The following is a 115,343-nucleotide window of genomic DNA, read 5'->3' on the forward strand; positions in this document are numbered from 1 at the left end:
ATGGATAAATACTCAGAGCTGTTGAAAAAAGCGGTGAGCGAGGTTGTTCATGTATTCAAGAAAAAAGGGAATACCAAATTGACCACAGACCGGGCAGCGGTATTAATACCTATGACAAAGCAGATAAATGAACTGGACGATTTCGAACTCGTAACATGGCTGATAGTGAGGTAAACCATATGAAAAATAAAAAAATTGATGTCCATGGAAAAACGATCACTGTTCTCTCCGGCGAAAAAGAAGACTATATTTCTTTGACCGATATTGCCCGGCATAAAGACGAGCTTCATACAGATGATATAGTTAAAAACTGGTTAAGAAACAGGAATACTATTGAGCTGTTGGGATTCTGGGAACAATTACATAACCCTGACTTTAAACCCGTCGAATTCGACGGGTTTAGAAAACAAGCAGGGCTGATCCATCAGAATTTAGCGCAATCAGACCGGCTGACGCAACTAAACAAGATTGCTATTACTCAGATGAAGTCTTTAGTCCAGAATAGCAATATCAAGAAGTTGAGATAATCCATGACAGACAAAGAAATAAAACTGGCAATACAATCCGCAATAATATCATTGGCTACAGGCAGTTTAACGGGCCAGTCTATTTCATTTTTTAAGACACTTGGCTATAAGACTGAACGGCAAAATCCATTTACACACAAAACTTTTGCTTTCTTTAAAGAATCATTCCTTGATAGTGATTCAAGCTTTAACGAGGATAAGGCTTTAGTAAAAGAATGGAAATCTGTAGACCTGTTATTTCAATTAACCAAAGACGAAGTATCCGACACGGTAAGTCTGTTTGATACAAATAAAGTAGATAATACCATCATTGAGACTTACCTCTTTTTTGCTCTGGAACTGAAAAACCCTGAATACACCCGAACCGCGCTGGCACAGATCACCCGTGAGATAAACAAAGTATTCCCCATGCCGGTAATGCTGTTATTCAAGCATGGTGAACACCTGACTTTATCCGTGATAAACAGACGGCTGCATAAAAAAGACGAACAAAAAGATGTGCTGGAAAAAGTAACGCTTATTAAAGACATTTCTACACTCAGCCCGCATAGAGCGCATATTGAAATACTTTTTGACCTGTCCTTTAACGAGCTCAAGCGGATACATAAGTTTACCAACTTTATTGAACTGCACAATGCCTGGCAGAAGACGCTGGATACCAAAGAACTGAATAAACGGTTTTACCGTGAGTTATCCAACTGGTATTTCTGGGCATTGAATAATGTTTCATTTCCAAATGATATCGATGATGATAAAGACGACACCGTTTTTAATTCTGAAAGTATTATCAGACTTCTTACAAGGCTTATTTTTATCTGGTTTATTAAAGAGAAGAATCTGATACCGGAAAAGATCTTTGAAGAAAAAGAAGTATCAAAGCTTATCAAAGGATTTAATACAAAAGGCTCAACAGTATACTATCGGGCAATACTGCAAAATCTTTTCTTTGCGACATTAAATCAAAAAATTGAAGAACGCGTATTTGCAACAGATGGAGCATTTAAGGAGAACAAGAAGAATTACGGCATAAAAAACCTGTATCGCTATTCTTCTGATTTTGCGATATCAAAAGATGAAGTTATCAAGCTATTTGAAGGTGTGCCATTCCTGAATGGAGGGCTATTTGACTGCCTGGATAGTGAAGATAAAAACGGCAAAGTAATATATCTTGACGGGTTTTCCCGCAATTCGAAAAAACAAGCTCATGTACCAGATGAACTCTTTTTCTCAAAAGAGAAAATTATTGATTTAAGTGATGTTTATGATGACAAAAAGAAGAAAAATGAAACTGTCAAAGGTTTGTTTGAAATTTTTAAACAGTACAAGTTCACGGTAACAGAAAATACTCCTATTGAAGAAGAAATAGCACTCGACCCGGAGCTCTTAGGCAGAGTCTTTGAAAATCTCCTTGCCAGCTACAACCCGGAGACAAAAACCACTGCCCGCAAACAGACCGGCAGTTTTTATACGCCTCGCGAAATCGTCAACTATATGGTTGATGAATCGCTCAAGGCTTACCTAAAGCAGAAGCTTGAAACTGAAGCTGGGATGAAGCAGGACGATGCAGAGGTCGGGCTGGAATTTCTATTAGGCTACAACGAAAAGGAACATCTTTTTAATAAAAAACAGACCGCTGTCCTCATTAACGCCATTGATAGCTGTAAAATCCTTGACCCTGCCTGTGGTTCCGGCGCTTTTCCGATGGGGATACTTCACAAATTGGTGCATATCCTTCACAATATTGACCCGCAGAATAAGCGCTGGAAAGAACGGCAGATCAAGAAAGCCATGGCTATTGATGACACAAAAATCCGCGATAATTCAATTTCCGATATAGAAACCGCTTTTAATAATAACGAACTGGATTATGGGCGCAAGCTATATCTTATTGAAAACTGCATCTACGGCGTGGACATCCAGCCCATCGCCACACAGATCAGCAAGCTACGCTTTTTTATATCACTTATTGTTGACCAAAAAGCGGATAGAGCAAGAGATAATTTCGGCATACGGCCACTGCCTAACCTTGAGACGAAGTTCGTAGTTGCCAATACGCTTATCGGAATTGATAAACCGAAAGTCGGTGATTTTGTTGGAAGCCTTTTTGATAATACAACGGTAAAAGAACTTGAAGAAAAATTGAAAGATGTACGCCACAGATTATTCAGCGCCAAAACTCCGGCAATCAAACGCAAGCTACGTGAAGAAGATGCGAAGCTACGAGGACAGATGGGCGAGATACTTGAAGGTTCAGGGTGGAGCAATGAAAGCTCACGCCAGCTTGCCGGATGGGATCCATATAACCAAAACGCCAGCAGTCCGTTCTTTGATCCGGAGTGGATGTTTGGAATTGCAGATGGTTTTGATGTAGTGATTGGGAATCCGCCGTACATTAAAGAGAGTACGGATAAATCCGTATTTGATGGGTTAAGGAAATCAAATTACTACCAAGGCAAAATGGATTTATGGTATTTTTTTGCATCAGTTTGCATTGACATGCTCAAGAAAAATCTACATGGTTGTCTTTGCTTTATTGCAACAAACAATTGGATAACAAATTCTGGAGCATCTCAGCTCCGAAATAAAATTTTGACTGAAACAGAAATTCTAAAATTTATTGATTTTTCAGATTTCAAAATTTTTGAATCTGCTGGTATTCAAACAATGGTATTTGTTTTGGAAAAGAAGAATAGAGTCGATAAGCATGAGGTTCAGTTTTCAAAACTTAATGATTCTTCAATTAAATTTTCAGAACTAAATATGTTCCTAAAAAGAGAAAAGGATTGTAGGTTTTTATTTAATAAAAGCACTTTGATTTCAAATGAATTTATTAATAAAACAATAAATTTTTCACCTTATCTTGCTTTGGATGTTTTGCAAAAAATTGAGTCAAAAAGAAATTTCAACTTACTTGAATCTGAAATAAATTCAGGAATTGATATTCCACAAGACGTTGTGAATAAATCCAGTTTAAATGTTCTTGGTAATAATTATAGCGTTGGTGATGGGATTTTTGTTCTTTCCGATAAGGAATTAGAAGATTTAAACTTAAATCAAAACGAGCTTTCTCTAATTAAACCATTCTATACAACATCAGAATTATATAGATACAATGTGAACTCGCAAAACAATTTCTGGATTATCTATACTGATTCAACTTTTAAAAATCCAAAATCCATTGTGAAATTCCCTAATATTAAGAAACACCTAGATAAGTTTCAGAGTGTAATAACATCAGAGAACAAGCCCTATGGATTAAATCGTTCAAGGGATGAAAAGTTTTTTAAAGGTGAGAGAATAATTGTTCAAAGGAAGTGCTCCCAAAAGCCAAGCTTTGTGCATGTTTCTTTTGATGCATATTTCAACAGAACATTTATTCCTATTAGAACTGAGAGGATTGACCTAAAGTATCTTTCAGGACTTTTAAATTCAAAATTGACATCATTTTGGTTAAAGTACAAAGGTAAAATGCAAGGTGACAATTATCAAGTTGATAAAGATCCTATCCTCACAATACCAATATTAAATTACTCAGATAAATCGACCGCAAATAATCTTGTATCTATTACCATTACATCAAAAGACAAAGGAATATTTGAAGATGTTATTGATGCGGTTTTCTACGAACTCTACTTCCCCGAAGAAATTAAAGCCGCCGATGCCGAGGTGTTGAAGCATTTGACCAGCCTGCCGGAACTGAAAGACGACTGGAGTGATGAAAAGAAAATGAAGGTCATTGAGAAAGTTTACAAAGAACTCTCTGATCCGAAGCATCCGGTCTCTATCGCCATGGAAAAGCAGAAGACGGTACCGGAGGTTAGGATTATTGAGGGGCTGGATAAATGAACAAGATTAAGGAAGTATTTAAGCAGCTCGTTATTTGTTAAAATTAAATTAATTAAAGGAATAGGAGGCTACAAATTATGAAGAAAATAACCGCAACAGATACCCTTGAATTATCAATTCCAGAGAGAATTCAATTAGTGGAAGATATTTGGGATTCTATTGCCGAGCGGGCAGATTCTTTGGAGCTGACGGAGAACGAAAAAAAGATCATTGAAGAAAGACTTGAGGCTTATCACAGTAATCCTAATTTGGGTACTCCATGGAATGAGGTTTATAAGAGAATAGTCGCTAACCATGGAATATAAAATTATCATCAGGCCTGAGGCTGAAAAAGACTTGACGGAAGGTTTTGTCTGGTATGAAGACAAGAGGCTCGGATTGGGGTTTGATTTTCTTTTACAAGTCGATGCCGGGTTAAGATTTGTAGGAAGAAATCCAGAGATACACGCGTCAGTATATAAAGGGGTGCGCAGTCATATAATCAAGAGATTTCCATACAAAATAATTTATCTTATTGAAAGTCAAAGAATTATTGTGCTGGGTGTAATTCATGGAAGAAGAAGTCCGAGTCTTATGAAAAATAGAATAGATGACATCTAATAACCTTACACCTTGCTACCTGCATTAACCCTTACTGCCCTTCCCCGCAGCACTTCTTGTACTTCTTACCGCTTCCGCACGGGCACGGGTCGTTCCTTCCGATCTTCTGGTCTTTGATAACGGTCTGAGGCTTGCCTTCACCGCTTCCCTCTCCCCTGCCGTACTGAAGCTTTGACGGGCGTATGCTTATCTTCTTCTGGATCGGCTCCTCTTTTACAAGATGAATCTTGAAGAGCCTTCCGATGACCTCTGACGATACCCTGTCGCCCATGGCGGCGAACATGTCAAAGGCCTCCTTCTTATACTCTGTAAGCGGGTCCCTCTGGCCGTAGCCCCTGAGGCCTACGCCTTCTTTCAGATGGTCGAGGCCGAGGAGATGGTCTTTCCACTGTGTGTCAACCATCTGGATCATTATCATCTTCTCAAGATACCTGAAGTTCTCTGCGCCTATCTCATGCTCCTTCTCCTCATAGAGACGTTTGATCTCATCAATAAGCTTCTGGCGCATATCGTCAAAACTACCGGCATCAAGATCAGAGGTTATATTGAACTTTCCGTAAAGCGCGTCTTTGAGCCCCTTGATATCCCACTCTTCAGCATGCTTGTCTTCAGGGCAGTGGTCCGCGAGTATATCATCAAGGATGTTCTCAGCCATCTCAAATATCTTATCTTTCAGCCCCTGCTCGGAAAGTATCTCGCGCCTGTAAGAGTATATCTCTGTCCTCTGTTTATTCATTACATCGTCATAATCTATCAGGTGCTTTCTTATATCAAAGTTATGCCCTTCAACTTTCTTCTGCGAACTCTCTATGCCTTTGGATACCCACGGGTGCTCTATCGGCTGGTCTTCCTCCATGCCGAGCTTTTCCATGAGGCCTGATATCCTGTCAGAGCCGAATATCCTCATGAGGTCGTCTTCAAGCGAGAGATAGAACCGTGATGAGCCCGGGTCTCCCTGACGGCCTGAACGGCCTCTGAGCTGGTTATCTATCCTGCGTGATTCATGCCTTTCAGTGCCCAGGATATGAAGCCCTCCGGCATCTAAGACCTTCTTCTTGTCCTCTTCGCAGAGCTGCTGCGCCTTCTTCAGGGCATTCTGGAAATCCTCATCAGTATATGATTCCTTCTCCCTGAGCATATCCTTGGCAATGACCTCGGGGTTTCCTCCAAGCACTATGTCTGTGCCTCGGCCTGCCATGTTTGTGGCGATGGTGACAGCTCCGCTTCTTCCCGCATGGACGACTATCTCCGCCTCTCTCTCATGGTATTTGGCATTGAGGACCTGATGCGGCACCTTCTTCTTTTTGAGCATTGAGCTGATAAGCTCTGACTTCTCAATCGATATGGTTCCGACAAGCGCAGGCTGTCCCCTCTTATGGCAATCCTCTATCTCATTAACCACGGCATTTAATTTGCCTTTAACATTTTTATATATAACATCAGCATTGTCGATCCTTATCATCTTCTTATTGGTGGGGATGACGAGCACGTCAAGGTTGTATATCTTTGCAAACTCCGCAGCCTCTGTATCCGCAGTGCCGGTCATACCTGAGAGCTTGTTGTACATCCTGAAATAGTTCTGAAAGGTGACAGATGCAAGCGTCTGGTTCTCGCTCGCTATCTTGACGCCCTCCTTTGCCTCTATCGCCTGGTGCTGACCGTCAGACCAGCGCCTGCCCGGCATGAGACGGCCGGTGAACTCATCAACTATTATGACCTCGTCGTCCTTTACGATATAGTCAACATCACGATGGAAGAGCACATGCGCCCTCAGCGCCTGATTCAGGTGATGAAGGATGTCCATATTTGAGATGTCATACAGGTTATCTATCCCGAGAAGCTTCTCAGCCTTTGAATTTCCCTCATCAGTGAGAATGATGTTCCTTGCCTTCTCATCGACTGTGAAATCCACATCGCGTACAAAACCCGGGATGACCTTGTCCACCTTGTAATACTTGTCAGTTGATTCCTCAGAAGCGCCGGATATGATGAGCGGCGTCCTCGCCTCGTCTATCAGGATACTGTCAACCTCGTCAACTATCGCGTAGTTAAGCTCCCTCTGGACATACTCGCTTATGTCATACCTCATGTTGTCCCTGAGATAATCAAACCCGAACTCGTTATTTGTGCCGTAAGTGATATCTGAATGGTAGGCGTCTCTCCTGCTTATGGGCCTCAAGTACCTGAGCCTGCTGTCCTCTGAGTGAAAGGATTTGTCATATACAAAAGAGGTGTCGTGCTGGATAGTGCCTACGGAAAGGCCAAGGAAATGATATATCGGCCCCATCCACTGAGTATCCCTCTTTGCAAGATAATCATTGACTGTAATGACATGCACGCCTCTGCCGTCGATCGCGTTCAGATATACCGGCAAAGTGGCGGCAAGCGTCTTTCCCTCTCCGGTCTTCATCTCAGCTATCTTCCCCTGATGAAGCACAATGCCGCCTATGAGCTGCGAATCAAAGTGACGCATACCGAGTATCCTGCGTGACGCCTCCCTGACAACCGCGAACGCCTCAGGCAGTATGTCATCCAGCGTTTCACCGGCAGTAAGCCTTTTGCGGAATTCATCTGTCTTTCCCCTCAGCTTCTCATCATCAAGCGAAGACACCGCAGCTTCCGCGGCGTTTATACTCACAACTATCTGGTCGAGAAGCTTAAGGTCGCGCTCGTTCTTTGTGCCGAAGATCTTTGTTATTAAACCGAACATGGTTTTTATTATAGCAAAAAAACATTTGCGATAGCGGGTAGGCGAAATAGCCTGTTATATTACTCCCCGCATAATGCGCTTGCAATACTGAACAGGCTCAATATAAAATACTTCATACTTAATTCCATAGCGGGCGTAACTCAGTGGTAGAGTGCTAGCTTCCCAAGCTGGAAGTCGCGAGTTCAAATCTCGTCGCCCGCTCCAATTTTAAAGAGATTAACTTTCAACTTCTTCATGTCAAAAGGCCTGATACATGTCTACACCGGCGAGGGCAAGGGCAAGACAACTGCCGCTGTCGGACTTGCGGTAAGGGCAGCAGGCCACGGCAGAAAGGTCCTCATACACCAGTTCCTCAAGGGCGGATCGCTAAACTCAGGTGAGATAGCTGCCCTGAAGATGATAGGCGTCAATGTCGTTACCTTTGAAGACCAGGTATCCCCGCTGTTCAACCCGAAAGTAAGTATCTCAGAACTAAAAGCCTCTGTCGCAGAATCAATCGAACTCACGATCAAAGAGATGAAGAGCGGCGCTTATGACCTTGTGATACTTGATGAATTCAACAACCTCTTCAGCGGCAGACTGGCGGACATGGAAGATGTCAGGAGGATAATTAAGGCAAAGCCCAAAAGCCTCGAACTCGTCTTTACCGGCAGGAACGCGCCCAAAGAACTTATTGAACTTGCCGATTACGCTACAGATATTCAGATGGTCAAACACCCTTTTGAAAATGGAACAAAGGCGAGAAAGGGGATAGAGTTTTAAAGATAATCACCTCATCTCTTTCCACACATGATGTACCCTCTGTGCAACGGTAATGTGAGTCAAAACAAATAGAACCCATATCATCGGCATCACCCATCCTGTTAAGGCTCCGGCTGCCATGATTATTATCCTTTCAGGCCGTTCAATTATTCCGACATTGCATCCTTGTCCAAGCGCCTCTGCCCTTGCCTTTGCATAGCTGATTATGAGCGAACCTGCCAGCGTAGCGATGCTTAAAAAACAGCCTTGAGCAGAGCTGTTCATGAAGAAATACCATGAAAAACCGATGAGCAGAAATGAGTCTGAGTACCTGTCAAGCACCGAGTCGAGAAAGGCACCGAACTTAGTAGCCCTGTTATTTACCCTTGCGACAATGCCGTCAAGCATGTCAAAGAGGCCGCTGAATAGGATGAGAAGGCCGCCTGATATGAGGCTCCGGGGTATCATAAAAGCTGCTGCTAAAGTTATTAAACTTCCGGTTACGGTGATCATGTTCGGAGAGATATTTATCTTCTTCGCGAGTGAAGAAAGGGGCTTGTCAAACATATGTCCGATTCTGGCGCTGAGCATTTCAAATGATTTTACCACAACCCCCTGCGAAACGTTTCTGATTGAGCTATAATTATAAGCTTGAACTTCTTGCAGAAAGTGATATTATTAATACTAATGAATAATAAAAATCATAAAGTCGTCAATAGAGAGCATCTCAAGGATATCGTCAGTAAACTGAAGGATGAAGGGAAGAAGATAGTCTTTACAAACGGCTGTTTTGACATACTGCATGTCGGACATGCCAGGCTGCTCAGCGAGGCAAAGGAGTTCGGCGACATACTTATTGTCGGGCTGAATTCGGATAAATCAGTATCTCATTTAAAACCCGGTCGGCCTATAGTGCCGCTGGAGCAGAGGGCTGAGCTGCTTGCGGCATTCTCAGCTGTTGATTATGTGACCTCATTCCATGAAGCCACGCCTTACAATCTTATCAAGGAGCTGAAGCCTGATGTGCTGGTAAAAGGAAAAGACTGGTCAAAACAGGAGATTGTTGGCAGCGAGCTTGTAAAAGAAGTAAAGACAGTCCACTATGTCCCGGGCATATCAACCACCGAGATAATCAAAAGGATCAAGAACCCGTCCTCAAAGATATAAAATTGCCTTTAGCCCTCTCCACATTCAAACAAGCGTCCTCTGCTATAGAGAAAGGGGATATCCATGCGCTCACTTCCCTTTCAGGCTCGTCCGGCGCACTCATCTTCTCGCTGCTAAAATCCCCTTCCCTGCTCCTCTGCCCGTCTGAAGAGACTGCTGCTGAGTTTTATTCTGACGCGGTATTCTGGGCAAAGACTCTCGGAACAGAGGAGCCTGTGCTTATCGATACGGATGAAAGCCCTGAACGTTTAAAGAGCCTTCACATCCTGTATGAGCGGAGCGACAGAAAGTTCATAGCATCTGTCAGGGCAGCACTCCTGCCGCTATGGAATAAGAGCGGCTTTTCCGGCTTACCGATATCAAAGGGACTTAACATTGAGAGAGACCTCTTTGTATTGATGTTCCAGGATGCCGGTTACCATACCGTGCCTATTGTTTCAGGCCCCGGCGAAATGAGCATAAGGGGCGGGATACTTGATATCTTCCCGCCTGACAAAGAGTTCCCTGTAAGGGTCGAGTTCTTTGGAGATGATATCGACTCCATACGGTATTTTGACATAGAGACACAGCTAACCGTACAAGAGATTGATGAGGCTATCATATATCCCGCGCTTGAACCTCAGCAAGGGCCTGACCTTATAGACCTGCTCAGCGAAAGCCTTCTGATCCTATGTGAAAAAGATGACATTAACAGCAAATTCCCTGATATCGCAGAAAGGATCGAAAATAGAAAAAGCATAAACTTTACCTCGCTTCCTTTAACAGATGAAGGGCCTGACCTGAAGATCACAGGCACAGGAGGGCTCGGCCTTTTACGCGAAGAGAGGGCAGCCATTGAAGACTTTGTCAGCCGCATCGGTGAACTCAGTAAAGAATTCTCCATACTCATGGCATGCTCTTCAGACGGACAAGCAAAGAGGCTTAGGGACCTCTTCACTGAAAAAGATATTGAAAACCCCATAATCGAAAACAGCAGGGCGCTGGAATATCCGCGCAGCCCCGTCATAACCATAGGCAATCTGAGCAGAGGCTTCAGATGCGGAAGCTCAATTGTGCTTTCAGAAGCTGACATCTTCGGCAAAAGGCCAGCCTTCAGGTCGATTAAGAGGTCAAAGGTCTCAAAGCTTATCTCCTCTATATCAGAGATAAAAGAAGGCGACTATGTAGTTCATATAGATCATGGAATAGGAAAGTATTTAGGCATAACAAAGCAGAAGAGAAATGATTATGAAGGCGACTTTCTTACACTTGAATATCTTGACGGAGACAGGATATACCTTCCGCTTGAGCGGATAAACTGCATCCAGAAATACCAGACTCCTGAGCATAGCAAGCCCTTCCTGGACAAACTCGGAAGCAAGAGATGGCTGAAGACCAAGCAGAGGGTTCAGCAGAAGATCAAGGATATGGCTGAAAAGCTGATCACCCTTTATGCGCAGAGGTCATCGGTCACAGGGCATCCGTTCACTGAAGATACTGAACTGCATAAAGAATTTGACGGCTTCTTCCCATATGAAGAGACGCCTGACCAGGCGCGCTCCATAGCAGAGATAAAGAAGGAGATGGAAGACCCGTCCCCCATGGACAAGCTCCTGTGCGGGGATGTGGGTTACGGAAAGACCGAAGTGGCAATGAGGGCGGCGTTCAAGGCGGTCTTTGATTCAAAGCAGGTGGCTGTGCTTGTGCCGACGACGGTGCTTGCGGAGCAGCACTACAATACCTTCACGAACAGGTTCTCCGCCTTTCCGGTGAAGATAGGAATGCTGAATCGTTTTAAGAGCAGTGCTGAGGAGAAAGCTACGCTCAAGGCTTTGGCAGAGGGGGCTCTTGATATAGTCATCGGCACACACAAACTCCTCGGCAAAAACATAAACTTCTATGACCTCGGGCTTCTCATAATTGACGAAGAGCATAAGTTCGGAGTCACGCACAAGGAGAAGATAAAATCGATCAAGACCAGCGTTGACGTCCTGTCGCTCACAGCGACTCCCATACCAAGGACGCTCCACATGGCGCTTGCCGGCATAAGGGGGCTGAGCATCATAGAGACTCCGCCTGAGGAGCGGCTTGCAGTAAAGAGCTTTGTCATTAAGTTCGACCCGAATGCAATAATGGAGGCGATCCAGTATGAGATAGACCGTGGAGGGCAGGTCTTCTTCATACATAACAGGATAGATGACATAGACAAGATGTCGGCCTATCTCAAGGGCCTTGTCCCTGACAGCAAGGTCGGCGTGGCCCACGGCCAGATGCACGGAAGAGAGCTCGAACAGGTCATGAGCGCTTTTTACAGAAAGGATACCAACCTCCTTGTCTCTACCAATATCATCGGCTCCGGACTTGATATCCCGTCTGCAAATACAATAATAATAAACAGGGCTGACAGGTTCGGGCTTGCAGACCTTTACCAGTTGAGGGGGCGAGTCGGCCGCTCCAATGTGAGGGCGTACGCGTATTTTGTCATACCTGCGGAAGATATATCAGAGGATGCCAGAAAGAAGCTCTCAGCCATTCAGGAACTGAGCTACCTTGGTGCCGGATTCAGGCTTGCGATGAAGGACCTTGAGATAAGAGGCGCAGGAAACCTGCTGGGCGGGGAGCAGTCAGGGCATATCGAGGCGGTAGGTTTTGACCTCTATGTCCAGATGCTTGAAGAGGCTGTTTCAGAGCTTAAAGGGGAAAAACAGACGCCAAAGACAGAGACCGTCATCGACCTGAAGAAGACAGCCGGCATACCCGAGAGCTACATAGAAGACCCTACGGTGAGGCTGAGCATCTACAAAAAGATATCCTCAATAAAGAAGCCTGAGGATGTCATGTTGATGAAGGATGAACTCAGGGACAGGTTCGGAGAACCGCCTGAAGAGACCCTGCGCCTTATAGACATCCTTGAGCTTAAGCTCCTTGCCGGGCAGCTTGCGATAACAAAGATAGAGAACATAATTGGCAAGATACGCCTCACCTTTGCGCAGGAATCGCCTGTGACCCAGGAAAAGATACTCTCCCTCTATGACAAAAAAGAGAAAGGCCTGAAGTTCCTGCCTGAAAGAGGCATAGAGATCGATATGAAAGGCAGGGAGTGGAGCGAGGTGTATCTGAAGCTGAAGAGCATCATGAATAACCTCGCTGAGTAGTTGTATAAACCGCGCCCCATATGTTATAACATTCTGTTCAATTCACTATAAAAAGGAGACATTTAAATGAATAAGTTTTTAGTCCTCGCATTAGCAGTATTTCTCACTATCGGCTGTTCCAAGACCGGCACTACAACAAAGCAGGAAGGCGCCTCTCTCGCAAAGGTCGGCGAAACATCCATCACACAGGAAGATTACATGAGAGAACTGAAAGGCCTGCCTGAATGGGCAAGAGAAAAGTTCAAGAGCGATAAAGACAAAGAAGAGTTTCTTGATTCAATAATTGAAAAAGAGCTTTTATATATTGAAGCAAAAAAGAACAAGCTTAATAATGATAAAGATTACATCGCAAAGCTTAAGGAATTTGAAAAGATGAACCTTATTACCACACTCCTTGAAAAAGAGATCCGCGATAAGGTCAAGGTGGAAGATGCAGAGGCCAAGAGCTTTTACGACAGCAATATGGACAAATTCAAGCAGAATGCCGGCATCAGGGCGAGCCACATACTTGTAGAGAGTGAAGCTATAGGTATTTCAATACTTGCAAAGTTAAAGGCCGGTGCGGATTTCGCAAAGCTGGCAGCGCAATACTCAATGGATGAGGGCAATGCAAAGAACGGAGGCGACCTGGGATTCTTCGACAGAGGAAGGATGGTGCCTGAGTTTGAAGATGCCGCTTTTAAACTGAAGAAAGGAGAGGTAAGCGGGTTAGTGAAGACCCAATTCGGTTTTCACATCATAAAGGTCACTGATAAAAATGAAGGCACCCAGCTTGGTTTTGAACAGGCAAAAGAGGTCATCAAGAGACAGATGCTTGCTGAGAAACAGAGAAACGCATATCAGTCATTTGTTGACGGATTAAAGAGCAGCAGTAAGGTCACAAAAAACACATCAGCGCTTTCCGGTGTCAAGCTTCCCTGGGAAGAGGAGAAATAAATAAAATTCCATTCAACAAGCCTGCCTATTCGGTAGGCAGGCTTGTTGAAATATTCTCTTTCACCTTCTTAACCGCATCTGCAGGCGATAGCTTTTCAGACTCTTTGGTTCTCCTTGATTTAAGCTCGACAAAACCCTCTTTCAGTGTCTTCGGCCCTATTACTATCTGAAGCGGAATGCCTATGAGATCGGCATCCTTGAACTTCACTCCGGCCCTCGCATCCCTGTCGTCAATAAGCGCCTCTACGCCATGTTTCTTAAGTTCAGCATAAATACCTTCTGCTGTCTTTAGAACTTCATCTTCAATATTGAGCGGGATTATCTCAACGTCAAACGGCGCAATGGACTGAGGCCATATCATTCCGTCCTTGTCATTGTTCTGCTCTATTGCCGAGGCAGCGATGCGCGCCGGGCCTATGCCGTAGCTACCCATGATGATAGGAAGCGGGTTGCCCTCCTCGTCGAGAAAAACAGCATGAAGCGGCTCTGAATATTTTGTGCCTAACTGAAAGATATTTCCTATCTCTATCATCTTCTCGACCTTTATTACAGCTCCGCAGTTTGAGCAGGTGTCGCCATCTTTTGCAAGGTGGATGTCATGCCATTGCGCTTCAAAATCCACAGAAGGCCTTATGCCTCTTGTGTGGTGGTCTTTTTTATTTGCGCCTGCGATATAGACGCCGTCTTTAATGGAATTGTCAGCGAACTTTTTGAGCTTATGACCATGCGGGCCGGTGAATCCTGCCTCAACGCCGAGTATCTCCTTTACCTCATCCTTTTCAGCAGGCCTGAACCCGCCAACTATCTTCTGAAGCTTCTTCTCATGAAGCTCCTGATCTCCCCTAACAAGCGCCATGAACGGGCCGTCGCTTCCTATGAGCAGAAGGCTCTTTATGAAGAACTTCGGGTCGGTCTTTAAAAAACTCGATACCTCAGTGATGGTTCTGCGGTTAGGAGTTTCAATATCTTCCCTTTCCCAAACCTTATCAGCCGCAGGCTGGGGAACCGGGGTTGAGAGCGCAAGCTCTGTGTTTGCCGAATACCCGCATTTATCACAAAGAACAACAGTGTCCTCGCCCGCAGGGCTCGGCGCCATGAACTCATGAGCCATCGCTCCGCCCATCATCCCGGGGTCGCTCTGAACCTGATAATACTTCAGGCCGCATCTTGAAAATATCTTATGATACGCCTCTGCGTGCTTGCGGTAGCTCTCGGCAAGCCCGGCATCGTCCCTGTCAAAGCTGTAGCTGTCCTTCATGGTGAACTCTCGAGTCCTCAGAATGCCGCTCCTGGGCCTCGCCTCGTCCCTGAACTTTGTCTGCACCTGATACCACATCTGCGGCAGCTCCCTGTATGAGCGTATCTCTTTGGAGGCAAGCCATGTCATTATCTCTTCATGCGTCATACCGAGGCACATCTGCCTGTCGCCCCTGTCCTTGAGCCTGAACATCTCATCGCCTATCTCTGACCACCTGCCTGTCGTCTCCCATATCTCTGAGGGATGAAGCGCAGGCATGGTTATCTCCTGAGCGCCGATGGCGTTCATCTCCTCCCGTATTATCCTGTTGACGCGGTCAAGTACGCGCATGGCAAGAGGAAGGTAGATATATAAGCCTGACGCGAGCTGCCTTACAAAGCCGGCGCGGAGCATCAGTATATGGCTTATCGCCTCTGCCTCTGCCGGAAGCTCGCGAAGTGTCGGAATGAACATCTTTGAAAAACGCATATATTATTTCTCCTTAAATAAGGCCTTTAAAAACCAAATTATTTTATCACAAGTATGAGACTAAATTTCCGATTCATTGTTAATTCAGGGAAATGTGATATAAATCATAATATATATGTTCTTCTCCGGCTAAAATATATTTGCAAACTATAAATCCAATGAAAACTAAAGAACAGCCGCCCACAGCCCTATTCCCAATGGCCTTTTTTAAATTTACACTGGCCCTTACAGCGGTGTATTTTCTCGGCTTCAGCTGGTACGCATGGAAATCCTTTAATGAATTTGAGGTGACGGAAAAACGCGGCTTTCGCCTTTATGAGATAAGCAACGACATAAGCCGTGTCAATGAAACACTGACGATGTCAGCGCGCATGGCTGCGACGACCGGAGACCTTAAATGGGAAAAATATTACAGGGAACTGGGGATATTCCTCAACTCCGCCTTTGAGGAAGCAGCGAAGCTGGACCCGAACCTCTATATCGGCACTGACGGTAAAGCGATAAATAAAACCAGAAAAAAACTCGCTGAGATAGAGAAGAGCGCTTTTGACCTTGTAAGAAAAGGGGCATCCAACAAGTCTTTGAAACTTTCTTACCAAAGATATTTCACAGATGCCGAAACACTTCTCTTCAGCAGAAATTATGAGAATCTGAAGGATGATTATACAAAAGGACTTACAAGGATAAACAGCATAACCCACGAACGTTCAAACGCAGCCATAAAGGCGCAGCGCTTGCTCGGGTTCTGGGCTTTTATATCAGTCATATTCGCAATGCCAATATTCATTGCCGCCTGGTTAAACGTACTCAGGAAGATAAAATATTACACAACGAAGAGGAACGAGGCAGAAGAAGCGCTTACAGAATCAGAGCGGAAATACCGCAACCTCGTCACTGAAATAAATGAAGGTTTTTTCATATCTGATAAAAAAGGGGTCATCACTTTCGCAAATGATGCATTTGCCCGGATCAACGGCCTTGACAAACCAAGCCAGCTCATAGGCAGGCCGCTGCTGGAGTTTATAGACCCTAAAGTCAGAAAAAAGGTCGCAGAGGTATTTTTAAACGGACTTGAGACCGGGGAATTCCCCAAAAATGTTGAAGCGCGCATCTTCAGGAAAGACGGCAGCACCGCTTTCGTGCAGATAAGCCCGGATATATATACTGAAGGGCGCAGCCTTGTAGGCATTAGAGGGATAATGATGGACATAACCGAGCGCAAGGCAGCCGAAGAGGAGCTGCTGAGAAGCAGAAACGACCTCTCGATACTCAACAATATCGCTTCCGTAATAAATCATACAATGGGCATGGATGAACTATGCTCTAAAATATTGTCCACGCTGAAGAGCCTCGATATGTTTAAGCCGGGGCTCACGGGCAGCATATTCATGCTTGAAGGCGAGAAGATGAAACTCGTCTCCCATATCGGCCATTCAGATTACTTCATAGAACTGCACATGGATCTGCGCGTCGGCGACTGCCTGTGCGGCCTCGCGGCAAAGACCGGAGAAAGCATAATATCCGGTGATTCCGTGACCGACCCGCGGCATACGGTCAAGTATGCCGGGAAGAACCGTCACGGAAGCATTGTCATTCCGCTTAAGGCAAGGGAGGTCGTGATAGGTGTTTTATGCCTCTATGTGCCCGCCGGTTTTGACATGGATGAGCGGAACATTGAACTTCTCAAATCTGTCGCCAATCAGGCAGGCGTAGCGCTTGACAATGCGAGGATGTACGAAGAAACAAAGAAATCATCGCTTCATGACCCGCTTACCGGTATCCCGAACAGGCGTATGATGAATACTTTTTTAGAGGCGAATTATGCAAAGGCAAAAACAGGAGGAAAACCCTTCTCCGTCATCATGCTGGATGTTGATCATTTTAAAAAATATAACGATACCCTGGGCCATACAGCAGGCGACAGGGTCCTTATCCAGGTCTCAAAGATCCTCACCGATGTTGTCAGAGGAGCTGACCTTGCCGCAAGATACGGCGGTGAAGAGTTCATAATCATCCTTACTGAAACAGACCTGAAAGGCGCCGGCATAGTCGCTGAAAAGATAAGAAGATCAGTGGAAAATAATACCGAAGTGACAACAAGCCTCGGTGTTTCATGCTTTAGCGATGATATAAAAGACGGCGAAGAACTCATAAAAAAGGCTGACTCCGCGTTATATGAAGCCAAAAAAACAGGCAGGAACAGGGTTGAGGTTGGGGTTTAGGAACTAAGTTCACCACTACCCCTCTTTGTCTCCCCTTGTAAAGGGGAGAATTGAAATCCCCTCCTTACCAAGGAGGGGCATGGGGAGGTTATCTTTCCTCCTCCTGCCTTTCCCTTAATTAGCATATTAATATGTTATATAAAGCTTGACTATATATATGTCTATGATAAAGTTTAAGTAAGATTAGATATAGATAAGAACTAAAGGGAATTAACGCCTGAAAGGAGTTTGAAAGTGACCGAACAGGAGATCAGAGAGAGCGAAGACAAGTTCAGGAAGATGAAAGAAGCTACAACGGCTTTGAAATACGCAAACCTGGAATGGGAAAAGACCTTCAACGCAATCTCGGACTTTGTCTCCATACATGATAAAGACTTCAGATTCATCAAAGTAAACAAGGCGCTGGCAGACTTTCTCGGGGAAAAGCCCGAAGATCTGATCGGGAAGAGATGTTATGAAGTGATACATAACTTGCAATCGCCCCCGGCGTACTGCCCTCATGTAAAGACTATGGAAACAAAAGAGGCTGTCACTGTAGATGCGGATGCCGACGTTATCGGCTTCCCTGCGCTTGTGAGCACCTTCCCTGTCTTTGACGAGAACGGAGATGTGAACGAAAGCGTGCATATAATCAAAAACATCACCGAGCGCAGGAAGACAGAAGAACTGATCAGAACGCAGTACACCCTGCTCAATAATATTCTGGAGTCCATGACGCATCCGTTTTATGTGATTGACGCTAATGACTATACGGTCAAGCTCTCCAACCATGCGGCTCATCTTGGAATTTCCGATAAGAATAAGACCTGTTATGAACTGACCCACCATAGAAACACCCCATGTGACGATGCTGAGCACCCATGCACAATAAAGAAGATAAAAGAGACTAAAGCATCTGTAATCCTTGAACATATTCATCATGATAAAGACGGCAACGCCAGAATCATTGAGATACACGGATACCCTATATTTGACGCTGAAGGGAAAATTGCACAGGTCATTGAATACAACCTTGACATTACTGAACGCAAACAGGCTGAAGAGGAGAGAAGACACCTGAATAAAGAACTTGAGCAGATAATCCATGTGACCTCACACGACCTCCGCTCTCCGCTTGTAAATGTCGAGGGTTACCACAAAGAGATAGGTTACTCGCTTAAGGAGCTTGAAGCTATCTTAAAAGATATGGAACTGCCGCAGGATATAAAAGATAAGATCGCGTTTATCATAGACAAAGACATCCCTGAATCCGTCAAATATATAGACGCCAGCGTTGCAAAGATGGATTCCCTGCTTTCAGGCCTTCTGAGGCTTTCGCGTTCCGGCAGAGAAGAACTTGAGATGAAAAAGCTTGACATGAACAGGCTTGTCTCAGATGTCCTGGACACACTCGAATATCAATTCAAAGAGAAAGGCGCAATACATGAAGCTGCTGAACTCCCTTCATGCAGCGGTGATGAGAAGCATATAAACCAGGTCTTCTCAAACCTCATCGGGAATGCGCTGAAGTATTTTGATCCCGCGCGTCCCGGAGTCATTAAAGTGTCAGGATATAAAAAAGACGGCCGGATTATCTATTGTGTAGAAGACAACGGCATAGGCATCCCAACAGAACATCAGGACAAGATATTTGATATATTCCATCAGGTCCAGCGCGGCAAGGGCGGCGAAGGGCTTGGGCTCAGCATAGTTAAGAAGATAGTCCAGAGGCATAATGGGAAAGTCTTGGTAGAGTCGGAGTTTGGCAAAGGGAGTAAGTTTTGCGTGCAGCTGCCGGGGTGATAAATAAAACACACCCCTGCACCCCTCTTTATAGAGGGGAAAAACTGTAAAGCCCTTTTTTTATCTCCCCTCTAACAAGAGGGGATTAAGGGGTGTGTTGAAAGATTAGAGGGAAAATAGTAAGAGGATGACAAATAATATGACAGAAGAAAAAGAGAATAACAACAAGCCATTTAAGTATGGAATGTCATTAAGGAAATACACAGCAGCTTTGCTATTCAGCTGGACAGTGATAATTGCCGTATCACTGCTTTTGAATATTAAACATCATAGGAATACCATGTTTGATACTGCCCGCATTCAGGCGCAAACTCTTATTGAAAAGGATCTGCTCTACCGCAGATGGAACGCAGGCCACGGAGGCCTCTATGCCTTTGTGACCCAAGAGACACAGCCAAACCCATATCTTGAAGGGGTAGTCAGCGAGAGAGATATTCAGACCCCGTCGGGAAAAGAACTTACGCTTATCAACCCTGCTTACATGACACGGCAGGTCAATGAGCTTGGCAAGCTTGATAAAAGTTCCTTCGGGCATATAACAAGCCTGAAACCTATCCGGTCTGAGAATGCCGCTGATCCGTGGGAAAGAAGCGCGCTTGAGGCTTTTGAGAAAGGGGTTAAAGAGGTAAGCTCACTGGAGATGATAGAAGGGGCTGAGTACATGCGGTTGATGCGTGTCCTGATAGCTGAGAAGAGATGCCTCATATGTCATGAAAGACAGGGTTACAAAGAAGGTGATATAAGGGGCGGACTAAGTGTATCTATCCCCATGGCGCCCATGATAGCGGCATCAGAAGCTGAGGTACAGAGTGAATATGTAGTGCACTTCGTCATGTGGCTTTTCGGTTCCTTAATGCTTGGAATAGGTTTAATCAAACTCGAACGTAAAGATAAAGAACGTTCTCAGGCAGAAGAGCAGATCAGGCATCAGAACGACCTGCTCAATAATATACTAAATTCAATGACCCATCCTTTCTATGTCATTGACGCGAACGACTATACGATCAAGCTCTCCAACCATGCGGCTCACCTTGAAATAACTGAAAAGAATATGACCTGTTATGAACTGACCCACAATAGAAACACCCCATGCGACGATAGCGAGCACCCATGCACAATAAAGAGGATAAAAGAGACAAAAAAAGCCGTCACTCTTGAACACATTCATCATGATAAAGACGGCAATCCGAGAATAGTGGAGGTGCACGGATACCCGATATTTGACAGCAATGGAAATGTTTCGCAGGTCATTGAATACAACCTCGACATCACGGAACGGAAACAGGCTGATGAGGATAGAAAACTTCTTAACAAAGAACTCCAGCAGATAATCTATGTAACCTCACACGACCTGCGTTCCCCGCTTGTCAATGTGGAAGGCTATCACAAGGAGATCCGTTACTCTCTTGAGGCGCTCAGTACGATCCTGAAGGAGATCGATATTCCTGAAGACAAGAAAGAGAAGATCGCGTTTATCATAGACAAGGACATCCCTGAATCTGTGAAGTATATAGATGCCAGTGTGGTAAAGATGGACGCCCTGCTCTCAGGGCTGCTGAGGCTTTCCCGTTCCGGAAGGACAGAGCTTCATATGGAAAAGATCGATATGAAGAGGCTTGTCTCAGATGTTTTTGACACACTTGAATACCAATTCAAGGAAAAAGGCGCAAGTCATGAAGCTGGTGAACTCCCTTCATGCACGGGTGACGATAAGCATATAAACCAGGTCTTCTCAAACCTCATAGGAAATGCGCTTAAATATTTTGATCCTTTGCGTCCCGGAGTAATCAAAGTGTCAGGATACAAAAAAGACGGCCAGGCTTTCTATTGCGTGGAAGACAACGGCATTGGCATTCCGCCTGAACACCTGGACAAGATATTTGATATATTCCATCAGGTTCAGCGGGGCAAGGGCGGCGAAGGGCTTGGGCTCAGCATAGTGAAGAAGATAGTTGAAAGGCATAACGGGAAGGTATGGGTGGAGTCTGAGGTTGGCAAGGGGAGCAGGTTTTATGTGTCATTGCCGGTATAAAGAAAGAAACACACCCCTTAATCCCCTCTTTTTAGAGGGGAAACAAAAAAGGGCAGTATAGCTTCTCCCCTCTAAAAAGAGGGGCGCAGGGGTGTGTTGAAAGGTTAGTGGGGAAACAATAACTATGAATATACGCACTAAGATCAGCATCGGATATCTGCTTATACTCTGTATCGTCATTCCGGCCTTTTACGGCATGACAGTATATCAACACAACAATATCCGCGATAAAGAGATATTGATTGATATAGAACATTTTAAAGCAGCATTCGGCGTACTGTTAGAACGCGACACCAAAACACTTGCCGCAGGGCTTGAGGTCATTATTCAGGACCCGGGCATAAAAGAAAAATTCCTGAGCAATGACAGGGATGCGCTCTTCCAATACGGGGAACCGCTTTTTAAAAACCTCAAAGAGAAGTACGGGATAACCCACTTTTATTTTATTATGCCGGACGGGAAATGCTTCCTCAGGCTCCACAATAAAAATATATACGGAGACCGGATAAACAGATATACATTCCTGAGGGCAAGAGAGACACAGAGTATCGCAACAGGGATCGAACTCGGCAAGACAGCCTTTGCGCTGAGGGCTGTAATGCCGTATTACCACGAAGGAAAGCTCATCGGGTATATTGAGCTTGGGGAAGAGATAGACCACTTTCTTGAGATAATGAAAGAGGAGTCAGGCGATGAATACGCCATTCTTGCAGACAAGGACAAGCTTAGCAGGGAAGACTGGAGGTCTGTCAGAAAGGTGGCAGGGCTAAGGGACAACTGGGGGGATAGCGAGAAACATCTTGTCGTGTCACAAACTACTAACAGCAAGCTTCTGGAAAAATGCTCTGATGAAGAAGCCATTGAGAGGGTGGAGAAAGGAGAGAATGAACTCCATAAACTCAATAATGAATCAGGTTCATATGTATGCACAGGATTCGGTATCAATGACGCGGCAGAAAAACATGTCGGCGCTTTGTTATCACCTCTAAACATAACACTCTTCACAAGCAGCATGGAGAAGTTCAACAACAATGCAATTATATTTTCAGGGATCCTATTGCTTATCTCTTCAATAGGGATCATTATTTTCTCTGCTTCAATTACAAAGCCGCTATCAAAACTTGAGGATGCCGCAAAGATGATGGAAGACGGAAATCTTGAGACAAAGAAGGTGGATATAAGATCAAATGATGAGATAGGAATGCTTGCAAGGGCTTTCAATAGTATGGCTGAGAAACTCAGAGACTCTCTATCTTCTCTCACAACAAAGAACGCGGAAGTGGAGAAGATCGTTTACATAACCTCACACGACCTGCGCGCGCCGCTCGTCAATGTCGCAGGTTATCACAAAGAGGTCGGCTACTCGCTTCAGGAGCTTCAGGCGATATTAAAAGATGCGGAACTGCCTGAAGATGTCAAAGAGAAGATCGCATTTATCATAGACAAGGATATCCCGGAATCAGTCAACTATATCGATGCCAGCGTTGCAAAGATGGACTCTCTGCTTGCTGGCCTTTTGAGGCTTTCCCGTTCCGGCAAGACAGAGCTTCATATCGAAAACCTTGATATGAACAGGCTTGTCTCAGATGTACTGGACTCGCTTCAATACCAGTTCAAAGAGAAAGGCGCAAGGTATGAAATTGCTGAACTCCCTCCATGCACCGGTGATGAGAGGCAGATAAACCAGGCATTTTCAAACCTGATATGGAATGCCATCAAGTATCTCGACCCGAAACGCCCCGGTTTAATCCGGATCTCAGGCCGCAAGGACGACGGCAATATCATTTATTGCGTGGAAGACAACGGCATAGGCATCGCGCCTGAAGATCAGGAGAAGATATTTGAGATATTCCATCGGGTTCAGCGGGGCAAGGGCGGCGAAGGGCTTGGATTAAGCATAGTAAAGAAGATAGTTGAGAGGGATAACGGAAAGATCTGGGTAGAGTCGGTGGTGGGCAAGGGGAGCAAGTTTTATGTGAGCCTGCCTGCCGGACAGGCAGGTTTGCCGGCATGAATAAAATAAACACACCCCTTAATCCCCTCTTGTTAGAGGGGAGATAAAAAAGGGCATTACAGTTTTTCCCCTCTATAAAGAGGGGTGCAGGGGTGTGTTTAATATAAAAGGAGGCACTATATGAAAAACAATTACAAACGTATTTTACCTTTGTCATTTCTTTGCATATGTTTATTTTTCGCCGGATGCACAAAAGAGGAGGCGACTAAAGTAACACTGAAGAACGGCACCGGGCAATCAGAGAACGGCGAGAAAAAAGAGGTTCTGAAGATAGCTGTCTCTGCCATCATATCACCCAAAAAGACCTTCGTATACTACAAGGATATGCTTGATTATATCTCTAAAAAGATGGACATTCCTGTGGAACTGATTCAGAGAGATACATACGCTGAGGTCAATGCTTTGGTGGAGAATAAAAAAATATCCGCAGCCTTTGTCTGCAGCGGGGCATACATTGACGGCAAGAGAGATTTCGGCATGGAACTGCTTGTCGCGCCTATGGCATACGGCCAGCCTTTTTACCATTCATACATAATAGTCCCCAGAAACAGCAAGGCTAAAAGGCTCGAAGACCTTAAGGGCAAGAAGTTCGCATTCACCGACCCGATGTCTAATACAGGCAAGCTTGCTCCCACATATATGATCGGCAAGATCGGGGAGAAGCCTGAGTCATTCTTCTCTGATATCATCTACACCAACAGCCATGACAAATCCATAGAGGCTGTTGCCCGTGGAATTGTTGATGCTGCCGCAGTTGATTCTCTTATCTGGGATTATGCCGATGCGACAGAACCTGAATTCACATCCAAGACAAAGGTGATTATAAAGTCCCCGCCGTACGGAATACCGCCTGTGGTCATTCCTGCCGGGATGGCTCCTGAGCTAAAAGAAAAACTGCGGAATATACTTCTCAATATGCACCTTGACGATGAAGGGCGTTCTATTTTAGAGAAGGTGAAGATAGACCGTTTTGTACGGACAGAGGACAGCGCGTACGATTCCATAAGGGAGATGCAAAGGTTCCTCAATGAAAAGCAAGGCCATAACAGATAAAATTAAAGGCCATTTCCCTAATATGGGGCTCAAGGCCAAGTTTCTTATAGCCACCAGCCTGGTCATTATTCTGCTGGGCATGCTTACAGCCTTGTTCGTACATAAGGAACGTACTGCTTCAATGTACCATGAACAGGAACATTTCGGTTCAGTTATTACAAAAAATCTTTCTGCCAATGCAACTGACCTCATCCTCACACAGAACATATTAAGACTGCAAAATCATATTGATGACATAATGAAAAATGAGGAAGGCATATCATATATCTACTTCATAAGTTCAAAAGGCAAAGTCATAGCTCATACCTTTCAGGATGGTTTCCCGGCAGGGCTGAAAGGGATCAACGAGCCTGCTCCTGATCAGGAATATTCTTCAAAGCTGCTTTATACGGAAAAAGAATACATAAGGGACTTTGCTGCCCCGGTATTTAATAATTTGGGGACAGCCCATGTAGGCATCTCAGAAAGCCATATCAGAAAAACCCTCTCTCAGACAATGTGGACGATTAGTTTTATCACCTTGACATTCCTCGGGATCGGGATATTGCTGATCAATATGATCACTAACCATGCGCTCAAACCACTTCACATGCTCTCTATCGGAGCTGAGAAGATCGGAGCAGGCGACTATGGCCACAGAATAGAAGTTGAATCCAATGATGAGATAGGGGTTCTGGCAGCAGGCTTTAATAAGATGGCATCTGAGTTAAAGTCGCACATTAACACACTCGAACAGGACATCATAGAACGCAAGAAGTCTGAAGAGAAGCTCAATGAACTGGCAAAGGAGCTGCAGCAGATAATTTATGTAACATCACATGACCTGCGTGCGCCTCTTGTAAATGTTACCGGATACCACAAAGAGATCGGCTACTCACTTGGGGAACTGAACGCCCTTTTGAAAGAAATTGATCTGCCCGAAGACAGCAAAGAGAAGATAGCATTAATAGTAGAGAATGATATCCCTGAATCTGTGAAGTATATAGACAAGAGCGTTGCAAAGATGGATAACCTGCTTGCAGGCCTGTTGAGGCTTTCCCGTTCAGGCAAGGCAAGGCTTGATATGGAACAGCTTGACATGAACAGGATGGTCAGCGACGTCGTCTCAACATTTGTATATCAGCTTAGGGAAAAAGGCGCAGAATACGAGGCATCAGAATTACCTCCATGCACCGGTGATCTCCAGCAGATAAACCAGGCATTTTCAAACCTCATAGGAAATGCCATCAAGTACCTCGACCCGAAGCGGCCCGGCATGATCAGGGTTTCAGGCAGCAGGAAAGATAACAATAACATCTATTGCGTTGAAGACAACGGCATAGGCATCCCGCCTGAAAACCTGGATAAGATATTCGATATCTTCTATCAGGCAAACTCAAAATCCGGCGGAGAAGGCCTCGGCCTCAGTATAGTCAAGAAGATAGTCGAGAGGCATAAGGGGAAAGTATGGGTGGAGTCGGTGGTTGGAAAAGGGAGTAAGTTTTGCGTGTCATTGCCGGGATAAGTAACTCCCCCCTTCCCCCTCTTAGGTTAAGAGGGGGTGGCGAAGCCGGGGGCGTTAATTGAATAAAAGGTTAATAACCATGAAAAACATATTTACAAAGATACATCACATGAAAAATAATCAGGCATCTATCGGCTATACGCTGACATTGATAAGCTTCTGGAGCATATTAATCATCGGATTGGCGGCATGGAATATTTACAATATAAAACAGGCGGCGAATAATGAAGCGCTCATTATGGCGCGTGCCGTATTTGACGGGGACCTGCAGTACCGCCGCTGGAACTCAAACCATGGCGGTGTATATGTCCCTGTTACAGAAAAGACTCAGCCGAACCCGTACCTGAGCCATGTCCCAAACAGAGACCTCACGACATCAGACGACATGAAGTTCACTTTGATAAACCCTGCTTACATGACACGCCAGGTGAACGAGCTGATGAAAGAGGCAGGCATCAGCCGCCGCGGGCATATAACAAGCCTCAACCCGCTGCGGCCTGAGAACAGTCCCGACCCGTGGGAGGCACTGGCGCTTAAAGAGTTTGAGAAGGGAGTAAAAGAAGTAAGCTCTATTGAAAAAATAGAGAACGGGGAAGACTACATGCGCATGATGCGGCCCACGATAACCGAAGAGCGGTGCCTCAAATGCCACGTGGCGCAGGGCTATAAAGTTGGAGACGTCAGGGGAGGTATAAGCGTTTCGGTTCTCATGTCGCCCCAATTGGAAAAAGCAAATAAAGAGATCACCTCCATATCAACAGGTTACGGAGTGATATGGATCCTCGGATTAGCAGGGCTCATAATGGGGTGGATGCAGCAGAAGAGGCTTTTTAATAAACTGGAAACAAGCAACAAAGAACTCCTTGGGATAAACAGCGATTATGAGCAGCTCCTCTCTGTCACGATCCATGACCTGCGTTCGCCTATCGTAAACATACAGGGCTACAGCTCTGAGCTGAAAAGTTCAATGCATGAACTCAGGGCAGAACTGCAAGGCAGAGAAATAACTGCTGACATAAAGGAAAAGGCCCTCTCGATCATAGACAGAACAATAGACGAAGAGTTGAGGTTGATCACCTCTAACACACAAAAAATAGACGCGCTGCATAACGGCGTCATACGATTTTTGAGTTTAAGAATAACCGAACTTATTATGGAAGAGATAGAGATGAACGCGCTGATGTCCGGCATCACAGACAGCCTGAGATCAACGGTTCATAGAACCGGAGCAAGGATCGAAATATCAGCCCTGCCCTGCTGCACCGCTGACAGGGATATGATGATGCAGGTATTCACACATCTCATAAGAAATGCTCTAAAATACCTCCGGCCTGAGCATCCCGGCATAATCAGGGTTTCAGGATACAAAGAGGACAAGCATTCCATATATTGCGTGGAAGACAACGGCATAGGAATATCTCCTGAGTACCATAAGGATATATTTGAGATATTCCATAAGCTGGATGTGACAGTAAACGGAATAGGCCTCGGGCTCACTATCGTCAAGAGGATAGTGGAGAGGCATGGCGGGAAGGTATGGGTGGAGTCAGAAGTTGGCAAGGGGAGCAGGTTTTATGTGAGTCTGCCGGTATGAAAAAATAAACACACCCCTTAATCCCCTCTTTTTAGAGGGGAGATAAAAAAAGCATTACAGTTTTTCCCCTCTAAAAAGAGGGGTGCAGGGGTGTGTTGAAACGTTAGAGGGGAAACAATTATGGATTTAAAGCAATTTTCTATTGGAAAGAACTCTCTGGCCAGACAGGCGCTGACCGGGATGGCATTGCGCATCACAGTGATCATCATCATTGCCACCGGCGTGAGCTACTGGCACATGCAGAACACCCTGCGCGCCTCCATACTGCAAAACCTGGAGAACTACGCTGATATGCGCGGCAAGGCGGAGAGCGAACAGTTCCTGCTGGCTGAACGCCAGACCATTATGGTGCGCGATGAGTTCCTGCGCCGGCTGCAGGAGATGGGCGATTATGATCCAAAGGATGAGTTCGACCGGATCTTTGTTCGCGAGGCTGACGGCCTGATCCGGGTGCGTCCCGAGATCAATGACCACAGGCATCATGCCACCGCTTATCTGCGCCATGATGTCCTTTTGACGCCGGACCTGCGCAGGCGCTTTTACATCGGCTGGCAGCTCATGGACCAGTGGGGGCCGATGCTGGTAAACCGTTTTTTCAGCGGCTTTATGAATATGCCGGAACAGCTTTCTATCAACTTCTGCCCAAAAGCCGACTGGGGAAGATCAGCAACCCGCGACCTGGACATCACCATCTATGAGACGGTCTGGCGGTCGACGATCGAAAAGAATCCTCAGCGCCTGACCTTCTGGACAACGGTATACTATGATCCGGGCGCAGATGAGTGGATGGTCTCCTGCGTGACTCCGGGCGACTATCACGGGAAGTGGGTGGCCACAGGAGGACAGGATGTATCGATAAATGACTTGATCAAGCGAACGACTGCTGACCCTGTTGAGAAGGGCGCGTGGAACTTTATCGTTGATGCGCAGGCCAACCTTATAGCTCACCCGAACCTGACCGGGCAGATAGCCAAGGCAGGCGGGAACCTGCAGGTCAATGAACTCGGAGACGCCCGATTGACTGCGATGGTAAATGCGGTCCTGGCCAAAGGCGACGATCACAGCCACACCCTCGAACTGCCGGACATAGATGTCATTTTGGGGATCACACGGATAGATGGGCCGGGCTGGTATTTTGTCACCGTCTATCCGCGGCAGTTGCTGACGGCACAAGCGCTCTCAACAGCAGGCATCTTTTTGGCTATAGGCTTTTGCACATTGCTTCTTGCACTGGCAATCATGGCAGCTATATTGCGCCGCAGGATCACCGTACCGATCGCCCGTGTGGTCTCGGTGACAGAACAGATCAGTCTCGGCGATTTCAGCGTCCGGCTTGAACCGCAAGATAATAATGAGCTGGGACTTCTTGCCACATCTGTCAATCGAATGGCAATGGCAGTTGGTGAACGTGATGCTGCCCTGAAGGGACAGTTCAATGAGGTCAGGAAGATCGAGGAACGCTTCCGCACCCTGGTGAACACCATCCCTGACCTGATCTGGTTGAAAGATGCGGACGGCGTCTTTATAGCCTGCAACCATATGTTCGAGAATCTTTTCGGCGCAAGGGAAGCTGACATTATCGGCAAGACCGACTATGATTTTGTGAACAGAGAGCTGGCAGACTTCTTTCGCGAACACGACCGCAAGGCCATGGCAGCTGGCAAGTCCAGCAGCAATGAGGAATGGCTCACTTTTGCTGACAATGGCTACCATGGACTGTTTGACACCATCAAGACCCCGATGTACGATGCAGAGGGTGCTCTCATCGGGGTGCTCGGCATTGCCCGCGACATCACCGAGCGCAAGAAGGCGGTGGAGGAGATGGAGGGCCTTAACAAAGAACTTGAGCAGATCATATATGCCGCATCGCATGACCTTAAGACCCCTCTTGTCAATATTAATGGTTACAGCAGGGAACTGAAGAGTACATTGGATGATATAACGAGGATTATAGAGAGAGATGGGGTATCGTCCAGGATCGGGGAAGAGGTATTGCCGCTTATTAATGAATTACCTGATTCGTTTCGTTTTATCAGCACAAGCGTGGTAAGGATGGACGCTCTTTTGAACGGGCTTTTGGCGTTTTCGCGATCCGGCAGGGCCGAGTTGAAGAAAGTAGATATAGACATGAATGTGCTGATAAATGAGATAGCATGCAACCTTAATTACAGACTGAAAGATGCAGGCGCAAGCCTTGAAGTGGCTGACCTGCCTGGATGCAATGGGGACAGGGAGCAGATAAGCCGGATCTTTTTAAACCTTATGGAAAACGCGGTTAAATATCTTGACCCTGCGCGCAGAGGTGAGATAAAGGTCACAGGATATAAGAAAGATAACCTCTCTGTTTATTGCGTAGAGGACAACGGCATAGGAATCCCAGCAGCATATCAGAAACAGATATTCCATATATTCCATCAGCTTGACCCTTCAAAGGCAGGAGAGGGGCTGGGGCTTGCTATAGTGCAGAGGATGGCGGAGAGGCACGGCGGGAAGGTATGGCTTGAGTCTGAGGCAGACAAGGGGAGCAGGTTTTATGTGGAGCTTCCGGGTATAACTAAATGACTAAAAAACAATCCACACAGGAATTAAAAAACAACAGCGTTTTATCCATCCTCATAATAATATGCGGGATGATCACTGCGTGCCTGGGCATAGCCGCACTTGTCGGATGGCTTGCGGGACTGCCTATGCTCACCACCTTCTGGCCCGGTATGATACCCATGGCCCCGAGCACGGCACTCTTATTCCTTTTATACGGAACAGGCGTGATATTATTTGCCCGCCGTCCGCTCACGGCTGCATACCGCATAGCTTTATTAATAGGGGTTGTGGGAGCGCTTGCGGGAGGTTTCTTCTTTGCCATCTCTCTGATGGGTACGCATTCCACGATAGAGCATCTCGGCATAGATATCTCGGGGATGGTGAATGGAGTTCCGGTCGGGCATATGTCTCCGCTGACCGCCTTCTGTTTTATACTTTCCGGCCTTGCGTTTTTATCGTTTCTCCTGTTTTCAGGCCGGCCCTATTATTCATCCATGACTTTCGGGCTCGCATTTCTTACAGTCCTGATGAGCTGCTCCCTGCTTCTCGCCTATCTTCTCGGAGAGCCTTTTCTTTACGGGGGCGGATTCATTCCTCCGGCTCTGCCCACATCGCTGGCATTTTTCTCTCTCGGCACAGGCCTTCTCCTGTCCTCATGGCAGAGGACATTTTCAGGCGGCGAGACGCCGGATGCCTCCGGCATGCGGGCGTCGTATGTGCTTGTCCTGATCTTTCTATTTCTGGCTGTCGGCATTCTCACGGCCGGTTATCTCTATTTCCGCAGTCACGAAAAGCATTATCTGGATAAGGTGGATCAGGAGCTTTCCACCATTAAAGAGCTTAAGGTTAGTCAGATAGTGACATGGCGTGAAGAGCGGATCAGAGATGTCATTATCATATCGGACAGTGAGGCTATCATTAAAAATATCAGCCGGTTCATGGAGAATGAAAAGGATCTCAAATTGAGGTCTGAAACTCTGAAGCTCATGAGCGATCTGGTTAAATACTACTCTTATGAAAGGGCGATGTTATTTAACACGGCGGGAAGGCTGATGCTGTGGTCAGGGGCAATTCCTGAAGATGCGGAAGGACATGCGAAGGCATATATCGCTGATGCGATGCGAAATGAGAAGGTTGATTTCATAGACCTTCACAAAGGCGAAACAGCAGCTGATATACACTTCGGTCTTTCTGTTCCTCTGTTTTTAGAGGCAGATAAAGAGAGGCATCTTATCGGGGTACTCATCCTACACATTGACCCATTTAAATTTTTATATCCTTTGATCCAGTCCTGGCCGACGCCGAGCAGCTCAGGAGAGACACTGCTTGTCAGGCGCGAGGGGGATGAAGTCCTGTTCATTAACGAACTCAGGCACCGCAGGGATACGGCTTTCTCCCTTCGCTTCCCTCTCACTAAAAAAGAGCTGCCTGCGGCGATGGCGGTGTCAGGCATAACCGGGATTATCGAGGGCATTGACTACAGAGGTATGCCTGTCATAGCGTCAATAGGGGCGATTCCAGGTTCCCCGTGGTTTATCGTTTCAAAGATGGATAAGAATGAGATTTACGCCCCGATGAGGGAGAGTCTGTGGACGGTGGTCACTCTCATAAGCCTCATGATACTCGGCTCAAGTTTGGGGATCGGCCTGATATGGCGTCAGCAGAGGATCCTGCATTACCGCCGGCTGTTAGATACAGAGATGCAGTTTAATGAAGAGCGCAAACATAAGGAGCAATTACTCTTAGAAAGCAAAGCGCGTCTGGAAAGATCGCAGGAGATCGCGCATCTCGGAAGCTGGGAGCTTGATATTGTCAATAATACCCTTACATGGTCTGATGAGGTCTATCGTATTTTCGGACTGCAGCCGCAGGAATTCCGCGCAACTTATGAAGCATTTCTTGAAGCGGTGCATCCTGATGACCGCAAAGCAGTGAATGAAGCTTATTCTAATTCGCTGAGTGAAGGAAGAGATACCTATGAGATCGAGCACAGGGTCGTGCGGAAAACTACGGGAGAGATACGTTATGTCTATGAAAAATGCGAGCATATCAGGGACGCATCCGGCAAGATCATTCACTCTGCCGGAATGGTGCACGACATCACCGAGCGTAAAAAGGCCGAAGATGAATTGCAGCGCCATGTTGAAGAACTAAAAAGAAGCAACGAAGAACTCAAACAGTTTGCCTACATCGCGTCACATGACCTTCAGGAGCCTTTGAGAATGATAGCGAGTTATATGCAGTTGATAGAAAGGCGGTATAAGGGAAAGCTTGATAAAGACGCGGATGAGTTTATCGCATTCGCTGTTGAGGGAGCGACCAGACTTCAGGAGATGATCACAGGGCTATTGCATTATTCACGGCTGGAGACAAGAGGCAAACCGCTTCTGGAAGTCAACTCTTCAGAGATACTTGGAACGGCGGTCTCAAATCTCAAGGTCTTGATCGAGGAGAGCGGCGCGCTTGTAACTTCCGACCGGCTTCCTGTTATTAAAGCAGACGCAGTCCAGTTTGTTCAGGTCTTTCAGAATTTGATCGCCAATGCCATAAAGTTCAAAGGAGAAGCCAGTCCGCACATTCATGTATCAGCAGAACAGAAGGGCAGTGAATGGGTCTATTCGGTGCGGGACAACGGCATCGGCATTAGCGCTGAATACAATGACAGGATATTTAAGATATTTCAGAGGCTGCACGGCAGGGAATACCCCGGGGTCGGCATAGGGCTGTCGCTGTGCAGGCGCATTGTTGAAAGGCATGGAGGACGGATATGGTTTGAATCAGAAGTGGGGAAAGGGACGACATTTTATTTTACAATTCCAACAAAGGAGGAGAAGAAAAATGAATAATCAACATAATGGAAATCCGATTGATATCCTGCTCGTTGAGGACAATCCGGGAGATGTGAGATTGACGCAGGAAGTTTTAAAAGAGGCAAAGGTCAAGAATGATCTGCACGTTGTTTGTGACGGAGTTGAGGCTATGGCATTTCTCCGCAAGGAAGGTATATACAAGAACGTTTCGAGGCCGGATCTGATCCTTCTGGACCTGAACCTGCCTAAGAAGACCGGGCATGAAGTTCTCGCGGAGATAAAGGCTGACGATGATTTAAAGCGAATACCTGTCGTGGTGCTGACTGTCTCAAGAGATGAAGAGGATATACTCAAGAGCTATAATTTATACGCAAACTGTTTCATAAACAAGCCTGTGGACCTGAATCAGTTCCTGAATGTCGTAAAGGCGATAGAGGATTTCTGGCTGACGATAGTGAGGCTACCGAACGGCACTGATAAACAATGAACGAAATGATCAGGATATTGTTGATTGAGGACAATCCCGGTGACGCACGCCTCATAGAGGAGATGCTGAAGGAGTCCGGCATTGAGTTTAAGCTGGAGTGTGTAACATCTTTATCATCCGGCATTGACGAGGTCAGGTTAGACGGGTTTAGTGTAATTCTTCTGGATCTCGGCCTGCCGGACAGCCAGGGACTTATCACTCTCACGAAACTGAATGATATCAGGCCGGAAGCTCCGGTTATCGTGCTTACCGGACTTGCTGATGAAGCGACAGGGATGCAGGCTATCAAAGAAGGCGCACAGGATTTTCTTGTCAAAGGACAGGTTGACCATAACCTGCTTTCGAGGTCAATAAAATATGCCATTGAGCGGGCGCATCTGGAAAAATCCGTCAACGAGCAGACAAAACGGTTTGAAATATTTTTTGATACCTCAATAACCCTGTTGGCATTTTTTGACAAAGACTTCAATTTTATCCGCGTCAACAAGGCGTATGCGGATGCAACGCAAAGAGAAATATCCGGATTTCCCGGGCATAACCATTTCGAGTTTTTCCCTTCGGACGCAAAGGCTATATTTGAAGATGTGGTCAGGACTAAAACAGCATTTCAGACATTTGCCCGCCCTTTTAGCTATGCCGATCATCCTGATTGGGGAGTCACTTACTGGAACTGGACACTTGTGCCGATATTAGACAATAACGGGGAAGTTGAATTCCTCGCCTTCTCTCTTGTTGACGTAACTAAGCAGAAAAAAGCGGAGCAGGATCGCGAACGCCTTAACAGAGAACTTGAACAGATATTGTATGCAGCATCGCATGACCTCAAAACCCCTCTTGTCAATATTAACGGCTACACAGGTGAAGTGGAGAGATCCATAGAAAACATACTGAGCCTGATAGAGCGGGAAGATATATCTTCCGAGGCCAGGAAAGAGATAGCATCACTTGCAAAGGAATTCCCAGAGTCGTTTGGTTTTATAAGCACGAGCGTTTCACGGATGGACGCGCTTCTTAACGGGCTTTTGCAGTTTTCGCGTTCAGGCAGTGTTGATCTGAAGAAAGAAGCGATAGATATGAATATCCTGATAAGCGGGATAGTAAGCGATCTTAATTACAGGCTCAAAGAAGCAGGCGCGGATTTTGAAGTGGCCGACCTTCCGCAATGCACAGGAGACAGGGAACAGATAATCAGGATCTTCACAAACCTTATTGAGAATGCTGTTAAGTATCTTGAGCCTGCGCGCAAAGGGAAGATAAAGGTAACCGGATGCATAAAAGATAACCTCTCTGTCTATTGCGTAGAGGACAATGGGATCGGAATCGCCGTCGATCATCAGAAGCAGATATTCCACATATTCCATCAGCTTGACCCTGCGAAAGCCGGTGAGGGACTGGGGCTTGCGATAGTGCAGAGGATGGCTGAGAGGCATGGCGGCAAGGTATGGCTTGAGTCTGAGGCAGGAAAGGGTTCAAGGTTCTATGTGGCACTGCCTCAGAAACCGTGATATATTGAAGATGGAGAAGGGATTAAAATTAACACACCCCTGCACCCCTCTTATTAGAGGGGAAAAGCTGAAATGTCCTTTTTATCTCCCCTATAGAAAGAGGGGATTAAGGGGTGTGTTTTAATAAAGGATAACTTATGAAAAATGACGCGATAATTCTTATAGCTGAAGATGATGAAGGGCATGCAGGCCTTCTGACAAAGAACTTCAGGCGTGCAGGTGTAAGGAACAAGACCATCCTCTTTAATGACGGAGAAGAGACCCTTAATTTTTTCTTTGGCAAAGGCAAAGGCCCGCATGTGCAGATGGGGTCTTCTTATGTCCTTATCCTTGATATAAGGATGCCCAAGGTCAACGGCATCGAAGTATTAAGGCTGCTCAAAGAGGATGAAAAGCTCGGAGTCATCCCTGTGATAATGTTTACTACAACATTTGACTCAGCCACGGTCAGAAAGTGCCATGACCTCGGTTGTTCAAAGTACCTGATAAAGCCGACCGAATATGAGAAGTTCATTGAGACGATAAAACAGCTCGGCATACTTATAACCGCCATGGAGGTTCCTGTTATACATGCGTGAGCATGAGAAGCATAACCCTGTGATCCTTATTGTTGAGGACGAAGAAGGCCTGAACTCCCTCATAAAAAAGGTGCTGAAGAGAGAGGGGTTTGTGACAGAAGGCGTTCTCAACGGCGAAGACGCCATCCGCAGGATCAGCGATGACCCTGACGTGATACTACTTCTGGACTTTGTACTTCCTGATATGACAGGAAAAGAGGTCATTGACTCTCTCGCGAAAAATGGCATCAAAGTCCCTTTCATCATTATGACCGGACATGGTGATGAGAACCTCGCCGTAGATATGATGAAGCTCGGGGCCAAGGACTATATAGTCAAAGGATCAGAACTTGCAGGCATACTCCCTCATGTATTACACAGGGTGGTATATGAAATAGAACAGGAATATAAACTTATTGAAGCTCAAAAAGCGAACCTTGAAAAACAGGCTGAACTATCAGTGCTCTTCAATGTCTCATCCGCGCTGAGCCAGACCCTGGAGATCAAAAAACTATTTGATATTATCTTCCAAACGATAGCCGGGCTTGATATGTTCCATATTCAGGAAAAAGGCGGGGTATTCATGGTTGACGGTGACAGGATGACTCTCATTTCTCATGTTGGGCATTCGGATTCATTCATCGAGTCTCATAAAGGCATGAGAGTAGGCGACTGCCTCTGCGGCCTCGCGGCAAAGACAGGCGAGATAATAATATCCAAAAACTCTCACAGTGACAGCAGGCATACTATTCAATACCCTGAAATAGCCGCTCACGGGCATATAATAATCCCTTTAAAGGCAAGAGACATAATAGTCGGAGTGCTGTATCTCTATATGGATGCTGATTTTGATCTGCCTGAGAGCAAATTGCGCCTTCTTGATTCTATCGGAAACCAGATAGGAGTATCCATAGACAATGCAAGACTATATGAAGAGACAAAAAAGTCTTCGCTCCATGACCCGCTTACCGGGTTAGCCAACAGGCGGCTGATGCATATCGTCTTCAGCAGGGTCATCGCAGAGGCAAAGAGAACAGAAAAGCCGTTCTCAGTCATCATGCTGGATATTGACCGCTTCAAGGAATACAATGACACAAAAGGGCACTCGGCAGGCGATAAGCTTCTTGCAGAACTTGCAGGCCTGATAATGAAAGAGTCAAGAGAGATAGACCTTGTGGCAAGGTTCGGCGGCGAGGAGTTCCTCCTCATCCTCCCTGATACCAGCCTTGAAATGGCATATGAGGCTGCCGAAAGGATAAGAAAGGCTGTTGAGTCAAAAACAGATGTCACCATCAGTCTCGGCGCAACAGCCTATACCAAAGAAACAGTCAGTGAAGAACATCTCACCAACAAGGCTGACTCCGCATTATACCTCGCCAAAAGAAACGGCAGGAACAGGGTTGAGATGAGCAGGTGAATGGACAGAGGTTCTTTCTTTAAACCTCCCCCTCTTCATCTGCCGCTGATTTACGCATGAATGTAGGCACATCAAGGTCATCCTTCTTGTATATAATATTATCCACATCGTCTGCAGGAATTATCTTCTTGGACAGGATATTCCCGGAACCCCTCAGGGCTTGGCCCTGGACAGCAGCAGGCCTCCACGTATCGTAAGTGCTCATTGTAGGCTGTTTCTGCTCTTCAAAATTTGTTGCGATAACAGTTGCGATTATCTCATTTTCAAGGTCAGAGTCAATAACTGAACCGAATATTATCTCAGCATCCTCATGCACGACATCCTTTATAAAGCTGGCAACCTCATTTACCTCATGGATAGTAAGTGAAGTCCCTCCTGTTATATTGACAAGCACGCTCTTTGCGCCGTTTATTGATGTCTCCTCAAGCAGGGGGCTGTTGATGGCCATCCTTGCCGCCTGCTCAGCCCTCTTCTCTCCGGTCCCGGTGCCTATGCCCATGACCGTCCTTCCGCTGTTTTGAAGGATCGTCCTGATATCGGCAAAATCTTGATTGATGAGCCCCGGCACGAATATAAGGTCTGTAATGCTCTTGACCGCCTGCCTGAGAACATCATTTGAAAGTTCAAGCGCCTTATGCCATGGAGTATCTTTCTCAGAGACACTTATTATCCTGTTATTGTGAATAAGCACTATTGAATCAACATGCTTCTTCAGCTCCTTTATCCCGTTATCCGCATTCTTCGACCTCTTGCCGCCTTCAAACAAAAACGGCCTTGTAACAACCGCCACGGTCAGTATCCCAAGCTCCCTTGTCAGCTCGGCAATTACAGGAGCAGCGCCCGTGCCTGTGCCGCCGCCCATGCCTGCGGTTATGAATACCATATCTGCGCCGGTAAGCGCTTCCTCAATAGTGCTTCTGTCAGCGAGCGCAGCCTCCCTCCCGACCTCAGGGTTTGCGCCTGCGCCAAGCCCTTTTGTCATGGAGCTGCCAATTTGCAGCTTCCTGTGCGCAAGCGATGACTCAAGTACCTGCGCATCGGTGTTTACAACTATGAACTCCACCCCTTCCAGGCTTGCGGCTATCATGCTGTTTACGGCATTGCCTCCGGCTCCGCCTACACCTATGACCTTGATCTTGGCATTGCTGTTCTGAACCTCATCCATCTGAAAAATCTTCATCGCCCTCTCCTTTAAAATTTATATTAAGATTGAATATTGAAAAAATAGCCTGTTAATAATATAAATAATTGTCATTCTGGCGGCTCCGCCAGCCTACTGTTGGCTTGTCAGAAATCTTCCCCTCTAATAAGAGGGGTTAGGGGTGTGTTTTATCTCAACATCCCCCTGTATCCCCCTTTTCTAAGGGGGAATTAAAAAACTCTGGATTCCCGCTCAAAAGACTGCGGGAATGACAAACAATTCGATTTCATTATTTAAAGATGAAGCGTCTCTCTCGCCCAGTTTATCACCCTGGATATGCCCCACCTTGAGTGTTTTTCATTCTCTGCCCTCATCTCCCGCGCGCCATAGAGTAAAAGGCCCACGCCTGTAGCATACATAGGGCTTGAGATGTCATCAGTTATCCCTTCTATCCCAGCAGGCGTGCCTATCCTCACCGGCATATCAAGGATATTCTCTGCCATTACATCCATCCCTTCCATCATGGCAGAGCCTCCGGTGAGCACGGCTCCGGATGAGAGCAGGCCGTCAAAGCCGCTGGCTCTTATCTCATCCTTTATAAGTTTAAAAAGCTCCACAGCGCGGGGCTGGATTATCTCTATCAGAAGGTGTCTCGGCACACTCTTCGCCTGCCTGTCGCCTGAATAAGCTATCTCTATCTCCTCATCATCAGAAACCATGGATATCATCGTGCAGCCGAACTCTTTCTTTATCTTCTCCGCCTCGGGCGCAGGAGTTCTCAGCCCGATGGCTATATCATTGGTAAAGTTGTTTCCGCCTACAGGTACCACAGAGGTGTGGCAGAGCAGCCCTTCATGGAATATCGCGATCTCGGTTGTGCCGCCGCCTATGTCTATCACAGCGGTGCCGAGCGATCTTTCATCATCAGTGATCACAGCCTCTGCTGTTGCAAAAGGCTTAAGCACAATATCAGTGACCTCAAGCCCCGCCTTCTCGCACGTCTTAACAAAATTCTGAACAAATGTGGCTGAACCTGTGATTATCCTTACATCCGCCTCAAGCCTTACCCCTCCCATCCCTCTGGGGTCTGTTATGCCGTTCTGCCCGTTGATGCTGAAGCCCACGGGTATCACCTGCAGCACTTCCCTGTCAAAAGGAATTGCCACAGCCCTTGCTGCGTCTATGACGCTGTCAACATCTCTCTGTCCTATCTCCTCTTTCGAAAGCGCTATCACACCGTGGCTTGAAAGGCTGCTTATATGCTCTCCGCCGATCCCCAGATAGACCGCATTGATCTCAATGCCGGTCACAGCCTCAGCCTCTCTGACAGCCTCTTTTACAGATTCAACCGCATCCTCGATATTTATTATTGCGCCCTTCCTCAGCCCTTTTGAATGGGAGCTGCCGCGGCCGATTATATGAAGTCCTGCCTCTCCTATCTCGCCTACGATCACGGATGTCTTTACAGTGCCTATATCAAGGCTTACTATGAGTCTGCCTTTTTTCATGATCTCTTTTTCACCTTCTTCTTAGTCTTGACTGCTGCTTTCTTCTTTGCCGTCTTGACCGGCACATCCTTCTTCACCATCTGAACGGCCGCATCCTTTTTTACCGTCTCGGCTGTTTCTTCCTTCTTCACGGGCTTGACTGCCTCTTCTTTTTTTACGGGCTGGACTATCACATCATCAAACCTGAGGTCAACGTACTCGACAGCTGTCTCCATCTTTCGTATCTCAGGCTCCAGCGACTTCCACTTATCAAACTTCTCAGTATATTTTCCATACCCGACCTTCAGCATATCGCCGTCTATCTTCATGGCAAGGCCGTATGATTCAAGCCATATCTCGATCGACTCCTTGCCCTCAAGCCTCTTCTTTTCCGAAAGGACATCCACGAGGTCCAGAGCCTCTATTATTGCTTCCTTATTTATCAGCGGGTCAATATCCTTTATCACAGGAAGGAACGGGGTGCCTTCGCCGCTGATCTTATCGAGCACCTCGCCTCTTGCGTCAACAAGAGAGGTCTCCCCGCGGAGTGAAAGCAGCGCCTTTGGTGTAGACTCCTCTATGATCAAGGAGACCGTATCAGGGAACTCTTTTCTCATGGAGATACCCTTTATCCAGAAATTTTTCTTAGCGCTCTTCTCAACATCCTTAAAAGAGAGTTCCAGAAGGCTCTCACCGCGCCTTATGCCTGAACTCTTGATCACATCCTGATTCTCAAGATGATGGTTTCCTGAGACAATAATATTACTTACAGTAAAGGCATTTGCCGCAAGCTTCAATCCCAATCCTATGACTGCTATAAGTATGACTGCCGCAAAAAAGATCATGCCCTTCCTCAGAAAGATGGATGCCTTTTCTCCGCGCCGGTATGCCGCCCTCTTATTGTTTTTATTTTGCCGCAATCGCTATTATCTCCTCTATTAATTCCTTGAAGCTTATCCCTGCGGACTGCGCTATCTTCGGAAGCAGGCTCGTTGAGGTCATGCCCGGAAGCGTATTCACCTCAAGTATATGCGGCGTTCCTTCAGCATCCACGATAAAGTCCACCCTGCTGGCGCCTGAACAGCCCAGCGCATTGTGCGCCTGAAGCGCCTTATTCTTCAGGTCGCTGTAGATCGCATCGTCTATCTGCGGCGGGATTATATACTCTGTAAGTCCTGATGTGTACTTTGCCTCATAATTATAAAATTCCAGCGACGGCCTTACCTCAACACCGCCAAGCGCCCTGTCGCCGAGCACCCCGATATGTATCTCTTTGCCGCTTATGAACCTCTCTATGAGAACTCTATCGCCGAGTGCAAATGCCTTCTGAACCGCAGGCATGAGCTGTGCCTCTTCTTTAACAATCGTAACTCCTATGCTTGAGCCTTCTGAAGCAGGCTTCACTACCCACGGAAGCGGAAATCCTATCTTCGGCGGTTCAGCAGCTGACTTGCCCTTCTTTCCCTTTGGAATTCCGACTGCCATAAATTCAGCCACAGGAAGTCCGTGATACATGAATATCTTTTTTGACGCCTCTTTATCCATGGCTAATGCCGAGGCCAGAACGCCGGAACCTGTATAAGGTATTCCCAGCACCTCGAGCATCCCCTGTATCGCCCCGTTCTCTCCTATGCCGCCGTGAAGCGCGAGAAAGGCGAGCTTGATCTTGTCTTTTTTAAGCACAGCAGCTATGTCCCTGTTCACATCAACAGGCACGCAGGCATAGCCGAGCTCCTGAAGGGATTGATACACCGCAAGCCCGGTGCGCATCGAGATCTCGCGCTCAGATGAAAAACCTCCCATCAATACCCCTATCTTCTTCGTTGTGACCGGCTTCTTTGTCATTGTATGCTCCTGCCTTTCATTTATTATTAATTTTAATTCTTACCTATTATCTTTATCTCAGGTTCAAGCGTGATGCCGCTGTGTTCCTGAACCTTATCCCTCACCATATCCATAAGCTTGATAAAATCTTTGCTCTTGGCGTTCCCTCTGTTTATCAGATAATTTGCATGCAGCCAGCTCACCTCTGCATCGCCTGACCTCATGCCCTTGCAGCCCGCGAGCTCTATCAGCCTTCCGGCACTCTGTGCCTCAGGGTTCTTGAATACGCATCCTGCCGAAGGCTCTCCAAGCGGCTGTGTCAGCCTCTTCTTCTGCAGGCACTCGCTTACCTTATTCTGAACCTCTTCGGCATCTGCCTTTCTGAGTTTGATATTCGCGCTCAGGATTGCAAGTCCTTCCGGAAGATTGGAGTTCCTGTATGAAAATCTCAGGTTCTCCATCTTAAGTATAGCTATCTTGCCGTACCTGTTCATTATCGCGATGGAGACTATAACATCTTTTATCTCAACACCGAAAGAGCCTGCATTCATATAGACCGCCCCTCCGAATGAGCCTGGTATTCCTGCAAGAGCCTCTATGCCTGAGTATCCTTTTTCTTTTGTAAAATTTATCAGCTTTCCAAGCGATACGCCTGCGCCGATAAAGAGTGTAACGCTATCATCAGTTTCTTCCGCTATCCTGACCTGGTTAAACGCATCCAATGATATCGCTATGCCGTCAACACCGCCATCCTTTACAAGCAGGTTCGTGCCTGCACCTATCATAAATACAGGGACATCCTCTTCTGCTGCCGCTGTAAGTATGTTCTGCAGCGACATCGGGTCTTCAGGAAAGACGAGCATCGAAACAGGCCCGCCTATCTTTAAAGAGGTATGTTTTGATAATGGTTCATTCATCATTATCTCTCCACTGACAGTCTCCCTGATCCTCGCTGACAACTTCTCCAGCTTGTCACTGAAGCCGCTGCCTTCATCTTCAGCCTGTCCTTTCAAATCTTAAGCCTCAGGAACTCCTCGCCCAGCTTCCATACATCGCCCGCTCCGAGAGTTAATAAAATATCACCTGCCCTGAGTTCTTCTATGAGGCGGGCTGCTGCCTCATCTTTCTTATTTATATGATCAATATCTTTTCCAGAAACTTTTATGCGGCTGCAGAGCGCTTCTGAGTTAACGCCTTCAATAGGCTTCTCTCCCGCAGGATATATATCCATCAGCATCACCTTGTCGGCATAAGCAAACGCGGCTGTAAACTCCTGGAAGAGATCCCGCGTCCTTGAATACCTGTGCGGCTGGAAAAGCACGACCAGCCTTCCTTTGTCCTTCGCCTGGATCATAGCTTCTTTGATCGCCTTTAATGTCGCCTTAATTTCTTCAGGGTGATGGCCGTAATCATCTATTACCCTTATGCCGCAGGCCTCGCCCTTCTGCTCAAACCTTCTCTTGACTCCGCTGAACTCTCTGAGCGATTCTTTTACTGTATCCATCTCTATCTCAAGTTCATTTGCAACAGCTATCGCAGCCAGGCAGTTTGATACATTGTGGTTACCGATAAGAGGCACATCAAAGATGCCAAGCGACTCTCCGTTGAGCACAGCCTCGAACTTTGTCCTGAAGCCATGTGTGCCGATATTGCGAGCAACAAGGTCCAGCCCATCGCTTATGCCGTATGTTATGAACCTTCTCTGCACTTTGGGCAGCAGGTCATTAATATATGCATTGTCTCCGCACAGGATATTGAGCCCGTAAAAAGGCACCTTGTTTATGAATGAGAGGAACGCGGTAGTGAGTTCCACCATGTCTTTGTAAAAGTCCATGTGCTCCCGGTCTATATTCGTGACAACTCCTATGGTCGGGCTGAGCTTCAGAAAAGAGCCGTCGCTCTCGTCAGCCTCTGCAACAAGAAAATCGCCCTGCCCGAGCTTTGCGTTGCTCCCCAATCCCTTAAGTTTCCCGCCTATCACAACGGTCGGGTCAAGCCCGCCGGATGCAAGCACGCTTGCTACGAGTGATGTAACCGTTGTCTTGCCGTGAGCGCCTGCTATAAGCACCCCGTATTTGAGCCTTGCGAGCTCGGCAAGCATCTCAGCCCTCGGGATAACAGGGATTGCCCGCTCCCTTGCAGCCATGACCTCAGGATTTGCTGATGAGACAGCGGAAGAGATGACAACAACATGCGCGTCCTTTATGTTCTCGGCATTATGCCCGACGTTAATATGTATCCCCAGGCTCTCAAGCCTTCTGGTGGTCTCAGACCCTTTCAGGTCAGAGCCTGTGACCTCATAGCCGAGGTTGTTAAGCACCTCAGCTATCCCGCTCATGCCGATGCCGCCTATGCCTACAAAATGTATCCTCTCAAAACGTTTATACATGCTTTATATTCCGTATCTGTGCCCTCATTTTTTTATCAGCCCCATCATATGCTCTATTATCTTCTTTACGGCATCAGGCTCTCCAAGTGAAATTATCGTCCGCTCCATCTCGCCGATAGCATCCGGACTGTCCAGCAGGCGGATGATCATATCGGAAAGCGTCTTGCCGTTGAGCTCCTCGTCAATTATCATCTGCGCCGCTCCCATATCCAGAAGCTTTCTGGCATTTGATTCCTGATGCTTGCCTGCTGCGAACGGGTAAGGAACGAGTATCGCAGCCTTTCCGCATGCCGCCAGCTCTGCAAGCGTGGTCGCGCCTGCCCTTGAGATTATAAGGTCAGCAACAGCATACGCGTCAGCCATCTCATGTGCAAAAGAGATCACAGTCCCCTTGAAGCCCTGAGAGAGATATGCCTCTCTCACAGGCACAAGGTCAGCCTCTCCGGTCTGATGGAGAAACTGTACCTTATCTTTATACGCATCAAAGTATCTCAGCGCCTCGGTCACAGCTTTATTGATATGCCGTGCGCCTGAACTGCCGCCGAATATAAATATTGTGAAGAGGTCTTTATCAAGAGAGAACCTCTCATACCCCCTCTCCCTGTCGCCGTTCAGTATCTCCTCTCTTACAGGGTTGCCTGTAAGGAACGTCTTTTCACTCGGAAAAGAGGATATTGATTCATGGTATGTAACAGCTACCGTATCCACATATTTCCCGAGTATCCTGTTCGTAAGTCCCGGCACAGTGTTCTGCTCATGTATCATCGTAGGTATCTTCATCCATACCGCGCTCAATATCAAAGGGCCTGAAGAATAACCGCCTACGCCAAAGGCAAGGTCAGGCTTTATCTCCTTCAGTATCTCAAAAGAATCCCTGAAAGAGTGCGGGATCTTCATAGCTGATTTCAGTGTTCCAATAATGCCTTTTCCCACCAGGCCTTCTGACCTGATAAACCTCAGGTCAAAACCCTCTTTGGGTATTATTTTGTTCTCAATGCCCTTTGTCGACCCGACAAATACAACATCAGCTCCGGGGATCTTCTTCAGCGCCTTGGCAACCGCAAGGCCGGGAAAGAGATGCCCGCCAGTGCCGCCTCCCGCGATAACAATCTTCATCTTCCTCTTCTTTGAGAAACATGGCCTGCCTGAATATCCGGCCTGCCTCTTCTCTCCATCTTCATTCTGTCGTTCCTTCCTGATATGTTCAGGAGTATGCCTATGGCTATCATATTTATCAGCAGCGAAGAGCCGCCGTAACTTATAAGCGGCAAAGGAAGCCCCTTTGTCGGCGCAAGGCCGATGGTCACAGCAAGATTTATTATTACCTGGCTGCCTATCATCATGGTCAGCCCGAGCGCGAGGTAGTGGCTGAACGGGTCATCCGTCTCCAGGGCTACGATTATCCCCTTTATCAAAAGCCACAGGAATAACCCGATGACTGCCAGGACACCCAAAAAGCCAAGCTCTTCGCCGATCAGTGAAAAGATAAAATCCGTATGTATCTCAGGCAGAAAAGCGAGCTTCTGCCTGCCGCTGCCTATGCCCACGCCTGTGATATAACCGTTGCCGAATGCTATAAATGACTGCACAAGCTGAAAGCCGCACCCCAGAGAGTCCTGCCACGGGTCCATAAAGCATGTCACCCTCTTCCACCTGTAGGGGAAGAATTTTACGAGCATAAAGATTCCCGGCAGGGCCACTAGAATAATGGCAAATAAAGGCCTAAGTGTGACGCCTCCCAGAAAGAGGAGTCCGATAGTAAGTATGCCGAGGCTCATTACAGCTCCGAAGTCAGGCTGGAAGATGATCGCAAGCTGAAATGTCAGCATTATCGCAATGGGAATGATAAACCCGTGCACCAGCTTCTTCATCCTGTATTTATTCTTATCCATATAATCCGCAAGAAAGAGCACCATGGCTATCTTGGCAAGCTCAGAAGGCTGGAAGGTCGTGGGCCATAACCTTATCCACCGCCTCGCCCCGTTTGCAGTTAGGCCGATGCCCGGCAGAAAGACAACCAGAAGCAGAACAAAAGAGACCGCAAGCAGAACTGTGCCGAGCGGCCTGAGCTTCTGATAATCGAGCCTTGATACGAGCAGCATGGCTGCGAAACCTATAAAGACGGTAAAGAGGTGGCTCCACAGATAATGAAAACCTGTGCCGTACTTTTTAACAGAGAGCAGAGCGGTCGAGCTGTAAACCATTATCACGCCTATAAAGATAAGGGCGATCACAGGGAGAAATATGCTTTTTGAACTTGTTGAGCTCATGTATCTGCTGTTTATCATATCCGCCTATGAACTCCTTATTGCATTTACTGCTTCCTTAAAAATTCTGCCCCGGTCTTCAAAATCCTTAAACATGTCAAAGCTTGTGCACCCTGGGGAGAGAAGCACGGTATCGCCTTCAGATGCCCTTGACACAGAGAGCTCAACAGCAGACTTCATGTCTTTGGCATACTCGATAGGCACAATATCTCCAAGGCTGTCTGCTATCTTCTCCTTCGCCTCTCCGAGAAGCACAAGCAGCTTGACCTTATCTTTCACGAGATCCCTTAATGCGGAAAAATCTCCGCCTTTGTCCCTGCCGCCCATGATTAATATCACACTCTCAAAATTTTCAAGTGACTTTTCAACAGCTCCCACATTTGTACCCTTTGAATCATTGATAAAAGTTATGCCGTTAAGGATACGGACTACCTCGTTCCTGTGCTCAAGCCCGGTGAAATCTGCCAGCACATTCCTGACACCTTCTGCGGAAGCCCCTGATAAGATCGCTGTTAGAGACGCAGCCATGGCATTCTCAAGATTATGAGTGCCTTTTATCTTCATCTTGCTGACACTTATCAACTGTGACCTGCCTTCTCCTATCGAAGGATGAAGGACATCAGATAATTTTGAGGGCAGATTATAATAAATGATTCCGTCTTTATAATAAATTCCAATCACCTCATCTCTGAGGCTGAAATAAAGAACATCTGGTTTTACCTGTTTGGATCTCAGCTTTTCGCTCTCGATCTTTTTCAGCAGAGTGTCATCCGCGTTAAGTATCAGATAATCACCCTCGCCCTGATTCTCATATATCCTTTCCTTGGCTTCGGCATAATCGTTGAGCGTATCATAACGGTCAAGATGGTCTGGTGTTATATTCATTATCAGGGCTATCTTCGGCCTGAAATATTTTATCGACTCAAGCTGAAAGCTTGATATCTCAGCAACTATAAGATCAATATCGCTCAGGCCTGCAGCTACGGATGCAAGCTTATATATCTCCTCTGTCAGGGCTGCGCCGATATTGCCTCCGAGCATAGTATGAAACCCCGACTCCCTCAGCATCAGGTCTATCAGCGTGGTCGTGGTTGATTTCCCGTTCGTGCCTGTTATCCCGATAAAATCAGGAGTTTCACTCTTAACTTTGGATTTATAACTTTTAACTATTTCATACGCAAGCTCAAGTTCGCCTATTACCGGGATACCTATCTTCATCGCATTTACTATAGGAGATATCTTCATCGGAACGCCGGGGCTCACGACTATCAGGTCAGCGCTGGTGAAAGCCTCCTCAGGGTTTCCGCCTGTTATCGCCTTAACAGACTGTGACAGCCTTTTCATCTCTCCCTCAAGTGAACTCTGCGGCCTTGTATCTGTGACCGTCACGTTCGCGCCGAAAAAAGAGAGCAGGTTTGCCGCGCCTGTCCCGCTCCTTGCAAGCCCGACAACCAGGACATTTTTATTCTTCAGGCTTTCAACTGTAATATCCATATCCTCTGTTATCATCTGACCTTCAGTGTCGTTAAACTCAGGAGCGCAAGTATGATGCCGACTATCCAGAACCTTACAATGACCTTTGGCTCGGGCCAGCCCTTAAGTTCAAAATGATGGTGAATAGGAGCCATCTTAAAGACGCGTTTGCCTGTCAGTTTGAATGACGCGACCTGTATTATCACTGAGAAGGTCTCTATTACAAAGATGCCGCCTACTATCGCAAGGACGATCTCATGTTTTGTAATTACCGCAAGCGTTCCGAGCGCGCCGCCCAATCCCAATGAGCCGACATCGCCCATAAAGACCTCTGCCGGATAGCTGTTATACCAGAGGAAACCGAGCGAGGCGCCGAAGAGCGCGCCGCAGAATACGGTAAGCTCACCTGTGCCCGGAAGGAAAAGCAGTTGAAGGTACTGTGAAAATCCCGCATGGCCTGAGATATAAACAAGCGCCCCGTTTGCAAGTGTCGCAATCCCGACAAGGCCTATCGCAAGTCCGTCAATGCCGTCTGTCAGGTTGACAGCATTTGATGAGCCGACAATTACAAGGATGGCAAACGGAATATAGAACCATCCGAGGTCAATGAGCCAGTTCTTAAAGAAGGGTATGCTCAGTTTTGTTATATTCGGGTCTTGAGGATTGTAGTAAAAGACCAGACCGATCAGCAGGGCAAGCACTATCTGCGCGCTGAATTTATACCATGCGCTCAGGCCCTTTGAATTCGTCTTCATCAGCTTGAGGTAATCATCAACCAGTCCGATCATGCCGAAGCCGAGTATAGAAAGGAGCATTATGAGTATGTACTTGTTGCTCAGGTCAGCCCAGAGGAGAACACTGATTACGACCGATAAGATTATAAGGATGCCGCCCATTGTAGGAGTGCCTGTCTTGCCGAGGTGGGTCTTGGGGCCGTCATCCCTCACATACTGGGTATAGTGCAGCTTCTTCAGCTTTCCTATAAGCCACGGGGCAAAGATAAAACATATCGCCAGAGACGTAATGATCGCAAGCGCGGTCCTGAATGTTATATACCTGAAGACATTTAACGGTGAATACGATTCACTCAATGAATAAAGTAATTTATACAGCATGTCTGACACCTCTTATGGCGTTCTCTAACTTCATCGAGCGCGATCCCTTGAATAAAACAGTATCTCCTGGTTTTAGAATATCCATTATATTTTCACCAGCCTCGCCGGAGCTGCTGAACCTGTAAACCGGCGCAGGTTTCTCTCCTCTTGCTTTTACATATTCATCAGCGGCAATATTCATCAATTCTCCTACAGCTACAAAGACATCTATATTCATATCTGAAAGCGTATTTCCAAGTTCCCTGTGGGCATCTTCTGCAAACACCCCAAGCTCAAACATATCCCCAAGCACAGCTACAAGCCTGCTTCCTGCACCCATCGCTGCCATCTCTTTCAGCGATTCATTTATCGAGGCAGGGTTTGCGTTGTATGCGTCATTGATCAATATTATATCTCCGATCCTGCTTACCTCAAACCTCATTGGGAACGGCCTGTAAGCCTCAAGCGCCTCCTTTATATCAGAGAGCGATATGCCGAGCGAAGAAGATACAGCCGCTGCCGCAAGCGCGTTATAAAGATTAAAAAGACCATGAGTTTTAAGTGTAATATCTATACTGCCTTTATCCTTTATGCAAAGGGTAAAAGCGCTTCCCTTCTCTGTCAGGCTCAGATCCTTTGCAGTCACATGCGCGGCTTTCTTTATTGAGAAGGTGATGACCTCCCCTTTAAAGTCATTTATGCCTGACATAAGAAGATCATCATCCGCATTCAGCACCGCAACTCTAAGCCCGGGAAGTATCTCAAGCTTCGCATCCCTTATCGCCTCCCTGCTGCCTAACATGCCGATATGCGCAGTACCTATATTTGTCACAACACCATGAGTTGGAAGCGATATCTCGCACAGCCTCCTAATCTCTCCAAGTGCATTCATGCCCAACTCCAGCACAGCCGCCTCATCATCCTTCGTAAGCCTCGTAAGCGTGAGCGGCAGGCCGATATGGTTGTTAAGGTTGCCCTCATTCTTTAAGGCCTTATATCTTTTTGAAAGGATCGCATATGCCATCTCTTTTGTGGTCGTCTTCCCGTTGCTGCCGGTGATTGCGATAACAGGGATATCCCGCTCTTTCCTTATAAAGTGCGCCAGATCCTGCAGCGCCTTTAATGTGTCACCGACATAAACAACCGCTTTGCTTTCAGAAATCGACAGCGGTTGGGTATCCACTACAGCGCCCATACCCCTGCTCAGCGCCTCTTTTAAAAAGTCATGGCCGTCAAACCTCTCACCCCTTATGGCAAAAAAGAGATCTCCCTCTTTGATAGTGCGTGTATCAATGGATACCCCTGTGAAGGCTCCGCCGTCTCCTGATATGAGCCTTCCTTCTGTCGCCTCTATGACCTTTTCCACTGTCAGACCTGCCATGTTATTTTTTACTTTTTGCCTTTTATATTTTTCAAAGCCTCTCTCAGTACCTCTTTATCACTGAAAGGGTAGCGCATGCCGCTTATCTCCTGATAATCCTCATGCCCCTTGCCTGCAAAGAGCAGCACATCACCGGCCTCTGCCATGGAAACAGCCTTGTTTATGGCTTCGGCCCTGTCAGGCACTTCTATATAGTTCTTCTTTTTAATGCCTTTAACAATATCGCTGATTATTTGAAGCGGGTCCTCAGTTCGGGGATTGTCAGAGGTCACGATAACAAGGTCGCTGAGCTCTGAAGCCGCATCGCCCATAAGCTCTCTCTTTGTTTTGTCCCTGTCGCCGCCGCACCCGAATAGGGTTATGACCCTCCCCTTTGTTATCATCCTTGCCTCATTTATCACAGCCTTAAGCGCGTCATCAGTATGGGCATAATCAACTATGCATAAAAAGTCCTGGCCTTCATCAACCTTCTCAAAACGTCCGCTGACCGGCCTCGCTTCAGCGATACCCCTGAGTATGGCATCCTCGCCTATGCCGAGCGCATATGCTATCCCCACAGAGATCAGGATGTTATACACATTGAAGCGGCCGATAAATTCAGACCTGGCCCTGAACCTGCCGCCCGGTGTGATCAGGTCAAAAGATAGCCCGTCTTTATCATCAATATTCTCCGCCCTGATAGTTGCGCCTTCCAAAAGGCCGCATGTAACAACATCACAGCCCAGCCTTTCCTCAACCTCTCTTACAGCAGGGTCATCCCAATTAAGCACGGCCGTACCCTCTTCCCCAAGGTAATTAAAGAGCTTGTCTTTCGCAATAAAATAGTTCTCCATTGAACCGTGAAAATCAAGATGGTCCTGTGTGAAATTGGTAAACGCAGCCACCTTAAATACACATTGGTCAACCCTCTGAAGGGCAAGCGCGTGCGAAGATACCTCTATCACTGCGTATTCCATCCCGTTATCCAGCATCTCCCTGAGATATCTCTGCAGGTCTAAAGACTCGGGCGTGGTCCGTTCCGCTTTTTTTGTCTCGCCGGCTATATACTGGATCGTGCCGAGCAGGCCCGCCCTCTTGCCTCCGGCTTCAATTATGCTTTTTGTTATATAACTTGTGGTCGTCTTTCCGTTCGTGCCGGTTATGCCGACAAGAGAGATCTTTTTTGAAGGCTCACCATAAAACCGCGCGGATATCAAAGCCAGAGCGTTTCTGCTGTCATGAACCTCAATACAGGTCACCCCGCTCAGCAGAGAAGGCTGATATGAAGCATACATATCAGCTATAGGGCTTTCAGTTAATACTGCCGTTGCCCCTCTGTTTATTGCGTCTTTAATAAAATCGTCGCCATCAAAAGAGAGCCCCTTTATCGCCACGAATAAAAAACCTTCAGCCACTGACCTGGAGTCATAGGCTATCCCCATGACCTCAGTATCTAATGAGCCCTCCCTCTCCTTTACCTCCAGTCCTTCTAATAGATCGGCTATTATCATTTATCCCATCAGAAAAATATTATCAAATTCCGTTAGAGAGAGCTGCATTCTAACGGGAGCTATTAACAAGAAGTATGTGGTTCTTGTCGCTTTCCATCGGGATATTAAGATAAGCAAACGCGTTCTCAACTATCCTCTTGAAGACAGGCGCAGCCACCACCCCGCCGTAATTAGCGCCTTTGGGTTCATGAATGACGACTATAAGAGCTATCTCAGGTTTGTCAGCCGGGGCAAACCCCACAAATGAGCTGATAAACTTGTCCTTTGAATACCTTCCGGTATCAGGATCGACCTTCTGTGCCGTGCCTGTCTTGCCGGCAACCAGATTGCCTGTGATCTCGGCGTTCTTGCCGGTGCCGCCTTCAACAGTGACCCCTTTGAGAATGTCTGTGATAACCCCTGCCGTATGGGCTGATATCACCCTCTCTATAATGACAGGAGAATTCTTTTTAATTACCTCTCCGGTATCAGAGATGATCTCGGATACTATATACGGCTTCATGAGAAAACCGCCGTTCGCAATAGCAGAATAAGCCCTGACCATCTGAAGAGGCGTTACTCCTATCTCCTGCCCTATCGATATAGCTCCGATGGAAGTGCCTGACCATTTAGCCGGTCCCCTGAGCATTCCGCCTACCTCTCCGGGCATATCTATGCCGCTCTTGTCTCCGAATCCGAACTTCTTCAGATAGCTGTAATATTTTTCCTTTCCAAGCCTCATCCCTATCTGGATCGACCCGACATTCGATGACTTCTTTATGACATCCTGAAAACTGAGTACGCCATGCCTGTGGGCATCTTTTACCGGCTTGCCGCCAACCACGATAAACCCTCTTGAGCAGTCAAACATCTGGCCCAGCTTCACCGTCCCTTCCTCAAAAGCCGCAGATGCAAGAAATGCCTTTAAGGTAGACCCGGGCTCATACATGTCTGTGACCCCCCTGTTGCGCCTTTCAGCATCTGTTGATTCTTTGGGAAAGTTCGGGTCATAAGCAGGCCTGTTTGCCATTGCAAGTATCTCGCCTGTCATAGGGTTCATCATGATAGCTATCGCGGCCGCAGCCTGCCATTCATCCATGGCCTTTGACAACTCCCGCTCAACGATATACTGAAGGCCCTCATCAATTGTAAGCAGTATGCTGTTGCCTGAGAGTGTGTCCTCTAACCCCTGTGAAAGCCTGTTGCCTCGCGCATCTCTGCCGCCTGAGACCTTCTTCTCCTCGCCCCTCATATATTCATCATATGTGAGTTCAAGGCCGGAGATGCCCTTGTTGTCAATATTCGTATAGCCCAGGAGGTGAGAGGCTGTCTGCCCTTTAGGGTAATAGCGCTTTGTCTCTGTCAGAAGGCCGATCTCCTTTATTAACCTTTCTCTGCTCTTCAGAGAACTGACATTGCGTGAAGTCTCTTCATCCATCTTCCTTGAAAGCCAGACAAAATCCTTATCTTTCTTTGAAATGAAAGTTTTATTGAGATCATTAGCAGAAACATTTATGACAGGAGAAAGTTTGTTTGAAAGCGCTTGAATATCATCTACTTCAGTAGGGACCGCAAACAGAGAGTCGGTCTCAATATTGATCGCCATCTCCTTCATATTCCTGTCCCATATAACCCCTCTCTGAGGCTTTAATGTCTTGGACCTGAGATATTGCTGTCTCGCCTTTCTGGAGAGGGACTCATGCTGTAATACCATAAGGTCAAAAAGGCGGACGGATATGATGAAAAAACAAAAAACAATGAAGGTTGCCAGAATGAAGGCTCTCTTTCTGGACTTTTGAAGCTGTGGAATTTCAGGGTCTTCATCCCATAGCTTCCTGGTGTCGTCAATTCTTTTTCTTCTGTTATTAGCCATGTTCCTATACCGGAATATAAACCCTCAGGGATAGGAATCAGATATCATCCTCTACAAACACCCGCTTGCTTCTACATGTTTGTTGATGCCGCGTCTCTCATTCCTTATCCGCAATATTTACAAAACAAATGATTACCGTTTTTCCATAGCCACTTTATAAAGGCCTGCCTCTTCTGTCCTGCCAACGTAGAAGATGTTCTTCCTGTCCGGAGGGCTCATCCCGAGAACATTGACCGCCGTCTCCTCGATATTCCTGGCTGAAAGGAAATTCGCCCTGTTAGCTGCTACAAACTTCTGTTCGCGGAGAAAGCTTGTCTTCTGCCGATTCAGCTCCCCGAGTTCGTACTCAAGAGAAGTAACCTGGGTACTGCACCATATAAGAGCAAATACCCCTGCAACAAAATAAATGAAAAGACCGAACTTCAGAAGCGTCCATTTTTTCTTCTTTGATCTTCTTATTGTCATATCCTCTCCGCTACCCTTAGTTTTGCGCTCCTTGATGGAGGGTTTGATCTTATCTCCTGCCGGCTTGCGACAAGAGGTTTTCTTGTGATGATATGGAATATACCTTCACTTGCCAGTTTCTTGAATGCGTTCTTTACAATCCTGTCCTCCAGTGAATGATAGGAGAGAACACAGAGCCTTCCGCCCGGATTTAGCATGTCCGCTCCCGAGGTTATTCCGGCTGAAAGCTCATCAAGCTCTTTATTGACCTCGATTCTCAGAGCCTGAAAGGTCCTTGTGGCAGGGTGTATCCTTCCTCTGCCTTTTAGCGAATTTTCTATTATTGCAGCCAGTTCACTGCATGTCTCTATGCGCTTCTTTCTTCTCTCATTAACGATTGCCTTTGCGATCTTTCTGCTGAACCTCTCCTCGCCGAACACAAAGATCAATGTCGCCAGATCCTTTTCGTGGTAACTGTTGACGACCTCTTTGGCAGAAAGTTTCTGGCTCTTGTCCATTCTCATATCAAGAGGCTCATCTTTCATAAAGCTGAAACCCCTGCCTTCGGCCTTAAGCTGCATGGTTGAGACACCGATATCAAGCAGTATGCCGTCAACCGTCTCATAGCCAAGGCTGCTGACTGCGGCCTTTATGTTTGAAAAACTCTCTTTTGCAAAGTAAATATTACTGAAGTCCTTCAGCCTCTCCCTCGCTGACTCAATCGCCGCCTCGTCTCTGTCGATGCCTATCAAAGCGCCAACTTTTGCCTTCTGTAATATCAGCTCGGCATGCCCGCCAAGTCCGAGTGTCGCATCCACGTATATACCTGAGTCTTTTATATTCAATCCTTCTAAAACCTCCCCCGGCATGACCGGGACATGAGTGATGGCCATTTATATTCCAAGGTCTGAAAGCTCTTTCTTAAAGGCATTTTTGTCTATCTTGGTCGGGTCGGCAACCACCTCAAGCGCATTCTTTTCCCATATCTCTATCTTGTTGCCCTGCCCCATAACAACAACTTCACTGCTGAGCCCTGCATCTACACGTAAGGCAGACGGGATCTGTATCCTCCCCTGCTTGTCAAGTTCGCACTCAACGGCAGAGCCCACGACCCTGCGCATGAAGTACTTCACCGAGTCCATGGTCTGTGGTTTATCTTTTACCCTGCCTACCAGATTGCCCCACTCTTCAACCGGATATGCGCAGAGACAGTGGTCAAACGCATCGTTTGCAATTATCAGCTTTGTGTTTTTAGCAGACGAGAGGATCTCACGAAAAGGCGCAGGAATGATTATCCTTCCCTTTGGATCCAGCGTGTTATAATATTTTCCTAAGAAACTAGACACGTCTCCCACCACTTCCCTCCACTTAATACCACCAGTATATTTATATTAATAATACTTGTCAAGAGAAAAATTGATATTTTTATATATATGCTATATTTTGTGGTCTGGGGAATTAAGCCCCACTATATGTGGACAGATTACCGTCCCACGATTGAAGTCAAGGACACCGGCTTAAGCCTGATAGGCTAGGTTAGGCCAAAAAATTTATAATCTTGCACCTTGCATGCAAAATCATAAATCCTGTATTCTGAGAAATGGTTGATCCTGTCCAAAGATTCATAATCTACCTGACAGTTGAGAAAGGGCTGTCGCAAAACACGTTAGAGGCATACGGGAGAGATATCGGGCAATTTTCTGCCTATCTCGATGAGAACGGGAGCGGCATAGCAAGGTTCAGCAAAAAAGATATTGACTCTTACTTAAACCATCTGAACGATTCAGGTAAAGGATCGGCAACACGAGCAAGGCACTTAGCTTCGATCAGGGGCCTTTGCAAGTTCATGCTGATGGAAGGGATTATCACTGAAGACCCTGTTGAGAACCGCTCAACTCCAAAAGGCTGGAAACGTATCCCTAAGGTTCTGGGCATAGAGGATGTCGAGACACTGCTGAGCAGGCCTGAAGGTAAGTATTCCTTAAGAGACAGCGCGATCCTTGAGATCTTTTATTCCTCAGGCCTCCGCGTAAGTGAATTGGTCAATATCAAGATCAGGGACATAAATTTCGAGGCAGGTTTCATCACAATAATGGGCAAGGGGTCCAAAGAAAGGGTCGTGCCGGTCAATGAATACACACTCGGGACGATAAAAAAATATATCGAAGAATTAAGGCCGGAGATCCTCAACAAAAGAACCAGCCATTTTCTATTTCTTAGAAAAGGCGGCATGCCCATGACAAGACAGAGGGTCTTCCAGCTGGTGAAAAAATATTCAAAGGGCCTCTCCTGCGCAGTGTCGCCGCATACGCTCAGGCACTGCTTTGCAAGCCATCTTCTTGACGGAGGGGTTGACCTCAGGGCGCTTCAAAAGATGCTCGGGCATACAGACATCTCAACAACCCAGATATACACCAAGGTCACACCGGACCGTTTAAGAAAGGTTCACAAAAAATATCACCCGAGAAGTTAGTCAATGATCTGTTCGCCGAAAGTTTCTTATTTGTCTTGAACTCTTATATCCAAATGCTGTATCTTTTAAGCTGTATATATAGGCAGCATCTAAACCGGAGGATATCTATGCTTAACAAAGTCACAAGGGAAGAACTCTGCAACTGCTGCGACCTTTCTGATCTGCCCTTTAAAACAACCGATGATGTTCAGCCTCTGGAAGGGACTATAGGCCAGGAGAGGGCACTCAGCGCCCTGGAGTTCGGCCTTGATATAAACAGCCACGGATTCAACATATACATACTCGGCGAAAGCGGCACGGGCAAGATGACCACCATCAGGAAGATCCTGGAAGAAAAAGCAAAAGATGAGCCCACTCCTGATGACTGGTGTTACGTATACAGCTTCAAGAATCCGGATGTTCCGAATATCCTGAACCTGCCCGCAGGGACCGGCGTCGCCTTCAAAAAGAAGATGGATGAACTTATCAATGACCTGCAGCAGGAGATCCCAAAGATATTCGAATCCAAAGAGTATGAGAAGCAAAAGACAAATATCCTGCATGAATTTCAGGAAAAGCAGAAAGAGCTCTTTGCGGAACTGGAAAAGGAAGCAGAGAAGAAAGACTTCAGCCTGCAGAAGAACGTAAGCGGCCTTGCCCTGCTGCCCACAAAGAAGACTGGAGAAGCGCTTACAGAGGATGAGTATGAGAAACTCGAACCTGAAGCAAAGAAGAAGATAGGCAAGATCGGGAAAGAACTGCAGGATAAGCTTGACGATGTTATAAGGCTCGTGAGGGCGGAAGAGAACGAGGTAAAGAAGAAGATAGCCGCTTTGGAACGGCAGGCTGTATTCTCCTCTGTAGGACATCGTATAGATGAAATTAAGAACGGCTACAAAGAGAACGACAAGATTTTAAGCTATCTCGAGGATGTGCAGGAAGACATACTTGAACATCACGAGGACTTCAAGATGCAGGATGAACAGCCCCAGGCCTTCAGCTTCATGAAGCCGCCGAAGACAGAGCCGTCATTCATGAAATATCAGGTCAACGTCCTTGTCAACAACCTCGAACTCAAAGGCGCACCGATAGTTATAGAGACAAACCCGACATACCTGAATTTATTCGGACGGGTGGAGCATAAACTTCAATACGGCGTTGCTGTAACCGATTTTACGATGATCAAACCCGGCGCGCTCCACAAGGCAAACGGCGGCTATCTCGTCACTGACGCCCTTGACCTGCTGAAAAATATTTTCTCCTATGACGCGCTGAAAAGGACCATAAAGGACAGGGAGATAAGAATTGAAGACGTCTGGGAACAATACCGGCAGGTCTCGACCGTAACGCTCAAGCCGCAGCCGGTTCCGTTTGACGTCAAGGTGATACTGGTAGGCAATCCCCGAATCTACTACCTGCTTTATAACCTTGATGAAGAATACCGGGAACTCTTCAAGATAAAGGCAGATTATGAAAACCGCATGGAGAGGAACAAGGAGAACATCCTCAAGTACGCAAGTTTCATAAAGACAAAATGCCTTGAGAGAGACCTGCATCCTTTTGACCAGAGCGCTATCGCAAAGGTCATTGAACACGGTTCAAGGCTTGCCGAACACAAGAACAAACTCTCTGCAAAATTCTCAGAGATAGCGGATATATTGAGAGAAGCTGCCTACTGGTCTAAAAAGAGGAATAACGGCAATGTGACATATGAGGATGTTGAGAAGGCGCTCAATGAGAGGATCTACAGGTCAGACAAGGTGCAGAGAAAGATCCTTGAGGCGATAAAGGACGGCACTATCCTTGTTGATATGGAAGGCTCGGTCGTCGGCCAGATCAACGGCCTTGCGGTACTGGATCTCGGCGATTATAGTTTCGGCATGCCTTCCAGGATCACTGCCAAGACATACGCAGGAAAAGCAGGCATCGTAAACATAGAGCGTGAGACAAAGATGAGCGGCAAGATACATGAAAAGGCCATTCTCATCCTGACCGCGTATCTCGGCGGGAAATACGCAACCAAACGCCCCCTCAGCCTGACCGCTTCGCTGACTTTCGAGCAGCTTTACGGCGGCATAGAAGGCGACAGCGCCACATGCGCAGAGGTCTACGCCCTCTTGAGCAGCATATCAGGAGTTCCGATAAACCAGTCCATCGCAATAACAGGCTCCATGAACCAGCACGGCGAGGTTCAGCCCATCGGCGGGGTCAATGAAAAGATAGAGGGCTTCTTTGAGTTCTGCAAGATCAGCGGCCTTACCGGAAAACAGGGGGTTATAATCCCGAGGCGCAACCTTATCAACCTCATGGTCAGGAACGAGGTCTTCCAGGCTGTAATGGACGGCAAATTCAGCATCTACTCAATAGACAATATTGAAGACGGCATAGAAATTCTCATGGGTATGCCCGCCGGAGAGATAACGCCTGATGAGAAATATCCTAAAGGCACGGTCAACTTCCTTGTGGCTGAAAAACTCCTTGAACTCTCCAAGGCATCGAAAGATAAGCCTGAGAAGAAGGGGACTAAAAAAAGTGATGAAGATACTGCCGATAAAAAATGAGGCCTGAGCGCACGGCAGTTGACAAACCTCATGCGGTCAAATATCTTCTCTGGCTCTTGGAAACCTTTTTAATACTTACCCCTCTCTTTCTCCTCGGAATCATCCCAAGGAGAATTTCCATCAGGCTTGGAGAATCTTTAGGCTCCGGCCTCTTCTTCATCTTCAAAGACAAGAGAAGGATCGCGCTGAAAAATATTGAGATAGCCATTAGCGGTGGCCTTAATATCACAGACACTCCTGAAAAGATTATAAAGCAGCACTTCATCAATCTCGGAAGATCAATAGCTGAAGTCGCAATACTCATACTCGGAAGAAGAGCGATCCTTGAAGATATCATCTTTGAGGGCATTGAACTCTATGAAGAGGCAATGGCAAAAGGACGCGGGGTCATTCTCATTACAGGACATTGCGGCAACTGGGAGCTTACCTCTTTTGCAAAGGCATGGAAGTCCCTGCCTTCCGCTTCAGTTGCAAGGCCGCTCAACAACCCGTATCTGAACAGATGCATTGAGCACTTGAGAACAAGACACGGCAACAGAGTCATTAACAAAAAAGGCGCGCTGAAAGAGATACTTTCTATTCTCAAAAACGGCGGCTCTGTCGGCCTTCTTATGGATCAGAGCGTTGTAGAGAACGAAGCTGTTGTTGTGGAGTTCTTCGGTGAAAAGGTACATGCAATGAAAACGCCTGCTTTATTAGCCATGAAGACAGGCGCAGCGGTCATGCCTATCTTTATAAATTATCTCGGCAATGGAAGACACCGGATAAAATGCTATAGAGAGATACCGCTCAGGATAACAGAGAACAAGGAAGATGATGTAATATTCAATACGCAGATATTTACTAAAATCATTGAAGCCTATATCAAAGAAAATCCGTCTGAGTGGCTGTGGATACACAGACGGTTCAAGCTGAGTCATGGAAGAAGATATTAGATTATAAAAGTATATAATATTGAGAAACATAGGGTGGAATCCATTACTATGTGAGTTGAACTTTCATAGTTTTAATCTGAGGAGAGTGATTTTATAAATTATGCCTGAATCTTTAATAGAACAACTGCCGAAGATTGTTGCCGAGGGTAAGAAGGAAGTGGAGCGGATACTTGAGAGGTTGTCCGGTTCCAATAAGCTTACCTTGCAGACCAATGAGTATGTGCTGCCGTCCAAGGACAAGTCCGGGCTTTATCGCGGGCAGATGAAAGAGATCTCTGAGCAGGAATGGCACAACAGGCTCGTCTATGGCGACAACCTGCTTGTGATGCAGGCGTTACTTGCCGGTGATCCGGCAACCGGACTGCCTTCAATGCGCGGCAAGGTTGACCTCATCTATAATGACCCTCCTTTTGACAGCAAGGCTGATTACCGGACAAAGATCACCCTGCCCGGAACCACTATTGAACAGAAGCCCACTGTGCTTGAACAATTTGCCTATTCCGACACATGGAAAGACGGGACAGTCAGTTATTTGCGAATGATGTATCCGAGACTTGTACTGATGAGAGAATTGCTGAGTGAGCAGGGATCAATTTATGTCCATCTCGATTGGCATGTCGGGCATTATGTGAAGGTGTTGATGGATGAGATTTTCGGGAAAGAGAATTTCGTAAATGAGATTGTGTGGAAGCGATCAACTGCGCACAGTGATAGTAAAACATATGGGAATCTTCACGATGTACTTTTCTTGTATTCCAAAAGCCAAAACAATATTTTCAATACCCAATACGAACCATATACCGATGACTATATAAAAACTTATTATAGGCACAAAGACGAAAAAGGTATTTTTTTAGATCGAGACTTGTCGGCTAAAGGGCTTCAAGGTGGCGGGTATTCGTATGAGTGGAAAGGAAAGCAAGGGATATGGCGCTGTCCAAAAGATACAATGGCAAGATATGAGAAAGAGGGTAGATTATATTACACAAAGAATGGGACGCCAAGATTAAAACAGTATATGAACGACATGCCGGGAATTCCCATTCAAGATATATGGACAAATATTTTCACAGTTAATTCCCAAGCTAAAGAACGAGTCGAATATGGCACACAAAAACCAGAATCCCTTCTTGAACGTATCGTCAAATCATCATCCAACGAAAACTCCATCATAGCCGACTTCTTCTCCGGCTCCGGCACTACCGGAGCGGTTGCTGAAAAAAATGGACGCAGGTGGATAATGTCGGACATCGGCAAACCGGCTATCATGATTACAAGGCAGCGTCTTATAGATCAGGAGGCAAAGCCGTTCCTTTATCAATCCATCGGCGATTATCAGAAGGAAGCCTTTACCTCAAGCCGTCTGTTCAGACGTATTGGTGATCTGTCACAGGTCGTCATCAACCTCTACGGCGCATTGCCCTTCCCTGACGAGCAGAATCCAAACCGCAATCTTGGATACATTAAAAATTCACGCACCCTCGTTGTGGTTGATTCCCCTTCAAAACTGACCGGCTATGCCACATTGAAAAAGGCGCAGGAATTGAGGGAGTCCTTTCTCGGCGGATGGAACAAGGTCGTTGTCCTCGGCTGGAACTTTGTCTTTGATATTGCAACGCTCATCAAGAATTTCAACGATGATAAACTGGAAGTTCTGGTCATACCTCCTGATCTTCTCGACAAGCTAAAGACAAAGTCCAGTTATGAAAGCCTCCTGAAAAGCGGCAAGATACGATTCTCATCGCTCCAGTATCTCTCTATCAAAAAGCCGAGGATAAAAAACTATTCATCCGATATTGATGAAATAACTATCGAGCTGGACAATTATATTCTGCTCTCTCCTGGCTCCCTGCCCCTTGACGACGCAAACAAGGAAAAATTGCAGGACATCATCGCCAACGACCCGCTTGCGCTTATCGAATACTGGAGCGTAGACCCTGACTATGACGGCGAAACCTTCCGCAGTAAATGGCAGGATTACAGAAGCAACGTTGATAATGACGCTGACCCCTTCAGAGTCGTAAAAGAAGTCGCCATCCTGTCACCAAAGGTCAAAGGCAACCGCAAAATCTGCGTGAAGGCTGTGGATGTGTTCGGGTTTGAGAGCGTTGTTGTGGAGGAAGTGGGGTAATGGAGAAGATATATAAAAACGGCTACGACTTCTTTTTCTGGCCCTATGAACCACAAACAAAAATAAAGCATTTTGTGTTCACGGAATATTTCGATAAATGGGTAACAATTGTCGGCAAATGGAATGATTTGAACTATTTTGACTGCTTTGCCGGAAGCGGAGCATACATTGAAAATGACAAAATTCATTACGGCTCTCCTATACTTGCAGCAGAAGTTATCGAAAAAAACAAAGAAAACTTGGACAGAAAAGTTACTATCGTCCTGATTGAAAAAGACAAAAACAATATCGAAAACATCTGTAAGCTATTTAAACACAGAGGGCTTAACACAGAGCCTATAATTATTGAAGGAAGCTTTGATGCTGAAATAAATAAACTTCTGGATGAAACTAAGGGCAACTTAAAACCGACATTCTTTTTTATTGATCCTTTCGGCTTTAAAATAAAGTTTCAAACCCTTCAGCGGATTATGGCAATTCCCAAATCAGAGATATTGCTCAACTTCATGTTTACGCAAGTAAACCGTTTTTTAATTGACGAACTTGAAGACACGCTTAATGATTTATTCGGATGCAAGGATTGGAAAGCTTTAAAAACATTAAGCGGTACAGAGAGAGAGCAGGGAATCGTTAATTTATATCGGACAAAATTAAAAGAATTTTCAAAGTTTGCTTTTCCATATCGCCTTAGCTTTTCCGACAGAGACAGAACCTACTATTATCTTTTTCACCTCACAAACAACCTTAAAGGATGCTCAATCATGAAGTCAGCATTTGCTAAATTCAATTACGGCAAAGTTGAGTTCTCCGGGCCTAAACATGGTTGTTTAACCTTATTTGATAATAAGGACATGAAGGTAAGCGAGATAAAACAGTTTTTGGTTGAGAAGTATAAAGGGCAAACAAAACGATATGAGGACATCTTAATTGAAATCATAGACTCGGAACTTTTTTTGGAGGCTGGAATTAAAACTGCTTTAAAAGAAATGGAAGGTAAGGAAGCAAAAATAGCAAGAAATCCTGAATTGACAGAGAAGGGAAGGAAAAGAAAAAGTATAGACCTTAATGATGCGGTAACTTTTTGAGGTGAAAACTATGCAATACATACAAAGAAAATCGTTGCTTTACAAAAGCGGAGTCGAGTATGGGGACTACACCATCAACCATGTCGAGGGATGCTCGCACGGGTGCATGTATCCATGCTACGCAATGCTTATGGCAAAAAGATTTGGCAAGGTTAAGAGCTATGAAGAATGGATTAAGCCTAAGATTGTTTCAAATGCCGCTGAATTGCTGAAGAAGGAAATACCAAAACACAGGGACAAAATTAAATTTGTGCATCTGTGCTTCAGCACCGACCCGTTCATGTACGGCTATCAGGAGATAACCGATTTAAGCGTTACCCTTATCAGGATGCTGAACGACGCAGGCATAAAATGCACCGCTCTGACAAAAGGGATTCTGCCTGATGAACTGGCAAAGCTAAGCCCTTCAAATGAATTCGGGATTACACTGATTTCACTTAATGAAGATTACAGAAGTCAGTATGAGCCTTTCTCCGCACCTTATAAAGAGAGAATCAAGAGTCTCTACCGCTTGCATAAAAAAGGAGTAAAGACATGGGTAAGCATAGAGCCTTATCCTACGCCCAATATAATTGACCAGAAGTTTGAAGAGATTCTAAAGTCTGTTGCTTTTGCGGATAAGATCATCTTCGGAAGGCTTAACTATAATGGGATGGTTTCGCAATATCAGGATCATAAAGGCTTTTACAATAAGTTGAGCCGTCAGGTTATTGAGTTTTGTAAGAAAAACAACAAGGAATACCACATTAAAGAAGGCACTATGACAAATAATCTAAAATCTAATAAGTCAGATGTTACTGCATCGTTATTCGGTAGGCAAGAAATTTTAGCGGCTGCGGGTAGATAATGTCCATAGCTCTTAACACAGGCACAAGGGATGTTCCTTTAAAATTCGCGCGAGCGATGTCTGCGCTGGTATTAAGCGAATGGGAGAACGGCAGCTTCATTAGCAAAACTACTCCGGTTACGCAAGACCTGCTCAGGTTCTGGTTCTCCGATCCTTTCTGTGACGCAAGGACAGTCAACTTTCACGAGGGACAGAAGCAGGCAATCCTGAATACAATCTATACTCATGAGATTTTGAAAGCAGAGTCTGTGTTTGACATGTATTCTTCAGTCAGTAGTGACATTACTGCCGAGATGGATCTGTCCTATCTCAAAAAAAACAAATTCAGCCATCCAAAATACTGCATCAAGATGGCTACGGGAACCGGCAAGACATGGGTGCTGAATGCTCTCTTGATATGGCAATATCTCAATGCAAGACATGAAGAAGCGCCAAGCGGTCTTTATTCCAAACGGTTTTTAATTGTAGCGCCGGGATTAATCGTATATGAACGGCTTTTGGACGCTTATCTGGGCAAGGAAGGACAGGACGGCACAAGGAACTTTGCCACATCAGACTTTAAAAAGTTTGAGGACTTGTTCATCCCTTCCGCATATAAAGAAACACTCTTTGGCTTTATCCAATCCAATGTTGTCAGAAAAGAAGAGATAGGAAAGAAGATTACCGGTGACGGAATGATCGCCATTACCAACTGGCATCTTCTGTCAGGAGTCGAAGAAGAGGAATACACTGAGACAGCTCCATTGGAAGACCCTTCTAAAGCAGTAAAGGAAATATTCCCTATTACGCCCGGCACATCAACAGGGCATTCCCTTGAAACTCTCGACAATCAATATTTGAGCGGCGGTGAGATTGAATATCTTGCAGGGCTTGAGAATATGGTCGTCTTTAATGACGAGGCACACCACATTCATGAAACAAAGAAGGCCGGTATTGTCTCTGAGGTTGAATGGCAGAAATCGCTGAACAAAATTGCTGAAGGTAAAGGCAGGAGTTTTATCCAGATTGATTTTTCAGCAACTCCCTATGATGTGACCGGAAGCGGACAGAAGAGGACAAAGCACTTCTTCCCTCATATTATCGTGGATTTTGATCTTAAGACAGCTATTCATAAAGGACTTGTTAAAACAATTACCCTTGATAAGCGCAAAGAGATTGCCACAATGGAGCTTGATTTTAAAGCTGTGCGTGAGGGGAATATAGTGATCGGCCTTTCACCAGGACAGAAGCTAATGCTCAGGGCGGGCTTACAGAAACTGAAGATACTGGAAGAACAGTTTGTGAATTTAACCCGCGATAAATCGGGAATGTCTGACAAACATCCAAAGATGTTAGTGATTTGCGAGGATACAAAGGTTTCCCCATTTGTGACGCAGTTTCTTTCTGACAATGAAGGACTTGGCGAAGAAGATGTTGTTCAGATAGATTCAGATAGGAAAGGTTCAATCCCTGCAAAGGAATGGGAGAAAGTTAAACGGCGTCTCTTCAGTATTGATAATCATTCCAGTCCAAAGGTTATCGTATCTGTCCTCATGCTTAGGGAAGGTTTTGACGTAAGCAATATTTGCGTTATCGTCCCGTTGCGGTCAACGCAAGCCCCGATCCTGCTTGAACAGATTATCGGCAGAGGTTTGCGCCTCATGTGGCGCGAACCGGATTATCAGGAGATAAAGACTGAGAACAGAATTAAACTCTTACAGAAAAAAGAAGAGCCGTCCAATTACCTCGATATTTTAAGTATTGTTGAGCATCCTGCATTTATCGAGTTTTATGATGATCTTGTCAAAGAAGGCTCTATCGTTGAAACGCATGAATTGCCTGAAGATCGGGAAAGCATCCTCGGAGATATTATAAAAGTCGGCTTGAAAAGCAACTACAAAGACTATGATCTTTATTGGCCTATTGTTGTTCAGGACAAAGAAGAAATCCTTCAGGTCATGGAGCCGTCCGCCTATTATTTATCAGGTTTTGAGTGGTATTCATTAGACAAGCTGAAAGACATGGTTCCCAAAGATGAGGTTTTTGTCTCGGAAGAGATAACTGTCAAAACCCGGTTTGGTGACTATAGAGTGACAGGCGACCTGCTCACAGCTAAGAGCTATAACGAGTTTCTGGCAAAACTGGTTAAAACTATAACAAGCACCTTTGTAAAAGTCAGCCAGAGAACGATGAAGGATTACCCTGTAATGCAAATCAACAACGCTTCATTGATCGGGGTTGTTGACAACTTCATTCGCAACGGATTGTTCAAAGCTTCCTTTAATCCATTTGAAGATAACAACTGGCGTATATTGCTGCTTTCACAAACCGGCATTACACAGCACCTTGTTAAGGAACTCAGCAGGATTATTTATGACATGCAGAACAATATCAATATTGAAGAGGCAGTAGTACTCAAAATGTATTTCTCTGAAGTGAATGAATTAAAGATGCGTAAAAATTATTCTCTCGATATTACAAAGACTATATATGAGAAACTTCCTTACCCATCTAATAAAGGAGAATTAGAGAAAAATTTCATGCTCTTTTGTGACAGCGATTCTCTGGTTAACAGCTTTCTGAAGATCAATGAAAATTATCACGATTTCGCCCACTTAAATTATATCCGTAATGACGGTATGCTGTCGTCTTATTATCCGGACTTTATTGTAAAGGTGAATTCATCAATCTACCTTGTCGAAACAAAAGCAACCAAAGATTTGAATGATGCCAACGTGAGGCAAAAAGAACTTGCTGCTTTGGATTGGCTCAATAAAATTAATGGACTCAAACTAGATGACAGAATGGGATGCGAGTGGAACTATGCGTTGCTTGGTGAAAATACTTTTTATAGCCTGAGGGACAAGGGCGCATCAATTAAAGATATTATGGAATTCGCAAAACTCACACAGCAGAAGGTGAAGAGCCAGTTGTTTTGATGTGCCATAAAAGTATTTAAAAAAGTGCGAAAGAAGATTGAGGCGCTGAAGCTTCATCATCAACTACAACATCAATAATGACAAACAAATCTACTGAAGATATTAAACGAATCCTCATCCGAGGGGTCAACTGGATCGGCGATGCCGTGCTTACGATACCTGCCATAAGCGCGGTGCGGCATGAGTTTCCTGACGCGCATATAAGCCTGCTTGTGAAACCGTGGGTCGCGGATATCTTCAGGGAGAACCGTGATATAGATGAGATCATTCTTTACGATAAAAAATATGACTCTCTTATTGGTAAATTCAGGCTTGCAAAAGAGTTAAGGCAGAAGGGATTTGATAAGGCTATCCTGCTTCAGAACGCCTTTGACGCGGCTCTTATAACATGGCTTGCAAAAATACCTGAACGTATCGGATACGCAAGAGATGCAAGAGGCTTTCTCCTCACCAAATCAATTATAGTTGAGAAAGAGAGCCTGAAAAAACATCAGGTCCATTATTACCTCGACCTGTTGAATAAAGCAGGAATAGATGCGCCATTCACTCATCCGTATATATACCTGACCGATAAGGAGAGGCGATGGGCAAGGTCACTTATAAACAGCTCGCCGTTTCAGATCCAAAACTCTCCTATCGTCGGTATCAACCCCGGCGCTGCTTACGGCTCTGCAAAGAGGTGGATGCCTGAGAGCTTTGCAGAAGTGATCAAAAGGATCATAGATGAACTTAACGGGAGGGTGATAATATTCGGCGGGCCTTCTGAAGCAGAGATAGCTTATGAAATAGCGTCACTCTGCCCTGACCATTCCAAAGATATCATGATAATGGCTGGCAAGACAGATATCAGACAGCTTGCTTCACTTATTTCAGAGTGCGACGCATTCATAACAAATGATTCAGGCCCCATGCATATGGCATCCGCGCTCCTTGTGCCGACTGTCGCCATATTCGGCTCGACCGACTCTACAGCAACAGGCCCGTTTGGAGAGGGGCATAAGATAATATCAAGTAATTTGCCCTGTGCTCCATGCCTTGAGAGAGAGTGCCCTGAGGGACACCTGAAGTGCATGACAGGGATAACTGGCGATGACGTATTCAATGCACTCATGGAAATATTGCCGAAAGAAAGAGCGGTCTTCCTGGATAAGGACGGAACCCTTATAGAAGACAAAAACTATCTCAACAGCTTTGATAACCTCATCATACTGCCGAATATCAGAGAGGGGCTTAAGAGGCTGAAAGATGCCGGCTTCAAACTTATCGGCATAACAAACCAGTCAGGCATAGCAAGGGGAATTGTGGATGAAAAATTTTTAATGGAATCCAACGCCTTTCTTCAGAAAGAGCTCGGGATAGATGACTTCTTCTACTGCCCGCACCATCCTGATGAAGGGTGCGATTGCAGAAAGCCTGAACCGTTAATGCTGTTTAAGGCAAGACTTAAACACAGGATAAACCTGAAAACATCATTTATGATAGGTGATAAAGAACTGGATGTTCTTCTCTCCAACAAAACCGGAGTGACGGGGATCTTATTAGCAAAAGAAGCTCCACAGATCACAGTTGCTTCTTATGTCGCAGCAGATATAAATAAAGCTGCTGACTGGATACTAAAAGAAGAGAAGAAATAGTATGAAGATACTTATCATAAAACCCAGCTCTTTGGGAGATATCATTCACGCCCTCCCCTTTTTAAAGGCGGTTAAAGACACCTATCCTGAATCACAGGTCGACTGGGTGGTGAGCAAAAATCTTAAGGGCCTTCTTGAGGGGAATCCGCTGATCAACGAATTGATAGTCTTTGACAAGGACTCCATGAAGGCTTTAAAAAACCTTCCAAAAACCCTCATCGAGATCAGGAAGTTCAAAAAAATATTGAACGCTAAATATTATGAGATCATAGCAGACCTTCAGGGCCTGCTGAGGAGCGGGCTTATAACGCATTTCACTCCCGGAGCTTTAAAGATAGGCTTTGCCGATGGCCGAGAGGGCAGCACCCTCTTCTACGGGAAAAAAGTTTCAACCAACGGTGCTGTTCATGCGGTTGATAAAAACCTTGCCATGGCAAAGGCTATAGGAGCATCATCAAAGAAGATAGAATTCCCGCTTTTTGTTAACAGCGCAGCCCGTGATAAGATAACGGAACTATTGAAAGACAGCCGTGAATATGTATTGATAGCCCCGTCTGCAAGGTGGGATAGCAAGCGGTGGCCTCCTGAATACTTTGCCTCTCTCATATCCAAGATAAATATGCCGGTCGTTATTACCGGCAGCGCTTCCGACATGAGTATAGTTCAGGAGATAAAAGATGAGTCTCCGGGAAAGATCATTGATCTCTGCGGCAAAACAGATCTAAAGGAACTCGTCGCTCTTATAGACGGAGCCAGGGTCATTGTGAGCAATGATTCAGGCCCGATGCATATAGCAGCCGCTCTGAATAAACCGGTAATCGCCTTCTTCGGGCCTACAGACTATGAAAAGACCGGCCCGTACGGATGGCAGACCAATAAAGACCTTAATGTGCTCAGGGCATCGGCGCAGTGCAGCCCGTGCTTTAAAAAGAGATGCAAAGACCTCGTCTGCATGAAAGGGATAACCGTAGAAACCGCCTATAAAGCATTAAGGAGATACTTATGAAAATACATTACGGAAAGGCATGCATGGTTTATGCGCTTATCATCTCCTGCCTCTTTCTCTATTCATCGCCCTCTGAAGCAGGGCAAAGGCTCCCGGAAAATTTCGTTTACCATATCTTCTGGTCAGGGATCAGGGCGGGCAAGGCAACCATGGATTTTGAGAATACAGCAGAGGGGATCAGAATAACTTCACATGAAACATCTACCTCTTTTGTATCATTATTCTACAAGGTTGATGATACAACGCAGACCACGCTTTACAGTGACGGATTCCCAAAAAGCTACACGATCAGCATAAGTGAGGGACGGCACAGGAGGGAGAAGGCAACCTCTTTTGAAATGCCTGCCGAAGACGGGAAACAGAAGGTTGTATACAGGAATATCCTTGACAAAGAGACCGTTGAGTTCGAACTGGAAGGCAAGGCATATGACGCATTATCAGCGCTTTATGAATTAAGGAAACGGCCTTTGAAGGTGGGAACTTTAGAATACTTAGATATATTTGAAGATAAAAAAACCTGGAAGACCGAGGTGCAGGTTATAAAGAAAGAGAGGATACGCACACCTGCAGGAGAATTTGATACAATCCTGATAAAGCCTATGTTTAAATCAGAGGGCCTCTTCCTTAAAAAAGGTGATGTATATATCTGGCTTTCCGATGACGGGAAAAAGATCCCTGTAATGATCGAGATCCAGACAAAGGCCGGAAATTTTAAGGTTAAGCTGTCAGAAGGGGCGTATTAAATAATGCTTTCAGTCGCGATAATCACATATAACGAAGAAGAGAATATCCGGGAAGCGCTTGAAAGCGTTAAGTGGGCTGATGAGATCGTGGTCGTTGATTCTTTCAGCACGGATAAGACGCAGGAGATATGCAGAGAGTATACTGACAAGGTCTATCCTGTGGAATGGGCTGGTTTTTCAGCTCAGAAGAACACCGCCATAAGCCTGACCACACAGTCATGGATCCTTGTTCTTGATGCTGATGAGCGTGTATCAGAAGACCTTAAATCAGAAATAGTCAGGGCGATGACAGGCACTGCACCGGCAGACGGCTATTACATCGCCCGTAAAAATTTCTTTGCGAATAAATGGATACGCCACGGCGGATGGTGGCCTGATTATACACTGAGGTTATTTAAACGTGAAAAAGGGACATTCGAGGAGAGGGAGGTGCATGAGGCTATAAAGGTCAGCGGCAAGACCGGCCGCCTCGAGAACCCTATAATACACTACACATATAGTGGGATGGATGATTTTATGAAGAGGATGGAGAAGTATTCCGGCCTTGCCGCAAAAGAGCTTTATAAACAAAAGCGGAAATCATCTCTTTTTGATCTTATCTTCAGGCCGCCCGCGACCTTTATCAAGATGTATTTAATCCGCCTGGGAATGCTCGACGGCCTTTATGGCATAATATTAGCCTGTTTATATTCGGTTTATACTTTTAAAAAATATTCTAAATTCAGACAGCTAATAAAAAAAGACGAGGGGAAAATATGAATATCGCCATTATAGGCACAGGATACGTCGGGTTAATAACCGGGGCATGTTTTGCAGAGTTCGGATTTAATGTCACCTGCGTTGACAATGACGAAAAAAAGATAAGCAAATTAAAAAAAGGAAAGGTTCCATTTTACGAACCGGGCCTTGAAGAGCTCCTTCAGAACAACATAAAGGCAAAGCGTATCAGCTTTACTTCAGACATAGCAAAAGCCGTAGAGTCCTCACTCGTCATATTTATCGCGGTCGGCACACCTCCGCGCGGCGACGGCTCAGCAGATATGCGCCATGTGGAAGGCGTGGCAAGAGAGATATCAAACCACATCAACAGCTACAAGGTTATCGTCACTAAAAGCACAGTTCCCGTGGGCACCGGAGAAAAGATCCATAAGATCATCTCGAAACACTTAAAAGAGAATATAGACTTTGACATCGCCTCAAACCCGGAATTCCTCAGGGAGGGAGCAGGCATAGAAGACTTTATGAGGCCGAACAGGATTGTCATAGGCACATCAAGCGAACGCGCTGCTGCGATAATGAGAGACCTTTATAAACCACTCAACCTCATCGAAGTGCCGATAGTAATGACCGAGGTCAAGACCGCCGAGTTGATAAAGTACGCCTCAAACGCCTTTCTCGCAACCAAAATATCCTTTATTAACGATCTGAGCAAACTGTGTGAAGCAGTCGGAGCCAATGTGCAGACGGTTGCAAAGGCGATGGGGCTTGACAGGCGGATAGGCCCGAAATTCCTTCACGCCGGGCCCGGATACGGCGGTTCCTGTTTCCCCAAGGACACGCTTGCCATCCTACAGATAGCAAAACAATATGATGTCGAACTCGGGATAATCAAGTCTGTTGTAAAGGCAAATGAAGAGCAGAAGGAGAGGTCTGTAAAAAAGATTAAGGCAGCGATAGGCAGCTTAAAGAACAAGACAGTTTGCATTTTAGGGCTCTCTTTCAAGCCGAATACAAATGACATAAGAGAGGCGCCGGCAATATTCATCATCGAAAAACTCATTAAGGCCGGGGCAAAGATAAGGGCATTCGACCCTGTTGCCATGAATGATGCAAAAGCCGTTTTCCCTGACTTAACTTATTGTAAAGATGCATACAGCGCAGTCAGGGGTTCAGACGCAGTTGTAATTGTCACAGAATGGAACGAGTTCAGAAACCTTGACCTGAATAAGATAAAGAAACTGGCAAAGGGCAGCTTCTTCTTTGACCTTAGGAATATTTACGAGCCTGATAATGCAAGAAAAGCAGGATTAAAATACTTCTCCATAGGCAGAACATAACATACCGGAATGAACGAAGACATAGACAAGGAGATTTCAAAAAAGTACTGCCCCCGCTTCGGCATGATAGCTGTGGATATGGGCTATGTAACGCCGAATCAGTTAAAAGAGGCTCTTGCAAAACAGATCGAAGACGACCTCTCAGCACGGCCGCACAGAGTTATAGGCAGGATATTTTTTGAAGAGGGCCGGATGACCCACCAGCAGATTGAAACAGTTCTGAACAAGCTATTTAAAGAAAAAAGGGGTGGAGAAGAAGAGGTGAATTAATTTAATACAGGTTAATTGTTATCTCCTCAGGCATTCTCTTTTTCTGCAATCAGTATCTCGATCCGGTTTCTTCCATTCGCCTTTGCCTTGTACAGCGCCCTGTCTGCAAAAGCTATAAGCGCCCTGTATTCAATATCCTGATTCTTCCATTCAAAATAACCGAGCCCGAGGCTTATGGTGACCTTTATGCCGTTGAAATCATTCTTCTCAACCGCGCTTCGCAGCCTTTCAGCAACCTCAAGCGCATTCTCATAAGACGTGTAAGGCAGTATCGCGGCAAACTCTTCCCCGCCGTAACGCGCCACAATATCACTCATCCTGGTGCCCCTTTTGAGGATGGCAGCCACTCCCCTAAGCACACTGTCACCGGCAAGATGTCCATATGTGTCATTGACCTTTTTGAAGAAATCAATATCTATCATAATAAGCACCATATTGTGCTTATACCTTTTTGCACGATCCACTTCCTCACCCATCCTGAGCTCAAAGAACTTATGGTGATACAGCCCTGTAAGCCCGTCGGTTATGGAATCCCTGTAAAGAAAGGCATTCTCTATCGCCACTGCAACTTGGTTTGCGAGCGCATAGAGCATTGACATATCATCTGTCTCAAAGATCCCCTCTTTCTTGTTGATCGCCTGCAGCACGCCTATGATCCTTTCTTTGGAACGGACAGGCACACAAACCATATTCCTTGTCTGAAAACCGCTCTCCTTATCAGCGCCCTTATAGAACCTCGGGTCAGCGGAAAGGTCATTTATGATAACAGGCTCGTCATTCTCAGCCACCCAGCCGGCGACCCCAAGCCCTTTAGCAAGCCTTATCGATTTCATCCTGTCCCCCTTCTCGCCCAATGCAACTTCAAAGAAGAGCTCTCCGGTCTCAGGGTCTAACAGTAATAAACTGCCAGCCTCGGCATCAAGCAGCTTTGTGGCCGCCTCAATAGCTTTCTTCCGGATAGAGACAGGGTCAAGCGTGGAGTTTATGAGCGCAGCCATCTCGATGAGGGTGTCAAGCTGATTTATCTTGTTATCTTTATCTTCAGTCATTACCTTGTTTAGGATTCAACAGGATCAGGTTCCTGCTTCCTCCTCCATATGGGAGAACAAATTCTTTTACTTCTTTGATGAGCTTTCCGGTTTCTGGATGCTCCTTAATCTCTTCTGAATAATTCGGCCCCTTGCTCACGATCAGAACGCCGCCCGGCCTTATGTAAGGAGAGGCTGCTTGAATATAATCCATTATACTAAATGTCGCCCTTGAGACGATAATGTCAAAATAATCATGGAGATCCTCACCCATCTCTTCAGCCCTCATCTGCAGGACATTGACCTTATCAAGCTTAAGAACCCTTACGATATTCCTGAGAAATGCAGCCTTCTTTCTTGAAGGCTCTACAAGCGTCATCTCAATATCAGGCCTGATGATCTTTATGGGGATACCGGGAAAGCCTGCGCCTGTCCCAATGTCAGCGGCCTTTAATGCATTGTCAGGGAAAACCTTCAGATACAGAAGCGAGTCTAAGAAATGCTTGATGATTATATCTTCGTCAGTCTTTAATGAGGTGAGGTTATACGCCTTGTTCCACTTCTTAAGCTCTGAAAGCAGTGTAAGAAGATCAGCAGTCGCTTTTTTTGAGCAGGAGAGCCCAAGCTCATCCATTCCCTTTAATAGAAGTTTTTCTGCATTCATAGGATAGAGGTCAGAGTTTTATCAATAGCCACTGCTTATCTTTGAGGTGTACGAGACTGTAGGAGCCATTTAAGCGTTTGCCCTTCAGTTCAAAGACTATCCTCTTGTCAGTTTCAGATTCAAGTTCATACACGCCCTTGTCCCAGACCTTTACCATACCGGCTCCGTATTCGCCCTCAGGGATAGTGCCTTCAAAATCAATGTAGCTGAGTTGATGGTCTTCCACCTGTATTGCAAGACGTTTAATTCCCTTCTTATCTGGCACGCCTTTGGGCACAGCCCAGCTCTTTAAGACCCCGTCCTTCTCAAGCCTGAAGTCCCAGTGAAGATGTGATGCGTGATGTTCCTGAACAACAAAGCGGCTCATCTGACAGTACCGACATGCACAGCTGCAATGCCAAGTGTCAGTTTGTAATATTTAACATCCATCAGCCCTGTATCCTCCATCGTCTTTTTAAGCTCTTCAGGCGACGGGAATGCGAGCATGGATTGCGGCAGATATTTATAAGCGCCCATTTTGCCTGAGATAACACCTCCGATAAATGGGAGAACTCTTGAGATATAAAAACGATAGAACGGTTTGATAAAAAGATTCTGCACCGTTGTGAATTCCAGTATCACAACCCTGCCGCCCTTCTTCACAACCCTGCCCATCTCGCTGATGCCCTTTTTATAATCCTGCACATTTCGGATGCCGAACGCGATTATCGAGCCGTCAAATGTATCATCTTCAAACGGCAAAGCGGTCGCATCGCCGAAACCCATATCTATCCTCTCGCCAAGGCCGGCATTGATGACCTTAGCCTTTCCGATCTCCAGCATGCCCTCGCTGAAATCAACACCATGCACCTTTGAACCTGAAATCCTTCTGACTATCTCCAGCGCCACATCACCTGTGCCGGTTGCCACATCAAGATAACGGGCATTCGCTGGTTTCGGAAGTTGATCTATCGCAAACCTCCTCCAGCTCCTGTCTATCCCAAGGCTCAGCACCATGTTCAGGAAGTCATAGCGATGAGCTATAGTCGTGAACATCGTCTGTATCTTTACAGGGTCTTTTTCTGATCTGTCCATTTTGTTATCTTAACACCCACAACCCTCTCTTAAATTGCCGCCTATCTCGTCAACACCGGATACAACTCCGGGAAAAACCATCCTGCCGCATGAATAGGAAATCCCAACCTGACCTCTCCCTTCGGCGTATCAGCAACCAGCAACCCCTCCTCAAGAAGAATTCCCAACAGGCTTCGTCCTGTGCGTTCCTTCAACCCTGAAGCCTGAATGACATCACCCCGCGTCGAGACGCCGTGTATCAGCACCTCCTGAAGCATTCCGGATGCCTCTGGCCGGAGAGGCTGTTTTTCGCCCGATGGCCCGGGGGCCATACCCCTGTTTCTAAGGTCAACATAGTGCCTGATCCGCTGAATGAGTTCTTCGAGCTTCAGCAGGTCACCCATATATTCCACCTGGTCAAGGCAGACTTCCAGAAAAAACCTGCAAAAGTGTATTAGCCCTTCATTCGACAGATTCCCTCTGCCGTCGAGGTCATTGCGCCGTGGAGCATCCGCCCATGTGAGCGCAGCCTTATAATCAGCGTTCCGGCGGGCAAGACCGCGGCTCACTGACCAGAGACCGTAGCCGAGAACTGGAATCCGACGAAAATATGCCTCTGTAAATAGACGAGCCACCCGGCCGTTGCCGTCGAGGAAAGGATGTATCCACATGAATCGATGGTGGGCTGCTGCTGTTGCAACGAGCTTTGCCGCGCCATAATGATGTCCCGGCGCATAAAATTCTCCGAACCGATCAAGTAGGCCACCAAGAGAACCACTTTTCGGCGGAATGTGCCGTCCGACTTTTACCGCTTCTTTGCGAAACTCGCCCGGCACACCCCTGCTTTCGCGGCCTGTATCAATATCCTTCACGATTAGAAACTCCTCGGGCAATTGGTTGTAAAATTCCCGGTGTATATAACAAAGAAATTCCTGACTTGCAATATTGGACTCAGGCTCATCCTGTAATCTTTTTTCCATGTCCCTCTGAACAGTAATATGTGCAACACTCTCCAACTGAAGATTACGCTTTGCCGGTTCTGCGTCGTACTTCCTCTGCATCGCACGGACAATGTCATAAGGATGCGTGTTATGGCCCTCGATCAGATTGGAATAATAACTGTTAATTATTCGGAGCAACTCATGCAGCGAACGGAGCGTGACAGGATGCTGCCGGCTGCCAAGGGCAGCAGACTTCTGGATTACAGACAGGGCGAGGTCGTGAAGCTCCTCAGCATTTTCAGGATAAAGAGGCGTCATTTTGTTTATTGCTAAAGACATATCAATCTTATATTGCCGATTTAATTACCTGTTTATTATCCTTAATAAATATATATTAAACAATTAGTTATTGCAAGTCAATAGAGAAATAATGTATACAGTATTGCCGATATATATGCCGATTACAGACAATCCTCAATCCAGCCTTTTTTTAATGAGTTTAAAATACAGGTGACTGCATGTCAATAATATCTATGCAATGTGAATATTGAAATGTTCATTCTACAGGCTCGTCAATTGACACATTATGCATAAGATGCTAAATTAATGCATACGGAGGCCAGCTATGAGAACAACACTTGATTTACCTGAAAAATTACTTGAAGAAGCAATGAAGGCCACTCACATCCAGACAAAAACCAAAGTCATCGTTACAGCCCTGGAAGAGTTAATAAGAAGATCAAAGATTTCTGAATTAAAAAAATTTAAAGGCAAAGTAGACTTGGACATTGACTTGGGCGTTATCAGGGGACGTCAATGCCGGCATTAGTTGATACTTCTGTCTGGATAGAATATTTCAGGAATGGAAACAACGTTGAGAAACTTGATTTTTTAATAGATGAAAACCTGGTCGTTACCAACGACTTGATCCTCGCAGAATTAATACCATTCCTCAAGCTCAGAAAACAAAAAAGCATTATAGGGCTGCTGAATGATATTAATAAGCTTCAACTGCATATCAAATGGGATGAGATCATTGACTATCAGGTGCAGTGTTTAAAAAAAGGCGCAAACGGGGTCAGTATCCCCGATTTAATAATAGCCCAGAATGCCAAACAAAATGATTGTGAGATCTATTCAATGGACAAACATTTTAAATTATTGAAGAGCATTGTAAACATAAAAATAACGACATGAGAAAGTGAAAATAAAAACATACACTTATTTTAGGCAAGAGAAAGATTAGCCAACATTCTTGAAGAACTAAGAGAAAAAGTGTCAGTCTGATAAACAGGCAAAATACTACTTAAACATTTTTAAGCACAACCATCCTGTTATAAAATTCACACTTCTTGCAGTCGCCAAGTTTCTGGGCAATGGCGCCGCACACTTTCCCGCCGCAGAATGTCCCGGATACAGCCCAGCATATACGCCCGTAATCAGGATAGGCTGGGCATTTTGTGAGCGCCGCGCCCTCTGTCTTTTCTACGCCGCACTTTAGGAATTCCCAGCATTTTATCTTAGACCCTTCTTCTTTGCTCTGATAAGGGAAGAACAGTTTAAAAGATGTGCCCCTGCCTAATTTACTCTCAACCCTTATCAATCCGCAGTGCTCATCCATGATCTTTTTACATATGGAAAGGCCGAGGCCTGTGCCGGAGCCTATCTCTTTTGAAGAATAAAACGGCTCAAAGATCATGCTTAATTTATCTTCCGTTATGCCGCAGCCTGTGTCGGCAACCTCCACCACAAGATAATTGACTGAATTCAATTTATCCATAAATGCCTTCAGCTGTAGCATGCCTCCACCGGGCATTGCATCAATTGCGTTTGAGATAAGATTATTGACCGCCTGCCTGGCCTGGTCCCTGTCCATTAAAATATCAGGAAGCGATCCGTCGATCTTCTCCTCTACGGCTATTGATTTGTCCGCACACATGTCAGCAAATATATGGAGCGATTCTTTTATGATCCCGCTTATCGCCTGATGCTTCATGCTGTATTTAACGTCTTTTGAAAAAGTGAGTATATCTCTCAAGATCCTTTCCAGCCTGTTAACCTCTGCTATGATGATCTTCGCGTACTCTTTTTCTTTCAGGATGTTCTGAACATACTCCTTTTCATTGGTCATATGCGATAATTCATGCTCAAGGCGCCTCGCAAAACCTCCTATGGATGTCAGCGGATTTCTTATCTCATGAGCTACGTCCGCAGCCATTCTTCCCAGTTCTGACATCTTCTCCACCTGGACAAGCCTTCCATGGATGTTCTGCAGCTCAACAATATAATTTTTCAGGCTTACATTCAGGTTTGATATCTCAGCGCTGTCTCTCTTCAATCTCTGGGAGAGCATGCCGAGCGGGATTGACACCAGAAACAGGGACGCGATACTGACGGAAATATCAGCCCAGTAGTGGGTGGTGAAGTCAAAGTTGCCGCTTGCAAGATAAAGCGATGAAGCCACAACGGATATGGCAGCGCCGGTCGCAAGGCCGTAATAGAAGGAATAAAGGGCTGTCATCAAATAAAACCCGTTCAGGAAATGGCTGTCAAACCCGCCTGTGAACCTGACCAGCAGAAATGTGAAGAGAAAGTCGAAAAAGAGGAAGAACACATGGATGTTCTTTTTCTTCTCCGGATAAAAAAAGAGCAGAAGATAGATCAGGATAGAGTAAACAGAAAAATAGAGAAAAAGATTGCTGAGATCCTCAAGGCCTTTCTGCGGGATATTAGAGAAGATGAGCCATACGATCCCGCCGCAGAGAATTATAAGCCGCAAAAAGAGAAAAGCTGCGTCAGCCATCTCCACGTATGGCCTGGCAGTATCCCATTTTGTTTTAAGAGTCGTGAAAATATCCATGATCATTTTATTAATTTCTTACATCTTCCCAATTATACATCAGAAAGTCAGAGAAAGAACCATATAAATACGATATATTAAACCAGACCGTAAGTTTGAAAGTTACTCCCCCTATAGCGTATGATTAATAGCTATGTTCCAGAGTTTCAGCACAACCGGCATCGGAAGCCTACCCCATAAAGACCCAGTTGAGGCATGTAATATAATCCTCGACCATGTGGATATCCCTTTCTGGCCGCAGCTGCCCCACAGAAGCTTTCTTGAGCTGATGGTACCTCAATATTCCGAAGGCTTTCCATTTGTAAAGATCGAGGATGAGCATATCTATGTCGGAAAGGCTGATGAAGGCGCTTTGACGAAATTCTATGAAGATATCGCAAATAATACCGGCTTCCCCACTTCAAAGGATTACGCTGCCGGGCTATACGCATTTGTGGACATACTTAAAGAGAGGGGCAAAAAATATAAGTCGGTCAAAGGCCATGCCACAGGCCCGCTCACATTCATGTTAGGGCTAACAGATAACAATAAGAGGCCTATCTATTTTGACGAAGAGATGAGGGAGCTTGCGTTTGAATTCCTTAAGGGCAAGATAAGCTGGCAGATAGACATGCTCAAGCCTTATTGTGAAAAAGTGCTCTTCTTTATTGATGAACCAATACTCTCAGCGCTTGGCTCATCATCATATATGGGCGTCAGCACAGAAGAGGCGCTCAGACTTCTGAAAGGAACCATTAAACATATACAAGATTGCGGAGCTGCCGCCGGGATACACTGCTGCGGCAAGGCTGACTGGACACTGGCTCTGGCAACCGGGCTTGATGTATTCAACTTTGACGCTTACTTCTTCTGGAACACATTGAGCATCTATCCTGAAGAGATGAAGAAATTCATAGACAATAACGGCTATATCGCATGGGGTATCGTCCCAACGACAGATGATATCAAGAACGTTGATATTCAAATATTACATGAACAGCTTGAAAGAGGGCTTAACTCGCTTGAAGAGGCAGGGATATCAAGGGAGAAGCTGAGAAACCAGGTCATACTCACCCCTTCATGCGGCACAGGCTCGCTTATGCCGGCTGACGCCATCAAGGCATTCACACTGCTAAAAGAATTAAAGGGAAGATATGTCAGCAAGTAAGAAGTTCATCTCTTTTGAGGGCACTGAAGGCTCAGGCAAAAGCACACAGGCCTCGCTTCTTGCCGAACATCTGAGAAAGCAGGGGCATGATGTTATTTTAACAGCTGAGCCTGGCGGGACAAGAATAGGGCAGAAGATAAGGAAGCTTCTGCTTGAGCCGGAAAACCATATGGACCCGCTCACCGAACTCCTTCTTTATTACGCAGACAGGGCGCAGCATATCAGGGAAGTTATCGACCCGGCGCTTGAGAAAGGCTCTTTCGTGATCACAGACAGGTTTGCCGATTCCACAGTCGCGTATCAGGGATTTGCGCGCGGGGTGGATCTCAATATCATTAATCCTTTAAATCAAATGGTAGTGGGACATTCAAAACCATCTCTGACATTCATATTGGACATAGATGTTGAAGAGGGGCTGAGAAGGAACAGGCAGGCGCAGAAAGAGGACAGGTTTGAACTTGAAGCGATAGAGTTTCATAATCGCGTGAGAAGCGGCTATCTTGAGATAGCTGAAGACGAGCCTGAAAGGGTTAGGGTCATTGACGCTTCTTCAGGGCAGGAAGATATAAGAATGAAAATCATTGAGATCGTTGAAAAGATATGGCCTTCAAAGACATAATCGGGCAGAGCAACGCCATAAATATACTCAAAGGAGTTATTGCAAAAGACCGTGTACCTCATGCCATGCTCTTTAAAGGCGAGGAAGGCATCGGGAAGAAGCTTACCGCGATAAATTTCGCTAAAGCGCTTAACTGCATACCCCCCCATACCCCCCTTATTAAGGTGGGGGCGTCCGAACCCGTGATCGATTCATGCGATCAATGCCCGTCATGCGTCAGGATCGACAAAGGCATACATACGGATGTAACCATAATTGGAAACGAAGAAGAGAGCGGACAGATAAAGATCGGCTCAATAAGAAGGATACAGGAATCACTATCCTTCAAACCGTTTGAAGGCAGATGGAAGGTGGTCATAATCGATAATGCCGAGACGCTCAACACATCGGCTGCAAACGCATTCCTTGAGACGCTTGAACAGCCTTCCTCAATGAGCCTTCTTATCCTTATAACATCAAGGCCTGAGATGATCCTAAAGACGATACGTTCAAGGTGCCAGAATATAATCTTCTCGCCGCTCCCGATCTTAAAGATGGGAGAACTGCTCTCAAAGAGAAGCAAGGTCACGGATGAAGATGAGCTGCTGCTTATAAGCGCGCTGTCAGGCGGAAGGCTTGGATACGCCCTCAATGAAGACCTTGTCAAACAGCGGGATGGACTCTTTGGCAAGTTCCTTATGATGCTTGATAACCCTGAAAAGGAGATATGGGCTGACAGGGATGAGATGCAGGAGTGGTTTGACTGGTGCCAGCTCTGGCTGAGGGACATCGCGGTCTTTAATGCGACAGGCAGAAAAGACCTGCTCATAAATAAAGATAAAGCTGATGAGATAGCAAAACTCTCAAAAAAAGCATTATTAAAGGATATAATTAAGTTGTCGCACAAACTGGATGAGATAAAAGGGCTGCTGAACTTTAACCTGAATATACCCATCACGGTCTATCACACCAGCATGCTTATTAAAAAAACTCTCGGGAGGATGAATGCCTGAAACGATCGAACAAGAGAAGGTTGAAGATAATAATAATAACACCACCACCGTTGTCCACGTCAGGTTCAAGACCGGGAATAAAACATCGATACTCGAGATGAACAACATCGATGCAGAGGTCGGCACGCGCGTGGTTGCGGAATCCGACATCGGCCTGAGCCTCGGCACTATCATAAGACCAAAAGAGATAATTGAGAAGACGAAAGAACCTCTCAAAAAAGTCCTGCGGATAGCGCTTGAGAATGATTTTAAGACCGATGAAGGGAACCGCGCTTTTGAGCACGAGGCAAAGATGTTCTGCGCAGGCAAGTCGCATGAACTCCGCCTTGACATGAAGGTCGTCACAACAGAGTCTACGCTGGACAGAAAAAAACTTATATTCTACTTTACAGCCGACAGCCGTGTGGACTTCAGAGACCTTGTCAGAGACCTTGCTGCGAAATTCAAGACACGCATAGAGATGAGGCAGATAGGGGTGAGGGATGAGGTAAAGCTCATCGGCGGGATAGGCATCTGCGGCGGCGAAACATGCTGCAGCAGGTTCCTTACACACTTTGAACCTATCTCAATAAGGATGGCAAAAAAACAGGAGCTATCCATAAACCAGGGGAAACTTTCAGGAATATGCGGAAGGCTGATGTGCTGCCTTAATTATGAGGTTGAGGATCCGGATAAGAAAAAAGCCAGGGCCGCCTCTTCCTCAGGAAGAAAAGCCAGAGGCAGCGGAAGGACGATGCCTGCCGAACCCATAGATAATAATGTTGAACTATTAGATGAGGTCGAGCCCGTACTGGAGACAATAGTGGCGGATGCACCAGCAGTATCATTGACGCCTGAAACAGAAGAGGCAACTCCTGCTCCTGTCATCGCTGAAAGATCCGGTGAAGCTTCAAGGCAGGGTACTCCACCAGGCCAGAAAACCGACGACAGGCCGAAGAGGCCGGGCAGTTCATCAAATAAACGCAGAAGGTTCTGGAAGAAGAAGAATTCAGAAAATAAAGGCGGAAGCAACCCGAATCAGGCAGGCCCTAAACAAGATGGCAAATAAGAGATACATCACAACCCCGATATATTATGTAAATGATGTCCCGCATATCGGGCATGCGTATACAACTGTAGCCGCTGATATACTTGCAAGATTCTACCGGCTTAAAGGCGATGATGTCTTTTTTCTTACAGGAACAGACGAGCACGGCCAGAAGGTGGAGCAGGCTGCTGCTGCAAAGGGGCTGACCGCAAAAGCACATGCCGATATAATGGTAGAGAACTTCAAAGCCCTATGGAAGACCCTGAATATCTCAAATGATAATTTCATAAGGACCACTGACGCGGGCCATATTGAGATCGTACAGCAGTCGCTTCAAACGCTTTTTGATAAAGGGGAGATCGTTAAAAGGACTTACTCAGGCTGGTACTGCACCCCTGATGAACGTTTCTGGACTGAAAAAGATATTGTCGACGGGAACTGCCCTGACTGCGGCCGGCCGGTGGAGGAGATACAGGAAGAGAATTATTTCTTCCTTATGTCAAGATATCAGGCGAAGCTGATCCAATATATTGGAGACAACCCATCTTATATTCTGCCTGAGACGCGCAGGAACGAGGTGCTCGGCTTTCTAAATAATAACGACCTCGGCGACCTCTGCATATCAAGGCCGAAAGCAAGGCTCGCATGTGGCATACCGCTTCCTTTTGATAAAGAGTTCGTGACATACGTCTGGTTCGATGCACTTCTGAATTATTATTCAGCCACAAAATATCTATCACCCCCCCATCCCACCCTTGATAAGGGGGGGCTGAGGGAGGGTGATTGGTGGCCTGCAAGCCATCACCTTGTAGGCAAAGACATACTCACAACCCATGCGGTCTACTGGTCAACAATGCTCATGGCGCTTGAATATCAGCTGCCTGAAAATATCTTTGCGCACGGATGGTGGACGGTTGAAGGGAAGAAGATGTCAAAGTCAGTCGGCAATGTGGTTGACCCGAATGAACTGGCAGGTAAATACGGAGTGGATGCCTTCAGGTATTTCCTATTCAGAGAAGTTCCTTTCGGACTTGACGGGAATTATTCAGAAGACGCATTGATAAACCGCATCAATACCGAACTTGCCAATGACCTCGGCAATCTCTTGAGCAGATTCATGACGATGGCTGAGAAGTTTTTTAATGGGACGATTGAAAAACAGAGCGATTCATCAAGCGATTTCATTAAACATTGCATTAATGTAAATCACTCGGTTCACCATAATGCTCAGAACTGGCCGCAGTTGCGCTTCAACCATATACTCGACAACATTTGGGAGATCATCAGGGCTGCCAACAATCATATCGCACAGACAGAGCCGTGGAAGCTTGCAAAAGATGATCAGGCGCAGCTTAAAGATGTCATGTTCGATCTCTGGAACGCGCTGAGGCTTTCCGCTCTTTCGCTCTATCCGTTCATGCCTGAGACATCAGAGAAGATGTGGAAGCAGCTCGGATTGAAGTCATTAACAGAAGAAGCAGGCGATAAGAATATTTTCACATGGGACTGGAAACCGGAGTATGAGATAAAAGTTTCTAAAGGTGAGCAGTTATTTCCAAGGATAGAGGTGAAGAAGATGACAGAAAAGACTACCCCCCTTAGTCCCCCCTTAGTAAGTGGGGATACAGAAGGCGCTAATTTAATCTCCATAGAAGACTTTGCAAAGGTGCAGCTCAAGATAGGCAAGGTGCTTGAGGCAGAGCGCGTTCCCAAATCAAATAAACTTATCAAGCTTCAGATATACACAGGCGAGCAGAGACAAGTGGTCGCTGGGATCGGGCAGATATATGCGCCTGAAGACCTGGTCGGTAAGAAGATCGTTGTTGTAACGAATCTGAAGCCTGCCAAACTCATGGGCGTTGAATCCAATGGAATGCTCCTTGCCGCAACAGACAGCGACGGGGTGCTCTCCATACTTATGCCGGAGAAAGATATAAAAGAAGGTGCTAAGATAAAGTAGCTGTGCTAATCTTATGACAATGAATGCTGCGGTAGTTTCAATCAACATAAGCGCCAAAAAAGGCGTCAGAAAAAAACCTGTTGACGAGGCGCTCTTAATAGAGAACTTCGGGATCGAGAGCGACGGCCACGCTTCGGACAAGTGGCACAGGCAGGTCAGCCTACTCGCTTTGGAGAGCATCAAAAAGATGCAGGATAAAGGGCTGAAGGTAGTGCCGGGAGATTTCGCAGAGAACATCACAACAGAAGGTATCGACCTCCCTTCCCTTCCCATAGGCACAAGGATGACGATAGGCGAAGAGGCTGAGGTAGAAGTGACTCAGATAGGTAAGGAGTGCCATAATAAATGCGCGATCTATTATCAGGCAGGAGATTGCGTAATGCCGAAAGAGGGCATCTTTGTGAAGGTATTGAAGGGCGGGAAGATAAAAAAAGGGGATAAAATAGTAGTCAAAGATTAGGGATTTATGATAAAAGTTTCCATACTCACATTAAGCGATAAAGGCTCAAAAGGAAAGAGAGAGGACACGAGCGGGCCGACTATTGAAAAGATGATGAAGAAGATAGATGCGGAAATAATAAGCTACGACATCCTGCCAGATGAAAAGGCCTTGATAAAGAAGAAGCTCATATCTTTATGCAGAAAGGCTGACCTCATACTTACCACAGGAGGGACAGGTCTGTCGCCGCGCGATGTCACGCCCGAAGCAACTCGCGAGGTCATAGATCAGGAGATACCAGGCATAGCTGAGGCGATGCGCTTTGAAGGGCTTAAGAAGACGCCTTATTCAATGCTCTCAAGGGCGGTCGCAGGAGTTAGAAAGAAGACGCTTATCATAAACCTGCCCGGCAGTCCTAAAGCTGTTCAGGAGAATCTGGCGGTAATAATAAAGGTGCTGCCTCATGCTATCGAAAAAATAAAGGGCTGCAAAACGGAGTGTGCAAGATGAGCAATATCAGTTATCTCGGCGCCTTTCTTGGCGGAATACTCTCCTTCCTCTCGCCATGCGTTCTGCCGCTGATACCTTCTTATGTATCTTACATAACCGGCATATCTTTTGAGGATTTCAAGGCAGGGGACAAGGCGCATGCCAAACATATCCGGCTTGTCACACTTATAAATTCATCCGCCTTTATCCTGGGCTTTTCAACCGTATTCGTCCTGCTCGGCGTCTCTTCTTCTTTCCTTGGAAAATACCTTGCTTACTATTATGACCAGATAAGGATAGTCGGCGGGACGGTCATAATCTTTTTCGGGCTGTATGTGATGGGGGTTATAAAGCTCAACTTCCTCTCTGCCGAGCACCGCGTGCACCTGAAGCATAAGCCCCGCGGATATTTAGGTTCTGTGATAGTCGGACTCACATTCGGCGCCGGATGGACGCCTTGCATAGGTCCCATACTCGGCTCGATACTTCTTGTGGCAGGCACATCAGGCTCTGTCATGTACGGATTCAAATTGCTGGTAGTTTATTCGCTCGGGCTCGCCATCCCGTTTCTCGCTACATCACTTGCCATGAGCTACTTTATCAGCCACTTCAGCGCGATACAGAAATACATGAGAGTCATAATGATCCTGAGCGGACTGCTCCTGATATCATTCGGCATACTTCTGCTCTCTGACAGGCTCTATCTGCTTCTGGGCGCTGTGCCTGATTTCGGGCTTGATGAGATGATCAAGCACTGACAGCAGAAACAAACTACTCTATATTAAATGTGGCGACTTCCTTCACTCCCGGCAGATACTCACCGACCGGAACGAGCTTTTTGTTGGTATTTGCGCAATCAATGATTATCGTCCAGAGCTGGTTAAGCTCTTTCTTCTCCCTGTCAGTCTCTGGTGTCATCCTTAGCAGCGTGCCTTCAAGTTCGATCTTCATATATTCCTCCGTGGTTTTTTCTGTATGATAATTAGTATATCATGGGAATCAGACTGAACAAAACAGAGTTCACGCATAACTTCATTAAAAAGAACCTGCTCCCTGAAGACGGCTTCAGAGAGTGGCTCCTGTATCCCGGGATGCTCTTTAATTCATCTGACAAATGGTGGGACAATGGCGCTATGCGCAGTGCCCCGCATGAGGGGATAGATCTCTGCGTTTACACAGACGGTCAGGAAAATATCCATAACATTGCCGAAGGCATGAAGGTTCCGTGTCTTTATGACGGAGTTGTCGCTGCTGTCATTGATGACTTCATCGGAAGGTCAATAGTTGTTAAGCATTCTGTCGTAAATAACAAGAGCGAGTTCTGCACGATCTACGGACACACAGTTCCTGAAGATGATATCTGTATCGGAAAGATTGTCGAGGCAGGAGATGTTATCGCAAAGGTCGCAGGCATAAAGGAATCAAGATCAGGCATGCGCCCTCACCTGCACATATCAATAGGCTTCCCCGCATCCACGGGAATTTCATACGATGCTCTCGGCTGGAAGGATATAAGCGACCCGAAGAAGATGGCCCTCATCGACCCGCTTCAGGTTATCGACAGATACCGGTTGGTGTAAAGACATTCTCCACTTAGGTAACGCCCCCAGGCTCCGCCTCTCCCCCTCTTAAGATAAGAGGGGGTAAAGGGGAGTTATGATTTTTTATAGGGACAACTTAAAAAACACCCACCTGCTAAAACAAAAAAGCCAAATTAAAGTACAATAGATACATAGTATTTAAAGCTCTGAGAGCTGAACAAAAAAACATTCTGAAATCTCCGGTATAACGTCCTGCTATTTAAAACAACAGATTAAGGAGTAAATATGAGTTCGTATGGTTCAAATTCACGGCGCGGGCAATCACGGCCGCAGCAGCGTTCAAATGTGCCGGCGCGCAGGGCTGTTTCGCCTGATGAGAAAAAGTTTCTCGACGGTACGGCGGTAAATCCGCATTCGCGCATCATTCTTGAGAAGGGCAGTGACGATATCTCCGTGCGTGCGCTTGACCTTATCTGTCCGATAGGCATGGGCCAGCGTGCCCTTATAGTATCATCGCCAGGGTCGGGCAAAACGACATTCTTAAAGAATATCTGCAATGCGGTGACAAACGGGTATCCTGACATGAAGGTATATTGCGTACTTGTCGATGAGCGTCCGGAAGAGGTGACTGATTTTACGCGCAGCGTGACTGCCAAGGTATATTCTTCGTCCATGGATAACAGCAATGAGAGTCATATCAAGGTCGTGGATAAGGTTATCGCAGAGGCTTTTAAAGAAGCTGCAGCAGGGCATGATGTGATGATACTGCTTGATTCACTTACGCGTCTGGCGCGGGTGCATAACACACAGCACCGTGGCGGAGGGCGCACGATGTCCGGAGGAGTTGGCGCAGGCGCGCTTGAAGTGCCGCGCCGTATCTTTGGCACCGCCCGGAATGTAGAGGGGATGGGCTCTATAACTATCATCGCGACGATCCTTGTCGATACAGGCAGCGCTATGGATACTGTTATATTTGAGGAGTTCAAAGGCACGGGCAATATGGAGCTGGTGCTCTCAAAAGAACTGGCACAAAAGAGGGTCTTCCCGGCAATCGATGTGCCGAAGAGCGGTACCCGGCGCGCTGAACTTCTCTTTGAGCCTGAAGAATACAAACGCCTTACATTATTGCACCGAGGCATGGCATCGATGAATAATATTACCGCTATGGAAAAGCTGATAGAGATGCTCCAGAGATTTCCGAGCAACAGCGAGCTCTTAGAATCATTTAAGGTTGCCTGAACAAAACACCCCGCCCTACCTCCTCAGCATCTTGCAAGCTACCAATTATTGTGGTAATATAACCAATATAATTGGTAGGAGCTTAAATCATGCTTGAGATATTATTTGGAAATCAAAATACAGAACGGATACTCTTCACCATCCTTCTTAATGAGAAATGTTACGCAAAACAACTTGCTGACTGCTTCGGGACAGCACTCTTCGGCTTTCAGACCACTTTGCAAAAACTGGAAAAGGCGAATATTCTGGTCAGTTTTAAGGAAGGCAACACCAGATTGTTTCAATTCAACACAAGATACCCCTTCCTGCCGGAATTAAAACAGTTAATACAGAAGGCATATGAATTTCTTCCAAGAGAAATGAAAGAAAAATACTATGAACCCGTAAGCCGTAAAAGGCCGAGAAGAACCGGCAAACCCCTGTGACGAAGAAAATCAATCTCAAGAAAATTACGATCAAGGAATTGGCAGAAATGATCGGCGCTCATTTATCCAGCCATGATATAAGCGCCGTACTTGTCGGAGGAGCTTGCGTCTCTATTTATTCAGAAAACCGATACATGTCATACGACCTGGATCTTGTAACCCATGAATCGAGTAGAAAGATCAAAGCCGCTCTGGAAGAAATAGGATTTAAGTATGACAAGAAAAAATACTATAGTCATCCTGACTGTAAATTCTTTCTCGAATTCCTAGTGCCGCCGGTTGCGATCGGGAACGAGCCAATTAATAAATTCAACACGATTTCATCTGACGCAGGTTCAATAAATATCCTAACCCCGACAGACTGCGTAAAAGACAGGTTAGCCGCCTATATCCATTGGGACGACAAAGAATCTCTTGAACAGGCTGTCATGGTTGCAGCATCACAAGAGATAGATATAAAAGAGATAAAGCGATGGGCTAAAAATGAAAACAACGGTGAGAAGATCAAGGCCTTTCTTGAAAAGTTTAAGTGATATTAACCATCAACCGTTTGCCAAGCGCATCTGCAACACGTATCAATGTTGAAAGCTTGATATCCTCGGCATGATTCTCAATTCTGGATATCGCGGTCTTCTTCGTCTTCAGCCTCTTTGCAAGCTCTTCCTGCGTAAGCCCGGACGATTCACGCGCCTCACGAAGCATAACGCCGACCTTGAACTCTTTATATCCTTCCTCATAGCCTTTTGCGAAATTACTATCAGTCTTCTTTCTTTTAGCTATATATTTCTTAAGATCGCTCATAATTTAATCCTCCGCCTTATAAAGTCTCTTCTGTAAGCTTCTGCCCGTTCAATCTCTTTCACTGGCGTCTTTCTGCTCTTCTTCAAAAATCCATGCGTAAGTACGACTGATGAATTATCGGCAAAGAAGCACAGAATCCTAATTGATTTCGAGCCATACTGCACCCGGCACTCCCATATCTCTTCTGTATTAACAAGTTTCTTTAAGTAGGACGACGGCACAACTTCCAGTTCTTCCAATAAACGTAATACCCAGGTTACTTTTTGTGCTGTCCTCCCTGATAATGAATCAAGAAAAACTTCTAAAGGGCATTTACCGTCAGCCGTTCTGTAAAATGTGACTGTCCTGTTCATAGTTATGTTAACTTACACGTTAACCAGTGTCAAGCATAGAATTTTCATACATCACCATATTACAAAGCAGAAGATGAAATTATCCAGATAACTGATTAACTAATCCCACGCATTAGTAAAGGTGGGGATTTTACAAGAAAGGTCATTCTCATTTTGTGATTGTATTTTATTGCTCATACAACTATAATTTTCTTATTCCACAAAATAAGACAATTGTTGGAGTAGTAAATAAGACCATTAAGAGGTGTCTATGGAAATAAAACAAGCACATAATCTAATTGATGCCCATGTCAAAGACTTGATAGACCAATGCCCACACTGCGGTGCAAAAGTGCACATAGAAAAATTGTGGAATGATTATCACTCCCTTAATAATGGCGACAAAGAATTCTATGTTATTTTTAGATGTAAACCATGCAAGAAATTACTTTTAAAAACCTTTTTTTTCAGACAAAACCCTTACAGCAATAATGAACATTTGGAAGCCAAAGGCTGGGATGAGAAATTTCCAATATCTTTTGACGATGAATTAAGTAAACAAGAAAAAGAGTATATTCCTGATCAAGTGCTTTCAGACTACCAAGAAGCATTGAAGTGCAAATCAATAGGAGCAAACAGAGCGAGTTGTTCAATGTTCCGCCGAGCACTTCAAAGTGCTATCGTCATATTTGGTGCAGATCATAAACTAGATTTAATCAAGCAGATAGATTCCTTAGACAGCTTACCGAAAGACATTAAGGATTGGGCTCATCAAATAAGAATATTCGGTAATTGGGGAGCACATCCAGACAAAGATAATCTTAAAGAAGTTGATTCTAATGATGTAACCGAGGTTCATGATTTTATTTCAAAGTTTTTCATATATATGTTCATTATGCCAGAGAAAGTTAAGTTGTCACGTGCAAAGAGAGATGAAAAATTGAAAACAAATCCTGAAGTAACAACAAGTGAGTAAGAACATATGTACAACTACACTGATAGAGTAAAGCAATGGGATCAGACATCAAATAATCTCAGGTGATATTTGTGAAGGAGTATCCAGATGAGTTGGGAATGTCCAAAATGTAATTCTGAAAATGCTGATTATATTATTGATGGTATTATAAAAACGGAATGTCTTTGCGGTTATAAGATGCCAATAACTGTAGAGAATAAAACAGACAACACCCAGATAACGTCAGTTGAGGGAAACAAATTTGCAAATGCAAAACCTGATAATCAGTCAACAAACAATCTCTCTTCTATAATGTTCCCAACATTTATCGATATGTCAAAAAAACTTAGTCATTTTCAAAAAAAGATTATTGTGATTACTATGGCTGCAATCTTGTTTGTTATTGCTATGGCAATTGCTGATGAAGTTGGCACGTATCAATCTGGAAGAGGCGGCCCATTTAATATGAAAAAGACTTGGTATATTTGGGTAATTTATTTTTCAATAATAATGCCAGCATTTATAATGCCATCATTTATCGTTAAATACTTAGACAATTTATCAAAGAAATTTAATCATGCTCAAAAAAAGATTATTGGGATTACTGTTGCTGCAATCTTGTTTGTTATTACTATGGCAATTGCTGATGAAGTTGGCACGTATCAATCTGGAAGAGGCGGCCCATTTAATATGGAAAAAACTTGGTATATTTGGGTAATTTATTTTTCAATAATAGGTTATTTTGAGTTTAAATTATTTGGAAATAAAAATAGCAAGGAAGAAAAGTCTAACACATTGGATTGAACAAGTCTCACAGGTCATTTTTTTATCCCCCCCCACCATCAACCATTAAGTATCCCCATGATCCTGTCATAGTCAGCCTTAATATCTATCTCCTCAGCATCCATCTCTTCACCCTCGCCTTCGATTCCGATATGCTCGATAACCTTATCAGGCATCTCCGCGATGAACTGTGACGGCATGCTCAGGGTCTTTGTGCCGTATTTTATTCTGTATGCCGTGTAGGTGAGAAAGAGCTCCTTCATCGCCCTTGTGATGCCGACATACATCAGCCTCCGCTCCTCCTCAAGCCCGCCCGGTTCATCAATCGACTTGCTGTGTGGAAGCATATCCTGCTCAACCCCGACTATGAAGACGACAGGGAATTCAAGCCCTTTTGAAGAGTGAAGCGATACGAGGGTGACGCCGCTGTTCTCTTTCTCTTTTTCAGGCTTGTCATCCAGCGCGAGCGTCTCTATGAATCCCTGAAGTGACGGCGACTTTTCATTCTCTTCATAATATTTGAGCGATTCAATAAATGCCGTCACATTATCTATGCGCTTCTCCACCACATCATCTGTCTTATAGAAACCTCTTATATGGTCGTGAAGCCCTATCTCATCTATGAACTTGGCAAGCAGTTTTGCCATATCCTTGCCTTTTGAAAAGTCTGTCCTGTAACGCTTGAGCATATCTGCCAAGGCAGCCGCGTTGGCTGCGGTCTTTGCATTGACCTCTTCCACGCCGTTTGCGTTGATGAAGGCATCCATGAGAGATATCTTCTGCGCTCCGGCATGGTCGTGCATCTTTCCGATAGAGGTGATGCCTATGCCCCTTCTCGGAACATTGGCTATCCTCAGAAGGCTGACATCGTCATATTTGTTCAGGATGATCTTCATGTAGGATGCGAGGTCCTTCACCTCCTTCCGGTCAAAGTAGCTCGTTCCGCCTACCACAGTGTACGGCATCTTCTTTCTGCGCAGCTCCTCTTCAAAGAGCCTTGAAAAGACATTCGCCCTGTATATGATTGCAAAATCTTTGTGGTCGAGTTTTCTGGTCTCCATGAGCTCCTGTATCTTCCCAACAACGATCCGCGCCTCACCCTCGCCGTCAGGTGCCTTTATTATCTTTATCACAGGGCCTGTGCCTTCAGATGTCCAGAGGGACTTCACCATTCTCTGACTGTTATTTGTTATGACGCTGTTTGCAACTGTCAGTATATTTCCCATAGAACGGTAGTTCTGCTCAAGCCGTATCACCTTTGTCCCTTTGAAGTCGCCTTCAAAATCAAGGATATTGCCGAGGCTCGCGCCCCTCCATGAATAGACCGACTGGTCGTCATCACCGACCACGCAGAGGTTCTTTCTCTTGCCTGCGAGCTGCTTAAGCAATGTGTACTGCACCCTGTTCGTATCCTGGTACTCATCAACCATGATATACCTGAACTTCTCCCTGTACTCCTCTAATACAGCCGGAACGTCCCTGAAGAGCTTTATCACAAGAAGGAGCAGGTCATCAAAGTCAACAGCATTCATCGCCCTGAGCGTCTTCTGATACTCAGGATATACCCTTGCCGTTATGATAGAGAGCGGGTCATGCCCCGTGCTGTCCATATCTTCAGGAGCTGTGAAAGAGTTCTTGAGCTTCCCTATCCTGTCAAGTATCACCTCAGGCTTGAACTGCTTGTCATATAAGCTGATATCTATAAGAAGGTTCTTTAACAGAGACGCCTGTTCTGAGGTGTCATAGATGGTGAAGTTCTTCCGCAGGCCGACATGCTTCATCTCCTTTCTGAGTATCTGCAGGCAGAGGGAATGGAATGTCGAAACTATAGGTGTCTTCTTCTTGCTCTTCTTTAAGATGGAGGTTATCCTTCCGCGCATCTCACGCGCCGCCCTGTTTGTAAATGTCACAGCTATGAGAGAATCAGGAGATATGCCTTTATGAATGAGATACGCCGCCCTGACGGTTATGACCCTTGTCTTTCCTGAACCTGCGCCTGCAAGCACAAGAAGCGGGCCTTCCGTAGTTGTGACCGCCTCATGCTGCGCTGGATTGAGAGAGCGTATGTATTTATCCATTGTCCTGTTGTGGTTGAAAGATTTGATAAAGGCGGTTCCGGATTTGCAACTAATTACCGGTAGAAAACCAAAGCCGGGATATATTATGCCATACGGTCTAAAAAAATGATTTTACCCTCCTGAACTGCTAAAATATCCGAATGTCAGTGGATAAATTGATAATCAAAGGGGCCAGGCAGAACAACCTGAAGAACATCAGCCTCACCCTTCCCCATAACAAGCTGATCACCTTCACCGGCATATCAGGCTCTGGAAAATCATCGCTTGCGTTCGATACTATATTTGCAGAGGGGCAGTGGCGTTTTATAGAGTCGCTCTCCACCTATGCAAGGCTCTTTCTTGAAAAGTTAGACAGGCCTGATGTCGACAGCATTCAGAACATAAGGCCGGCTATCGCGCTTGAACAGAGGAACACGGTCAAGACCTCCCGCTCCACCGTAGGCACCATGACAGAGATCTCTGACTACCTGCGGCTGCTCTTCTCAAAGATCGCGCAGCCGCATTGCCCTGTGTGCGGGGATGCGCTTAAGTCATGGTCACCTTCTTCAGTTGTGCAGGAACTGTTAGAGAAATATAACGGAGAGAAAGCACTAATAATCTTCCAGACTAAGCGTCCGGTGCAGGAACTTCAGAAAGAGGGATTTCATCGTGTATTGATAGACGGGAAGATAACCGAGCTCGCTTCACTTGATACAAAACAGAATACACTCGACATCGTGCTTGACAGGCTGATAATAAAGGACGAGCCGCGGCTCTCTGATTCGATCGAGACCGCATGGCAGCACGGCGGCAGTAATGTAAAGATAGTTATAGTAAAGAGCGAAGAGGAGAACATGCCCCTGCTCTTTTCATCAGCGCTTAAATGCCATAAATGCGATATCGAAGTAGCAAGGCCCCAGCCTCTGCTCTTCTCATTCAACCATCCTTTAGGCGCGTGCCCTGAATGCAAAGGCTTCGGCAACACGCTTAAGTATTCCGAAGGCTCTATCATCCCTGATAAAGACCTGTCACTTGAAGAAGGCGCTATCGACCCATGGAACAAGCCGTCTTATATCTGGTGGTACGAACAGTTTGCCAAGAAAGCTAAAAAAGCAGGCATCAGGCTTGATATGCCTTATAAAGATCTGCCGCAGGAATCCAAAGCCCTGATCTTTGAAGGCAGTAAAGACTTCTACGGGATCAATGATTTCTTTGCCGAGCTTGAGAACAAGAGATACAAACTCCATGTAAGGGTCTTCCTGACAAGGTACAGAGAGGCTGTGCAATGCGGGAACTGCGGAGGAAGCAAGCTGAGCCGTGAGGCGCTTGCCTTTACGATCGGCGGGCTTAATATCGCGCAGATCTCTGATATGCCGATCTTAAATCTTAGGGAATTTATCGCAGGCCTTACTTTTTCAAAATATGAAGAAGAGGTCACAGGCGAGATAATAAGGCAGATCAGGCAGAAGCTCGACTTTCTTATTCGAGTGGGCGTGGAATACCTAACCATCAACCGGCTCACAAAGACGCTCTCAGGCGGAGAGTCGCAGAGGATCAACCTTGCAAACCAGCTCGCATCAAAACTCACAGGCACGCTTTATGTGCTCGATGAACCGACTGTCGGGCTTCACGCACGGGATGTAAAGAAGATAGCCGACATTTTGATAGAGCTTGCTGAAATAGGAAATACGGTCATCACTGTTGAACATGACAAGTCGATCATAGAATCCTCTGACTGGGTCGTTGAACTTGGGCCGGGAGGCGGGGAGAAAGGCGGCAGGCTGATATTTACAGGCACAGTGGCAGACTTTCTAAAGAGCGATACATTGACCGCAACATACATTAAAGAGACCGGCATCATACCTGCGCCAAAGAGCAGGAGGATGAGCAGCGGCAATTTTCTTACGATAAAGAATGCGAGCGGTAATAATCTCAAGGATATCAATATCAGCATCCCACTTCAGAGATTCACCTGCGTAACAGGCGTATCAGGTTCAGGCAAGAGCACGCTCATTGACAAGACATTATACAGAGCCCTTGCAAACGCATTTAAAGAGAGCTTTGAAACACCTGAGCCCTTTGAGTCCATTCACGGCATTGAGCATCTGAAGGGCGTAAGGATCATAGACCAGCAGCCCATAGGCAAGAGCCCGCGTTCAAATCCTGTCACATACATAAAAGGGTTCGACCATATAAGAAAGATCTTTGCCGATGAGCAGGCTGCGAAGAATCTCGGCTTCGGGCCGGGCCACTTTTCATTCAATGCAGAGGAAGGCCGGTGCAGCGCATGTAAAGGCGTAGGTTACCAAAAGCTTGAGATGTATTTTTTTGAGGATCTCTATATAACCTGCGAAGAGTGCAAAGGTAAAAGGTTCCGTCCTGAGATATTGAACATCACCTATAACGGTAAAAATATACATGAGGCGCTGAACCTCACGGTTGATGAAGCTGTCAAATTCTTCAATCGTGTGCCGTCGCTTCTGAAAAAACTTGAGCTCATGTCTTCAGTAGGCCTCGGCTACCTGCGGCTGGGCCAGCCGGTCACGACGCTCTCAGGAGGTGAATCACAGCGCCTCAAGATATGCGCCGAGCTTGGGGCAGGAAGCAGGACAGACTATTTGTATATACTGGACGAGCCGACCGTGGGGCTTCATCCCGAGGACATCACAAAGCTGCTTAAAGTTATCGACCACCTGCTGAGCGCCGGCAATACCGTGGTCATAGTCGAGCACAATCTTGATGTGATAAAATGCGCTGACTGGATAATCGACCTTGGCCCTGAGGGCGGGGAGAAAGGCGGATATATAGTTGCTGAAGGAAGGCCGGAGGATATTGCAAAAGACAAAAAATCACATACCGGCCGATACCTGAAAGAGCATCTTAAGAGAGCAAATCACAAATGATATCTTATTGATTAGTTTTGTCAGCCGGATACTGTTATAATCTTAAGTAAGATGAATCCAAAAAATATAAAAGACAGCGAAGCGATCCTCACCTACCTCAGCAAGAAGACCTCCAAACCCCTGAAGCTCAAAGAACTGGCAAAGCAGCTCGGCACTCATAAATCAGGCGTGCGCAAGCTCGGCCAGATGCTTGAATCACTTGTTCAGTCAGGCAAGGTATTCAGGACCCGCACAGGATGCTACGGCGTAGCTGAACAGATGAACCTTCTTTCCGGTATCTTTGAGGCGCACAAGAATGGCTTCGGATTTGTGCTTCCTGAGAAGTCCGGTGAAAAGGATATATTCATCCCGCCCAGAAAGACGCTCGGCGCAATGTCAGGCGACAGTGTCGTTGTTCGGGTTGAAAGCTCCATAAGAAGAGAAGGCTCGGTATTAAAGATCCTTGCAAGAGGGCAGAAGAATATCATAGGCAGGCTCTATCTTGAAAAGACCACCTTCTATGTAAAGCCCAAAGGCAGGAGGCTGCCGCTTGATGTCTTCATAGCGCCGAATGACAGGGGTAAGGCTAAAGACGGAGACCTTGTGCTTGTGGAGTTGACATCATACCCGACAGCCACAAGGCCTCCTGAAGGAAAGGTGCTGAAGGTGCTGCCTGAGGTGGATGAGCCGCGCCGCGAGATAGATATGATAATTGAGGAGCGCTCATTGCCGCTCGCATTCCCTGACAATGTGCTGAGAGAGGCAAAGGGCTTCAGCGAGATATTAAGCCCTGACAACCGGGTCGACTGCAGAGACCTTTTGACCGTAACAATAGACGGTGAGGATGCCAAGGACTTTGATGACGCGATATCAATAAAGAAGATCCCTGAAGGCCATAAACTCTATGTGCATATCGCTGATGTCAGCCACTATGTGCCGTGGGATACTGATATTGACCTTGAGGCAAGGGAGAGAGGCACGAGCATCTACTTCCCGGGAAATGTCATACCTATGCTCCCTGAAAGGTTATCAAACAACCTCTGCAGCCTTATGCCGAAGGTAGACCGTTTCGCATTCACAGCTGAGATGGACATAGACAAAAACGGCAAGCTGATAAAGAGGAAATTCTATCCAAGCATCATAAACAGCAATGAGAGGATGACCTATAACTCCGTAAAGAAGATCCTTGTGGATAATGACCCTGCTGAGAGGGAAAAATACGGTTATCTGCTTGAGAACTTCGAGATAATGAAGGAGCTTTACCTGATCCTGAAAGAGATGAGGATACAGCGCGGCAGCCTTGACTTTGACCTGCCGGAGCCGTACATCATTCTTGATATACAGGGAACGCCTGAGGACATCATCAGAGCAGACCGCAACATGAGCCATATGCTAATCGAAGAGTTCATGATAGCGGCGAACGAGGCTGTGGCATCATATCTTGAGGGCCTTGGAGTGCCGTCGCTTTACAGAATACATGAAGAGCCTGACACAGATAAGCTTGACGAGCTGATGCCGATACTCAGGGCCTTCGGCTTGAAGATAAAGACAAAAGGGGTCAAGGCATTTCACGCCATACTTGAAGCATCAAAGGGCCTGCCTGAAGAAACGCTTTTAAACACGCTCCTGCTCCGCTCTCTGAAACAGGCAAAGTATTCCAAAGATAACGTTGGGCATTTCGGCCTTGCTTCAGATAGCTATACGCACTTCACCTCACCAATCAGGCGTTATCCCGACCTTGTTGTGCACAGGGTGCTCAGGGAGATCGTCAACAAGAAGAAGCTCTCAGACAAGAGCAGGGAGTTCCTTGAAAAGAACCTTGCCGAGATAGCGCTCCAGTCCTCAAAGACCGAGCGCGCTTCCATGGAGGCTGAGAGGGAGATCGTGAGCGCCATGAAGGCATGGTTCATGAAGGACAAGGTCGGCAACGAGTATGAGGGAATGGTGAGCAACATAAATCCAAAGGGTATGGCTGTCCAGCTTCAGGATTATTTTGTGACCGGTTTCATACATGTCTCAGACATGGGTGACGATTACTACATCTTTGATGAGGCAAGATACAGGCTCAAAGGCAGGCGCTCAAAACGAACCTTCACCCTTGGCGACAAGGTCATGGTAAGGGTGGAGAAGGTCGATATCGAAGAGAGAGATATTACTTTAGGGCTGGTTCATAAAGCCCCGATCAGAAAAATTGGATAAAAAAATTGTCCCTGCGCCACAAAATGACATCAATCCCCTAAAATGCTAAAATAGTCTGCTTTAAATGGACAGCGAGCCTGCCTGACGGCAGTGAGCGAATATAAATAATAATTCATTACCATTAAGATTTCCCGCAGCTTGCGGGGAATCTTTAATCCATTGTATTGCGAGACCCTATTGAGCTTGATACACCTTTACAGAACCCCTGCCTTTTCCGAGGCTAAGAAAAATGACCTTTTGTCTGTTGTAAAGAAGAGGATATCCTCAGATATTGCGGACATCAGGACAGAGTTCTGCTTCAATATAGACGCATCCGAATCCCTCTCTTCTGAAGAGATGAAGCTGCTGACATGGCTGCTATCAGAAACCTTCGAACCTGAGAATTTCTCAAATGAGAGTTTTCTAACCTTTAATTCCCACCTTACCAAGGGGGGACAAAGGGGGGTTATCCTGGAAGCCGGCCCCCGCATGAACTTCGCAACCGCCTGGTCATCAAACGCAGTATCCGTATGCCATGCATGCGGGCTTAAGAAGATAAAACGCATTGAACGCTCAAGGAGATTTGAGTTTGTTTTAGGTGAAGAAACCCCACCTTGCTCCTCCCCTTGCCAAGGGGAGGACGGGAGGGGTTTTCTTTCTTCACTGATTTCGCATCACTCATCGCTCTTTTACGACAGAATGACCGAGTGCCCTTATCCCGAACCGCTCAAGACATTTGAGACAGGGATCAAACCTGAACCGGTATTTGAGATACCATTCATTGAAGAGGGCAAATCAGCGCTTGAGAAGATCAACAGGAAGATGGGGCTTGGGCTGGATGACTGGGACATTGACTATTATTACAACCTCTTTGTAAATGATATCGGAAGAAACCCGACCAATGTCGAGTGCTTTGACCTGAGCCAGTCCAACAGCGAGCATTCAAGGCACTGGTTCTTTAAAGGGCTGCTGAAGATCGACGGGGAAGAGATCCCTCACACGCTCATCGAACTGGTGATGAGGCCGCTGAAGTGGAAACCCGGAAACAGCGTTATCGCGTTCAATGACAATTCAAGTTCTATCAAGGGCTATGAGATCGATACGATAATACCTGAAGACCCTGGCAAGCCGTCACGCTTCAGAAAAGAGAAGCTCCATTACGACATTATATTTACGGCTGAGACGCATAACTTCCCAAGCGGCATCGCTCCTTTTCCCGGAGCTGAGACAGGCACGGGCGGAAGGCTCAGGGACATACAGGGAACAGGAAGGGGCGGACTAGTCGGCGCAGGCACAGCGGCATACTGTGTAGGAAACCTGCATATCCCGGGCTATGAACTGCCGTGGGAAGATAAAGGATTCACATATCCGAAAAACCTCGCATCGCCTCTTGATATTGAGATACAGGCGAGCAACGGGGCTTCTGATTACGGCAATAAATTCGGCGAGCCTCTTATCCAGGGCTTTACGCGTTCATTCGGAATGAGGCTGCCGAACGGCGAACGTTCAGAATGGCTGAAGCCGATAATGTTCACAGCAGGAATCGGACAGATGAGCTCAAGCCATGTTAAAAAGGGCGAGCCTGAAAAGAGAATGTGCGTGGTAAAGATCGGCGGGCCGGCTTATCGTATCGGCATAGGCGGCGGAGCTGCATCAAGCATGATACAGGGTGAAAATGCTGAAGACCTCGATTTCAACGCAGTCCAGCGCGGCGATGCAGAGATGGAGCAGAAGATGAACAGGGTCCTCCGAGCCTGTGTTGAGATGGGTGAGAAGAACCCGATAGTCAGCATACACGACCAGGGAGCAGGCGGAAACTGCAATGTTGTGAAAGAGATAATCTACCCCGCGGGCGCAAAGATCGAAGTGAGAAAGATACAGGTCGGTGATGAAACGCTCTCTGTGCTTGAGATATGGGGCGCGGAATATCAGGAACAGAACGCCCTGCTTTTGAGGCCTGAGGATGCGGGACTTTTTGATGAGCTCTGCGCTCGTGAAAAGGTGCCTTACGCATTCATCGGCAGGATAACAGGCGACGGCAGGATAGTCCTTCATGACGATAATGACGGCAGCACACCTGTAGACCTTGATCTTGAAAAAGTTCTCGGCCACATGCCGCAGAAGACCTTTGAGATGAAGCGCATCCTCTCAAAACCAGAACCTCTGAAACTGCCTGAAGATATTACAGTTAAAGATGCGTTGGACAGAGTGCTCAGGCTCGTCTCTGTCGGATCAAAGAGGTTTCTTACAAACAAAGTCGACAGGAGCGTTACAGGCCTGATAGCACGCCAGCAGTGCGCCGGGCCGTTACAGCTTACCGTATCGGACGTTGCTGTTATCAGCCAGAGCCATAGCGGAATAACAGGCGCTGCTTTATCAATAGGTGAACAGCCAATCAAAGGTATTTTGAACCCTGCGTCAATGGCGAGGATGTGTGTGGGCGAGGCGCTGACCAATATGGTCTGGGCAAAGATATCATCCATAGAAGATATAAAGTGTTCAGGCAACTGGATGTGGGCGGCAAAGCTCCCCGGCGAAGGCGCAAAACTGCATGATGCCGCAGTGGCGATGAGCGACTTCATGATAAAGCTCGGCATCGCTGTTGACGGCGGCAAGGACAGCCTCTCAATGGCAACCATGGTCACTGATACATCTGGCAATACAGAGACGGTCAAGTCGCCCGGAACACTTGTCATCTCAGCATACGCGACTATGCCTGACATTACCAAGGTCATAACACCTGACATCAAAAGGCCTGGAGAGAGCAGGCTGCTCTTCATCGATATGGGATACGGAGACAACAGGCTCGGCGGCAGCTCATTGGCACATGTATTCGGACAGCTTGGCAGTGATGCACCAGACATCAATCCTGTATTGCTGAGAAAGGCATTTAATGCAGTTCAGTATCTCATATCTAAAGATTTAATACTTTCAGGCCATGACAGAAGCGACGGCGGCTTGATAACAACGCTTCTGGAGATGGCATTCTCAGGAAACTGCGGGATTGCGATAGAGTTAGGAGTTAATGAGAATAATGCGCTGAAGGCACTCTTTTCAGAAGAGCTCGGCTTGGTAATCGAATATCTGCCTGAGAACGAAAAAGAGATAACATCCCTGCTTGATAATGAAGAGATATCTTACTCCATTATCGGCAGGACAACTAAAGATAAAAAGGTCTCTATCAAGTCAGCTGATAAAGATGTGCTTAACGAAGATATGAGAGAGTTAAGGGCTATATGGGAAGAGACAAGTTATCAGCTTGACCGGCTGCAGACAAACCCTGTATGCGTTGATGAAGAGAAGAGGATTAATTCTGACAGAAGCGGCCCGGATTTCAGGCTTTCATTCACTCCTGAAGAGACGCCTTCCAGGATTCTGGAGAGTGAAAAGAAATACAAGGTCGCCATCATACGCGAAGAAGGAAGCAACAGCGACAGGGAGATGACGTCAGCCTTTTATCAGGCAGGTTTTGAACCGTGGGATATTTCAATGACAGACCTTCTGAATGAAAAGGTGAAGCTCTCGGACTTTCGCGGCATGGCATTTGTAGGCGGCTTCAGCTACGCGGATGTTCTTGATTCGGCAAAGGGATGGGCAGGAGTTATCAGGTTCAACGAGCGTGTATGGAAGGAGTTCCAGGACTTTTATAATAGAAAAGACACCTTCAGCCTCGGCATATGCAACGGCTGCCAGCTCATGGCGCTTCTCGGCTGGGTGCCTTGGCAGGGGATAGAGAATAATATTCAGCCAAGATTTATACATAATACATCAGGCCGTTTTGAGTCGCGCTTCTCTACAGTAAAGATAATGCCGGGCAACTCTGTCATGCTGAAGGGTATGGAAGGCTCTGTGCTCGGGGTCTGGGTCGCGCACGGCGAAGGAAAGGCATACTTCCCTGATGAGAAGATGCTTAAAAAGGTAGAGGATGAAGGCCTTGCGCCTGTGCGCTATGTTGATGACAGCAATGAGATAACAACAGCCTACCCGTTCAACCCTAACGGTTCAACTAACGGCATAGCAGGACTCTGCTCCCCTGACGGAAGGCACCTCGCAATGATGCCGCATCCTGAGAGAGGATTTCTGAAATGGCAGTGGCCGTGGATGCCTGAGGAGTGGAAGCAGAACCTTAAGGCATCTCCATGGCTTAAGATGTTCCAGAACGCGAGAGAATGGTGTGAAAGAAAGAGTTGATAGGGCTTAGGGAATAGGTTCAAGGAAATGTTATACTAACTTTTCAAAACCAACCGGTTTCTGCAGGAATAAATTGGATCACAAAATAAAGAAAATTAAGTGCAAGCCACAGTTGAAAGATAGCACTTCTCTGTCTTTGGACAAGTTCCATGACGAGTGCGGTGTCGTGGGCATCTACAATCATGCTGACGCGGCGAACCTCACATATCTCGGCCTTCACGCGCTCCAGCACAGGGGACAGGAAGGCGCAGGAATATGCTCTTCAGATTCCAGGCAGCTGTATATTGAAAAGTCCATGGGCCTTGTTGCAGACATATTTTCCGAGAAAAGACTGACTCGGCTGCCAGGGAATATGGCGATCGGCCACAACCGCTACTCAACCGCCGGGTCAAGCGTGCTGAAGAACGTCCAGCCGATAATGGTGAACTTCTACCTCGGCCCTCTTGCCATAGCGCATAACGGAAACCTTGTGAACGCCAATGAGCTCAAAGATGAGCTTGAGGCGAACGGCGCGATATTCCAGTCAAACTCCGACAGCGAGGTCATCCTGCACCTTATCGCCAACTCAAAGGCCGGCACATTCTATGAGCGTGTAGTAGAAGCGCTCAGCAAATTGCGCGGGGCATACAGCATCCTGATAATGTCCGCAAAAGAACTTATCGCGGTCAGAGACCCTCACGGCTTCAGGCCGTTAAGCATCGGCAAGTTTGACGGCGCTCATGTTATCGCCTCAGAGACATGCGCATTTGACCTGATAGATGCCGATTACGTGCGCGATGTAGAGCCCGGAGAGATGATAGTCATAAATGATAAGGGCATGCAGTCTTTCAAACCGCTTCACTGCCCGAAAAAATCATTCTGCATATTTGAGTTTGTATATTTCTCAAGGCCTGACAGCAATATCTTCGGAAACCAGAACGTAAATAAGATAAGAAAAGAGTTCGGCCGCCAGTTAGCAAGAGAGTATCCCATTGATGCGGACCTCGTCATCCCGGTTCCTGATTCAGGAGTGCCAGCCGCACTTGGCTATGCGGAAGAGAGCGGCATACCCTTTGACTTCGGACTGGTAAGAAATCATTACGTTGGCAGGACGTTCATCGAGCCGAAAGGCGCCATAAGGCATTTCGGAGTGAAGCTGAAGCTGAACCCTGTGAGGGATCTGCTTGAAGGCAAAAAGATAGTTGTGGTTGATGATTCGATAGTAAGGGGAACGACAAGCAAGAAGATCGTCAAGATGCTCAAGGAACGCGGCGGCGCAAAAGAGGTTCATATGAGGATAAGCTCACCGCCTACGATAGGCCCCTGCTTCTACGGCATAGACACGCCGAACCGGAGCGAGCTTATCGCAGCGACACACACACTCAAAGAGATCGAAAAGTACATTACATCGAACAGCCTTAACTATCTGAGCATTGAAGGCTTATTAAAAGTTGTGCCTACGCCTGATAATTACTGTACCGCATGTTTTGACAATAACTATCCGGTCATGACATCTGAGGAAAAGGCCGAGCAGATGGCGCTCTTCAAAGGTTTTTAAATTTGAACCCGCGTTTAACTCCATGAGTGATCTCATTCTTAGGAAAACTTCTTTTCTATCCCTCTTCTGCATTGTTTTATCATTAATAACTCTATCCGGCTGCAAAAATAAAACTCCTGAAACAGAGAGTTCCTCGCCTGCTGTGAGCGAAAATGCGATATACGAACCGGCTTACGGAGATACATTTGTCGAGGGTTCGATAGGCGAACCGAGCATCCTGATACCTATGCTCGCAGGCGACAGCGCATCGCACAGCGTCGCCGGCATGATCTTCAACGGGCTCGTCAAATACGATATCGACCTGAGCGTCAAAGGCGACCTTGCCGAGTCATGGGAGGTCTCTCCTGACGGGCTGGTCATCACATTCCATCTCAGGAAAAATGTCAGATGGACAGACGGTGTTGAGTTCACGGCAGATGATGTTATGTTCGGATACAAGACGATCATAGATGAAAAGACGCCTACTCCTTATAAAGAAGATTTTCTTCAGGTAAAAAAGGCAGAGGTGCTGGATAAATATATCTTCAGGGTCACATATGAAAAGCCCTTTGCCCCTGCGCTCACCTCATGGGGAAACCTGATCATTCTGCCCAAACACCTTCTTGAGGGCAAGGACATAACAAAGGTTGATTTTGCGAGAAGCCCGATAGGCATGGGGCAGTACAAATTCAACAGATGGACCTCGGGGCAGGATGTAAGGCTGACATCGAACGAGGACTATTTCGAGGGAAGGCCGTACATTGACCAATACATCTACAAGATAATCCCTGACCCTGCCACAATGTTCCTTGAGCTTCAGTCACAGGGCGTGGACATGATGGGACTTACGCCGATACAGTACACAAAACAGACAGAGACCGCCCTCTTTAAAAAGAATTTTCAGAAGTTCCGCTATCCTGTTTTCTCCTACACCTACATGGGCTTTAACCTCAAGTTCCCTCTGTTCAGCGATGTGCGCGTAAGAAAGGCGATAGCATATGCAGTAGATAAAAAAGAACTTGTTGATGTGGTGCTGCTCGGGCTTGGAAAGCCTGCCACAGGGCCTTATGTGCCTGAGACATGGCCTTACAACCCTGATGTAACGAAGTATGAATACAATAAAGATAAGGCGCTAAGCCTTCTTAAGGATGCCGGATGGAGCGATTCAGACAGTGACGGGATTCTGGATAAGGATGGGAAACCTTTTGAGTTCACTATACTGAGCAACATGGGCAACCAGCAGAGGATGAACGCCGCGACCATCATACAGCAGAAACTAAAAAAGATAGGGATAAGAGTAGAGATAAGGGCTGTTGAGTGGAGCACATTCATAAACGAGTTCATTGACAAGAGGCGCTTTCAGGCGGTCATACTCGGATGGAGCATAGGCATCGACCCTGACCAGTATGACATCTGGCACTCAAGCAAGACAGGCGAGAAAGAGTTTAACTTTGTCTCATACAGTAACCCTGAAGTTGACGCGCTTCTTGAGAAGGGGCGAAGGACATTTGATATAGAGGAGAGGAAGAAGTCGTACTTCAGGATACAGGATATACTCGCAGATGAGGTGCCTTATCTGTTTTTGTATGTGCCTGAAGCCACGCCAATCGTGCATTCAAGGTTCAAGGGCATTAAACCGACGCCAATCGGCATAAGCTATAACTTCAACAAATGGTTCGTCCCTCAGAAACTCCAGAGACACAGCAGTATTCAGCAGTAACAGCTATCTCTTTGAAAAGCCCGCCTGCCTTTCCTCATCAACATTCGCGGCTATTAAGTCCCTGATCTTTGCGGCAAGGTCTTCAGAAGAGATGTCTGCAAAATCATCATACGCTATCTCGTCAAGCACCTTCACACTTATCTTCTGTTTGCCGTGAAAGTTGAGGCTGCCTTTGGGCAATGCCTTGCCGGTTCCGTTTATCACTATCGGAAGGATCGGCAGATTCATCTTCTTTGCCAGAATAAATGCGCCTGATTTGAAAGGCCCCACGATGCCTGTTTCTGAGCGTGTGCCCTCGGGAAAGAAGAATACGGAACTTCCGCTTGAAAGCGTCCTCTCCGCATCCCTGAACATCCTGAGCATCCCCTTTCTGTCATAGCGCACTAACTTGATATACCGGTTCAGCGACATGGCCCATCCTATAAAAGGTATCCGAAAGACCTCTGCCTTTGAGACCCATTTAAATGGGATGAAGAGCCCGAAGGCAGCCATTATATCAAGCTGGGACTGATGATTGGATACGATAATATATGTCGCGCCCTTTCTCGCCTTCTCCCTGCCCTCTATCGCAAGAGAAAAGCCGGGTATCGCCCATATATAAAATACACCCCAGAAGGACATGAATTGATGCAAAATGGAAAGGCGCTTGTCAAAAAGAACTGTAAAAAGCCAGACCGCAAGAGCTATACAAAAAAATACAGCTGATGTCGCAAAGAAGAATATTAAAAATATTATAAATAGCATTCTGTCTATCATAGGTTCAATTATGGAAGTCCGACTTCCTTAGTTGATAATTGTATGTCGTTAATTTAAGCTAATCACTGTAAAATATCAATCACATTCTCCGGAACAACTATGTTTATTTATATCATTAAAAGGCTCTTTGAGATGATCCCCACCCTCTTTGGGATAACCATCCTCTCGTTTCTCATTATCCATCTTGCGCCGGGCAAGCCTACTGACATGCTCACAGATATGAACCCGAAGATAACGCCTGAGGCAAGGGTAAAACTTGAACAGTACTACGGCCTTGATAAGCCTATCACAGTGCAGTACGGGATGTGGCTCAAGAGGATCGTGAAGCTTGATTTCGGCGAATCATTCTCAACTGACAGAAGGCCTGTCATGCAGAAGATCTGGGATACAAAGCAGCCGCTCATTGAAAGGCGGCTCTTTATAACTTTCATGATAAATGTTATCTCAATGTTCATCATCTTCCTCTTCGCAATACCCATAGGCGTATCTTCGGCAACGCATCAATATTCGCTCTACGACAAGTTCACGACCACATTTGTCTTTCTCGGTTTTGCCATTCCCTCATTCTGGCTCGCGCTTCTCATGATGATGCTATTCGGCATACAGCTCGACTGGCTTCCGATATCAGGGGTAAAGTCAATGGATTATGATTCACTTACGCTGCTTGGCAAGATATGGGACAGGGCGCAGCATCTCATACTGCCGCTCTTTGTCTCTTCATTCGGCGGACTAGCGGGGCTGTCAAGATATATGAGAAGCAACATGCTTGAGGTCATAAGGCAGGACTACATAACAACGGCAAGGGCAAAGGGTCTGCCTGAGAGCAAGGTCATATACAAGCACGCGATGAAGAACGCCGTGCTTCCGATAATCACACTGCTCGGCCTTTCAGTGCCGGGGCTTATCGGCGGAAGCGTTATCTTTGAAAATATCTTCGGCATCCCGGGAATGGGGCAGATGTTCTTCATGGGTGTAATGACGAGGGATTATCCGCTTATCATGGGCATCCTGACGATAGGTGCGTTCTTAACATTGATAGGGAATCTTCTCGCTGACCTTGGATACATGTTTGCAGACCCGAGGATAAGGGCAAGATAAATTATATGAGCAGGATAAATTCATTGACTTCATTCTGGCGCATCTTCAGCAGGCATAAGCTTGCGGTATTCGGGCTGGGGCTTGTGGCGATATTCTTTATCATCGCAATATTCGCGCCGATGATAGCTCCTTATGACCCGAATGACATAGACAGCAGGCATATTCTCGAAGCACCCGGCAGAGAGCACATCCTCGGCACTGATGACCTTGGTAGAGATGTCTTCTCAAGGATGGTCTACGGAAGCAGGATATCTCTTGAGGTAGGCTTTGTTGCTGTCGGCATATCCACTTTGATAGGAATAATATTCGGCGCACTGGCAGGCTACTACGGCAAGTGGGCAGACATGCTCATCATGAGGTTCGTAGATATCATGCTCTCAATACCAACATTCTTTCTGATACTCGCTGTTATCGCATTTATCGAACCGGGCATATGGAACATAATGATCGTGATAGGGCTAACCTCATGGATGGGGGTTGCAAGGCTTGTGCGCGCGGAGTTTTTGTCTTTGAAAGAGAGGGAGTTCGTGCTTGCGGCAAGGGCTATCGGCGCAGGCGACATGCGCATCATCTTCAGCCATATAATGCCGAACAGCCTCTCTCCTGTTTTTGTTTCAGCAGTTCTCGGAGTGGCAGCAGCGATACTTGTAGAGTCATCGCTGAGCTTCCTCGGAATTGGTGTTCAGCCGCCAACGCCGAGCTGGGGCAACATACTCACATTGGGAAAGGATAATATCGAGATAGCGTGGTGGCTGTCGGTATTCCCCGGTATCGCTATACTGCTGACTGTCTTAAGCTATAACCTTGTCGGCGAAGGGCTGAGGGATGCGCTTGACCCGAGGCTCAGGCAGGGAAGAAAGTAATACTAAGCCTTTGCGCCTTTTTTAAACGCTTCAAATATATCTTCCTTGGTCAATAATGCCTTACAAGGAATGCCTAATTTTTTTATCGCCTCTTTGCCGCCCTCCTGTCTGTCTATAAGTGAAAGCACGCCGACGACCTTGAGCCCGCAGAGTTGCGCCCTCTCAACCGCCTTTATAGAAGACCCGCCGGTAGTAATGACATCTTCAACGATCAAGACCTTGTCCCCTTCTTTTATCTGACCCTCTACCCACTGCATCGTGCCGTGCTTCTTCGGCTCCTTGCGAACAACAAAAGCCTCAAGCAGCTCCCCCTTTAAATACGAAGTGTAGGCGATGGCGTTTGCAACAGGGTCTGCGCCGAGCGTAAGCCCGCCGACTCCTTTGACCTTCCACTTTTTATCCTTCATGATCATCTCGTAGAGAAGATTGCCTATAAGATACATCCCCTCAGCGTTCAGTGTGGTGGGTTTGCAGTTGAAGTAAAAATTGCTCATCCCGCCTGCCGCAAGCTTGAATGTCGGCTCGTCAGTATATTTGAATGTCCTTGAAATGATTAATTCGATGAGCCTCTTCTTCATTGCAGCGGTTGACCGGTATCTGCGCATCTTGTCTCTCCTATTAATATTACGTATTTTTATTCTTCTCTATTTGCAGCCTTCAGCCCCTCTGTGAGTATCAGAAAGAATACAACACTAAAGCCGAAGAGAAGGCCGAACGGGTTGACCATCTTTTTGTACATCAAAAAAATGATAACAGCAAATAATCCAAACAGCCTGAAGACGCTTGTAAGCATCATTATCGCCTTCATCTTCTTTGATAAGATAAACCTCTCAACAGACCTTATAAGCCCCCTCAGGTTCAGTATTCCGAATACTGCGCCGGCGAGTATGCCTGCAGGCGCCTTATCCCATTTAAAGTAGATAGCGATAATGACTGCGGGCAGAATTATTATACCGCTCTTTTTAATTACGCCTTTTAATATCGGATTCATTTTATTTCACTCTCATCATTATTATCTTTACTCTGCTTCATTGCCACCTTATAGAGATGCTTGAACCCCGACGCTATGCCGAGAAGGAGAAATATTATCGTGAACCACGGGTCAGTATGAAGATACCTGTCCAGCACCCAGTGCCCTATGGCAAAACCGACAAATGTGGAAGTGACAAGGTTTATCCCTATCATGCTCGCGCTGCCCAGGGCGCGGAAGAGCTCGCCTTTTTCTGACTTACCCTCAGTTTCTTTCTTCTTTGTTTTTTCAGCCATAAGAGAGTTTAGCAAATGAAGGCTTAAAAATCAGCAGATTTGCTATACTCATCTATGTTCGAGGTATTTCAGGCGATAATTTTAGGTATCCTGCAGGGGCTGACCGAATTTTTGCCGGTCAGCAGTTCAGCCCATCTCATTATTCTGCCATGGTTTCTTAAATGGGAAGGGATCATTAATTCACTTTCCTTTGATGTAGCGCTCCATTTCGGCACCCTCATAGCTCTTCTTTACTACTTCAAAAAAGACTGGGTAGACATGTTCAAAGGCGTTCCGTCAAAAGAGGGGCTATTCAGAGACCTGGTCATCGGCACCCTGCCCGCAGTAACAGTAGGGCTATTTTTGCATGAATGGATCTCATCTCTCAGAGATCCCCTGATCATAATCTACGCTCTATGCGCAGTCTCGGTCTTAATGATCCTCATTGAGAAAAAATATCATCCGGCAGCAGAGAGGTCTGATTTTTACAAAATAGACCAGAAGGATGCCTTGTTTATCGGCATCGCGCAGGTCTTCGCGCTTGTCCCCGGCGTCTCAAGGTCCGGGATAACGATAGTCGCGGGCATGGCAAGGGGATATAAGAGAGAGGCGGCCGCGCGCTTCTCATTTATGCTGAGCACGCCGATCGTGGCAGGGGCATGCATGCTTGAGGGAAGAAAACTGCTGGGCGCAGAACCTTTAGATCTCAAGATATTTTTTACAGGCATCGCCGCCTCAGCGGTCACGGGATTTTTCGTAATAAAATACCTTCTTTACTTCTTGCAGAAACACACGCTCAAGCCCTTTGCTTATTATCGTTTTTTACTTGCTTCTGTTATTATATTCACCATATGGACAAGGTCGGCAGGATAAAGGAAGAGATCGCCGGTATCTTATACCTGCTTGTAGGCATCGTCATCCTTGTCAGCCTCTTCAGCCACAGCGCATGGGATCCCTCATTTTTTACCAACAATCCTATCGGTCACGGCGGGATAAATAATACGCTCGGGCCTTTCGGCTCTTACCTTTCAGACATGCTGCTGCAACTGATGGGGCTGAGCGCTTATCTCTTCCCAACGGTCCTCATGATATACGGCGTAAAAAAAGTTCTCGGCAAGGCAGACGGACACAAGGCTTATGTCTTTGCGGGGATTTTTGTTCTGCTGATAATCGCTTCAGCCTCGATCTTTTCACTCGCATTAGGCAAGCCGGCTCCGGGCAATCCTTCAGGCGGACTTATAGGTTTTTACATCACTGATGCGTCTATCGGTTTAGTTTCTGTCATTGGCTCATATATGCTCTTCATCCCTCTTCTGATAGTGACGCTCATGTATCTCATTCCCTTCTCTCTTGTAGACCTTTTAAGAGCTGTCAAGGAGAAGACTGTAAAAGGGGCAAGTTCGATACCTGTGATCATGCCCTCATTGAAGATGGAAAAGCCGAGAGAGAAGAAGCAGCCGACCATCAAAGAGGAGCCGCTGACTGTGATACCTGAAAAACAGGGGCATCTGCCGCTTAAGTATCCTGAAAAGAAGCTGAAGCCGACTGACAGGGTCAGCGGGAAATACGAGCTCCCGACACTTGAACTTTTAAATGACCCGCCGCCTTCAAAATCAAGGCCGTCAAAAGAGGAGCTGCTTGAGGTATCTGAACTTCTTGAGAAGAAGCTTATGGACTTCTCTGTCGAAGGCAGGGTCACCTATGTATCTCCAGGCCCAATTGTCACGATGTTCGAATATCAGCCCGCTCCGGGTATAAAGATAAACAAGGTCGTCTCGCTCACAGACGATCTCGCCATGGCATTCAAGGCAAACAGCCTGAGAATATCTCCGATACCCGGAAAGTCCACCTTAGGCATAGAGGTTCCGAACAAGGAGAGTGAGGATGTATTTCTTCAGGACATCCTTGCCTCAGACACATTCAGAAAGGCGCACTCAAAGCTGACGATGGTGCTTGGAAAAGATATCTTCGGCAATCCTGTAGTTGCCGACCTCGCAAAGATGCCGCACCTGCTTGTCGCCGGAGCTACGGGGTCAGGCAAGAGCGTCGGAATAAATACGATGATACTGAGCCTTCTATACAGGGCGACTCCGGCAGATGTGAAGATGCTGATGATAGACCCGAAGATGCTGGAGCTCTCCGCGTATCAGGACATACCGCACCTTATCATGCCTGTTGTCACAAACCCTAAAGAGGCTTCGGCAGCTCTGAGAAAGGTGGTATTTGAGATGGAGCGGCGCTACAGGCTCCTTGCAGAGTCAGGCTCAAGAAACATAGAGGCGTACAACGCTAAGCTTAAAAGCGGCGCACTGCCCGAGAGCATATCTGCCACTGAAAAGGGCGACGCGCGGAGAGAACCGCTGCCGTATATCATCGTCCTCATTGACGAGCTCTCAGACCTTATGCTCGTATCTGCGCATGAGGTGGAGGACTCCATAGCCAGGCTTGCACAGATGGCGCGCGCCGCAGGCATACATCTGATACTCGCGACACAGAGGCCGTCTGTTGATGTCATCACAGGCGTGATAAAGGCAAACTTCCCTTCAAGAATAGCCTTTCATGTTTCTTCAAAGATCGACTCAAGGATAATCCTTGACACATACGGCGCTGACCAGCTCCTTGGCAAGGGAGATATGCTCTATATGAGCCCCGGCAAAAAGATACAGAGGGTACATGGCGCGTATGTAAGCGAAGATGAGGTGCGCAACGTCGTCAACTTCATAAAGGCGCAGGGCAATCCTGACTACAATATATTCAAAGAGCTCACAGCCGAACCTGAGAGAGAATCAAACCTTCTTGAAGAGCAGGATGAACTTTACAAAGAGGCAAAGGACCTCGTCCTCTCAACAGGGCAGGCATCCATTTCTTATATACAGAGAAGGATGAAGATAGGTTACAATAGGGCGGCAAGGATCATGGAGATGATGGAAGAAGAAGGCATAGTCGGCCCTGCCGGAGAAGCCGGTAAATCAAGGGAAGTATTCGGGAGAGATTGATGAAGAAAGAGTTGTCAGAATATATAAACCGTTCAGCATTTATTTATTTTTTCTTTGTGATCATCCTGGCTGTCAGCTCAGCAGCCTCAGCAGCCTCTCTTGATGAAACCATATCAATGATAGAGAAGAAGGCAGGTGAGATCAAAGATATAAGCGGCTCCTTCCTGCAGGAAAGTTATCTGACAGACCTTGAGCGCACAGAAAAATATTCCGGCAACTTCTTTATCAAAAAACCGTCCATGGTAAGGTGGAAGTATGCCGAGCCGAGAGATGAAGAGGTATATATCACAACAGACGCGATATGGATACACAAAAGGCTGGCAAAGCAGGCTGTGAAGAGCAAGTTTACGGAAAATGCCTATGGCCAGGCTCCCATCGCCCTTCTCGCAAGCCTACAGAACCTGAAGGCTGACTTTGATATCACAGCCACAGGCAAGGCGGATATCCTGAAACTCAAACCTAAACGCAAGATAGGTTCGATAAAAGAGATCCTGATGCAGACGAGCAGCACCGATTTCCCTGTAAATTCATTTAAAATATTTGACATATACGGCAACAACGTCATCATCACGATAAAAGATGTCCGCACAAATACCGGGCTTGAGGATAAGGCCTTTATATTCAAACCAACAGCTGATATGGAAATATTTGAGTATTGAAAAAGTTTAACAGAATAAAATAATGGAGGAATATTATGAAGAGCAATTATATTTTAAAGGTTGAAGACGGAAAGGCGGTAGATATCCAAAAGGCGCTTCAGGCCGCGGGTATAAAGGTCACAAGCATTATTGAGGTTTATAAGGAAAAAGAAGAAGAAAAGGAGTAAGGATTTCTAAACTACGGTACTGAACCGAAATGAGAAGATTCTCCCCTTCTGAGGCTTTTTTACATCACTATATATAGTATAAACAACACAAATGAGAGTGATGAATTAGTCATGGCCGATAATAAATCCTGCAAAATGAATCAGGATAACTTATTGATTTTATTTATTTTTAACTTTGGACTTTAGACTTTTAACTCTCAACTCATCAATCTGGCTTGTTTTTTGCTTATTACAGTCAGAGTCACAAAACGTTCTTTCTCAGCATAGACATCATTAAGAGTGCAAATCAGGGATGCGAGAAGACTTATTTTAAAAATAAGTCTATTTACATTTTTTTGTTGCTTTAAAGGGCTAATTGATGTTATAAAATATAGCGTAAAATGAGCCAATGAAAATAAACCACATATAAAACCTAATAAATACAGGAGGTGACCACACAAACTAACCGTTGACCAATGTAAAAATAAGCAAAAGCAGCAGATCTGAAATAGCTTCATAAACCCAAACAAAATCTTAAGGAGGAAAAAAACAAAATGAGAAAAACCTTAGTATCAATTTTAAGTTTTCTGCTTGTTGCAGGTTTTGGCGCATCTGCCTTTGCCGGACACGCAGCAGACACAGGCTATGAGTACACACCAAAGATCGTAAAAGCAGGCAAGTCTAACATCGACCTGAGCGGCTCTATCAGAATCAGGGGCGACTTCAGGAACGACACCATCGATATGTACAGCGGCACAGCAGACCAAACAGCAAATTATGATTCAAGGATAAGACTTCTTGTTAAAGCAACAGTAAGCCCGAACACCATGGGCGTAATAGAGCTTGAGTCAGGCTTATGTTCCGGCACAGGTGACGGGGAATCATATGGCTGTCCTGATGGCTACGATTGGGGCAACGGGGATACTTCTGAGGGAACTTTAGGAAGTTATTCAGAAGAATATGACTTTTATCAGTATGGCAACACCAAGCCGACAGCTATGACCATACGTCAGGCTTACATAGCACATCAGCGCGTGGTAGCCGGAGTTCTTTCAGGAGTTAAGGCAGGACACATACTTACCAAACTCGGCAACGGTGTATTCTACAATCACTCAAAGTTTGGTGACGATGCAATAGTTCTCTGGACAACACCGCAGAAGGGCACAGAGATATCACTCACAATGGCTAAACTCGGTGAAGGACACGATAATGCTGAGGGATACAATGGTGGTGACTATGAATATGCAGGTAATGATGATAATACAGCTTACACATTAGGCGTTACAACAGCCGCAGCAGGCATGAACCTCGGCATGGATGTGACTTACCTTGATAACCAGGATTTCACTTATGAC

The 115,343-nt window shown here is 46.1% G+C and carries 95 protein-coding genes, 1 tRNA gene and 1 pseudogene (2 of these 97 running past the window's edge); 64 read left to right on the forward strand and 33 right to left on the reverse strand.

The window, feature by feature from the left end; all coding sequences use genetic code 11:
* The 5 genes and pseudogenes from Q7U10_04540 to Q7U10_04560 all read left to right on the forward strand — a co-directional run.
* Positions 1-174, forward strand: the end of a protein-coding gene (locus Q7U10_04540) for a helicase-related protein (protein MDO8281879.1). It extends 3,162 nt beyond the left edge of the window; 174 of the gene's 3,336 nt are visible here — the last part of the coding sequence; its start codon lies off the left edge, out of view; it ends in the stop codon at positions 172-174.
* A 5-nt stretch (positions 175-179) separates the two neighbouring features.
* Positions 180-419: pseudogene (locus Q7U10_04545) on the forward strand (KilA-N domain-containing protein).
* A 111-nt stretch (positions 420-530) separates the two neighbouring features.
* A complete protein-coding gene (locus Q7U10_04550) occupies positions 531-4,373 on the forward strand; it encodes an N-6 DNA methylase (GenBank protein ID MDO8281880.1) in 3,843 nt (1,280 codons plus the stop codon).
* A 77-nt stretch (positions 4,374-4,450) separates the two neighbouring features.
* Entirely contained in the window at positions 4,451-4,678 is a 228-nt protein-coding gene (locus tag Q7U10_04555) for an addiction module protein (GenBank protein ID MDO8281881.1), read from the forward strand.
* Positions 4,668-4,973, forward strand: coding sequence for a type II toxin-antitoxin system RelE/ParE family toxin (locus tag Q7U10_04560; protein MDO8281882.1), 306 nt, complete (start codon positions 4,668-4,670; stop codon positions 4,971-4,973). Before Q7U10_04555 ends, Q7U10_04560 begins: the two co-directional genes overlap by 11 nt.
* Positions 4,974-5,004: 31 nt before the next feature.
* Here Q7U10_04560 and secA read toward each other — a convergent pair whose 3' ends face one another.
* Positions 5,005-7,683, reverse strand: a complete 2,679-nt coding sequence (gene secA / locus Q7U10_04565) for a preprotein translocase subunit SecA (protein ID MDO8281883.1) — start codon at positions 7,681-7,683, stop codon at positions 5,005-5,007.
* 129 nt (positions 7,684-7,812) lie between these two features.
* On the opposite strand from secA, the gene Q7U10_04570 reads away from it, so the two are divergent.
* Together Q7U10_04570 and Q7U10_04575 are read left to right on the forward strand one after the other, a co-directional pair.
* Positions 7,813-7,887: transfer RNA gene (locus tag Q7U10_04570), tRNA-Gly, on the forward strand.
* Between the two features lie 30 nt (positions 7,888-7,917).
* Positions 7,918-8,445, forward strand: coding sequence for a cob(I)yrinic acid a,c-diamide adenosyltransferase (locus Q7U10_04575; protein ID MDO8281884.1), 528 nt, complete (start codon positions 7,918-7,920; stop codon positions 8,443-8,445).
* Between the two features lie 6 nt (positions 8,446-8,451).
* On the opposite strand, the gene pgsA is transcribed toward Q7U10_04575, so the two are convergent.
* Entirely contained in the window at positions 8,452-9,033 is a 582-nt protein-coding gene (gene pgsA, locus Q7U10_04580; GenBank protein ID MDO8281885.1) for an archaetidylinositol phosphate synthase, read from the reverse strand.
* A 78-nt stretch (positions 9,034-9,111) separates the two neighbouring features.
* Here pgsA and Q7U10_04585 point away from each other — a divergent pair, with 78 nt between their 5' ends.
* The 3 genes from Q7U10_04585 to Q7U10_04595 all read left to right on the forward strand — a co-directional run bounded on the left by Q7U10_04585 (position 9,112) and on the right by Q7U10_04595 (position 13,661).
* On the forward strand, positions 9,112-9,591 hold the full coding sequence (locus Q7U10_04585) for an adenylyltransferase/cytidyltransferase family protein (protein MDO8281886.1): 480 nt from the start codon (positions 9,112-9,114) through the stop codon (positions 9,589-9,591).
* Positions 9,592-9,593: 2 nt separating this feature from the next.
* Positions 9,594-12,725, forward strand: a complete 3,132-nt coding sequence (gene mfd, locus Q7U10_04590; protein ID MDO8281887.1) for a transcription-repair coupling factor — start codon at positions 9,594-9,596, stop codon at positions 12,723-12,725.
* 66 nt (positions 12,726-12,791) lie between these two features.
* Positions 12,792-13,661 carry a peptidylprolyl isomerase gene (locus Q7U10_04595; protein MDO8281888.1) on the forward strand — a complete coding sequence of 290 codons (870 nt, stop codon included), beginning with the start codon at positions 12,792-12,794 and terminating at the stop codon, positions 13,659-13,661.
* 25 nt (positions 13,662-13,686) lie between these two features.
* On the opposite strand, the gene Q7U10_04600 is transcribed toward Q7U10_04595, so the two are convergent.
* Entirely contained in the window at positions 13,687-15,387 is a 1,701-nt protein-coding gene (locus tag Q7U10_04600) for a proline--tRNA ligase (GenBank protein MDO8281889.1), read from the reverse strand.
* 158 nt (positions 15,388-15,545) lie between these two features.
* On the opposite strand from Q7U10_04600, the gene Q7U10_04605 reads away from it, so the two are divergent.
* The 13 genes from Q7U10_04605 to Q7U10_04665 all read left to right on the forward strand — a co-directional run bounded on the left by Q7U10_04605 (position 15,546) and on the right by Q7U10_04665 (position 36,905).
* Positions 15,546-17,609 carry a diguanylate cyclase gene (locus Q7U10_04605; protein MDO8281890.1) on the forward strand — a complete coding sequence of 688 codons (2,064 nt, stop codon included), beginning with the start codon at positions 15,546-15,548 and terminating at the stop codon, positions 17,607-17,609.
* Between the two features lie 234 nt (positions 17,610-17,843).
* Positions 17,844-19,391 (forward strand): PAS domain-containing sensor histidine kinase, encoded by a 1,548-nt coding sequence (locus Q7U10_04610; GenBank protein ID MDO8281891.1) that lies wholly within the window; start codon positions 17,844-17,846, stop codon positions 19,389-19,391.
* Between the two features lie 139 nt (positions 19,392-19,530).
* Positions 19,531-21,423 carry an ATP-binding protein gene (locus Q7U10_04615; GenBank protein ID MDO8281892.1) on the forward strand — a complete coding sequence of 631 codons (1,893 nt, stop codon included), beginning with the start codon at positions 19,531-19,533 and terminating at the stop codon, positions 21,421-21,423.
* A 124-nt stretch (positions 21,424-21,547) separates the two neighbouring features.
* Positions 21,548-23,437: an ATP-binding protein gene (locus Q7U10_04620; protein ID MDO8281893.1), complete on the forward strand. Its 1,890-nt coding sequence runs from the start codon at positions 21,548-21,550 to the stop codon at positions 23,435-23,437.
* Between the two features lie 120 nt (positions 23,438-23,557).
* The gene (gene phnD, locus Q7U10_04625; protein ID MDO8281894.1) at positions 23,558-24,490 is read left to right on the forward strand and encodes a phosphate/phosphite/phosphonate ABC transporter substrate-binding protein; all 933 of its coding nucleotides are present in this window, start codon (positions 23,558-23,560) and stop codon (positions 24,488-24,490) included.
* Positions 24,465-25,994 carry an ATP-binding protein gene (locus Q7U10_04630; protein MDO8281895.1) on the forward strand — a complete coding sequence of 510 codons (1,530 nt, stop codon included), beginning with the start codon at positions 24,465-24,467 and terminating at the stop codon, positions 25,992-25,994. Before phnD ends, Q7U10_04630 begins: the two co-directional genes overlap by 26 nt.
* A gap of 79 nt (positions 25,995-26,073) precedes the next feature.
* Entirely contained in the window at positions 26,074-27,588 is a 1,515-nt protein-coding gene (locus Q7U10_04635) for a DUF3365 domain-containing protein (GenBank protein ID MDO8281896.1), read from the forward strand.
* Positions 27,589-27,708: 120 nt separating this feature from the next.
* Positions 27,709-30,150 (forward strand): ATP-binding protein, encoded by a 2,442-nt coding sequence (locus tag Q7U10_04640; GenBank protein MDO8281897.1) that lies wholly within the window; start codon positions 27,709-27,711, stop codon positions 30,148-30,150.
* Complete coding sequence (locus tag Q7U10_04645; GenBank protein ID MDO8281898.1) at positions 30,147-32,975, forward strand: ATP-binding protein; 2,829 nt, start codon at positions 30,147-30,149, stop codon at positions 32,973-32,975. Before Q7U10_04640 ends, Q7U10_04645 begins: the two co-directional genes overlap by 4 nt.
* Positions 32,968-33,426 (forward strand): response regulator, encoded by a 459-nt coding sequence (locus tag Q7U10_04650; protein MDO8281899.1) that lies wholly within the window; start codon positions 32,968-32,970, stop codon positions 33,424-33,426. The genes Q7U10_04645 and Q7U10_04650 overlap by 8 nt, the downstream gene beginning before the upstream one ends.
* Positions 33,423-34,931 carry an ATP-binding protein gene (locus tag Q7U10_04655; protein MDO8281900.1) on the forward strand — a complete coding sequence of 503 codons (1,509 nt, stop codon included), beginning with the start codon at positions 33,423-33,425 and terminating at the stop codon, positions 34,929-34,931. The genes Q7U10_04650 and Q7U10_04655 overlap by 4 nt, the downstream gene beginning before the upstream one ends.
* A gap of 137 nt (positions 34,932-35,068) precedes the next feature.
* A complete protein-coding gene (locus tag Q7U10_04660; protein ID MDO8281901.1) occupies positions 35,069-35,509 on the forward strand; it encodes a response regulator in 441 nt (146 codons plus the stop codon).
* Positions 35,502-36,905 carry a diguanylate cyclase gene (locus Q7U10_04665; protein MDO8281902.1) on the forward strand — a complete coding sequence of 468 codons (1,404 nt, stop codon included), beginning with the start codon at positions 35,502-35,504 and terminating at the stop codon, positions 36,903-36,905. Before Q7U10_04660 ends, Q7U10_04665 begins: the two co-directional genes overlap by 8 nt.
* A gap of 19 nt (positions 36,906-36,924) precedes the next feature.
* Here Q7U10_04665 and ftsZ read toward each other — a convergent pair whose 3' ends face one another.
* The 16 genes from ftsZ to mraZ form a co-directional block, all read right to left on the reverse strand.
* Complete coding sequence (gene ftsZ, locus Q7U10_04670; protein MDO8281903.1) at positions 36,925-38,085, reverse strand: cell division protein FtsZ; 1,161 nt, start codon at positions 38,083-38,085, stop codon at positions 36,925-36,927.
* Between the two features lie 254 nt (positions 38,086-38,339).
* Positions 38,340-39,554, reverse strand: coding sequence for a cell division protein FtsA (gene ftsA / locus Q7U10_04675; GenBank protein ID MDO8281904.1), 1,215 nt, complete (start codon positions 39,552-39,554; stop codon positions 38,340-38,342).
* Positions 39,551-40,453: an FtsQ-type POTRA domain-containing protein gene (locus Q7U10_04680; GenBank protein MDO8281905.1), complete on the reverse strand. Its 903-nt coding sequence runs from the start codon at positions 40,451-40,453 to the stop codon at positions 39,551-39,553. The genes ftsA and Q7U10_04680 overlap by 4 nt, the downstream gene beginning before the upstream one ends.
* Positions 40,440-41,378 carry a D-alanine--D-alanine ligase gene (locus Q7U10_04685; protein MDO8281906.1) on the reverse strand — a complete coding sequence of 313 codons (939 nt, stop codon included), beginning with the start codon at positions 41,376-41,378 and terminating at the stop codon, positions 40,440-40,442. Before Q7U10_04685 ends, Q7U10_04680 begins: the two co-directional genes overlap by 14 nt.
* A 32-nt stretch (positions 41,379-41,410) precedes the next feature.
* A complete protein-coding gene (gene murB / locus Q7U10_04690; protein MDO8281907.1) occupies positions 41,411-42,370 on the reverse strand; it encodes a UDP-N-acetylmuramate dehydrogenase in 960 nt (319 codons plus the stop codon).
* Positions 42,367-43,746, reverse strand: a complete 1,380-nt coding sequence (murC, locus tag Q7U10_04695) for a UDP-N-acetylmuramate--L-alanine ligase (GenBank protein ID MDO8281908.1) — start codon at positions 43,744-43,746, stop codon at positions 42,367-42,369. Before murC ends, murB begins: the two co-directional genes overlap by 4 nt.
* A 24-nt stretch (positions 43,747-43,770) precedes the next feature.
* Positions 43,771-44,862 carry an undecaprenyldiphospho-muramoylpentapeptide beta-N-acetylglucosaminyltransferase gene (murG, locus tag Q7U10_04700; GenBank protein ID MDO8281909.1) on the reverse strand — a complete coding sequence of 364 codons (1,092 nt, stop codon included), beginning with the start codon at positions 44,860-44,862 and terminating at the stop codon, positions 43,771-43,773.
* On the reverse strand, positions 44,859-46,034 hold the full coding sequence (gene ftsW / locus Q7U10_04705) for a putative lipid II flippase FtsW (protein ID MDO8281910.1): 1,176 nt from the start codon (positions 46,032-46,034) through the stop codon (positions 44,859-44,861). The genes murG and ftsW overlap by 4 nt, the downstream gene beginning before the upstream one ends.
* A gap of 6 nt (positions 46,035-46,040) precedes the next feature.
* Complete coding sequence (gene murD, locus Q7U10_04710) at positions 46,041-47,522, reverse strand: UDP-N-acetylmuramoyl-L-alanine--D-glutamate ligase (GenBank protein ID MDO8281911.1); 1,482 nt, start codon at positions 47,520-47,522, stop codon at positions 46,041-46,043.
* Entirely contained in the window at positions 47,519-48,601 is a 1,083-nt protein-coding gene (gene mraY, locus Q7U10_04715; protein ID MDO8281912.1) for a phospho-N-acetylmuramoyl-pentapeptide-transferase, read from the reverse strand. Before mraY ends, murD begins: the two co-directional genes overlap by 4 nt.
* Positions 48,591-49,961: a UDP-N-acetylmuramoyl-tripeptide--D-alanyl-D-alanine ligase gene (murF, locus tag Q7U10_04720; GenBank protein MDO8281913.1), complete on the reverse strand. Its 1,371-nt coding sequence runs from the start codon at positions 49,959-49,961 to the stop codon at positions 48,591-48,593. Before murF ends, mraY begins: the two co-directional genes overlap by 11 nt.
* An 8-nt stretch (positions 49,962-49,969) precedes the next feature.
* Positions 49,970-51,451: a UDP-N-acetylmuramoyl-L-alanyl-D-glutamate--2,6-diaminopimelate ligase gene (locus tag Q7U10_04725; protein ID MDO8281914.1), complete on the reverse strand. Its 1,482-nt coding sequence runs from the start codon at positions 51,449-51,451 to the stop codon at positions 49,970-49,972.
* 49 nt (positions 51,452-51,500) lie between these two features.
* Complete coding sequence (locus Q7U10_04730; protein ID MDO8281915.1) at positions 51,501-53,303, reverse strand: penicillin-binding transpeptidase domain-containing protein; 1,803 nt, start codon at positions 53,301-53,303, stop codon at positions 51,501-51,503.
* Positions 53,304-53,435: 132 nt separating this feature from the next.
* Positions 53,436-53,768 (reverse strand): hypothetical protein, encoded by a 333-nt coding sequence (locus Q7U10_04735; protein MDO8281916.1) that lies wholly within the window; start codon positions 53,766-53,768, stop codon positions 53,436-53,438.
* A complete protein-coding gene (gene rsmH, locus Q7U10_04740) occupies positions 53,765-54,640 on the reverse strand; it encodes a 16S rRNA (cytosine(1402)-N(4))-methyltransferase RsmH (protein ID MDO8281917.1) in 876 nt (291 codons plus the stop codon). The genes Q7U10_04735 and rsmH overlap by 4 nt, the downstream gene beginning before the upstream one ends.
* Positions 54,641-55,093, reverse strand: a complete 453-nt coding sequence (gene mraZ / locus Q7U10_04745; GenBank protein MDO8281918.1) for a division/cell wall cluster transcriptional repressor MraZ — start codon at positions 55,091-55,093, stop codon at positions 54,641-54,643.
* A 254-nt stretch (positions 55,094-55,347) separates the two neighbouring features.
* On the opposite strand from mraZ, the gene xerD reads away from it, so the two are divergent.
* The 13 genes from xerD (at position 55,348) to Q7U10_04810 (ending at position 72,386) form a co-directional block, all read left to right on the forward strand.
* Entirely contained in the window at positions 55,348-56,220 is an 873-nt protein-coding gene (gene xerD, locus Q7U10_04750; GenBank protein ID MDO8281919.1) for a site-specific tyrosine recombinase XerD, read from the forward strand.
* Between the two features lie 107 nt (positions 56,221-56,327).
* Positions 56,328-58,760 carry an ATP-binding protein gene (locus Q7U10_04755; GenBank protein MDO8281920.1) on the forward strand — a complete coding sequence of 811 codons (2,433 nt, stop codon included), beginning with the start codon at positions 56,328-56,330 and terminating at the stop codon, positions 58,758-58,760.
* The gene (locus Q7U10_04760) at positions 58,757-59,695 is read left to right on the forward strand and encodes a lysophospholipid acyltransferase family protein (GenBank protein ID MDO8281921.1); all 939 of its coding nucleotides are present in this window, start codon (positions 58,757-58,759) and stop codon (positions 59,693-59,695) included. The genes Q7U10_04755 and Q7U10_04760 overlap by 4 nt, the downstream gene beginning before the upstream one ends.
* Before the next feature lie 100 nt (positions 59,696-59,795).
* On the forward strand, positions 59,796-61,826 hold the full coding sequence (locus Q7U10_04765) for a site-specific DNA-methyltransferase (GenBank protein ID MDO8281922.1): 2,031 nt from the start codon (positions 59,796-59,798) through the stop codon (positions 61,824-61,826).
* Positions 61,826-62,911 carry a three-Cys-motif partner protein TcmP gene (gene tcmP / locus Q7U10_04770; protein ID MDO8281923.1) on the forward strand — a complete coding sequence of 362 codons (1,086 nt, stop codon included), beginning with the start codon at positions 61,826-61,828 and terminating at the stop codon, positions 62,909-62,911. Before Q7U10_04765 ends, tcmP begins: the two co-directional genes overlap by 1 nt.
* A 10-nt stretch (positions 62,912-62,921) precedes the next feature.
* Positions 62,922-63,758, forward strand: coding sequence for a radical SAM protein (locus Q7U10_04775; protein MDO8281924.1), 837 nt, complete (start codon positions 62,922-62,924; stop codon positions 63,756-63,758).
* Complete coding sequence (locus tag Q7U10_04780) at positions 63,758-66,676, forward strand: DEAD/DEAH box helicase family protein (protein MDO8281925.1); 2,919 nt, start codon at positions 63,758-63,760, stop codon at positions 66,674-66,676. The genes Q7U10_04775 and Q7U10_04780 overlap by 1 nt, the downstream gene beginning before the upstream one ends.
* A 77-nt stretch (positions 66,677-66,753) precedes the next feature.
* Positions 66,754-68,310 (forward strand): lipopolysaccharide heptosyltransferase II, encoded by a 1,557-nt coding sequence (gene waaF / locus Q7U10_04785; protein ID MDO8281926.1) that lies wholly within the window; start codon positions 66,754-66,756, stop codon positions 68,308-68,310.
* A gap of 1 nt (position 68,311) precedes the next feature.
* The gene (gene waaF / locus Q7U10_04790) at positions 68,312-69,316 is read left to right on the forward strand and encodes a lipopolysaccharide heptosyltransferase II (GenBank protein ID MDO8281927.1); all 1,005 of its coding nucleotides are present in this window, start codon (positions 68,312-68,314) and stop codon (positions 69,314-69,316) included.
* Complete coding sequence (locus Q7U10_04795; GenBank protein ID MDO8281928.1) at positions 69,313-70,059, forward strand: DUF3108 domain-containing protein; 747 nt, start codon at positions 69,313-69,315, stop codon at positions 70,057-70,059. Before waaF (Q7U10_04790) ends, Q7U10_04795 begins: the two co-directional genes overlap by 4 nt.
* A gap of 3 nt (positions 70,060-70,062) precedes the next feature.
* Positions 70,063-70,818: a glycosyltransferase family 2 protein gene (locus Q7U10_04800; protein MDO8281929.1), complete on the forward strand. Its 756-nt coding sequence runs from the start codon at positions 70,063-70,065 to the stop codon at positions 70,816-70,818.
* On the forward strand, positions 70,815-72,116 hold the full coding sequence (locus tag Q7U10_04805) for a UDP-glucose/GDP-mannose dehydrogenase family protein (GenBank protein MDO8281930.1): 1,302 nt from the start codon (positions 70,815-70,817) through the stop codon (positions 72,114-72,116). The genes Q7U10_04800 and Q7U10_04805 overlap by 4 nt, the downstream gene beginning before the upstream one ends.
* 9 nt (positions 72,117-72,125) lie before the next feature.
* Complete coding sequence (locus Q7U10_04810) at positions 72,126-72,386, forward strand: hypothetical protein (GenBank protein MDO8281931.1); 261 nt, start codon at positions 72,126-72,128, stop codon at positions 72,384-72,386.
* Positions 72,387-72,412: 26 nt separating this feature from the next.
* On the opposite strand, the gene Q7U10_04815 is transcribed toward Q7U10_04810, so the two are convergent.
* From Q7U10_04815 to Q7U10_04835, 5 genes are read right to left on the reverse strand one after another with little or no spacing between them, the layout of a single operon-like run.
* A complete protein-coding gene (locus Q7U10_04815; GenBank protein ID MDO8281932.1) occupies positions 72,413-73,435 on the reverse strand; it encodes a sensor domain-containing diguanylate cyclase in 1,023 nt (340 codons plus the stop codon).
* Positions 73,428-74,078 carry a 16S rRNA (guanine(527)-N(7))-methyltransferase RsmG gene (rsmG, locus tag Q7U10_04820; protein MDO8281933.1) on the reverse strand — a complete coding sequence of 217 codons (651 nt, stop codon included), beginning with the start codon at positions 74,076-74,078 and terminating at the stop codon, positions 73,428-73,430. The genes Q7U10_04815 and rsmG overlap by 8 nt, the downstream gene beginning before the upstream one ends.
* A 10-nt stretch (positions 74,079-74,088) precedes the next feature.
* Positions 74,089-74,445 (reverse strand): DNA polymerase ligase N-terminal domain-containing protein, encoded by a 357-nt coding sequence (locus Q7U10_04825; protein MDO8281934.1) that lies wholly within the window; start codon positions 74,443-74,445, stop codon positions 74,089-74,091.
* Positions 74,442-75,152 carry a bifunctional demethylmenaquinone methyltransferase/2-methoxy-6-polyprenyl-1,4-benzoquinol methylase UbiE gene (gene ubiE, locus Q7U10_04830; GenBank protein MDO8281935.1) on the reverse strand — a complete coding sequence of 237 codons (711 nt, stop codon included), beginning with the start codon at positions 75,150-75,152 and terminating at the stop codon, positions 74,442-74,444. Before ubiE ends, Q7U10_04825 begins: the two co-directional genes overlap by 4 nt.
* A gap of 41 nt (positions 75,153-75,193) precedes the next feature.
* Positions 75,194-76,411, reverse strand: coding sequence for a Fic family protein (locus Q7U10_04835; protein ID MDO8281936.1), 1,218 nt, complete (start codon positions 76,409-76,411; stop codon positions 75,194-75,196).
* A 286-nt stretch (positions 76,412-76,697) separates the two neighbouring features.
* Here Q7U10_04835 and Q7U10_04840 point away from each other — a divergent pair, with 286 nt between their 5' ends.
* Positions 76,698-76,901 carry a type II toxin-antitoxin system VapB family antitoxin gene (locus tag Q7U10_04840; GenBank protein ID MDO8281937.1) on the forward strand — a complete coding sequence of 68 codons (204 nt, stop codon included), beginning with the start codon at positions 76,698-76,700 and terminating at the stop codon, positions 76,899-76,901.
* The gene (locus tag Q7U10_04845) at positions 76,889-77,269 is read left to right on the forward strand and encodes a PIN domain-containing protein (GenBank protein ID MDO8281938.1); all 381 of its coding nucleotides are present in this window, start codon (positions 76,889-76,891) and stop codon (positions 77,267-77,269) included. Before Q7U10_04840 ends, Q7U10_04845 begins: the two co-directional genes overlap by 13 nt.
* 109 nt (positions 77,270-77,378) lie before the next feature.
* Here Q7U10_04845 and Q7U10_04850 read toward each other — a convergent pair whose 3' ends face one another.
* Entirely contained in the window at positions 77,379-78,938 is a 1,560-nt protein-coding gene (locus Q7U10_04850) for an ATP-binding protein (GenBank protein ID MDO8281939.1), read from the reverse strand.
* Between the two features lie 127 nt (positions 78,939-79,065).
* Between Q7U10_04850 and Q7U10_04855 the strand changes: the two genes are divergently transcribed.
* The 8 genes from Q7U10_04855 to Q7U10_04890 are packed head-to-tail and all read left to right on the forward strand — an operon-like array spanning position 79,066 to position 86,363.
* Positions 79,066-80,079, forward strand: coding sequence for a hypothetical protein (locus Q7U10_04855; protein ID MDO8281940.1), 1,014 nt, complete (start codon positions 79,066-79,068; stop codon positions 80,077-80,079).
* A complete protein-coding gene (tmk, locus tag Q7U10_04860; protein MDO8281941.1) occupies positions 80,066-80,698 on the forward strand; it encodes a dTMP kinase in 633 nt (210 codons plus the stop codon). The genes Q7U10_04855 and tmk overlap by 14 nt, the downstream gene beginning before the upstream one ends.
* Positions 80,680-81,690, forward strand: a complete 1,011-nt coding sequence (locus Q7U10_04865; protein ID MDO8281942.1) for a DNA polymerase III subunit — start codon at positions 80,680-80,682, stop codon at positions 81,688-81,690. Before tmk ends, Q7U10_04865 begins: the two co-directional genes overlap by 19 nt.
* Entirely contained in the window at positions 81,683-82,738 is a 1,056-nt protein-coding gene (gene ricT, locus Q7U10_04870) for a regulatory iron-sulfur-containing complex subunit RicT (GenBank protein MDO8281943.1), read from the forward strand. Before Q7U10_04865 ends, ricT begins: the two co-directional genes overlap by 8 nt.
* Complete coding sequence (gene metG / locus Q7U10_04875) at positions 82,728-84,677, forward strand: methionine--tRNA ligase (GenBank protein MDO8281944.1); 1,950 nt, start codon at positions 82,728-82,730, stop codon at positions 84,675-84,677. Before ricT ends, metG begins: the two co-directional genes overlap by 11 nt.
* Before the next feature lie 19 nt (positions 84,678-84,696).
* Positions 84,697-85,137, forward strand: a complete 441-nt coding sequence (locus tag Q7U10_04880) for an MOSC domain-containing protein (GenBank protein ID MDO8281945.1) — start codon at positions 84,697-84,699, stop codon at positions 85,135-85,137.
* A gap of 6 nt (positions 85,138-85,143) precedes the next feature.
* Positions 85,144-85,626, forward strand: coding sequence for a MogA/MoaB family molybdenum cofactor biosynthesis protein (locus tag Q7U10_04885; protein MDO8281946.1), 483 nt, complete (start codon positions 85,144-85,146; stop codon positions 85,624-85,626).
* Positions 85,623-86,363 (forward strand): cytochrome c biogenesis protein CcdA, encoded by a 741-nt coding sequence (locus tag Q7U10_04890; protein MDO8281947.1) that lies wholly within the window; start codon positions 85,623-85,625, stop codon positions 86,361-86,363. Before Q7U10_04885 ends, Q7U10_04890 begins: the two co-directional genes overlap by 4 nt.
* A 13-nt stretch (positions 86,364-86,376) precedes the next feature.
* On the opposite strand, the gene Q7U10_04895 is transcribed toward Q7U10_04890, so the two are convergent.
* A complete protein-coding gene (locus tag Q7U10_04895) occupies positions 86,377-86,556 on the reverse strand; it encodes a hypothetical protein (GenBank protein MDO8281948.1) in 180 nt (59 codons plus the stop codon).
* Positions 86,557-86,597: 41 nt separating this feature from the next.
* Between Q7U10_04895 and Q7U10_04900 the strand changes: the two genes are divergently transcribed.
* The 4 genes from Q7U10_04900 (at position 86,598) to Q7U10_04915 (ending at position 89,343) form a co-directional block, all read left to right on the forward strand.
* A complete protein-coding gene (locus Q7U10_04900; GenBank protein MDO8281949.1) occupies positions 86,598-87,185 on the forward strand; it encodes a M23 family metallopeptidase in 588 nt (195 codons plus the stop codon).
* 246 nt (positions 87,186-87,431) lie between these two features.
* Positions 87,432-88,385 (forward strand): transcription termination factor Rho, encoded by a 954-nt coding sequence (rho, locus tag Q7U10_04905; GenBank protein ID MDO8281950.1) that lies wholly within the window; start codon positions 87,432-87,434, stop codon positions 88,383-88,385.
* Positions 88,386-88,474: 89 nt separating this feature from the next.
* Positions 88,475-88,810, forward strand: coding sequence for a winged helix-turn-helix domain-containing protein (locus Q7U10_04910; protein ID MDO8281951.1), 336 nt, complete (start codon positions 88,475-88,477; stop codon positions 88,808-88,810).
* Entirely contained in the window at positions 88,807-89,343 is a 537-nt protein-coding gene (locus Q7U10_04915; GenBank protein ID MDO8281952.1) for a hypothetical protein, read from the forward strand. The genes Q7U10_04910 and Q7U10_04915 overlap by 4 nt, the downstream gene beginning before the upstream one ends.
* Here Q7U10_04915 and Q7U10_04920 read toward each other — a convergent pair.
* The gene (locus Q7U10_04920; protein MDO8281953.1) at positions 89,336-89,611 is read right to left on the reverse strand and encodes a helix-turn-helix transcriptional regulator; all 276 of its coding nucleotides are present in this window, start codon (positions 89,609-89,611) and stop codon (positions 89,336-89,338) included. The genes Q7U10_04915 and Q7U10_04920 overlap by 8 nt on opposite strands.
* On the reverse strand, positions 89,608-89,964 hold the full coding sequence (locus Q7U10_04925) for a type II toxin-antitoxin system RelE/ParE family toxin (protein MDO8281954.1): 357 nt from the start codon (positions 89,962-89,964) through the stop codon (positions 89,608-89,610). Before Q7U10_04925 ends, Q7U10_04920 begins: the two co-directional genes overlap by 4 nt.
* 250 nt (positions 89,965-90,214) lie before the next feature.
* On the opposite strand from Q7U10_04925, the gene Q7U10_04930 reads away from it, so the two are divergent.
* Together Q7U10_04930 and Q7U10_04935 are read left to right on the forward strand one after the other, a co-directional pair.
* Positions 90,215-90,919: a DUF4145 domain-containing protein gene (locus Q7U10_04930; GenBank protein MDO8281955.1), complete on the forward strand. Its 705-nt coding sequence runs from the start codon at positions 90,215-90,217 to the stop codon at positions 90,917-90,919.
* Between the two features lie 87 nt (positions 90,920-91,006).
* Positions 91,007-91,702: a hypothetical protein gene (locus Q7U10_04935; protein MDO8281956.1), complete on the forward strand. Its 696-nt coding sequence runs from the start codon at positions 91,007-91,009 to the stop codon at positions 91,700-91,702.
* Positions 91,703-91,740: 38 nt separating this feature from the next.
* Here Q7U10_04935 and Q7U10_04940 read toward each other — a convergent pair whose 3' ends face one another.
* On the reverse strand, positions 91,741-93,759 hold the full coding sequence (locus tag Q7U10_04940) for a UvrD-helicase domain-containing protein (protein ID MDO8281957.1): 2,019 nt from the start codon (positions 93,757-93,759) through the stop codon (positions 91,741-91,743).
* Positions 93,760-93,905: 146 nt separating this feature from the next.
* Here Q7U10_04940 and uvrA point away from each other — a divergent pair, with 146 nt between their 5' ends.
* The 5 genes from uvrA to Q7U10_04965 all read left to right on the forward strand — a co-directional run bounded on the left by uvrA (position 93,906) and on the right by Q7U10_04965 (position 106,225).
* Positions 93,906-96,641 carry an excinuclease ABC subunit UvrA gene (gene uvrA / locus Q7U10_04945; protein MDO8281958.1) on the forward strand — a complete coding sequence of 912 codons (2,736 nt, stop codon included), beginning with the start codon at positions 93,906-93,908 and terminating at the stop codon, positions 96,639-96,641.
* A gap of 51 nt (positions 96,642-96,692) precedes the next feature.
* Complete coding sequence (gene rnr, locus Q7U10_04950) at positions 96,693-98,819, forward strand: ribonuclease R (GenBank protein ID MDO8281959.1); 2,127 nt, start codon at positions 96,693-96,695, stop codon at positions 98,817-98,819.
* Between the two features lie 177 nt (positions 98,820-98,996).
* On the forward strand, positions 98,997-102,989 hold the full coding sequence (gene purL / locus Q7U10_04955) for a phosphoribosylformylglycinamidine synthase (protein MDO8281960.1): 3,993 nt from the start codon (positions 98,997-98,999) through the stop codon (positions 102,987-102,989).
* A gap of 112 nt (positions 102,990-103,101) precedes the next feature.
* On the forward strand, positions 103,102-104,526 hold the full coding sequence (gene purF, locus Q7U10_04960) for an amidophosphoribosyltransferase (protein ID MDO8281961.1): 1,425 nt from the start codon (positions 103,102-103,104) through the stop codon (positions 104,524-104,526).
* A 22-nt stretch (positions 104,527-104,548) separates the two neighbouring features.
* Positions 104,549-106,225, forward strand: coding sequence for a peptide-binding protein (locus tag Q7U10_04965; protein MDO8281962.1), 1,677 nt, complete (start codon positions 104,549-104,551; stop codon positions 106,223-106,225).
* Between the two features lie 3 nt (positions 106,226-106,228).
* Here Q7U10_04965 and Q7U10_04970 read toward each other — a convergent pair whose 3' ends face one another.
* On the reverse strand, positions 106,229-106,969 hold the full coding sequence (locus Q7U10_04970; protein MDO8281963.1) for a lysophospholipid acyltransferase family protein: 741 nt from the start codon (positions 106,967-106,969) through the stop codon (positions 106,229-106,231).
* A gap of 111 nt (positions 106,970-107,080) precedes the next feature.
* Here Q7U10_04970 and Q7U10_04975 point away from each other — a divergent pair, with 111 nt between their 5' ends.
* Together Q7U10_04975 and Q7U10_04980 are read left to right on the forward strand one after the other, a co-directional pair.
* A complete protein-coding gene (locus Q7U10_04975) occupies positions 107,081-108,079 on the forward strand; it encodes an ABC transporter permease (GenBank protein ID MDO8281964.1) in 999 nt (332 codons plus the stop codon).
* Positions 108,080-108,084: 5 nt separating this feature from the next.
* Positions 108,085-108,942 (forward strand): ABC transporter permease, encoded by an 858-nt coding sequence (locus Q7U10_04980; protein ID MDO8281965.1) that lies wholly within the window; start codon positions 108,085-108,087, stop codon positions 108,940-108,942.
* A gap of 2 nt (positions 108,943-108,944) precedes the next feature.
* On the opposite strand, the gene pyrE is transcribed toward Q7U10_04980, so the two are convergent.
* The 3 genes from pyrE to Q7U10_04995 are packed head-to-tail and all read right to left on the reverse strand — an operon-like array spanning position 108,945 to position 110,208.
* Complete coding sequence (gene pyrE / locus Q7U10_04985; GenBank protein ID MDO8281966.1) at positions 108,945-109,547, reverse strand: orotate phosphoribosyltransferase; 603 nt, start codon at positions 109,545-109,547, stop codon at positions 108,945-108,947.
* 29 nt (positions 109,548-109,576) lie between these two features.
* Complete coding sequence (locus Q7U10_04990) at positions 109,577-109,933, reverse strand: ATP synthase subunit I (protein ID MDO8281967.1); 357 nt, start codon at positions 109,931-109,933, stop codon at positions 109,577-109,579.
* Positions 109,930-110,208 (reverse strand): AtpZ/AtpI family protein, encoded by a 279-nt coding sequence (locus Q7U10_04995; protein MDO8281968.1) that lies wholly within the window; start codon positions 110,206-110,208, stop codon positions 109,930-109,932. The genes Q7U10_04990 and Q7U10_04995 overlap by 4 nt, the downstream gene beginning before the upstream one ends.
* A gap of 54 nt (positions 110,209-110,262) precedes the next feature.
* Here Q7U10_04995 and Q7U10_05000 point away from each other — a divergent pair, with 54 nt between their 5' ends.
* The 5 genes from Q7U10_05000 to Q7U10_05020 all read left to right on the forward strand — a co-directional run.
* Positions 110,263-111,060: an undecaprenyl-diphosphate phosphatase gene (locus Q7U10_05000; protein ID MDO8281969.1), complete on the forward strand. Its 798-nt coding sequence runs from the start codon at positions 110,263-110,265 to the stop codon at positions 111,058-111,060.
* Positions 111,039-113,183 (forward strand): DNA translocase FtsK 4TM domain-containing protein, encoded by a 2,145-nt coding sequence (locus Q7U10_05005; protein ID MDO8281970.1) that lies wholly within the window; start codon positions 111,039-111,041, stop codon positions 113,181-113,183. The genes Q7U10_05000 and Q7U10_05005 overlap by 22 nt, the downstream gene beginning before the upstream one ends.
* The gene (locus tag Q7U10_05010) at positions 113,183-113,842 is read left to right on the forward strand and encodes an outer membrane lipoprotein carrier protein LolA (protein ID MDO8281971.1); all 660 of its coding nucleotides are present in this window, start codon (positions 113,183-113,185) and stop codon (positions 113,840-113,842) included. The genes Q7U10_05005 and Q7U10_05010 overlap by 1 nt, the downstream gene beginning before the upstream one ends.
* A 35-nt stretch (positions 113,843-113,877) precedes the next feature.
* Positions 113,878-114,009 carry a hypothetical protein gene (locus Q7U10_05015; protein MDO8281972.1) on the forward strand — a complete coding sequence of 44 codons (132 nt, stop codon included), beginning with the start codon at positions 113,878-113,880 and terminating at the stop codon, positions 114,007-114,009.
* Positions 114,010-114,542: 533 nt separating this feature from the next.
* A protein-coding gene (locus tag Q7U10_05020) for a hypothetical protein (protein MDO8281973.1) crosses the window boundary here: on the forward strand, positions 114,543-115,343 show its start. The gene runs 801 nt beyond the window's last position; the window shows 801 of its 1,602 coding nt (coding positions 1-801); its start codon is at positions 114,543-114,545; the stop codon falls past the right edge of the window.

This window comes from Thermodesulfovibrionia bacterium (assembly GCA_030646035.1).
In the GTDB taxonomy this organism is placed as follows: Bacteria; Nitrospirota; Thermodesulfovibrionia; order UBA6902; family UBA6902; genus JACQZG01.

Bases quoted from the DNA above. Each gene is read 5' to 3' on its own strand.
- Q7U10_04550 (MDO8281880.1), top strand. From the start codon at position 531: ATGACAGACAAAGAAATAAAACTGGCAATACAATCCGCAATAATATCA.
- Q7U10_04555 (MDO8281881.1), top strand. From the start codon at position 4,451: ATGAAGAAAATAACCGCAACAGATACCCTTGAATTATCAATTCCAGAG.
- Q7U10_04560 (MDO8281882.1), top strand. From the start codon at position 4,668: ATGGAATATAAAATTATCATCAGGCCTGAGGCTGAAAAAGACTTGACG.
- secA (MDO8281883.1), bottom strand. From the start codon at position 7,683: ATGTTCGGTTTAATAACAAAGATCTTCGGCACAAAGAACGAGCGCGAC.
- Q7U10_04575 (MDO8281884.1), top strand. From the start codon at position 7,918: ATGTCAAAAGGCCTGATACATGTCTACACCGGCGAGGGCAAGGGCAAG.
- Q7U10_04585 (MDO8281886.1), top strand. From the start codon at position 9,112: ATGAATAATAAAAATCATAAAGTCGTCAATAGAGAGCATCTCAAGGAT.
- Q7U10_04595 (MDO8281888.1), top strand. From the start codon at position 12,792: ATGAATAAGTTTTTAGTCCTCGCATTAGCAGTATTTCTCACTATCGGC.
- Q7U10_04600 (MDO8281889.1), bottom strand. From the start codon at position 15,387: ATGCGTTTTTCAAAGATGTTCATTCCGACACTTCGCGAGCTTCCGGCA.
- Q7U10_04605 (MDO8281890.1), top strand. From the start codon at position 15,546: ATGAAAACTAAAGAACAGCCGCCCACAGCCCTATTCCCAATGGCCTTT.
- Q7U10_04615 (MDO8281892.1), top strand. From the start codon at position 19,531: ATGACAGAAGAAAAAGAGAATAACAACAAGCCATTTAAGTATGGAATG.
- Q7U10_04620 (MDO8281893.1), top strand. From the start codon at position 21,548: ATGAATATACGCACTAAGATCAGCATCGGATATCTGCTTATACTCTGT.
- phnD (MDO8281894.1), top strand. From the start codon at position 23,558: ATGAAAAACAATTACAAACGTATTTTACCTTTGTCATTTCTTTGCATA.
- Q7U10_04630 (MDO8281895.1), top strand. From the start codon at position 24,465: ATGAAAAGCAAGGCCATAACAGATAAAATTAAAGGCCATTTCCCTAAT.
- Q7U10_04635 (MDO8281896.1), top strand. From the start codon at position 26,074: ATGAAAAACATATTTACAAAGATACATCACATGAAAAATAATCAGGCA.
- Q7U10_04640 (MDO8281897.1), top strand. From the start codon at position 27,709: ATGGATTTAAAGCAATTTTCTATTGGAAAGAACTCTCTGGCCAGACAG.
- Q7U10_04645 (MDO8281898.1), top strand. From the start codon at position 30,147: ATGACTAAAAAACAATCCACACAGGAATTAAAAAACAACAGCGTTTTA.
- Q7U10_04650 (MDO8281899.1), top strand. From the start codon at position 32,968: ATGAATAATCAACATAATGGAAATCCGATTGATATCCTGCTCGTTGAG.
- Q7U10_04655 (MDO8281900.1), top strand. From the start codon at position 33,423: ATGAACGAAATGATCAGGATATTGTTGATTGAGGACAATCCCGGTGAC.
- Q7U10_04660 (MDO8281901.1), top strand. From the start codon at position 35,069: ATGAAAAATGACGCGATAATTCTTATAGCTGAAGATGATGAAGGGCAT.
- Q7U10_04665 (MDO8281902.1), top strand. From the start codon at position 35,502: ATGCGTGAGCATGAGAAGCATAACCCTGTGATCCTTATTGTTGAGGAC.
- ftsZ (MDO8281903.1), bottom strand. From the start codon at position 38,085: ATGAAGATTTTTCAGATGGATGAGGTTCAGAACAGCAATGCCAAGATC.
- ftsA (MDO8281904.1), bottom strand. From the start codon at position 39,554: ATGAAAAAAGGCAGACTCATAGTAAGCCTTGATATAGGCACTGTAAAG.
- Q7U10_04685 (MDO8281906.1), bottom strand. From the start codon at position 41,378: ATGACAAAGAAGCCGGTCACAACGAAGAAGATAGGGGTATTGATGGGA.
- murC (MDO8281908.1), bottom strand. From the start codon at position 43,746: ATGTATAAACGTTTTGAGAGGATACATTTTGTAGGCATAGGCGGCATC.
- murG (MDO8281909.1), bottom strand. From the start codon at position 44,862: ATGAAGATTGTTATCGCGGGAGGCGGCACTGGCGGGCATCTCTTTCCC.
- ftsW (MDO8281910.1), bottom strand. From the start codon at position 46,034: ATGATAAACAGCAGATACATGAGCTCAACAAGTTCAAAAAGCATATTT.
- murD (MDO8281911.1), bottom strand. From the start codon at position 47,522: ATGATAACAGAGGATATGGATATTACAGTTGAAAGCCTGAAGAATAAA.
- mraY (MDO8281912.1), bottom strand. From the start codon at position 48,601: ATGCTGTATAAATTACTTTATTCATTGAGTGAATCGTATTCACCGTTA.
- murF (MDO8281913.1), bottom strand. From the start codon at position 49,961: ATGGCAGGTCTGACAGTGGAAAAGGTCATAGAGGCGACAGAAGGAAGG.
- Q7U10_04725 (MDO8281914.1), bottom strand. From the start codon at position 51,451: ATGATAATAGCCGATCTATTAGAAGGACTGGAGGTAAAGGAGAGGGAG.
- Q7U10_04730 (MDO8281915.1), bottom strand. From the start codon at position 53,303: ATGGCTAATAACAGAAGAAAAAGAATTGACGACACCAGGAAGCTATGG.
- Q7U10_04735 (MDO8281916.1), bottom strand. From the start codon at position 53,768: ATGACAATAAGAAGATCAAAGAAGAAAAAATGGACGCTTCTGAAGTTC.
- rsmH (MDO8281917.1), bottom strand. From the start codon at position 54,640: ATGGCCATCACTCATGTCCCGGTCATGCCGGGGGAGGTTTTAGAAGGA.
- xerD (MDO8281919.1), top strand. From the start codon at position 55,348: ATGGTTGATCCTGTCCAAAGATTCATAATCTACCTGACAGTTGAGAAA.
- Q7U10_04755 (MDO8281920.1), top strand. From the start codon at position 56,328: ATGCTTAACAAAGTCACAAGGGAAGAACTCTGCAACTGCTGCGACCTT.
- Q7U10_04760 (MDO8281921.1), top strand. From the start codon at position 58,757: ATGAGGCCTGAGCGCACGGCAGTTGACAAACCTCATGCGGTCAAATAT.
- Q7U10_04765 (MDO8281922.1), top strand. From the start codon at position 59,796: ATGCCTGAATCTTTAATAGAACAACTGCCGAAGATTGTTGCCGAGGGT.
- tcmP (MDO8281923.1), top strand. From the start codon at position 61,826: ATGGAGAAGATATATAAAAACGGCTACGACTTCTTTTTCTGGCCCTAT.
- Q7U10_04775 (MDO8281924.1), top strand. From the start codon at position 62,922: ATGCAATACATACAAAGAAAATCGTTGCTTTACAAAAGCGGAGTCGAG.
- Q7U10_04780 (MDO8281925.1), top strand. From the start codon at position 63,758: ATGTCCATAGCTCTTAACACAGGCACAAGGGATGTTCCTTTAAAATTC.
- waaF (MDO8281926.1), top strand. From the start codon at position 66,754: ATGACAAACAAATCTACTGAAGATATTAAACGAATCCTCATCCGAGGG.
- waaF (MDO8281927.1), top strand. From the start codon at position 68,312: ATGAAGATACTTATCATAAAACCCAGCTCTTTGGGAGATATCATTCAC.
- Q7U10_04795 (MDO8281928.1), top strand. From the start codon at position 69,313: ATGAAAATACATTACGGAAAGGCATGCATGGTTTATGCGCTTATCATC.
- Q7U10_04800 (MDO8281929.1), top strand. From the start codon at position 70,063: ATGCTTTCAGTCGCGATAATCACATATAACGAAGAAGAGAATATCCGG.
- Q7U10_04805 (MDO8281930.1), top strand. From the start codon at position 70,815: ATGAATATCGCCATTATAGGCACAGGATACGTCGGGTTAATAACCGGG.
- Q7U10_04810 (MDO8281931.1), top strand. From the start codon at position 72,126: ATGAACGAAGACATAGACAAGGAGATTTCAAAAAAGTACTGCCCCCGC.
- Q7U10_04815 (MDO8281932.1), bottom strand. From the start codon at position 73,435: ATGACTGAAGATAAAGATAACAAGATAAATCAGCTTGACACCCTCATC.
- rsmG (MDO8281933.1), bottom strand. From the start codon at position 74,078: ATGAATGCAGAAAAACTTCTATTAAAGGGAATGGATGAGCTTGGGCTC.
- Q7U10_04825 (MDO8281934.1), bottom strand. From the start codon at position 74,445: ATGAGCCGCTTTGTTGTTCAGGAACATCACGCATCACATCTTCACTGG.
- ubiE (MDO8281935.1), bottom strand. From the start codon at position 75,152: ATGGACAGATCAGAAAAAGACCCTGTAAAGATACAGACGATGTTCACG.
- Q7U10_04835 (MDO8281936.1), bottom strand. From the start codon at position 76,411: ATGTCTTTAGCAATAAACAAAATGACGCCTCTTTATCCTGAAAATGCT.
- Q7U10_04840 (MDO8281937.1), top strand. From the start codon at position 76,698: ATGAGAACAACACTTGATTTACCTGAAAAATTACTTGAAGAAGCAATG.
- Q7U10_04845 (MDO8281938.1), top strand. From the start codon at position 76,889: ATGCCGGCATTAGTTGATACTTCTGTCTGGATAGAATATTTCAGGAAT.
- Q7U10_04850 (MDO8281939.1), bottom strand. From the start codon at position 78,938: ATGATCATGGATATTTTCACGACTCTTAAAACAAAATGGGATACTGCC.
- Q7U10_04855 (MDO8281940.1), top strand. From the start codon at position 79,066: ATGTTCCAGAGTTTCAGCACAACCGGCATCGGAAGCCTACCCCATAAA.
- tmk (MDO8281941.1), top strand. From the start codon at position 80,066: ATGTCAGCAAGTAAGAAGTTCATCTCTTTTGAGGGCACTGAAGGCTCA.
- Q7U10_04865 (MDO8281942.1), top strand. From the start codon at position 80,680: ATGGCCTTCAAAGACATAATCGGGCAGAGCAACGCCATAAATATACTC.
- ricT (MDO8281943.1), top strand. From the start codon at position 81,683: ATGCCTGAAACGATCGAACAAGAGAAGGTTGAAGATAATAATAATAAC.
- metG (MDO8281944.1), top strand. From the start codon at position 82,728: ATGGCAAATAAGAGATACATCACAACCCCGATATATTATGTAAATGAT.
- Q7U10_04880 (MDO8281945.1), top strand. From the start codon at position 84,697: ATGAATGCTGCGGTAGTTTCAATCAACATAAGCGCCAAAAAAGGCGTC.
- Q7U10_04885 (MDO8281946.1), top strand. From the start codon at position 85,144: ATGATAAAAGTTTCCATACTCACATTAAGCGATAAAGGCTCAAAAGGA.
- Q7U10_04890 (MDO8281947.1), top strand. From the start codon at position 85,623: ATGAGCAATATCAGTTATCTCGGCGCCTTTCTTGGCGGAATACTCTCC.
- Q7U10_04895 (MDO8281948.1), bottom strand. From the start codon at position 86,556: ATGAAGATCGAACTTGAAGGCACGCTGCTAAGGATGACACCAGAGACT.
- Q7U10_04900 (MDO8281949.1), top strand. From the start codon at position 86,598: ATGGGAATCAGACTGAACAAAACAGAGTTCACGCATAACTTCATTAAA.
- rho (MDO8281950.1), top strand. From the start codon at position 87,432: ATGAGTTCGTATGGTTCAAATTCACGGCGCGGGCAATCACGGCCGCAG.
- Q7U10_04910 (MDO8281951.1), top strand. From the start codon at position 88,475: ATGCTTGAGATATTATTTGGAAATCAAAATACAGAACGGATACTCTTC.
- Q7U10_04920 (MDO8281953.1), bottom strand. From the start codon at position 89,611: ATGAGCGATCTTAAGAAATATATAGCTAAAAGAAAGAAGACTGATAGT.
- Q7U10_04925 (MDO8281954.1), bottom strand. From the start codon at position 89,964: ATGAACAGGACAGTCACATTTTACAGAACGGCTGACGGTAAATGCCCT.
- Q7U10_04930 (MDO8281955.1), top strand. From the start codon at position 90,215: ATGGAAATAAAACAAGCACATAATCTAATTGATGCCCATGTCAAAGAC.
- Q7U10_04935 (MDO8281956.1), top strand. From the start codon at position 91,007: ATGAGTTGGGAATGTCCAAAATGTAATTCTGAAAATGCTGATTATATT.
- Q7U10_04940 (MDO8281957.1), bottom strand. From the start codon at position 93,759: ATGGATAAATACATACGCTCTCTCAATCCAGCGCAGCATGAGGCGGTC.
- rnr (MDO8281959.1), top strand. From the start codon at position 96,693: ATGAATCCAAAAAATATAAAAGACAGCGAAGCGATCCTCACCTACCTC.
- Q7U10_04965 (MDO8281962.1), top strand. From the start codon at position 104,549: ATGAGTGATCTCATTCTTAGGAAAACTTCTTTTCTATCCCTCTTCTGC.
- Q7U10_04970 (MDO8281963.1), bottom strand. From the start codon at position 106,969: ATGCTATTTATAATATTTTTAATATTCTTCTTTGCGACATCAGCTGTA.
- Q7U10_04975 (MDO8281964.1), top strand. From the start codon at position 107,081: ATGTTTATTTATATCATTAAAAGGCTCTTTGAGATGATCCCCACCCTC.
- Q7U10_04980 (MDO8281965.1), top strand. From the start codon at position 108,085: ATGAGCAGGATAAATTCATTGACTTCATTCTGGCGCATCTTCAGCAGG.
- pyrE (MDO8281966.1), bottom strand. From the start codon at position 109,547: ATGCGCAGATACCGGTCAACCGCTGCAATGAAGAAGAGGCTCATCGAA.
- Q7U10_04990 (MDO8281967.1), bottom strand. From the start codon at position 109,933: ATGAATCCGATATTAAAAGGCGTAATTAAAAAGAGCGGTATAATAATT.
- Q7U10_04995 (MDO8281968.1), bottom strand. From the start codon at position 110,208: ATGGCTGAAAAAACAAAGAAGAAAGAAACTGAGGGTAAGTCAGAAAAA.
- Q7U10_05000 (MDO8281969.1), top strand. From the start codon at position 110,263: ATGTTCGAGGTATTTCAGGCGATAATTTTAGGTATCCTGCAGGGGCTG.
- Q7U10_05005 (MDO8281970.1), top strand. From the start codon at position 111,039: ATGGACAAGGTCGGCAGGATAAAGGAAGAGATCGCCGGTATCTTATAC.
- Q7U10_05010 (MDO8281971.1), top strand. From the start codon at position 113,183: ATGAAGAAAGAGTTGTCAGAATATATAAACCGTTCAGCATTTATTTAT.
- Q7U10_05015 (MDO8281972.1), top strand. From the start codon at position 113,878: ATGAAGAGCAATTATATTTTAAAGGTTGAAGACGGAAAGGCGGTAGAT.